Origin of the sequence: Curtobacterium sp. VKM Ac-2884 (assembly GCF_015350945.1) — a bacterium.
In the GTDB taxonomy this organism is placed as follows: Bacteria; Actinomycetota; Actinomycetes; order Actinomycetales; family Microbacteriaceae; genus Curtobacterium.
The window spans coordinates 392,350-504,314 of sequence record NZ_JADKSA010000002.1 but is presented as its reverse complement, the minus strand read 5'-3'; the positions used below and the strand labels follow the sequence as shown (position 1 = coordinate 504,314).

116 protein-coding genes (2 of these 116 only partly in view) are annotated in these 111,965 nt (G+C 69.9%); 26 read left to right on the top strand and 90 right to left on the bottom strand.

Going from position 1 to position 111,965, the window contains the following annotated elements; genetic code table 11:
• The 3 genes in view from ITJ60_RS06915 to ITJ60_RS06905 are tightly spaced (at most 12 nt apart) and all read right to left on the bottom strand, a layout consistent with a single transcriptional unit that may run on beyond the window.
• Positions 1 to 307 carry the 5' portion of an ABC transporter ATP-binding protein gene (locus tag ITJ60_RS06915; protein WP_123293178.1) on the bottom strand. Its footprint begins 596 nt before the window's first position, so the window shows 307 of its 903 coding nt (coding positions 1–307); it begins with the start codon at positions 305 to 307; its stop codon lies beyond the left edge, outside the window.
• Complete coding sequence (locus ITJ60_RS06910; protein WP_123293176.1) at positions 300 to 1,286, bottom strand: branched-chain amino acid ABC transporter permease; 987 nt, start codon at positions 1,284 to 1,286, stop codon at positions 300 to 302. Before ITJ60_RS06910 ends, ITJ60_RS06915 begins: the two co-directional genes overlap by 8 nt.
• 12 nt (positions 1,287 to 1,298) lie before the next feature.
• Complete coding sequence (locus tag ITJ60_RS06905; protein WP_323749120.1) at positions 1,299 to 2,693, bottom strand: branched-chain amino acid ABC transporter permease; 1,395 nt, start codon at positions 2,691 to 2,693, stop codon at positions 1,299 to 1,301.
• Positions 2,694 to 2,935: 242 nt separating this feature from the next.
• Here ITJ60_RS06905 and guaB point away from each other — a divergent pair, with 242 nt between their 5' ends.
• The 3 genes from guaB (at position 2,936) to ITJ60_RS06890 (ending at position 6,419) form a co-directional block, all read left to right on the top strand.
• Complete coding sequence (guaB, locus tag ITJ60_RS06900) at positions 2,936 to 4,438, top strand: IMP dehydrogenase (protein WP_123293173.1); 1,503 nt, start codon at positions 2,936 to 2,938, stop codon at positions 4,436 to 4,438.
• 74 nt (positions 4,439 to 4,512) lie between these two features.
• The gene (locus ITJ60_RS06895; RefSeq protein WP_194647387.1) at positions 4,513 to 4,896 is read left to right on the top strand and encodes a VOC family protein; all 384 of its coding nucleotides are present in this window, start codon (positions 4,513 to 4,515) and stop codon (positions 4,894 to 4,896) included.
• 191 nt (positions 4,897 to 5,087) lie between these two features.
• Positions 5,088 to 6,419, top strand: a complete 1,332-nt coding sequence (locus ITJ60_RS06890; RefSeq protein ID WP_194647386.1) for an ABC transporter substrate-binding protein — start codon at positions 5,088 to 5,090, stop codon at positions 6,417 to 6,419.
• Positions 6,420 to 6,589: 170 nt separating this feature from the next.
• Here the strand turns inward: ITJ60_RS06890 and rarD are convergent, their stop codons facing one another.
• Positions 6,590 to 7,552, bottom strand: coding sequence for an EamA family transporter RarD (gene rarD, locus ITJ60_RS06885; protein ID WP_194647385.1), 963 nt, complete (start codon positions 7,550 to 7,552; stop codon positions 6,590 to 6,592).
• A 153-nt stretch (positions 7,553 to 7,705) separates the two neighbouring features.
• Entirely contained in the window at positions 7,706 to 8,002 is a 297-nt protein-coding gene (gene groES / locus ITJ60_RS06880) for a co-chaperone GroES (RefSeq protein ID WP_110893972.1), read from the bottom strand.
• Between the two features lie 160 nt (positions 8,003 to 8,162).
• On the opposite strand from groES, the gene ITJ60_RS06875 reads away from it, so the two are divergent.
• Positions 8,163 to 9,353 carry a class I SAM-dependent methyltransferase gene (locus ITJ60_RS06875; RefSeq protein ID WP_123339486.1) on the top strand — a complete coding sequence of 397 codons (1,191 nt, stop codon included), beginning with the start codon at positions 8,163 to 8,165 and terminating at the stop codon, positions 9,351 to 9,353.
• Here the strand turns inward: ITJ60_RS06875 and ITJ60_RS19280 are convergent.
• From ITJ60_RS19280 to glmS, 9 genes are all read right to left on the bottom strand, one after another.
• Entirely contained in the window at positions 9,346 to 10,164 is an 819-nt protein-coding gene (locus ITJ60_RS19280; RefSeq protein ID WP_194647384.1) for a DUF4190 domain-containing protein, read from the bottom strand. The genes ITJ60_RS06875 and ITJ60_RS19280 overlap by 8 nt on opposite strands.
• A gap of 89 nt (positions 10,165 to 10,253) precedes the next feature.
• Positions 10,254 to 11,309, bottom strand: coding sequence for a tRNA (adenosine(37)-N6)-threonylcarbamoyltransferase complex transferase subunit TsaD (gene tsaD, locus ITJ60_RS06865; protein WP_194647383.1), 1,056 nt, complete (start codon positions 11,307 to 11,309; stop codon positions 10,254 to 10,256).
• A complete protein-coding gene (gene rimI / locus ITJ60_RS06860) occupies positions 11,296 to 11,859 on the bottom strand; it encodes a ribosomal protein S18-alanine N-acetyltransferase (protein WP_323749119.1) in 564 nt (187 codons plus the stop codon). Before rimI ends, tsaD begins: the two co-directional genes overlap by 14 nt.
• A gap of 2 nt (positions 11,860 to 11,861) precedes the next feature.
• Positions 11,862 to 12,497 (bottom strand): tRNA (adenosine(37)-N6)-threonylcarbamoyltransferase complex dimerization subunit type 1 TsaB, encoded by a 636-nt coding sequence (gene tsaB, locus ITJ60_RS06855; protein WP_194647381.1) that lies wholly within the window; start codon positions 12,495 to 12,497, stop codon positions 11,862 to 11,864.
• 74 nt (positions 12,498 to 12,571) lie between these two features.
• Complete coding sequence (tsaE, locus tag ITJ60_RS06850; protein ID WP_323749118.1) at positions 12,572 to 13,084, bottom strand: tRNA (adenosine(37)-N6)-threonylcarbamoyltransferase complex ATPase subunit type 1 TsaE; 513 nt, start codon at positions 13,082 to 13,084, stop codon at positions 12,572 to 12,574.
• Positions 13,081 to 14,247: an alanine racemase gene (alr, locus tag ITJ60_RS06845; RefSeq protein ID WP_194647380.1), complete on the bottom strand. Its 1,167-nt coding sequence runs from the start codon at positions 14,245 to 14,247 to the stop codon at positions 13,081 to 13,083. Before alr (ITJ60_RS06845) ends, tsaE begins: the two co-directional genes overlap by 4 nt.
• The gene (alr, locus tag ITJ60_RS06840; protein ID WP_123671434.1) at positions 14,244 to 15,347 is read right to left on the bottom strand and encodes an alanine racemase; all 1,104 of its coding nucleotides are present in this window, start codon (positions 15,345 to 15,347) and stop codon (positions 14,244 to 14,246) included. Before alr (ITJ60_RS06840) ends, alr (ITJ60_RS06845) begins: the two co-directional genes overlap by 4 nt.
• Positions 15,344 to 15,718 (bottom strand): holo-ACP synthase, encoded by a 375-nt coding sequence (locus tag ITJ60_RS06835; protein WP_123293157.1) that lies wholly within the window; start codon positions 15,716 to 15,718, stop codon positions 15,344 to 15,346. Before ITJ60_RS06835 ends, alr (ITJ60_RS06840) begins: the two co-directional genes overlap by 4 nt.
• Positions 15,719 to 15,725: 7 nt before the next feature.
• Entirely contained in the window at positions 15,726 to 17,573 is a 1,848-nt protein-coding gene (glmS, locus tag ITJ60_RS06830; RefSeq protein WP_123671433.1) for a glutamine--fructose-6-phosphate transaminase (isomerizing), read from the bottom strand.
• Between the two features lie 70 nt (positions 17,574 to 17,643).
• Here glmS and ITJ60_RS06825 point away from each other — a divergent pair, with 70 nt between their 5' ends.
• Both ITJ60_RS06825 and coaA read left to right on the top strand, forming a co-directional pair.
• Positions 17,644 to 18,129 carry a glutathione peroxidase gene (locus ITJ60_RS06825; protein WP_111083439.1) on the top strand — a complete coding sequence of 162 codons (486 nt, stop codon included), beginning with the start codon at positions 17,644 to 17,646 and terminating at the stop codon, positions 18,127 to 18,129.
• Positions 18,130 to 18,234: 105 nt separating this feature from the next.
• The gene (coaA, locus tag ITJ60_RS06820) at positions 18,235 to 19,179 is read left to right on the top strand and encodes a type I pantothenate kinase (protein ID WP_123339480.1); all 945 of its coding nucleotides are present in this window, start codon (positions 18,235 to 18,237) and stop codon (positions 19,177 to 19,179) included.
• A 252-nt stretch (positions 19,180 to 19,431) separates the two neighbouring features.
• Here the strand turns inward: coaA and glmM are convergent, their stop codons facing one another.
• From glmM to truA, 5 genes are all read right to left on the bottom strand, one after another.
• Positions 19,432 to 20,805, bottom strand: a complete 1,374-nt coding sequence (gene glmM / locus ITJ60_RS06815; protein ID WP_194647379.1) for a phosphoglucosamine mutase — start codon at positions 20,803 to 20,805, stop codon at positions 19,432 to 19,434.
• Between the two features lie 22 nt (positions 20,806 to 20,827).
• On the bottom strand, positions 20,828 to 21,313 hold the full coding sequence (rpsI, locus tag ITJ60_RS06810; RefSeq protein WP_111083442.1) for a 30S ribosomal protein S9: 486 nt from the start codon (positions 21,311 to 21,313) through the stop codon (positions 20,828 to 20,830).
• Between the two features lie 37 nt (positions 21,314 to 21,350).
• Entirely contained in the window at positions 21,351 to 21,797 is a 447-nt protein-coding gene (rplM, locus tag ITJ60_RS06805) for a 50S ribosomal protein L13 (RefSeq protein WP_071259898.1), read from the bottom strand.
• 329 nt (positions 21,798 to 22,126) lie between these two features.
• A complete protein-coding gene (locus tag ITJ60_RS06800; protein WP_228509881.1) occupies positions 22,127 to 25,228 on the bottom strand; it encodes an ExeM/NucH family extracellular endonuclease in 3,102 nt (1,033 codons plus the stop codon).
• 81 nt (positions 25,229 to 25,309) lie between these two features.
• The gene (truA, locus tag ITJ60_RS06795) at positions 25,310 to 26,164 is read right to left on the bottom strand and encodes a tRNA pseudouridine(38-40) synthase TruA (RefSeq protein WP_307860863.1); all 855 of its coding nucleotides are present in this window, start codon (positions 26,162 to 26,164) and stop codon (positions 25,310 to 25,312) included.
• Positions 26,165 to 26,254: 90 nt separating this feature from the next.
• On the opposite strand from truA, the gene ITJ60_RS06790 reads away from it, so the two are divergent.
• Complete coding sequence (locus ITJ60_RS06790) at positions 26,255 to 27,268, top strand: ATP-binding cassette domain-containing protein (RefSeq protein ID WP_194647378.1); 1,014 nt, start codon at positions 26,255 to 26,257, stop codon at positions 27,266 to 27,268.
• Positions 27,265 to 28,098, top strand: a complete 834-nt coding sequence (locus ITJ60_RS06785) for an ABC transporter permease (RefSeq protein ID WP_194647377.1) — start codon at positions 27,265 to 27,267, stop codon at positions 28,096 to 28,098. The genes ITJ60_RS06790 and ITJ60_RS06785 overlap by 4 nt, the downstream gene beginning before the upstream one ends.
• A gap of 10 nt (positions 28,099 to 28,108) precedes the next feature.
• On the opposite strand, the gene ITJ60_RS06780 is transcribed toward ITJ60_RS06785, so the two are convergent.
• The 8 genes from ITJ60_RS06780 to infA all read right to left on the bottom strand — a co-directional run bounded on the left by ITJ60_RS06780 (position 28,109) and on the right by infA (position 35,832).
• The gene (locus ITJ60_RS06780) at positions 28,109 to 31,315 is read right to left on the bottom strand and encodes a BTAD domain-containing putative transcriptional regulator (protein ID WP_194647376.1); all 3,207 of its coding nucleotides are present in this window, start codon (positions 31,313 to 31,315) and stop codon (positions 28,109 to 28,111) included.
• A 41-nt stretch (positions 31,316 to 31,356) separates the two neighbouring features.
• A complete protein-coding gene (locus tag ITJ60_RS06775; RefSeq protein WP_194647375.1) occupies positions 31,357 to 32,475 on the bottom strand; it encodes an FUSC family protein in 1,119 nt (372 codons plus the stop codon).
• 160 nt (positions 32,476 to 32,635) lie between these two features.
• Positions 32,636 to 33,205 carry a 50S ribosomal protein L17 gene (rplQ, locus tag ITJ60_RS06770; RefSeq protein ID WP_131845954.1) on the bottom strand — a complete coding sequence of 190 codons (570 nt, stop codon included), beginning with the start codon at positions 33,203 to 33,205 and terminating at the stop codon, positions 32,636 to 32,638.
• Positions 33,206 to 33,268: 63 nt separating this feature from the next.
• Positions 33,269 to 34,264: a DNA-directed RNA polymerase subunit alpha gene (locus tag ITJ60_RS06765; protein WP_066656999.1), complete on the bottom strand. Its 996-nt coding sequence runs from the start codon at positions 34,262 to 34,264 to the stop codon at positions 33,269 to 33,271.
• A gap of 190 nt (positions 34,265 to 34,454) precedes the next feature.
• Positions 34,455 to 34,853, bottom strand: coding sequence for a 30S ribosomal protein S11 (gene rpsK, locus ITJ60_RS06760; protein ID WP_017885507.1), 399 nt, complete (start codon positions 34,851 to 34,853; stop codon positions 34,455 to 34,457).
• Positions 34,854 to 34,862: 9 nt separating this feature from the next.
• Positions 34,863 to 35,237: a 30S ribosomal protein S13 gene (rpsM, locus tag ITJ60_RS06755; RefSeq protein WP_058728274.1), complete on the bottom strand. Its 375-nt coding sequence runs from the start codon at positions 35,235 to 35,237 to the stop codon at positions 34,863 to 34,865.
• 186 nt (positions 35,238 to 35,423) lie between these two features.
• On the bottom strand, positions 35,424 to 35,540 hold the full coding sequence (rpmJ, locus tag ITJ60_RS06750; protein ID WP_071276701.1) for a 50S ribosomal protein L36: 117 nt from the start codon (positions 35,538 to 35,540) through the stop codon (positions 35,424 to 35,426).
• 70 nt (positions 35,541 to 35,610) lie between these two features.
• Positions 35,611 to 35,832, bottom strand: a complete 222-nt coding sequence (gene infA, locus ITJ60_RS06745) for a translation initiation factor IF-1 (protein ID WP_017885509.1) — start codon at positions 35,830 to 35,832, stop codon at positions 35,611 to 35,613.
• 294 nt (positions 35,833 to 36,126) lie between these two features.
• On the opposite strand from infA, the gene ITJ60_RS06740 reads away from it, so the two are divergent.
• Positions 36,127 to 37,413 (top strand): LCP family protein, encoded by a 1,287-nt coding sequence (locus ITJ60_RS06740; protein ID WP_194647374.1) that lies wholly within the window; start codon positions 36,127 to 36,129, stop codon positions 37,411 to 37,413.
• Between the two features lie 223 nt (positions 37,414 to 37,636).
• Here the strand turns inward: ITJ60_RS06740 and map are convergent, their stop codons facing one another.
• The 44 genes from map to ITJ60_RS06515 all read right to left on the bottom strand — a co-directional run bounded on the left by map (position 37,637) and on the right by ITJ60_RS06515 (position 73,708).
• Entirely contained in the window at positions 37,637 to 38,470 is an 834-nt protein-coding gene (map, locus tag ITJ60_RS06735) for a type I methionyl aminopeptidase (RefSeq protein WP_194647373.1), read from the bottom strand.
• 6 nt (positions 38,471 to 38,476) lie between these two features.
• Positions 38,477 to 39,067, bottom strand: a complete 591-nt coding sequence (locus ITJ60_RS06730; protein ID WP_194647372.1) for an adenylate kinase — start codon at positions 39,065 to 39,067, stop codon at positions 38,477 to 38,479.
• Positions 39,064 to 40,386 carry a preprotein translocase subunit SecY gene (secY, locus tag ITJ60_RS06725; protein ID WP_111083457.1) on the bottom strand — a complete coding sequence of 441 codons (1,323 nt, stop codon included), beginning with the start codon at positions 40,384 to 40,386 and terminating at the stop codon, positions 39,064 to 39,066. Before secY ends, ITJ60_RS06730 begins: the two co-directional genes overlap by 4 nt.
• A 147-nt stretch (positions 40,387 to 40,533) precedes the next feature.
• The gene (gene rplO, locus ITJ60_RS06720; protein ID WP_027466723.1) at positions 40,534 to 40,998 is read right to left on the bottom strand and encodes a 50S ribosomal protein L15; all 465 of its coding nucleotides are present in this window, start codon (positions 40,996 to 40,998) and stop codon (positions 40,534 to 40,536) included.
• On the bottom strand, positions 40,995 to 41,180 hold the full coding sequence (gene rpmD, locus ITJ60_RS06715) for a 50S ribosomal protein L30 (protein WP_173168934.1): 186 nt from the start codon (positions 41,178 to 41,180) through the stop codon (positions 40,995 to 40,997). The genes rplO and rpmD overlap by 4 nt, the downstream gene beginning before the upstream one ends.
• Positions 41,180 to 42,055, bottom strand: coding sequence for a 30S ribosomal protein S5 (rpsE, locus tag ITJ60_RS06710; RefSeq protein WP_194647371.1), 876 nt, complete (start codon positions 42,053 to 42,055; stop codon positions 41,180 to 41,182). Before rpsE ends, rpmD begins: the two co-directional genes overlap by 1 nt.
• Positions 42,052 to 42,426 (bottom strand): 50S ribosomal protein L18, encoded by a 375-nt coding sequence (gene rplR, locus ITJ60_RS06705; RefSeq protein ID WP_031259041.1) that lies wholly within the window; start codon positions 42,424 to 42,426, stop codon positions 42,052 to 42,054. The genes rpsE and rplR overlap by 4 nt, the downstream gene beginning before the upstream one ends.
• A gap of 2 nt (positions 42,427 to 42,428) precedes the next feature.
• Positions 42,429 to 42,965, bottom strand: coding sequence for a 50S ribosomal protein L6 (rplF, locus tag ITJ60_RS06700; RefSeq protein ID WP_111083459.1), 537 nt, complete (start codon positions 42,963 to 42,965; stop codon positions 42,429 to 42,431).
• Positions 42,966 to 42,971: 6 nt separating this feature from the next.
• A complete protein-coding gene (rpsH, locus tag ITJ60_RS06695) occupies positions 42,972 to 43,370 on the bottom strand; it encodes a 30S ribosomal protein S8 (protein ID WP_017885519.1) in 399 nt (132 codons plus the stop codon).
• A 153-nt stretch (positions 43,371 to 43,523) separates the two neighbouring features.
• The gene (gene rplE / locus ITJ60_RS06690) at positions 43,524 to 44,117 is read right to left on the bottom strand and encodes a 50S ribosomal protein L5 (RefSeq protein WP_194647370.1); all 594 of its coding nucleotides are present in this window, start codon (positions 44,115 to 44,117) and stop codon (positions 43,524 to 43,526) included.
• Positions 44,117 to 44,476, bottom strand: a complete 360-nt coding sequence (gene rplX, locus ITJ60_RS06685) for a 50S ribosomal protein L24 (protein WP_111083461.1) — start codon at positions 44,474 to 44,476, stop codon at positions 44,117 to 44,119. The genes rplE and rplX overlap by 1 nt, the downstream gene beginning before the upstream one ends.
• Before the next feature lie 3 nt (positions 44,477 to 44,479).
• On the bottom strand, positions 44,480 to 44,848 hold the full coding sequence (rplN, locus tag ITJ60_RS06680; protein ID WP_111083462.1) for a 50S ribosomal protein L14: 369 nt from the start codon (positions 44,846 to 44,848) through the stop codon (positions 44,480 to 44,482).
• Between the two features lie 31 nt (positions 44,849 to 44,879).
• On the bottom strand, positions 44,880 to 45,164 hold the full coding sequence (gene rpsQ, locus ITJ60_RS06675; RefSeq protein ID WP_111083463.1) for a 30S ribosomal protein S17: 285 nt from the start codon (positions 45,162 to 45,164) through the stop codon (positions 44,880 to 44,882).
• Positions 45,164 to 45,484: a 50S ribosomal protein L29 gene (rpmC, locus tag ITJ60_RS06670; protein WP_111083464.1), complete on the bottom strand. Its 321-nt coding sequence runs from the start codon at positions 45,482 to 45,484 to the stop codon at positions 45,164 to 45,166. Before rpmC ends, rpsQ begins: the two co-directional genes overlap by 1 nt.
• A complete protein-coding gene (rplP, locus tag ITJ60_RS06665; protein ID WP_111083465.1) occupies positions 45,484 to 45,903 on the bottom strand; it encodes a 50S ribosomal protein L16 in 420 nt (139 codons plus the stop codon). The genes rpmC and rplP overlap by 1 nt, the downstream gene beginning before the upstream one ends.
• Positions 45,904 to 45,905: 2 nt before the next feature.
• The gene (gene rpsC / locus ITJ60_RS06660; protein WP_017885527.1) at positions 45,906 to 46,718 is read right to left on the bottom strand and encodes a 30S ribosomal protein S3; all 813 of its coding nucleotides are present in this window, start codon (positions 46,716 to 46,718) and stop codon (positions 45,906 to 45,908) included.
• On the bottom strand, positions 46,718 to 47,110 hold the full coding sequence (gene rplV, locus ITJ60_RS06655; protein ID WP_111083466.1) for a 50S ribosomal protein L22: 393 nt from the start codon (positions 47,108 to 47,110) through the stop codon (positions 46,718 to 46,720). The genes rpsC and rplV overlap by 1 nt, the downstream gene beginning before the upstream one ends.
• Positions 47,111 to 47,135: 25 nt before the next feature.
• The gene (rpsS, locus tag ITJ60_RS06650) at positions 47,136 to 47,417 is read right to left on the bottom strand and encodes a 30S ribosomal protein S19 (RefSeq protein WP_017885529.1); all 282 of its coding nucleotides are present in this window, start codon (positions 47,415 to 47,417) and stop codon (positions 47,136 to 47,138) included.
• Positions 47,418 to 47,428: 11 nt separating this feature from the next.
• Positions 47,429 to 48,268 carry a 50S ribosomal protein L2 gene (gene rplB, locus ITJ60_RS06645; RefSeq protein WP_111083467.1) on the bottom strand — a complete coding sequence of 280 codons (840 nt, stop codon included), beginning with the start codon at positions 48,266 to 48,268 and terminating at the stop codon, positions 47,429 to 47,431.
• 18 nt (positions 48,269 to 48,286) lie between these two features.
• The gene (gene rplW, locus ITJ60_RS06640) at positions 48,287 to 48,586 is read right to left on the bottom strand and encodes a 50S ribosomal protein L23 (RefSeq protein WP_111083468.1); all 300 of its coding nucleotides are present in this window, start codon (positions 48,584 to 48,586) and stop codon (positions 48,287 to 48,289) included.
• On the bottom strand, positions 48,583 to 49,242 hold the full coding sequence (rplD, locus tag ITJ60_RS06635) for a 50S ribosomal protein L4 (RefSeq protein ID WP_111083469.1): 660 nt from the start codon (positions 49,240 to 49,242) through the stop codon (positions 48,583 to 48,585). The genes rplW and rplD overlap by 4 nt, the downstream gene beginning before the upstream one ends.
• Positions 49,243 to 49,244: 2 nt before the next feature.
• The gene (rplC, locus tag ITJ60_RS06630; protein ID WP_027466731.1) at positions 49,245 to 49,901 is read right to left on the bottom strand and encodes a 50S ribosomal protein L3; all 657 of its coding nucleotides are present in this window, start codon (positions 49,899 to 49,901) and stop codon (positions 49,245 to 49,247) included.
• A gap of 12 nt (positions 49,902 to 49,913) precedes the next feature.
• Positions 49,914 to 50,222, bottom strand: coding sequence for a 30S ribosomal protein S10 (gene rpsJ, locus ITJ60_RS06625; protein WP_017885534.1), 309 nt, complete (start codon positions 50,220 to 50,222; stop codon positions 49,914 to 49,916).
• A 510-nt stretch (positions 50,223 to 50,732) separates the two neighbouring features.
• Positions 50,733 to 51,560 (bottom strand): DarT ssDNA thymidine ADP-ribosyltransferase family protein, encoded by an 828-nt coding sequence (locus tag ITJ60_RS06620; protein WP_123293140.1) that lies wholly within the window; start codon positions 51,558 to 51,560, stop codon positions 50,733 to 50,735.
• Positions 51,561 to 51,639: 79 nt separating this feature from the next.
• Positions 51,640 to 52,617 carry a DNA topoisomerase IB gene (locus ITJ60_RS06615; protein ID WP_194647369.1) on the bottom strand — a complete coding sequence of 326 codons (978 nt, stop codon included), beginning with the start codon at positions 52,615 to 52,617 and terminating at the stop codon, positions 51,640 to 51,642.
• A gap of 206 nt (positions 52,618 to 52,823) precedes the next feature.
• Positions 52,824 to 54,011 (bottom strand): elongation factor Tu, encoded by a 1,188-nt coding sequence (gene tuf / locus ITJ60_RS06610; RefSeq protein WP_111083472.1) that lies wholly within the window; start codon positions 54,009 to 54,011, stop codon positions 52,824 to 52,826.
• A gap of 148 nt (positions 54,012 to 54,159) precedes the next feature.
• Positions 54,160 to 56,277, bottom strand: coding sequence for an elongation factor G (gene fusA, locus ITJ60_RS06605; RefSeq protein WP_111083473.1), 2,118 nt, complete (start codon positions 56,275 to 56,277; stop codon positions 54,160 to 54,162).
• Between the two features lie 87 nt (positions 56,278 to 56,364).
• A complete protein-coding gene (rpsG, locus tag ITJ60_RS06600) occupies positions 56,365 to 56,835 on the bottom strand; it encodes a 30S ribosomal protein S7 (protein WP_055950927.1) in 471 nt (156 codons plus the stop codon).
• A gap of 5 nt (positions 56,836 to 56,840) precedes the next feature.
• Positions 56,841 to 57,209, bottom strand: a complete 369-nt coding sequence (gene rpsL, locus ITJ60_RS06595) for a 30S ribosomal protein S12 (protein WP_017885540.1) — start codon at positions 57,207 to 57,209, stop codon at positions 56,841 to 56,843.
• A 229-nt stretch (positions 57,210 to 57,438) separates the two neighbouring features.
• A complete protein-coding gene (locus tag ITJ60_RS06590; protein WP_194647368.1) occupies positions 57,439 to 58,605 on the bottom strand; it encodes a hypothetical protein in 1,167 nt (388 codons plus the stop codon).
• Between the two features lie 36 nt (positions 58,606 to 58,641).
• Positions 58,642 to 59,127 (bottom strand): DUF6121 family protein, encoded by a 486-nt coding sequence (locus tag ITJ60_RS06585; RefSeq protein WP_194647367.1) that lies wholly within the window; start codon positions 59,125 to 59,127, stop codon positions 58,642 to 58,644.
• 27 nt (positions 59,128 to 59,154) lie between these two features.
• A complete protein-coding gene (locus ITJ60_RS06580; RefSeq protein WP_194647366.1) occupies positions 59,155 to 59,757 on the bottom strand; it encodes a CBU_0592 family membrane protein in 603 nt (200 codons plus the stop codon).
• A gap of 176 nt (positions 59,758 to 59,933) precedes the next feature.
• Positions 59,934 to 60,638, bottom strand: a complete 705-nt coding sequence (gene pilO / locus ITJ60_RS06575) for a type 4a pilus biogenesis protein PilO (RefSeq protein ID WP_194647365.1) — start codon at positions 60,636 to 60,638, stop codon at positions 59,934 to 59,936.
• Entirely contained in the window at positions 60,635 to 61,375 is a 741-nt protein-coding gene (locus tag ITJ60_RS06570) for a hypothetical protein (RefSeq protein WP_194647364.1), read from the bottom strand. The genes pilO and ITJ60_RS06570 overlap by 4 nt, the downstream gene beginning before the upstream one ends.
• Positions 61,372 to 62,424, bottom strand: a complete 1,053-nt coding sequence (pilM, locus tag ITJ60_RS06565; protein WP_194647363.1) for a type IV pilus assembly protein PilM — start codon at positions 62,422 to 62,424, stop codon at positions 61,372 to 61,374. Before pilM ends, ITJ60_RS06570 begins: the two co-directional genes overlap by 4 nt.
• Positions 62,425 to 62,466: 42 nt before the next feature.
• On the bottom strand, positions 62,467 to 63,342 hold the full coding sequence (locus tag ITJ60_RS06560) for a prepilin peptidase (protein WP_323749117.1): 876 nt from the start codon (positions 63,340 to 63,342) through the stop codon (positions 62,467 to 62,469).
• On the bottom strand, positions 63,309 to 65,204 hold the full coding sequence (locus ITJ60_RS06555; protein WP_228509879.1) for a hypothetical protein: 1,896 nt from the start codon (positions 65,202 to 65,204) through the stop codon (positions 63,309 to 63,311). Before ITJ60_RS06555 ends, ITJ60_RS06560 begins: the two co-directional genes overlap by 34 nt.
• Complete coding sequence (locus ITJ60_RS06545) at positions 65,201 to 65,902, bottom strand: PilW family protein (RefSeq protein ID WP_194647361.1); 702 nt, start codon at positions 65,900 to 65,902, stop codon at positions 65,201 to 65,203. Before ITJ60_RS06545 ends, ITJ60_RS06555 begins: the two co-directional genes overlap by 4 nt.
• A complete protein-coding gene (locus ITJ60_RS06540; protein ID WP_194647360.1) occupies positions 65,899 to 67,362 on the bottom strand; it encodes a prepilin-type N-terminal cleavage/methylation domain-containing protein in 1,464 nt (487 codons plus the stop codon). Before ITJ60_RS06540 ends, ITJ60_RS06545 begins: the two co-directional genes overlap by 4 nt.
• Before the next feature lie 77 nt (positions 67,363 to 67,439).
• Positions 67,440 to 67,871 carry a type II secretion system protein gene (locus ITJ60_RS19275; RefSeq protein ID WP_194647359.1) on the bottom strand — a complete coding sequence of 144 codons (432 nt, stop codon included), beginning with the start codon at positions 67,869 to 67,871 and terminating at the stop codon, positions 67,440 to 67,442.
• Between the two features lie 193 nt (positions 67,872 to 68,064).
• Positions 68,065 to 69,288 carry a type II secretion system F family protein gene (locus tag ITJ60_RS06530; protein WP_194647358.1) on the bottom strand — a complete coding sequence of 408 codons (1,224 nt, stop codon included), beginning with the start codon at positions 69,286 to 69,288 and terminating at the stop codon, positions 68,065 to 68,067.
• Positions 69,288 to 70,814, bottom strand: a complete 1,527-nt coding sequence (locus tag ITJ60_RS06525; RefSeq protein WP_123339458.1) for a type IV pilus twitching motility protein PilT — start codon at positions 70,812 to 70,814, stop codon at positions 69,288 to 69,290. Before ITJ60_RS06525 ends, ITJ60_RS06530 begins: the two co-directional genes overlap by 1 nt.
• Before the next feature lie 19 nt (positions 70,815 to 70,833).
• Entirely contained in the window at positions 70,834 to 72,501 is a 1,668-nt protein-coding gene (locus ITJ60_RS06520) for a GspE/PulE family protein (RefSeq protein ID WP_194647357.1), read from the bottom strand.
• A 178-nt stretch (positions 72,502 to 72,679) separates the two neighbouring features.
• Positions 72,680 to 73,708 carry a GNAT family N-acetyltransferase gene (locus ITJ60_RS06515; RefSeq protein WP_194647356.1) on the bottom strand — a complete coding sequence of 343 codons (1,029 nt, stop codon included), beginning with the start codon at positions 73,706 to 73,708 and terminating at the stop codon, positions 72,680 to 72,682.
• A gap of 85 nt (positions 73,709 to 73,793) precedes the next feature.
• Here ITJ60_RS06515 and ITJ60_RS06510 point away from each other — a divergent pair, with 85 nt between their 5' ends.
• Complete coding sequence (locus tag ITJ60_RS06510; RefSeq protein ID WP_123671416.1) at positions 73,794 to 74,189, top strand: VOC family protein; 396 nt, start codon at positions 73,794 to 73,796, stop codon at positions 74,187 to 74,189.
• A 129-nt stretch (positions 74,190 to 74,318) separates the two neighbouring features.
• Here the strand turns inward: ITJ60_RS06510 and rpoC are convergent, their stop codons facing one another.
• The 6 genes from rpoC to ITJ60_RS06480 form a co-directional block, all read right to left on the bottom strand.
• Positions 74,319 to 78,200: a DNA-directed RNA polymerase subunit beta' gene (gene rpoC, locus ITJ60_RS06505; protein ID WP_111083489.1), complete on the bottom strand. Its 3,882-nt coding sequence runs from the start codon at positions 78,198 to 78,200 to the stop codon at positions 74,319 to 74,321.
• Positions 78,201 to 78,245: 45 nt separating this feature from the next.
• Complete coding sequence (gene rpoB, locus ITJ60_RS06500; RefSeq protein WP_111083490.1) at positions 78,246 to 81,734, bottom strand: DNA-directed RNA polymerase subunit beta; 3,489 nt, start codon at positions 81,732 to 81,734, stop codon at positions 78,246 to 78,248.
• Between the two features lie 429 nt (positions 81,735 to 82,163).
• Positions 82,164 to 82,772 (bottom strand): hypothetical protein, encoded by a 609-nt coding sequence (locus ITJ60_RS06495; RefSeq protein ID WP_194647355.1) that lies wholly within the window; start codon positions 82,770 to 82,772, stop codon positions 82,164 to 82,166.
• Positions 82,773 to 83,078: 306 nt separating this feature from the next.
• Positions 83,079 to 83,729 carry a response regulator gene (locus ITJ60_RS19270; protein WP_194647354.1) on the bottom strand — a complete coding sequence of 217 codons (651 nt, stop codon included), beginning with the start codon at positions 83,727 to 83,729 and terminating at the stop codon, positions 83,079 to 83,081.
• Positions 83,726 to 85,093 (bottom strand): sensor histidine kinase, encoded by a 1,368-nt coding sequence (locus ITJ60_RS06485; RefSeq protein ID WP_194647353.1) that lies wholly within the window; start codon positions 85,091 to 85,093, stop codon positions 83,726 to 83,728. The genes ITJ60_RS19270 and ITJ60_RS06485 overlap by 4 nt, the downstream gene beginning before the upstream one ends.
• On the bottom strand, positions 85,090 to 85,614 hold the full coding sequence (locus ITJ60_RS06480; protein WP_194647352.1) for a hypothetical protein: 525 nt from the start codon (positions 85,612 to 85,614) through the stop codon (positions 85,090 to 85,092). The genes ITJ60_RS06485 and ITJ60_RS06480 overlap by 4 nt, the downstream gene beginning before the upstream one ends.
• 142 nt (positions 85,615 to 85,756) lie before the next feature.
• Between ITJ60_RS06480 and ITJ60_RS06475 the strand changes: the two genes are divergently transcribed.
• The 6 genes from ITJ60_RS06475 to ITJ60_RS06450 all read left to right on the top strand — a co-directional run bounded on the left by ITJ60_RS06475 (position 85,757) and on the right by ITJ60_RS06450 (position 90,922).
• Positions 85,757 to 86,599 (top strand): spermidine synthase, encoded by an 843-nt coding sequence (locus tag ITJ60_RS06475; protein ID WP_123339452.1) that lies wholly within the window; start codon positions 85,757 to 85,759, stop codon positions 86,597 to 86,599.
• A 115-nt stretch (positions 86,600 to 86,714) separates the two neighbouring features.
• Positions 86,715 to 87,398 carry a hypothetical protein gene (locus tag ITJ60_RS18790; RefSeq protein ID WP_228509878.1) on the top strand — a complete coding sequence of 228 codons (684 nt, stop codon included), beginning with the start codon at positions 86,715 to 86,717 and terminating at the stop codon, positions 87,396 to 87,398.
• A gap of 126 nt (positions 87,399 to 87,524) precedes the next feature.
• Positions 87,525 to 88,355 (top strand): hypothetical protein, encoded by an 831-nt coding sequence (locus ITJ60_RS06465; protein WP_123339450.1) that lies wholly within the window; start codon positions 87,525 to 87,527, stop codon positions 88,353 to 88,355.
• On the top strand, positions 88,352 to 88,843 hold the full coding sequence (locus ITJ60_RS06460; protein WP_194647351.1) for a SprT-like domain-containing protein: 492 nt from the start codon (positions 88,352 to 88,354) through the stop codon (positions 88,841 to 88,843). Before ITJ60_RS06465 ends, ITJ60_RS06460 begins: the two co-directional genes overlap by 4 nt.
• Before the next feature lie 47 nt (positions 88,844 to 88,890).
• Positions 88,891 to 89,586, top strand: a complete 696-nt coding sequence (locus tag ITJ60_RS06455; protein WP_123311680.1) for a CGNR zinc finger domain-containing protein — start codon at positions 88,891 to 88,893, stop codon at positions 89,584 to 89,586.
• A 76-nt stretch (positions 89,587 to 89,662) separates the two neighbouring features.
• Positions 89,663 to 90,922 (top strand): Nramp family divalent metal transporter, encoded by a 1,260-nt coding sequence (locus tag ITJ60_RS06450; protein WP_214546623.1) that lies wholly within the window; start codon positions 89,663 to 89,665, stop codon positions 90,920 to 90,922.
• A gap of 18 nt (positions 90,923 to 90,940) precedes the next feature.
• On the opposite strand, the gene ITJ60_RS06445 is transcribed toward ITJ60_RS06450, so the two are convergent.
• Both ITJ60_RS06445 and ITJ60_RS06440 read right to left on the bottom strand, forming a co-directional pair.
• On the bottom strand, positions 90,941 to 91,243 hold the full coding sequence (locus ITJ60_RS06445) for a DUF427 domain-containing protein (protein WP_111083501.1): 303 nt from the start codon (positions 91,241 to 91,243) through the stop codon (positions 90,941 to 90,943).
• A gap of 67 nt (positions 91,244 to 91,310) precedes the next feature.
• Positions 91,311 to 91,916 (bottom strand): hypothetical protein, encoded by a 606-nt coding sequence (locus ITJ60_RS06440; protein ID WP_228509877.1) that lies wholly within the window; start codon positions 91,914 to 91,916, stop codon positions 91,311 to 91,313.
• 97 nt (positions 91,917 to 92,013) lie between these two features.
• On the opposite strand from ITJ60_RS06440, the gene ITJ60_RS06435 reads away from it, so the two are divergent.
• Entirely contained in the window at positions 92,014 to 92,646 is a 633-nt protein-coding gene (locus ITJ60_RS06435; RefSeq protein WP_123339447.1) for a GNAT family N-acetyltransferase, read from the top strand.
• Between the two features lie 3 nt (positions 92,647 to 92,649).
• Here the strand turns inward: ITJ60_RS06435 and ITJ60_RS06430 are convergent, their stop codons facing one another.
• Positions 92,650 to 93,417 carry a carbonic anhydrase gene (locus tag ITJ60_RS06430; RefSeq protein ID WP_194647349.1) on the bottom strand — a complete coding sequence of 256 codons (768 nt, stop codon included), beginning with the start codon at positions 93,415 to 93,417 and terminating at the stop codon, positions 92,650 to 92,652.
• A gap of 74 nt (positions 93,418 to 93,491) precedes the next feature.
• Here ITJ60_RS06430 and ITJ60_RS06425 point away from each other — a divergent pair, with 74 nt between their 5' ends.
• The 3 genes from ITJ60_RS06425 (at position 93,492) to ITJ60_RS06415 (ending at position 95,048) form a co-directional block, all read left to right on the top strand.
• Positions 93,492 to 93,974 carry a hypothetical protein gene (locus ITJ60_RS06425; RefSeq protein ID WP_194647348.1) on the top strand — a complete coding sequence of 161 codons (483 nt, stop codon included), beginning with the start codon at positions 93,492 to 93,494 and terminating at the stop codon, positions 93,972 to 93,974.
• A 131-nt stretch (positions 93,975 to 94,105) separates the two neighbouring features.
• Positions 94,106 to 94,678: a DUF1684 domain-containing protein gene (locus ITJ60_RS06420; protein ID WP_194647611.1), complete on the top strand. Its 573-nt coding sequence runs from the start codon at positions 94,106 to 94,108 to the stop codon at positions 94,676 to 94,678.
• Positions 94,679 to 94,688: 10 nt separating this feature from the next.
• The gene (locus tag ITJ60_RS06415) at positions 94,689 to 95,048 is read left to right on the top strand and encodes a GntR family transcriptional regulator (protein WP_165901018.1); all 360 of its coding nucleotides are present in this window, start codon (positions 94,689 to 94,691) and stop codon (positions 95,046 to 95,048) included.
• Between the two features lie 111 nt (positions 95,049 to 95,159).
• On the opposite strand, the gene ITJ60_RS06410 is transcribed toward ITJ60_RS06415, so the two are convergent.
• Positions 95,160 to 95,993 (bottom strand): endo alpha-1,4 polygalactosaminidase, encoded by an 834-nt coding sequence (locus tag ITJ60_RS06410; RefSeq protein WP_194647347.1) that lies wholly within the window; start codon positions 95,991 to 95,993, stop codon positions 95,160 to 95,162.
• Positions 95,994 to 96,281: 288 nt separating this feature from the next.
• On the opposite strand from ITJ60_RS06410, the gene ITJ60_RS06405 reads away from it, so the two are divergent.
• Both ITJ60_RS06405 and ITJ60_RS06400 read left to right on the top strand, forming a co-directional pair.
• On the top strand, positions 96,282 to 97,889 hold the full coding sequence (locus ITJ60_RS06405; RefSeq protein ID WP_123293088.1) for a DEAD/DEAH box helicase: 1,608 nt from the start codon (positions 96,282 to 96,284) through the stop codon (positions 97,887 to 97,889).
• A gap of 144 nt (positions 97,890 to 98,033) precedes the next feature.
• Positions 98,034 to 98,243 carry a CsbD family protein gene (locus ITJ60_RS06400; RefSeq protein ID WP_111083508.1) on the top strand — a complete coding sequence of 70 codons (210 nt, stop codon included), beginning with the start codon at positions 98,034 to 98,036 and terminating at the stop codon, positions 98,241 to 98,243.
• Between the two features lie 102 nt (positions 98,244 to 98,345).
• Here ITJ60_RS06400 and ITJ60_RS06395 read toward each other — a convergent pair whose 3' ends face one another.
• Entirely contained in the window at positions 98,346 to 98,888 is a 543-nt protein-coding gene (locus tag ITJ60_RS06395; protein ID WP_111083509.1) for an NUDIX hydrolase family protein, read from the bottom strand.
• Between the two features lie 73 nt (positions 98,889 to 98,961).
• Here ITJ60_RS06395 and ITJ60_RS06390 point away from each other — a divergent pair, with 73 nt between their 5' ends.
• On the top strand, positions 98,962 to 99,579 hold the full coding sequence (locus tag ITJ60_RS06390; RefSeq protein WP_194647346.1) for an alpha/beta hydrolase: 618 nt from the start codon (positions 98,962 to 98,964) through the stop codon (positions 99,577 to 99,579).
• 168 nt (positions 99,580 to 99,747) lie between these two features.
• On the opposite strand, the gene ITJ60_RS06385 is transcribed toward ITJ60_RS06390, so the two are convergent.
• A complete protein-coding gene (locus ITJ60_RS06385; RefSeq protein WP_228509876.1) occupies positions 99,748 to 100,401 on the bottom strand; it encodes a PadR family transcriptional regulator in 654 nt (217 codons plus the stop codon).
• Between the two features lie 171 nt (positions 100,402 to 100,572).
• Here ITJ60_RS06385 and ITJ60_RS06380 point away from each other — a divergent pair, with 171 nt between their 5' ends.
• Both ITJ60_RS06380 and ITJ60_RS06375 read left to right on the top strand, forming a co-directional pair.
• Positions 100,573 to 105,378, top strand: a complete 4,806-nt coding sequence (locus tag ITJ60_RS06380; RefSeq protein ID WP_194647344.1) for a DEAD/DEAH box helicase — start codon at positions 100,573 to 100,575, stop codon at positions 105,376 to 105,378.
• Positions 105,371 to 106,150: an Fpg/Nei family DNA glycosylase gene (locus ITJ60_RS06375; protein WP_194647343.1), complete on the top strand. Its 780-nt coding sequence runs from the start codon at positions 105,371 to 105,373 to the stop codon at positions 106,148 to 106,150. The genes ITJ60_RS06380 and ITJ60_RS06375 overlap by 8 nt, the downstream gene beginning before the upstream one ends.
• Before the next feature lie 37 nt (positions 106,151 to 106,187).
• Here the strand turns inward: ITJ60_RS06375 and ITJ60_RS06370 are convergent, their stop codons facing one another.
• A complete protein-coding gene (locus ITJ60_RS06370; RefSeq protein ID WP_194647342.1) occupies positions 106,188 to 107,114 on the bottom strand; it encodes a LysR family transcriptional regulator ArgP in 927 nt (308 codons plus the stop codon).
• A 70-nt stretch (positions 107,115 to 107,184) separates the two neighbouring features.
• Between ITJ60_RS06370 and ITJ60_RS06365 the strand changes: the two genes are divergently transcribed.
• Positions 107,185 to 107,904: a LysE/ArgO family amino acid transporter gene (locus ITJ60_RS06365; protein WP_323749116.1), complete on the top strand. Its 720-nt coding sequence runs from the start codon at positions 107,185 to 107,187 to the stop codon at positions 107,902 to 107,904.
• Between the two features lie 14 nt (positions 107,905 to 107,918).
• Here the strand turns inward: ITJ60_RS06365 and ITJ60_RS06360 are convergent, their stop codons facing one another.
• The 6 genes from ITJ60_RS06360 to ITJ60_RS06335 form a co-directional block, all read right to left on the bottom strand.
• Complete coding sequence (locus tag ITJ60_RS06360; protein WP_194647340.1) at positions 107,919 to 109,394, bottom strand: APC family permease; 1,476 nt, start codon at positions 109,392 to 109,394, stop codon at positions 107,919 to 107,921.
• Positions 109,395 to 109,536: 142 nt separating this feature from the next.
• Positions 109,537 to 110,409: a hypothetical protein gene (locus ITJ60_RS06355; protein WP_194647339.1), complete on the bottom strand. Its 873-nt coding sequence runs from the start codon at positions 110,407 to 110,409 to the stop codon at positions 109,537 to 109,539.
• An 18-nt stretch (positions 110,410 to 110,427) separates the two neighbouring features.
• Positions 110,428 to 111,249 (bottom strand): alpha/beta fold hydrolase, encoded by an 822-nt coding sequence (locus tag ITJ60_RS06350; protein WP_194647338.1) that lies wholly within the window; start codon positions 111,247 to 111,249, stop codon positions 110,428 to 110,430.
• A gap of 146 nt (positions 111,250 to 111,395) precedes the next feature.
• Positions 111,396 to 111,656: a type II toxin-antitoxin system RelE family toxin gene (locus tag ITJ60_RS06345; protein ID WP_123293075.1), complete on the bottom strand. Its 261-nt coding sequence runs from the start codon at positions 111,654 to 111,656 to the stop codon at positions 111,396 to 111,398.
• Positions 111,653 to 111,913 (bottom strand): type II toxin-antitoxin system Phd/YefM family antitoxin, encoded by a 261-nt coding sequence (locus ITJ60_RS06340; RefSeq protein ID WP_133937381.1) that lies wholly within the window; start codon positions 111,911 to 111,913, stop codon positions 111,653 to 111,655. Before ITJ60_RS06340 ends, ITJ60_RS06345 begins: the two co-directional genes overlap by 4 nt.
• Before the next feature lie 28 nt (positions 111,914 to 111,941).
• A protein-coding gene (locus ITJ60_RS06335) for a methylated-DNA--[protein]-cysteine S-methyltransferase (RefSeq protein WP_111083519.1) crosses the window boundary here: on the bottom strand, positions 111,942 to 111,965 show its 3' end. Its footprint extends 489 nt past the window's final position; 24 of the gene's 513 nt are visible here — the last part of the coding sequence; its start codon lies off the right edge, out of view; its stop codon occupies positions 111,942 to 111,944.

Below are 111,965 nucleotides of genomic sequence, written 5' to 3'. Positions count from 1 at the left end.
GCGACAACGCCTTCGTCAGCTGGAAGGTGCGGACCATGCCGCGGTTGGCGATGTGGGTCGCGCTGGTCTTCTGCAGCGTGGCGCCGTTGAACTGCGTCCTGGCACCGGGGCTCGGCTTGTCGAAGCCGGTCAGCAGGTTGAAGAAGGTCGTCTTGCCGGCGCCGTTCGGGCCGATCAGGGCCGTGATGGAGCCGCGCTGGACCTCGAGGTGGTCGACGTCCACGGCGGTCATGCCACCGAAGTGCCGGGTGACGCCGTCGACCGTCAGGATCGGGTCGGCCTTCGTGTAGCCGTAGGTCTCAGACACTGAACGTCAGCTCCTTCTTGTTGCCGAGCAGGCCCTGTGGTCGGAACACGATCAGGAGCATGAGCGCGACGCCGACGAGCACGTACGAGAACTGCTCGGCCTGCTGGGCGTTCATGATCGAGTCGGGGATGAAATCGCCGGCCAGGGTGCGGATGAAGAGCCGGACGACGAAGAACAGCACCGCGCCGAGCACCGGACCGAACACCGTCGCGGCACCACCGAGGATGAGCGCCGTCCAGATGAAGAACGTCATCGAGCGGCCCATGGCGTCCGGTTGCACCGAACTCGGCAGGACGTAGATGATCCCCGCCAACGCTCCGAGCGCACCACCGAAGACGAGCGCCTGCATCTTGTACGAGTACACGTTCTTGCCGAGGGAGCGGACGGCGTCCTCGTCCTCGCGGATCGCCTTCAGGACACGGCCCCAGGGGCTGCGCATGAGCAGGAAGAGCACGAAGGTGAACAGCGCGACGAGGGCCCAGGCGGCGATGCGGATCCACCAGCCGTTGACGCCGTTGTTCGCGTAGGTGAACCAGAGGATGGTCGTGGTGCCGTCCGGCAGCGGGCTCAGGGCGGTGAACGGGTCGCGGTAGCTCGACCCGGTGATGCCGTTGGAGCCACCCGTCGTCGTGGTCAGCAGGCTGGAGCGGCCGACCATGCGGATGATCTCGGCGCCGGAGATCGTCACGATCGCCAGGTAGTCGCCGCGCAGTCGCAGGGTCGGGACGCCGAGGATGATCGCGAACACGATGGCGACGAGCAGGGCGATGAGCACGGCCATCACGAACGGCAGCCCGTTCGTGATCGAGATCGCGAAGCCGTAGGCGCCGAGCAGCAGGAACGCCGCCTGGCCCATGTTCACGAGCCCGGTCAGGCCGAAGTGCACGTTCAGTCCGATGGCCGCCAGGGCGAACGCCGCCGTGGTCGGGGCGAGGGCCTCCTGGGTGAGCGAGGACAGCAGGTTGAGGATGTAGTCCATGCGCGTGCTCCCTTAGCCGACCCGCTCGGCGCGGCCGAAGATGCCCTGCGGCCGGAACAGCAGGATGAGGATGAGGATGACGAGGGCGGTGGCGTACTTGAAGTCACCGGGGAGCACGAGGTTCGTGAGCTCGACGACGACGCCGATGATCATCGATCCGACCAGCGCGCCGTAGGCCGTCCCGAGACCACCCAGGGTCACCGAGGCGAACATGAGCAGGAGCAGCTGCAGGCCGGTCTGCCAGTTCACGCCGTTGAGCACCAGGCCGAGCATCACGCCGGACAGGCCGGCGAGACCGGCGGCGAGCGTCCACACGAACCGGATGACCCGGTCGACGTCGATGCCGGACGCCGCGGCGAGCGCCGGGTTGTCCGACACGGCGCGGGTGGCCCGGCCGAAGCGGGTCTTCGCCAGGAACAGGCCGGTGGCGATCAGGACGACCAGCGCGATGCCCATCGCCACGTAGGACTGCACCGTGAGCGTGACCCCCGCGAACCGGACGGTCTCGGGGTTGCCCTGCTGGATCCGGACGGTCGCGGCCCCGAAGAAGTACTGGAACGCGTACTGGGCGGCGATCGACAGACCGATCGTCACGATCATGAGCTGCGTGAGGCTGATCCGCTTGCGCCGCAGTGGCCGCCAGATCCCCGCGTCCTGCAGGTACCCGGTCGCCGCGCACAGCAGCGTGACGACGATGCCGGTCACCCAGATGTTCCAGCCGAGCTGGTTCGCGAACACGTAGGCCAGCAAGCCGCCGAGGGTGACCTGCTCGCCGTGCGAGAAGCTCGACAGCCCCGTCGTGCCGTAGATGAGCGAGAGGCCGATCGACGCCAGCGCGATGAGCAGACCGAGGCGGATCCCCGAGGCGAACTGCTGCCAGGCCCGCTGCGGGCTGACGCTCGACGAGTCGGTCGTGGTCGTGGCGCCCTTCTGGTCGGACAGCTGGAAGATCTGCCCGACGTTGGCGTTCAGGGTCGCCTGGACCTTGCGCTCCGCGTCCGCCGCGTTCGTCAGGTACTGCCCCTTCGGCAGGGTGTCCTGGTCGACGCTCACCCTGTACTCGCCGGCCGTGTCGACCGTGACGGACCAGCGGCCGTCGGTGTTCGTGGTGGCGGTCTCGGCGAAGCCGCTCGGGCCGGTCACGTCGACGTCGACGCCCTCGGCCGGTTCACGTTCGGAGTCGGTGATCGTGCCCTGGATGCACCCGTTGTCGGGGCTGACGGTGCACGCCTGGCTGGTGGCAGGCGCCGAGGTGGCGCTGAACGCCGGCAGGGTGACCGCCCAGTCGATCAGGAAGGTCGCCAGGAACGCGGCGACGAGCACGGCCGCGAGGACCGGTCGTCGCCGGGCCTGGCGGAGGCGGAACAGGCGCGGCTGCGCCCGTCCCGGAGGAGTGATGGATCCCACGGAAGAGCCTCTCGTTCGGATGTCGAGTGACGCTATGGGGATTGTGTGACACCCGTGTTTCCAACTCGTTCCCGCTGTGAGTCGTCGCGCAACCGTGACCTGTGTGGAGGAGAGCCGCGATCCGTTCTCCCAGGCGGAACGCGGAATAGCGGGACGGCCCACGCGCGTTACCATGTCCTATCCGGAACCCGCCGTTGCGTTCTCGGTGTCTCGACCACTTCACTCGCCCACGAAGGGGACCCATGGACCAGCCGGATCCGTTCGGATTCATCGGACTCACGTACGACGACGTCATGCTCCTGCCGGGGCACACCGACGTCATCCCGAGCGAGGCGTCCACCGCGTCCCGGCTCACCAGGCGGATCTCCGTCAACGTCCCGCTGCTCTCCGCAGCGATGGACACCGTCACCGAAGCCCGCATGGCCATCGCCATGGCACGGCAGGGTGGCATCGGGATCCTCCACCGCAACCTCTCCATCGAGGACCAGGCCGCCTACGTCGACAAGGTCAAGCGCTCCGAATCGGGCATGATCACCAACCCGGTGACCACCACCCCGGACGCCACCGTGGCCGAGGTCGACGCGATCTGCGGACAGTTCCGCGTCTCCGGCCTGCCCGTGGTCGAAGCGGACGGCACCCTCGTCGGCATCATCACCAACCGCGACATGCGGTTCGTGGCGACGTTCGAGCAGTCGACCACCTTCGTGCGCGACGTCATGACCAAGGCGCCGCTGATCACCGCGATGGAGGGCATCGACCCCGAAGAAGCCATCGCGATCTTCGCGCAGCACAAGATCGAGAAGCTCCCCCTGGTGGACGCCGAGGGCAAGCTCCGCGGCCTCATCACCGTCAAGGACTTCGACAAGAGCGAGCAGTACCCGGACGCCACCAAGGACGACGAGGGCCGACTGCGCGTCGGTGCCGCGATCGGCTTCTTCGGCGACGCCTGGCAGCGCGCCGAGGCCCTGCGTGACGCGGGCGTCGACGTGCTCGTGGTCGACACCGCCAACGGCGAGAGCGAAGGCGTGCTCGACATGGTGCGCCGCCTCAAGGCCGACCCGTCCTTCGCGGACATCGACGTCATCGGCGGCAACGTCGCGACCCGTGCCGGTGCGCAGGCGCTCATCGACGCCGGTGTCGACGCCGTCAAGGTGGGCGTCGGCCCCGGCTCGATCTGCACCACCCGCGTCGTCGCCGGCGTCGGCGTGCCGCAGGTCACCGCCGTGTACGAGGCGTCCCTCGCGGCGCGCGAGGCCGGCGTGCCGATCATCGCCGACGGTGGCCTGCAGTACTCGGGCGACATCGCCAAGGCCCTGGTGGCCGGCGCCGACACCGTCATGCTCGGTTCGCTGCTGGCCGGCACGGACGAGTCCCCCGGCGACCTGGTCTTCGTGGGCGGCAAGCAGTTCAAGGCGTACCGCGGGATGGGCTCCCTGGGCGCACTGCAGACCCGCGGCAAGAAGACCTCGTACTCGAAGGACCGCTACTTCCAGGCGGACGTCCCCAACGACGACAAGCTGATCCCCGAGGGCATCGAGGGCCAGGTGCCCTACCGCGGCTCGGTCGGCAACGTCGTGTACCAGCTCACCGGTGGACTCCGGCAGTCGATGTTCTACGTCGGCGGCCGCACGATCCCGGAGCTCAAGGCCCGCGGCAAGTTCGTCCGCATCACGGCTGCCGGGCTCAAGGAGTCGCACCCGCACGACGTCCAGATGGTCGTCGAGGCGCCGAACTACCGCAGCTGAGCCGACTGCACCCCGAACGCCCCGCTCCCCACCGGCGCGGGGCGTTCGTCGTCTGCCGGCAGTAGTGTCACGGCATGGTCAGCGCCGTCTCCCACACCACGATCGACTGCCGTGACGCCTTCGCCCTGTCGGAGTGGTGGAAGCAGGTGCTCGGCTACGTCGACATCGCCGACGACCCGAACGCCCCCGGGCACGAGGAGTGCATGATCACCGCACCCGACGGCTCGCACCAGGTGCTGTTCATCCAGGTCCCCGAGGCGAAGTCCGTGAAGAACCGGATCCACTTCGACCTGCGTCCCACCGACCGCACGCGCGATGCCGAGGTCGAGCGACTGCGGGGCCTCGGTGCGACCGAACTCGCGGACCTCCGCCACGACGACGGCGGGTGGGTCGTGTTCGCCGATCCGGAGGGCAACGAGTTCTGCGTGCTGCGTTCCGTGGCTGAACTCGACGGCTGACACACGGACTGCCCCGATCACCGATCCCTGATCCTCCGCACAGAAACGATCACGGCTCGGTAACGAAACACTTTCCGTACCGCCCCGTCACACGGGCGAAACACCGGGACCCTACGTTTCTCGACATCCAGTGGAGGCGCCGCGTTCGACCCGAAGCGGCAACGCCTCCGCGCAGAGAAAGGGCTCCACGGATGATCAGAACCACCCGTGCCACCACGGCACTGGCGTTGGCAGGCGCAGTAGCCGTCCTGCTCGCCGCGTGTTCCACCACCAGCAGCGGCGACTCCCCGTCCAGCTCGGCGTCGAGCGGTGCGAAGAAGGACCCCGCCGCCAGTTGCAAGGCCCCCGACACCCCCAGCACCGATGCGCTGAAGATCGGCACGATCCTGCCGCTCACCGGTTCGCTGGCGTACCTGAACCCGCCGGCCGAGTCCGGCGTCGGCCTCGCGGTGAAGGACATCAACGCCGCGGGCGGCGTCCTCGACAAGGACGTCACCATCGATCCGGCGACGGACTCGGGCGACAGCAACGACATGACCGTGTCGAGCTCGGCCGCGACGAAGCTCGTGAACGCGAAGGTCCCGGTCGCGATCGGTGCCGAGTCCTCGTCGGTCACGCTCAACGTCATCGACCAGCTCACCAGCAACTGCATCGTCGAGATCTCGCCCGCGAACACCGCGAGCGACCTCTCCGGCTACTCGTCGTACTACTACCGGACCGCTCCGCCGGACTCGGTGCAGGGTTCGGCACTCGGTCAGCTCGTGACCGGTGACGGCAACGCCAAGGTCGCGTTCCTCGTCTTCAACGACACCTACGGCACGGGCCTCCGCAACTCGGTGCAGTCCGCGGTCGAGGCCTCCGGTGGCCAGGTCGTCTACGGCGGCAAGGGCGAAGGCCAGGAGTTCCCGCCCGGTCAGACCACGTTCTCGTCCGAGGTGACGGCCGCACTCGCAGCCAAGCCGGACGCGATCGTCGTCCTGGCCTTCGACGAGACGAAGTCGATCATCCCAGAGCTCGTCTCGCAGGGGAACACGGCGAAGATCTACATGTCGGACGGCAACACGGCGGACTACTCGAAGGACTTCGACAAGGGCACCCTGAACGGCGCCCAGGGCACCATCCCCGGTGCCTCGCCGAAGGACGACTTCAAGAAGCAGCTGTCCGACTTCTACAAGGAGTCGTCGAACAAGACGCTCGCCGACTACTCGTACGCGGCGGAGTCCTACGACGCCACCGTCCTCGCCGCCCTCGCTGCCGTGAAGGGCAAGGGCACCGACTCGGGCACGATCCAGGCCAACATGGCCGCGGTCTCAGGAGCGGACGGCGGCACCGAGTGCGCCACGTTCAAGGAGTGCGTCGCGCTCCTCGACGACGGCAAGGACATCCACTACACCGGCCCGTCCGGCATCGGTCCGTTCGACGACAACAACGACCCGTCGAGCGCCTACATCGGCATCTACAAGTTCGACGGCGACAACAAGCCCGTCTACCAGAGCGCCATCCAGGGCGCGGTCAAGAAGTAACCAGCACTACCGGTCCCACTCTGGGCCCGAGTCTCGGCTTCACGGAGCCGAGACTCGGGCCCAGCGACGTTTCTCGGCGTCGCGCACGCGAGAACTGTCGCGCACGCCGAGACTCGGGCCAGGCCACGGCGCGGCACCGACGGGCGGACGGGAGGCCCGGGGTACGTCCGTCAGGCAGGCTCGGCCGGAGCAGGTGCGAGCGCTCGGCGACGGGACGCCCGCGCGGCGGCGAACGAGTCCGCCGTCAGCACCACGAGCGCCAACCACACGATCCCGAAGCCGAACCAGCGCGCGGGCGGCATCGCCTCGTGCTGCACCACCACACCGACGAGCAGCTGCATCACGGGCGCGAGGTACTGCGTCAACCCGAGGGTCGACAGGCTCACCCGCCGCGCCGACGAAGCGAAGAGCAGGAGCGGGACGGCCGTCGCCGGGCCGGTGAGCACCGTCACCAGGACGTGCACCCAACCCTCGCTCGTGAACGTCACGCCGCCGCCGAGGCCCGTCGCACCGAGCACGATCAGCGCCACGACCGCGATCGGCAGCAGCCACACGGTCTCGATCGTCAGGCCACTCAGCGCGTCGACGGTGCCGCCGACCCGCTTCTTCACCAGGCCGTACAGGCCGAAGGAACACGCGAGCACCAGCGAGATCCACGGCACCTGGCCGTAGCCGACGGCGATCACGACGACCGCCACGACGCTGATGCCGACCGCTGCCCACTGCGCCGGCCGCAGGCGTTCGCGGAGCACGACGACGCCGAGCGCGATCGTGACCAGGGGGTTGATGAAGTACCCGAGGGCGGCCTCGACGGTGTGGCCGGTCGTGGTCGCCAGGACGTACACGGTCCAGTTCACCAGGATGAGGACCGCGGCGAGCCCCATCACCGCCATCACCCGGCGCTGCGCCATCAGGGAACGGGTGCGGAGCCACGAGCGGGTGACGGCGATCGCGACCGCGCAGAACACCAGCCCGAAGACGATGCGCCAGGCGACGATCTCGAACGCGCCGGCCGGGGCCATCGCCGCGAAGAGCAGGGGCATGAGGCCCCAGAGCCCGTACGCGACGATCGCCTGCACCACGCCGACGGATGCCTCGCTGCGGACGGGTCGCGCGGGACTCGGTTCACTCACGGAACCATCCTAGGAACGGCCACCGACGGCCGGGCGTGCCACGGGCCTCCCGGTCGGAGCACGTGCACGCGACGGACCCGCCGGAAGCCCGCAGACGCACGAACGCCCCGCCGGCCGACAGGCCGAACGGGGCGTTCGCGTGGAGTACTGGACTCAGTTGACGACGACCGCGAGGACGTCGCGAGCCGACAGGACCAGCAGGTCCTCGCCCGAGTACTTGACCTCGGTTCCGCCGTACTTGGAGTAGATGACCTTGTCACCCACGGCGACGTCGAGCGGGACGCGGTTGCCGTTGTCGTCGATGCGACCCGGACCCACGGCGACGACCTCGCCCTCCTGGGGCTTCTCCTTCGCGGTGTCGGGGATGACCAGACCGGATGCGGTGGTCTGCTCCGCCTCGACCTGGCGGATGACGATGCGATCCTCGAGCGGCTTGATGCTGACGGCCACGGTGACCTCTTCTTTCTCGGTACGGACTCGGTACAGATGAAAACCGGGTTGGCACTACGCACAGGAGAGTGCCAACGCCAACTCTAGGGGGACACTGGCACTCGGTCAATCCGAGTGCCAGCACATCAGGGGAACATCCAGCACCTGGGAGGATCGGGACATGGAAGCCGCCGAACTCGCCGCACTGCTGACCCCTGACGGGATGGCCCTGCTCGACCGTACCCCCGGCGTCTCGGACGGCGGCGAGATCGTCCGGGTGGTGTCGCGGCTTCGCGCCGAGGGGCACGACCCGCAGCTCGTCGCGGCGGTCCTCACCCAGGCCAAGCTCCGGCTGAAGGCCCGTGGCAAGTTCGGCGACTTCGCCGCGCGCATGCTCTTCACCGAGGCCGGACTCGAGCAGGCCACCCGGCTGCAGGTCGCCGCGCAGCACGCCGGACGCTTCGCCGCCGCCGGCCTGACCCGGGTCGCCGACCTCGGGTGCGGGATCGGCGGCGACGCGATGGCCATGGCGGCGCTCGACCTCGACGTCACCGCGGTCGACCGCGACGAGGTCACCGCAGCGGTCGCGACGCACAACCTGGCGGTGTGGCCGAACGCGCGGGTCGAACTCGGTGACGCAGCGGCCTTCGACCTCGGTTCGGTGGACGGCGTCTGGATGGACCCGGCCCGCCGGACGAGCGGCCACTCCGACACCCGCCGACTGGCCGACCCGGACGACTGGTCGCCGTCGCTCGACACCGTGTTCGCGGCCGCGACGCACACCCCGACGGGCGTGAAGCTCGGTCCCGGGATCGACCGCGACCTGATCCCGGACACGGCCGAAGCACAGTGGACGTCCGTCGACCGCGAGGTCGTCGAGCTCGCACTGTGGTTCGGGCCCCTCGCCCGGCCGGGCATCCGCCGCGCCGCCACGGTGATCGGTGCGCACGGCATCGCCGAGATGACCGGCCCGGCGGACGCCGAGGACGCCGGGGTGGGGCCGCTCGGTGCCCACCTGTACGAGCCGGACGGCGCCGTCATCCGCGCGCGACTCATCGGGGACCTGGCACGCGACCTGGACGGCCACATGCTGTCCGACGGGATCGCGTACGTGACCTCGGACCGTGCCGTGTCGACGCCCTTCGCCCAGGGCTTCCGGGTGCTCGACACCATGCCGCTCGACGTGAAGCGGCTGTCAGCGCGACTCGCCGCCGACGACATCGGCACCGTCGAGATCAAGAAGCGCGGCGTCGACGTCGACCCGGCGCAGTTCCGCAAGCGGCTGCGGCTGCGCGGGACCGGCCGGGTCACGCTCGTCCTCACCCGGCTGGAGGGTCGGCACACCGCGATCCTGTGCGAACGGCTCAGCTGAGGAACGCGCCGGTGCCCGAGTCGTAGCCGTAGTCGGAGTAGCCGCTCTGGCCGACCCCCGCGAGGAAGATGATGAAGGCGATCCAGATCAGCCAGACGCCGGTCATCACCCAGCCGGCGATGATGCCGGTCAGGGCGAGCCCTCGGCCGGCCTCACCGTTCTGCTTGATCTTGCCGAGTGCGACGTGGCCGAGGATCGCGCCGGCCGGGCCGAGCAGGATCGCGATGAACCACATCGGGACGGCGGCGAGGCCGAACACGATCGACAGGATCGCCAGCGTGTTCGTCTTCGGGCGCTGCGCGTAGGGCTGGTACCCCGTCGCACCGTAGGCACCCGCCGGCGCGTACGGCTGCTGCTGCGGCTGCGCGTAGGGGTTCTGACCGCCCTGCTGCGCGTACGGGTTCTGCTGACCGTACGGGTTCTGGGCGGCGCCGTACGGGTCCTGCGGCGCCTGCGGTGCCGAGTACGGGTTCTGCGGCTGCTGCGGAGCCGCGTACGGGTTCGACGGCTGGGGCTGGCCGTACGGGTTGGACTGCTGCGGCTGGCCGTAGGGGTTCGGCTGCTGCGGAGCTGCGTACGGGTTCGACGGCTGCTGCTGCCCGGACGGGTTCTGCGGCTGCTCGGGAGCCGACGGGGCCTGGGGTGCGTCGGGGGCCTGCGGTGCGTCCGGAGCGGGCGATCCCTCGGGCTGTCCGCCCGGGACGCCACCGGTTGCGCCGCCCGGCGTCGTCTCGCCCGGCGTCGTCCCGCCCGGCGTCGTCCCGCCCGGCGTCGTCTCGCCCGGCTTCGGCCACTCGTTCTGATCGGACACCGTCCACCCCTCTCGGCGCCCGGTCTCTCCGACGCCACGTGAATCCTCCCACAGGCGCCCGAGGGCCGACCGGTCGGGGCCCGGACGGTTCAGACCTGGACGGTCGTCACCGGCAACGTCGAGTCGGCCGCGATCCCGAGGTCGCTCGGGGCGTGCCCCTCGGCGACCAGGCGTGCGCCGACGGCCGCGATCATCGCGCCGTTGTCCGTGCACAGGTCGAACGGCGGAATCCGCAGCTGCACGCCCGCGGCGGCGCACCGTTCCTCGGCGACCTGCCGCAGTCGGGCGTTCGCGACCACACCGCCGCCGAGCAGGAGCCGATCCACGCCGGTGTCGCGGCACGCGTTCAGGGCCTTGGTCAGCAGGACGTCCACGACCGCTTCGCGGAAGCTCGCCGCCACGTCGGCCACGGGGACCTCGCGTCCCTCGTCGCGGCAGCGCTCGACCCAGCGAGCGACGGCGGTCTTCAGCCCGGAGAACGAGAAGTCGTACCGGTGCGCGGCCAGGTCCTTCGGCAGCGTCAGGCCGCGGGGGAACCGGATGGCCTTCGGGTCGCCGTCCGCCGCGGCCCGGTCGATCTGCGGCCCGCCGGGGTACGGCAGCCCGAGCAGCCGCGCGACCTTGTCGAACGCTTCACCCGCGGCGTCGTCGATGGTCTCGCCGAGCAGTTCGACGTCGCCGACCAGGTCCTTCACGAGCAGCAGCGAGGTGTGCCCGCCGGACACCAGCAGTGCGATCGTCGGCAGCTCGATGTCGCTGCCGTCCGCGCGCAGGACGTCGGCGCCGACGTGCCCGACCAGGTGGTTCACGCCGTACAGGGGCTTTCCGGTGGCGACGGCGAGCGCCTTCGCGGCACCGACCCCGACCATGAGCGCACCCGCCAGACCCGGCCCGGCGGTGACCGCGACGGCGTCGAGTTCGTCGAGGGTGACCCCGGCCCGCTCGAGGGCCTCGTGCAGCGTCGGGGTCATCGCCTCGAGGTGCGCCCGCGCGGCGACCTCGGGTACGACGCCGCCGTACCGGGCGTGCTCGTCCATGCTCGACGCGATGACGTTCGCGAGCAGGGTGCGCCCCCGCACGATGCCCACGCCCGTCTCGTCACAGCTCGTCTCGATGCCGAGCACCAGTGGTTCAGCAACGCTCATCGAGCGCCTCCTGTCCGATCGGGCCGACGGCCGACGTCGTCGGCGTCGGCGCCGGCGCCGGCGCCGCGTCTGCCGCGTCCGGCAGCTCCGCCCGCATCACCCACGCGTCGACGCCGTCCGGCTGGTAGTAGCGGGGCCGGGTCGCGATGTGCTCGAACCCGAACGTCGTGTACATCGACTGCGCGACCGGGTTGTCGGCGCGCACCTCGAGGAACACCTCGCGCACACCGCGGCGACGGGCCTCGTCGAGGAGGTCCGTGAACAGCACCCGCCCGAGCCCCTTGCCGCGCTGCTCGGCTGCGACCGCGATGGTCTGCACGTCGGCGACCGGGTTGCCCGCCAGCGAGGACAGCCCGGCGTACCCGACGACCGACGGCGCGGCCGAGTCGTCGACGGTCTCGATCACGACGTAGTACCCGTGCGGCGAGTACAGCTCGCCCGACATCTGCGACGCCGACCAGGCGTCCGTCGGGAACGAGACGTGCTCGAGCCACATGATGTCGTCGAGGTCCTGCGGGTGCGCCCGCCGCAGGCGGAGCCCGTCGGGCACCGTCACTGCTTCACCCGCTTCGGCGCACCCGGCACCGTGACGTCGGGTTCCCGCAGGTAGAGGGGGGTGTCCTGGTCGAACCCCGCGCCGGACCGCAGGCGGTCCGCGGCGAGTGATCCGAGCCTCCAGGCAGGGATGGACAGGGCCGTCACGCGGTCCCAGCCCACCGCTTCGGGCCGGGAGGCACGGATCGCCTCGTCGAGATCGGCGGGCCTGGCGAGACCCGGACCCGCAACGCGCGTGCCGGTCTGGTCGTACGCGCTCCAGTAGACCTCGCGCCGTCGGGCGTCCGTCAGGACGACGAAGGGTCCGTCCCGTCGGCCGTCGCGCTCGTCGGCCGCGACCGCGTCGTGGCTGACGAGCGGCAGGACGGGGACGCTGACCGCGGCGGCGAAGGTGCGGGCGGCGGCGATGCCGACGCGCAGGCCGGTGAACGGGCCGGGGCCCATGCCGGCGACGACGCCCGTGACGTCCGCGCCGGTGATGCCGGCTTCGGCGAGCGCCTCGGCCAGGAACGGGCCGATCACCTCGGCGTGCCGGCGGCTGTCCTCGGTGTCGCGAGTGGCTCGGGGCTTGCCGGTGGCCGGGTCGACGACGGCCACGGACGTTCCGGCAGAGGTGTCGATGGCGAGGAGCACCCGTCCATCGTAGGCGGGGTGCGGCGACGTCGACGGCGGCGCTGCTGTCGGGCCGCACGCACGCGCCACCGGGGTCAGAGCGAGACGCCGTCCCAGCGTGGGCCGGTGGCGGTGACGACGACGCGGCGGGGTTCGTCGGGGACGTCGTCGGGGTCGTCGGCCCCGGTGGTGCCGGAGGCGTCGGCACCGGTGGCCCGGGTGATCTCGACGTCGAGCACGCTGTCGCTGATGCCGTCGACCATGCCACGGCCCCACTCGACCACGACGATCGATGCGTCCCAGTCGAGGTCGAGGTCGTCCAGCTCGACGGGGTCGGACAGCCGGTAGGCGTCGACGTGCACCAGGTCCGGTCCGGCGGTGGTGGGGTGCGTCCGGGCGAGGACGAAGGTCGGGCTCGACACCTGGCCACGCGCGCCGAGGGCAGCGCCGAGGCCACGGGTCAGCGTCGTCTTGCCGGCGCCGAGCGGCCCGGTCAGCACGACCAGGTCGCCGGCACGCAGGACCGCGGCCAGCCGCGCCCCGAGCTCGCCCATCGCATCGGTGCCGTCGACGGCTGCGTCCAGCAGGACCCGAGGGGCGCCGGTCACGACTGGTCGCCCCGCAGGTACTCCCCGACGCGTCCCTCGATGTCGTGGCCCTCGTAGAACCGTGGCACGCGGGGCCCGATGCGGCAGACGATCTCCTCGCCGATGGTGCCGAGCGAACGGCCCCAGTCGAGGACGGTCATCTCGTCGTGCTCGCCGGTGCCGAACAGGGTCACGGTGTCGCCGGTGCGGACGTCGTCGTCGCCGACGTCGACCAGGAACTGGTCCATGGCCACACGGCCGGCGATCGGGTAGCGCTTGCCGCCGATCGCGACCTCGATGCGGCCCTGCGCCAGACGGGGGACGCCGTCCGCGTACCCGACGGGCACGAGTGCGAGCGTGGTCTCCGAGGCGGTGCGGTACGTGTAGTCGTACGAGACGCCGGTGTCGACGGGCACCCGCTTGGTCTTCGCGACCGACGCCGTCAGGGTCATCACGGGTTCGAGCCCGAGGTCGGCTGCCGAGACACCGTCCGCGCCCGGGATGCCGAACAGGTTGGCGCCCATCCGGACCATGTCCTTGCGGAACTCCTTGCGCTCCAACCCGGCGAGCGAAGCGGCGACGTGTTCCATCGGGAGGTCGAGCCCGAGATCGTCTGCCTGCTCCACGGCGGCGTCGAAGAGCGCCACGGCGTCGGCGTCGTCCTGGTCCGAGGACTCCGCCAGGTGTGTGTACGCCGCCACGACCTCGATGCGGCCGGCGCGCTCGGCGTCCAGCGCGAGCGACACGAGCGCTGGCCAGGCCGCCGGGGTCGCTCCGTCGCGGTGCAGCCCGGAGTCGAAGCCGAGGTGCACGCGCGCGGGTCGCTGGTCGACGGCGTCGATGACGCGCTGCAGCTCCGGCACGTTCGAGACACCGAGGTCGACGGCGGAGTCGATGGCGTCTCGGAAGTCCAGGGCGGGGTCGTGCTGCCAGGTGAAGAGGTGGACGTCCTCACCGACGCCGATCGACCGCAGACGCAAGGCCGCGGGGACCGTGAGCACCCCGATCCACCGGATGCCGGCGTCCACCGCGGCGAGCGCGATCGGCTCCAGACCGTGGCCGTAGGCGTCGGCCTTCATGATCGCCATGACCGCGACGGGGTTCATCCACTCGCGGACCAGGTCGAGGTTCGCGCGGTAGGCGTCCAGGTCGATCCGTGCCTGGCGCAGGGGTGCGGAGCTCACGTCGTCCTCCGGTGCACGCTGTGGCCGACCCGGGCGACCACCTCGTAGTTGATGGTGCCGATCGCGGCGGCCCAGTCCTCGACCGCGGGGTCGCCGTTCGCCGGGTCGCCCCAGAGCACGGCTTCGTCGCCGATGCTGACGTCGGCGTCGCCGATGTCCACGTGCATGGCGTTCATCGCGACCCGGCCGACCACCGGGAACGTGCGGTCGCCGATGCGGACCGAGACCCGGTTGCCGAAGTCGCGGTCGAAGCCGTCGGCGTACCCGAGGCCGATGACGGCGAGGCGGGTGTCGGTCGACGCCCGCCAGGTGTAGCCGTAGGACACGCCCTCGCCGGCGCGGACGTCGACGGTGCGGAGCACGGCAGCGGTCACACGCATCGCGGGGCGGAGGCCGAGGTCGGCCGACGTGCGGTCGGTGAACGGGCTCAGGCCGTACAGGGCGAGTCCGACGCGGGACAGGTCGCGGCGCGTCTCCGGCACGGCGATGCTCGCGGCGCTCGCGGCGAGGTGCACCAGGTCGGGCACGATGCCGTTGGCGGCGAGGCCGTCGAGTGCGCGCTGCAGTGCGGCGTCCTGGTCGAGGTCGTCCGTGCGCGACGCGTTCGACAGGTGCGACATCAGCCCCTCGACACGGGTGCGGTTGCCACCACGGGCGAGGGCCCCGGCGGTCGCGAAGAGTTCGGCCCACTCGGACTCGACCGCACCGTTGCGGCTCAGGCCGGTGTCGACGCAGATGTGCACGGCGCCGACCTCGGAGTCGGCAGCGGCGGACAACTGCTCGACGCTCGACACCGCCGGGGTGATGCCGTACTGCGCTGCCCGGCGGAAGTCCTCGTCCGGGGCGTGCAACCACGCGAGGATCCGGACGTCCTCGTCGATGCCGCCCTGCCGGAGCGCGACGGCCTCGTCGATGTCCGCGACGCCGAGCCACTCGGCACCGGCGTCGACGAAGGCCCGTGCGGCGTCGAGCGCGCCGTGGCCGTAGGCGTTGGCCTTGACGACCGCGATGACACCGGCCGGTGCGACCTGCTCGGCGATCGTCGCGTAGTTCTCGATCAGCGCTTCACGATCGACCGTGATGCCGGTGAACGCACTCACTTCGTTGTTCCCTCCAGGACCACGAACGCGGTCGCGATCCCTCCATCATGCGAGAGCGACAGGTGCACGCTCGTCACGCCACGCGCATCCGCCACCTGTCGCGCCTGTTGGTGCAGCGTCAGCGACGGGTTGCGCTGGTCGTCCGACACGACCTCGAGGTCCTGCCAGCTGAGCCCGGCACTCGAGCCGAACGCCTTGATCAGGGCCTCCTTGGCCGCGAACCGCGCAGCGAGCGACGCGATCGGCCGTTGCTCGCCGTCGCGGACCTGCTCGGCCGGGGTGAACAACCGCGCACGCATCGCCGGCGTGCGCGACAGCACCCGTTCGAACCGCTCCAGGTCCACCACGTCGACCCCGATGCCGATGATCATCGTGCGACTACTCGACGGTGACCGACTTCGCGAGGTTGCGCGGCTGGTCGACGTCGAGGCCCTTGGCCGCGGCGAGCTCCATGCCGAACATGTGCAGCGGAGCCACAGCGAGCAGCGGCTCGAACAGCGGGGTCGCGAGCGGGATGCGCAGGACCTCGTCGGCGAAGGGCAGCACGGCGGCGTCGCCCTCTTCCGCGATGGCGATCACGCGAGCACCACGGGCGCGGATCTCCTGGATGTTCGACACGACCTTCGGGTGCAGCGACCGCGGGTCACGCGGCGACGGCACGATGACGAAGACGATCTGCCCGGGCTCGATGAGCGCGATCGGGCCGTGCTTGAGCTCACCGGCGGCGAAGCCCTCGGCGTGGATGTACGCGAGCTCCTTGAGCTTGAGCGCACCCTCGAGCGCAATCGGGTAGCCGACGTGGCGACCGAGGAACAGCACGCTGCGGGTGTCCGCCATCCAGCGCGCCAGGTCCTTGATGCCGGCGGCGTCGTCGATGGTCTGCTGCAGCTTCGGGGCGAGGCCCTCGAGCTCGGCGACCTGCTCGGCGATCTGCTCCGCCGTCATGGTGCCGCGCAGGGTGGCCAGGTGCAGGCCCAGCAGGTACAGCGCGACGCCCTGGGCGATGAAGGCCTTCGTCGACGCGACGGCGACCTCGGGCCCGGCGTGCGTGTAGATCACGGCGTCGGACTCGCGCGGGATCGTCGCACCCTGGGTGTTGCAGATCGACAGCACCTGCGCGCCCTGCTCGCGGGCGTACTTGACCGCCATCAGCGTGTCCATGGTCTCGCCGGACTGGCTGATCGAGACGACGAGGGTGCGCTCGTTCAGCACCGGGTCGCGGTAGCGGAACTCGTGGGCGAGCTCGACCTCGACCGGGATCCGGGCCCACTGCTCGATGGCGTACTTGCCGAGGATGCCGGCGTACGCAGCGGTGCCGCAGGCGATCACGATGACGCGGTCGACCGTTGCCAGGCGCTCGGCGATCGGGTCGAGGTCGGTCAGGGTGACGGCACCGTCGTGCACGCGGCCGAGGATCGTCTTGGCGACGGCCTCGGGCTCCTCGCTGATCTCCTTCGCCATGAACGAGGACCAGCCGCCCTTGTCGGCCGCGGAGGCGTCCCAGTTCACCTCGAACTCGCTCGGGGTGGCCGGGGTGCCGTCGAAGTGGATGACGTCGACGCGGTCGGGTCGGATCGTGGCGATCTCGTCCTGCCCGATCGCGAGGGCACGCTGCGTGTAGGCGACGAACGCGGCGACGTCCGAGCCCATGAAGTTCTCGCCGTCGCCCAGGCCCACCACGAGCGGGGAGTTGCGACGGGCACCGACGACGACGCCGGGCTGGTCGGCGTGCACGACGAGGAGCGTGAACGCTCCGTCCAGTCGCTGCACGGCCTGCTGCATGGCGGCGGTCAGGTCACCGGTCTCGCGGAACGCCCGACCGACGAGGTGCGCGGCGACCTCGGAGTCGGTCTCGCTGCGGAACTCGATGCCCTCGGCCTGCAGCTCGGCGCGCAGCTCGGAGAAGTTCTCGATGATGCCGTTGTGGATGAGGGCGAGCTTGTCGCCGTCGGCCAGGTGCGGGTGGGCGTTGCCGTCGGTCGGGCCGCCGTGGGTCGCCCAGCGGGTGTGCCCGATGCCCGTGGTGCCGTCCGGGATCGGCGACGACTCGAGCTCGTCGACGAGGGCCTGGAGCTTGCCCGCCTTCTTGGCGGAGACGAGGTCTCCGGCGGGGTCGACCACGGCGATGCCCGCCGAGTCGTAGCCGCGGTACTCGAGGCGACGGAGGCCACCGAGGAGGACGTCCTGGCTGCTGTTGCTGCCGACGTAGCCGACGATTCCACACATGGAAGCGATCCTACGGTCTGCCTGAGCGCGGACCCTGCGAAGCAGCAGGGCTGGGGATAACGTTTCGGCCATGGGACGCTTCGACGACATCGCCATCACCACGCTGCACGGCGAGGACACCACGTTCGGTTCGTTCGCGGACAAGGCGGTGCTGGTCGTGAACGTCGCGTCGCGGTGCGGTCTCGCTCCGCAGTACGAGCAGCTCGAGGCCCTCCAGAAGCAGTACGGCCCGCGCGGCTTCACGGTCCTCGGGTTCCCGAGCAACCAGTTCCTGCAGGAGCTCGGCTCGTCCGAGGCCATCGACGAGTACTGCTCCACCACGTGGGGCGTCACCTTCCCGATGTCCGAGAAGGTCAAGGTGAACGGCAAGAGCGCGCACCCGCTCTACCAGGCGCTCAAGGAGACCCCGGACGCAGATGGCAAGGCCGGTCGGGTCAGCTGGAACTTCGAGAAGTTCCTCGTTGCCCCAGACGGCACCGTCTCGCGCTTCCGTCCGACCACGAAGCCGGACGCCCCCGAGGTGATCGCGGCCATCGAGGCCGCCCTGCCCGCCTGACGCACCGCGTCCTGCGGACGCACACCGGGCACTGGACGGGAGGCCCGGTGCAGGTGAGCCGGTCAGCGCACCTGCACCGGGCCTCCCGTCTGTACGCTCGTCCCCATGCCGATCCCGGAGACCGCCGTCGCGCACCCGACCCCGTTCGTGGAGATCCCGCGGCACGAGTGGTCGCAGCTCGCACCCAAGGAGCACCTGTCGCTCACCGAGACCGAGATCGTGCAGCTGCGCGGGCTCGGTGACCGGTTGGACATGCAGGAGGTGCAGGAGGTCTACCTCCCGCTGTCGCGGCTGCTGACGCTCTACGCCGCCGGTGCACGGAACCTGCACGCGTCGACATCGGCGTTCCTGGGTGACCGAGCCGGACGCACGCCGTTCGTGATCGGCGTCGCCGGGTCCGTCGCCGTCGGCAAGTCGACCGTCGCGCGACTGCTCCGCGAGCTGACGAAGCGCTGGCCGGACACCCCGCGCGTCGAGCTGGTGACCACCGACGGCTTCCTGTACCCGAACGCCGAGCTCGAGCGTCGCGGGATCATGGACCGCAAGGGCTTCCCGGAGTCCTACGACCGTCGCTCCCTGCTGCGGTTCGTCAGCCAGGTGAAGAGCGGCGCGACCGAGGTCCGGGCGCCGTACTACTCGCACCTGGTCTACGACATCGTGCCGGACGCCGAGATCGTCGTCCGCCAGCCGGACATCCTCATCGTCGAGGGGCTGAACGTGCTCGCCCCGCCGGTGCACGGGCGGCTCGCGCTGTCCGACCTGTTCGACTTCACGATCTACGTCGACGCCAAGACCAAGGACATCGAGGCCTGGTACGTCGACCGGTTCCTGGCGCTGCAGGAGGAGGCGTTCTCGAGCCCGGACTCGTTCTTCCACCGGTTCGCCTCACTGTCGCGCGACGACGCGGTGCGGACGGCGACCGAGGTCTGGCGGGCGATCAACGAGCCGAACCTGCTCGAGAACGTCCTGCCGACCCGGTCCCGCGCGACCCTGGTGCTGAAGAAGGCCGCTGACCACAAGGTGAACTCGGTCCTGCTCCGCAAGATCTAGCGCGGGTGCGCGCGGGTGCGCGCGGGTGCGCGCGGGTGCGCGCGGATGCGCGCCCCGTTACGGTCATCGCGCCCCGAAGAGTCGGGGCGCGACGACTGCAGCGGGGCGCGCAGCGCCGGCGGCGCGCAACGCGGTCGCGAGCGCGAGTGCGCCCCCGTACGGTCATCGCGCCCCGAAGAGTCGGGGCGCAACGACCGCACCGGGGCGCGAACGCGGCGCGCGCGCAGCGCGAAGTCGCGCCCGGCACCCGGCCTACGCGGCGTCGAGCGCCAGGCGCTCCTGCACGACGGCGGCGAGTTCCTCGGCGATGCGCTGGGCATCGTCCTGCGAGGCGGCCTCGACCATCACGCGCACGACGGGCTCGGTGCCCGACGGGCGGAGCAGGACGCGACCGGTGTCACCGAGTGCTGCTGATGCCGCGGCGACCGCGTCCTGCACGCCCTGGTCGGCGAGACCGTGCCGGTCGACGCCGCGGACGTTGAGCAGCACCTGCGGGAACACCGTCATGCACGATGCGAGCTCCTGCAGCGACTTGCCCGTGCGCGCCATCTCGGCGACCAGGTGCAGCCCGGTCAGGATGCCGTCACCCGTGGTCGCGTACTCGTTGAAGATGATGTGGCCGGACTGCTCGCCACCGATGGAGTAGTCACCCTCGTTCATCTTCTCGAGCACGTAGCGGTCGCCGACGCCGGCCTCGATCACGGTGATGCCCGCATCCGCCATGGCCCGCTTCAGCCCGAGGTTGGACATGACCGTCGCGACGAGGGTGTCGTCCTTCAGTCGGCCGCGCTCCTGCAACGACAGCGCCAGGATCGCCATGATCTGGTCACCGTCGATGGCGTTGCCCGCGGCGTCGACCGCCAGGCAGCGGTCGGCGTCGCCGTCGTGCGCGATGCCGACGTCCGCGCCGGCAGCCAGGACGGCGCGGGACAGGTTGTCGATGTGGGTCGAGCCGACGCCGTCGTTGATGTTCCATCCGTCGGGCTCGGCGCCGATGAGCGTCACGCGGGCCCCCGCGTTCACGAACACCTCGGGCGAGACGCCGGCGGCGGCACCGTTGGCACAGTCGAGCACGACGTGGATGCCGTCGAGCCGGTGCGGCAGCGTGCCGAGCAGGTGGACGACGTAGCGGTCCTCGGCGTCGGCGAACCGGGTGATCCGGCCGACGTCGATGCCGGTGGGGGTCGGCGCGGAGTGGTCGTGCATGGCCGCTTCGATGCGGTCCTCGACCTCGTCCGGCAGCTTCCGACCACCCGTGGCGAAGAACTTGATCCCGTTGTCCGGGGCAGGGTTGTGCGACGCGGAGATCATCACGCCGAAGTCGGCGTCGATGTCCGCGACGAGGAACGCCGCAGCGGGAGTGGGGATGACCCCGGCGTCGAGCACGTCGACGCCGGCGGAGGCGAGCCCGGCCGCGACAGCGGACCCGAGGAACTCACCGGAGACGCGCGGGTCGCGCGCCAGGACCGCGCGCGGGCGCGGTCGACCGGACGCCCGGCGGGCGTCGGCATGGTGTCCGTGTGTGAGGACGGCCGCGCTCGCCTGGGCAAGACCCAGTGCGAGCGCGGCCGTCAGCTCGCCGTTGGCGAGACCACGAACCCCGTCGGTACCGAACAGACGCGGCATTGCGATCTTCAGCCGGTGACGACTAGCGCTTCGAGAACTGCGAAGCCTTGCGGGCCTTCTTGAGACCGGCCTTCTTGCGCTCGATGACGCGGGCGTCACGGGTGAGGAAGCCGGCCTTCTTGAGGGTCGCGCGGTTGTTCTCGCGGTCGATCTCGTTCAGGGTGCGGGCGATGGCGAGGCGGAGTGCGCCGGCCTGACCCGAGGGGCCGCCACCGGTGATGCGGGCGACGACGTCGTACGAGCCGAGGAGCTCGAGGACCTTGAACGGGTCGTTGATGAGCTGCTGGTGCAGCTTGTTCGGGAAGTAGTCCTCGAGCGAGCGACCGTTCACGACGAACGTGCCGGAGCCCGGAACGAGGCGAACGCGCGCGATGGCCTCCTTGCGGCGCCCGACGGCACCGCCGGAGACGTTGAGGATCTGACGGGGAGCAGCCTCGGCAGCGGCGGGTGCGCTCTCCGTGGTGAAGCTCTCCGGGGTCTGGTCGAGGGAATCAGCGATCTGAGCCATGAGTTTTTTCGTGTCCTTGAAGTCGTCGTGGCCGGAACTACTGTGCGACCTGGTCGAAGATGTACGCCTTGGGCTGCTGCGCGGAGTGCGGGTGCTCCGCGCCGGCGTAGACCTTCAGCTTCTTGAGCTGCTCGCGACCGAGGGTGTTCTTCGGCAGCATGCCGCGGATCGCCTTCTCGACGGCGCGGGTGGGGTGCTTCTCGAGCATCTCCGGGTAGGAGGTCGCCGTCAGGCCGCCCGGGTACCCGGAGTGGCGGTAGTAGACCTTCTTCGCGAGCTTCGAACCGGTCAGGGCGACCTTGTCGGCGTTCACGATGATGACGTAGTCACCCATGTCCATGTGCTGGGCGAAGGTGGCCTTGTGCTTGCCGCGCAGGAGCGCCGCGGCGTGGGTGGCGAGACGGCCGAGGACGACGTCGGTCGCGTCGATGACGATCCAGTCGTGCTGGACGTCTGCCGGCTTCGGTGAGAACGTGCGAGTCACAGGAGTGCTGCTTTCGTGTCGAGGTGAGGAGTCCGTGAATCCCACTCCGGTCGGGGTTCCCCGCGGCAGAAGCCGGCGGAACGCCCGGATGGAGGGCTCATCTGACTGTCCGGCGCGCGTGGCGCACAGACCAAGGTGAGAGCCTAGCCGACGCGGGTCGCGTCGGTCAAACGCAGCCACTGCCGGACGGGAGGCCCGTGGCGGCCTGGCCACGGGCCTCCCGTCCGTCCGTGGGCCGCGCCCACCCCGCATGGTGAGCAGTAATGGTCGGGTCGCGCACGGCGAACCCGACCATTCCTGCTCACGAAGTGCCCCGTGGGGCGTGGGGACTACCCCGCGGCGGCCGCCTTGCGACGGCGGACGATCAGGACGCCGGCACCCGCGGCGAGCAGCAGGAACGCGACCAGCGCACCGGCACCGAGGCCCTCGGCACCCGTGAACGCGAGCTGCCCGTCAGCGGTGATCGTGATCGGGGTCCAGCCGATCAGGCTCCCGTCCGCGGCCGTCACCGCGAGGCGGTGTGCACCAGCGGGGGTGTCCGACGGGATCGTGACGCGCACCGTGCCGTCAGCGGCAACCGTCACGGTGCCGAGCAGCGTCGGCGTCGAGTACAGCCACACGTTCACGACGTCACCCGCGTACTGCGTGCCCACCGTGACCGTGATGGTCTCCCCCGCACGAGCCGACGACGGCGCCGAGACGCTCCCGCGGTTCGCGTCGGTCAGGCCGGTCTCCGACGGGGCCACCGGGCCGGTCGGAGCGGACGGCGACGGGGTCGGCGTCGGCGTGGGCGTCGGGGTCGGGGTCGTGCCGCCGTCACCCGGCGTCGGCGTCGGGGTCGGCACCGGGGTCGGGTCGGTGCCCGGGTCCGTGCCCGGGTCCGTCCCCGCAGCGTCGAGGTCGAAGCCGACCAGGATCGGGTCGTGGTCGCTCGCGCGGAACACGTCGTCGGTGTACAGGTCCGACGCGTTGTAGTTGTAGCGGCTGTACTCCAGGCCCACCGACTCGACCGAGTTGATGTTCCAGATGTCCACGCCCGTGACCGTCTCGGTGGCGGCCGGGGACGCGAACACGTGGTCGAGCGACCCGCTCAGGCCGGAGAACACGTACGAGTACTCGGTGGCGTCGAGCGCCGGGCCGAGGTCGGTGTAGCCGGCGTCGTCGAGGACGACCACCGGGTCCTCCTTGCTGTAGGCGTTGAAGTCGCCGAGCATGAACACCTTGTCGGTGCCGTACTGCGCCTGCATGTCGGTGGAGAAGGTCACGAGGGCCTCGGCCTGCCGGACCCGGTCGGCGTTCGAGGCGCCCTGGCCGTCGCCCTGGTCGGCGTTCTCGCCGGTGCCGGAGCCCTTCGACTTGAAGTGGTTCGCGATCACCAGGAAGTCGTCGTCGGCGGTGCCGCCGACGGGGCGGAACGCGTCCGCGACGGGCTGCCGGGCGTTGGTGAACGCGGCGTCGAGCAGGATCGTCGAGTCGCCAACGGGTTCGACGCGGTCCTGCTTGTAGATGAGCGCGAGGCGGATGACGTCCTCGCTCGCCGGCACGGTCGCGGGGGACTTCGCGAAGGCCCAGGTGTCCTCGCCGGTGGCGGCGTTGAGGGCGTCGACGAGCGTGGCGACCGCGGCGTCGCGGTCCTGGCCGAAGCGCGCCGAGTTCTCGATCTCCTCGAGCGAGACGACGTCCGCGCCGAGGCCGTTGATCGCCTTGACGATCTTGACCTGCTGGCGCAGGAAGTCCTCCTGCTCAGCAGCACCGCGGGCGTCGCAGCCGGAGTTCACCGTGACGGGATCGCCCGCGCGGTCGGTGTAGTACGAGCACCCGGTGAGCTGGTCACCCGTGGTCGGGAAGTAGTTCAGCACGTTGAACCCGGCGAGCTTCAGGTCGCCGCCGACGTCCTGCGGCTTCGCCTGACGCACGTTCGAGAACGACGCGGGCAGGTCCGCCGCCGGGGTCGCACCGGTGATCGGCGCGGTCGGCTGGAACTTCCACCCGCTGTTGCGGTAGTCGAGGACGACCGGACCCTCGAACGTGGCGGTCGCACCGACGGTGACCGGGCCCTGGGTCAGCCACGACACCGGGATGCCCTGGTTCGCCTTCGTCAGGAAGTTGGTGCTGGCACCGTCGTCGAGCGTGACCTTGCGCGCGGCGTTGGACGCCTCGACGGCCTTCGCTTCGGCGCTGCCGGGGCGACCGACCTCGGTCGGCTGGACGAGTCGGCCGGCGCCGCTGGCGAGCACGACCTCGCCGTACTGGTTCGTCGTGTAGTTGTCGGCGACCGTGAAGGAGCCCTGCGGGGCGATGAGCATGCTCTCGAGCGACTCGCGCTGCGCGTCCGACGACGGGAACGCGACCGCGGCGGGCTGCGGGGCGACGACGGTGTCGGTGAGCTTCTGGAACGACGCTGTGTTCGACACGGTGAGCTCGGTCAGGCCGAAGTACTCGGAGACCGCACCGGTGACCCGCACGTGGTCGCCCTCGGCCACCAGCCCGGCGGTCGCGGACGAGAAGACGAACACGGCGTCGGACGCCGTGTGGGTGCCGAAGTCGACCGCGCCGCCGGTCCCCGGGGTCTGGATCGTGTAGCCGTTGAAGCCGCCGGACGCGTAGACCGCGGTGACGACGCCGTCGGTGGTGACGGTCTTGCCGGCGTAGGGCGAGGTGTCCGTGGTGCCCTGCAGCTGCGCGATGGTGACGGCCTCGGCGGGGGCGCCGGGGTCTGTCGGCTCCGTCGGGTCGGTCGGGTCGGTGGGCTCGGTCGGGTCGGTCGGCGCAGCCGTCTCGCCCGCGGCGTTCCGCGGGGTCAGGGTCGTCGTCACCGAGAAGTCCGCGCCGTTGTCGTCGGTGTCCGTCGTGCCCTGGCGGACCAGGCCGTTCGGCACGGCGTTCGCGCCCTCGACGGTGCGCACGGTGCCCTCGAAGGTGTTCGAGGCGCCGTAGCCGAGCAGGTCGACGACACCAGCGGTGCCGGTCGTCACCGGTCCCGCGGCGAGCGCCACCGGTGTGGCGGCGTCGGACAGCACGAGCGTGCCCGTGGTGCCGGACGGGTTCAGCGAGGCGATGTCGTCCGCCGTCGGCAGGTCCGCTCCGACCGGGGTGGCGCCGCCGTTGCCGGCCATCGACACCAGGAACGTGCCCTCGGCCGGCACCGTCCCCTCGAGCGCGCTCGTCGAGAAGGCGCCGGTGCTCGTCGCCGAGCGGTACTGCAGCGACCAGCCGTCGAGCGACACCGGGGCGTCGGTCGGGTTGCCGATCTCGATGAACTTCTGGTTGTAGAAGGCGCCGTTGCTGCCGGCCTTCAGGTAGGCCTCCTCGATGACGAGGCCACTCCCCTCGGGGTTCGCGGTCGCTGCGGTGACGGTGACGAGCGGGGCCGCGAGGAGTGTCGCAGCAGCCGTGGCGCACAGCAGAGTGCGCCCGAGGAGGTTGGGCATGCCCGCACGCTACCGACCTGCGGAGTCGCTCAGGTTGCGTCGAGGTAAATGATTGCGTTCGGCAACATCAGGACCGGGCGTTCACTCCCGCCGTGCCCGCGTCTGCTCCGCCCGACCCGCGAGCTCCTCGTCGGCCGGGTACCCCACCTCGGTCAGGGTCAGCCCCTTCGCCGGCGCCGTCTTGAACGCGCTCGTCCGCGTCTCGGCGACGCGGAGCTCCTCGAGCCGTTCCGGCCCGAACCGCCCCTCGCCGACGGCGATGGTCGCCCCGACCATCGCGCGCACCATGGAGTGGCAGAACGCATCGGCCTGGAGGCGCGCCACCAGCACGCCGTCCGGCTCGCGGTCCCAGCGGAACTCCTGCAACGTCCGGATGGTCGTCGCGCCCTCGCGCGGCTTGCAGAACGTCGCGAAGTCGTGCAGCCCCAACAGCGTCAGCGCACCGCGCTCCATCGCTGCCGGGTCGAGGCTCGCCCCGTGCCAGACCGTGTACCCGCGCCGACGTGGATCGCGCGGGGCGTCGGCGTCCGCGATCCGGTACTCGTACCGTCGCCAGAGCGGCGAGAACCGGGCGTCGAACCCGTCCGGCGCGACCGACGCCCGGGTGACGACGACGTCGCCCTCCGGTGCCGCGATCCCGTTGACGCGTTTGACGAGCCCGTCCAGCGGCGAGCGCCCCGTGCCGCGCTTGGCGCTGAGCGCGTCCCACTGCTCGGCGGAGAGGTCGAGGTGTGCGACCTGCCCGGTGGCGTGCACGCCGGCGTCGGTGCGGCCGGCGACGGTGAGCAGTGGCGGCTCGCCCCACCGGGTGAAGACGGTGGCGAGGGCGGCCTCGAGCGCGCCCTGCACGGTCCGCAGTCCGGGCTGCCGGGCCCACCCGGAGAACGCGGCCCCGTCGTACGCGATGTCCAGCCGCAGTCGCACCGTTTCGCTCACGTGCCCACGGTAGCGATGTCAGCGCCACGTCAGTGCCGCGTGAGCGCCCCGCGGCACCATCGTCCTCGACATCGACGAAAGGATATTTCGATGACCACGACACCGCTCGCGGTGGAGGCCTCCGGCCTCGTGAAGACCTTCGGGACGAACCGCGCAGTGGACGGTGTCGACCTCCGTGTGGAGGCCGGCACGGTCTACGGCGTGCTCGGCCCCAACGGCGCCGGCAAGACCACCACCATCTCCATGCTCGCGACCCTGCTCAGGGCGGACGGCGGCGAGGCCCGGATCTTCGGGCACGACGTCCGACGTGAGGCGCAGACGGTCCGCACCCTGATCGGGGTGACGGGTCAGTACGCCAGTGTCGACGAGACGCTCAGCGCGACCGAGAACCTGGTGATCTTCGCGCGCTTGCTCGGGCTGTCCCGCGCGGACGCGAAGCGGAAGGCCGTGGAACTGCTCGAGCGCTTCGGGCTGACCGAGGCCGCGTCGCGCCCGCTCAAGGCCTTCTCCGGCGGCATGCGTCGCCGGCTCGACCTGGCTGCGAGCCTGATCGCGCAGCCGCCGCTGATCTTCCTCGACGAGCCGACCACGGGGCTCGACCCCCGGACCCGTGCGCAGATGTGGGACACCATCCGCGAGCTCGTGGCGACGGGCTCGACGGTGCTGCTGACGACGCAGTACCTGGACGAGGCGGACCAGCTCGCCGACCGCATCGCGGTCATCGACCACGGCAAGGTCGTCGCCGAGGGCACGAGCGACGAACTGAAGGCCTCGATCGGCAGTTCGTCGCTGCAGCTCCGCCTGACCGATGCGCTCCGGCTCGACGCCGCGCGCACGATCGTCCGGAACGCCCTCGGTGTCGACGCGGTGGCCAGCCCCGAGGGCTCGCGTCTCACCGCGCCGATGTCGGACCCCGACCGCGTGACGGACCTGCTGGTGTCGTTCCGCGAGGCCGGCATCACCCTCGCCGAGATGAGCGTGCAGAAGCCCACCCTCGACGAGGTCTTCCTGACGATCACCGGCGCACCGGCGACCACCGACGACGACGGCACCGACGACGACAACGACAGCACCGACCGCGAACTCGCAGGGAGCATCGCATGACCACCATCACCACCACCCCGGGCACCGCTGCGCCCCGGATCACCCCGCGTCCCGGCGTCGGTGCGACCGGGCTCGGCGCCACCGTCCGGCAGTCGCTCACGATGGCGTACCGCGGCCTGATCAAGGTCCGGCGCACCCCGGAGCAGCTGTTCGACGTCACCCTGATGCCGATCATCTTCACCGTGATGTTCACGTACATCTTCGGTGGTGCGATCGCGGGTGACGTCGCGAGCTACCTGCCGATCATCATCCCCGGCATCCTGGTGCAGACGAACATCACGTCGTCGATCGTCACGGGCGTGCAGCTGCGCGAGGACATGGACAAGGGCGTCTTCGACCGCTTCAAGTCCCTGCCCATCGCCCGGATCGCCCCGCTCGCGGGTGCGCTGCTCGCCGACACCGTCCGGTACGCGATCGCCACGACGATCACCTTCACGGTCGGCATCATCATGGGGCTGCGTCCGGCCGGCGGCTTCGGCGCGGTCGTCCTGGCCGGGTTGCTGGTCATCGTCGTCGCGTGGGCGATCAGCTGGATCTTCGCCTACTTCGGCGTCGTCGCGCGGACGGCGTCGAGCGTCTCCGGCATCTCCAACATGGTGCTGTTCCCGCTGACGTTCCTGTCGAACGCGTTCGTGCCGGCGGACACCCTGCCGGACTGGCTGCGCTGGTTCTCCGAGGTCAACCCGATCTCGCACCTGATCACGGCGGTCCGCGAGCTCGTGAACCACGGCACGGTGGGCGTCGACCTCTGGATCAGCCTGCTCGGCGCAGCGGTCGTGGTCGCGGTGTTCGCGCCGCTGACGGTCCGCGCGTACATGCGCAAGGCCTGACGGGCGCCGATCAGCGCACGCGGAACCGCAGCTCCTCGAGCAGGAGCCGCGCCTGCGAGACGGCCTCGGTCCGGTTCGATCCGGCCGAGGCCGTCTCCGCGTCCGCCAGTACCGTGGCACCGAGGGCCCCGGCCAGCACCGACCGCATCCGCGGGTGTGCGAGCACGCCGAAGTCCTGCCGCGAACCGAGTCGGGTCGCCAGCCCCCAACAGCGAGCGGCGTGCTCCGGCTGTCCGTCGCGGGCGGCGGCGAGCGCCAGCCCGAGCAGGGCGGTCCCGATCACGGGCAGGTCCAGCCACCACGGGTGGACGCGCAGCATCACGAGTGCACCGACGCGCAGGCGTCTCGCGACCGCCACGTCGTCGACCGGGAGGCCCGGCACGCCTCCGTCGGACCGGCGCACCACCGCCTCGTCCCGCGCCGCGATCCGCGCCGAGCCCGCCATGAGCGTCCAGTGCGGCGTCTGCTTCCGCAGGGGCAGCACGGAGTCCCAGGCGCGGGCGTACTCCGCCGCCGCGTCGTCGAGGGCTCCTTCCCAGCGCGCGCACTCCGCACCGATGGCCATCGCGAGCACGCCGATCTGCACCCGGTCCTCGTCGAACCCGCCGCGGGCCTCGACCGGCCGGTGCTGCAGGTCGTCGGCGACCTGCCGGGCACGCACGACGTCGCCGGTGCTCGCGGCGCAGAGCCCGACGGTCCAGCCGATCTCGTACAGGTCGTCGTCGGCCCCGAACCGTTCGAGTTGCTCGCGGGCGACCTCGGCGGACCGCAGGGCGTCGGCGTGCCGACCGGTCTGCGCCAGGAGCTGGGTCATGGTGACGGCGATCGACCCGGTCGTCCAGGCGTCGTCGCTCGACCGCGAGAGCGTCTCGGCACGGGTCGCGTACCGCAGGGCGACGGCGGACTCCCCGTCGTTCTCGGCGAGCGGCGCGCTGAGCATGTTCGCCAGGCAGGCGACTCCGGGCTCCGGGTCGTCGCGGTAGCGGGCGAGCAGGGCGTACCCGTCGGCCGGTCGCCCCAGGGTGAGGAGCAGCGCTGCCTGGGCGTCGAGCACCGCGAACCCGGTGGTGCCGTCGCGCATCACGCGGCGCAGGGTCGACACGGCCAGGGCTGCGGTGCGCTTGTCGCTGAACGCGGACGACCCGCCGGTGACGACGAGTCCGAGCACGGTCGCGGCACGGTCCTCGGCCGCCGGTCCGGTACGGCGCAGGACCGGGACGACCTCGGGGCCGAGTGCGACGACCTCACCGTGGGCACCGCGCAGCGACCAGTAGCCGCCGAGGGCCGCGAACAGGTGCGCGACCGCCGCGGTGTCGTCGGCAGCCAGGCTCCAGCGGAGCAGCGTGACGAGGTTGTCGGATTCGCGGGCGACCTCGCGGAACCGCTCGAGCTGTGCGGAACCCGTGATCGTGAGCAGGTTGCGCTCGGCCGCGAAGCCCCGGCCCCAGCCGATCATGGCCGCGCGGACGGCCTCGGTGGCGCCGCGGTCCCCCAGCCGGGCCGCACCGAACTCCCGCACGGTCTCGAGCAGCCGGTACCGCACGGGCTCACCCTCGTGCTCGACGAGCTGCACGAGCGACTGCTCCACGAGCTCGGCGAGGTCGTCGAGCGCGTCCACCCGGCGGTCCGGGGCCGCGACCGCCTCGACGGCGTCGACCGCGAGTCCGTCCGGGAAGAGGGCGAGACGCGTCAGCAGGTCCTGGGCCCCGTCGTCGAGCAGGCGCCAGCTCCACTCGATCACGGCGAGCAGGGTGCGGTGCCGCTCCGGGGCGCTCCGGTCACCGCCGCGCAGCAGCGCGAACCGGTCGTCCAACCGGCGCTCGATCTCGTCGGCGCTCATCCCCCGGATGCGTGCGGCCGCGAGCTCGATGGCCAGCGGTGACCCGTCGAGCCGCGTGCAGATCCGGCGCACGGTGTCCACCGGCAGCACGGCTCCGGGTCGCGCGGCCCGCGCCCGCTCGGTGAAGAGCCGGACGGCCGCCCCGTCGGCCTCGACGGGCAGGGGTGCGAGGGGGGCCACGACCTCGCCGGCGATGGCGAGCGGCGCGCGCGACGTCGTCAGGATCCGCAGGGCGGGCACGGTCGCGAGCAGGTCCGCGGCGAAGGCGGCGACCTCGGCCACCAGGTGCTCGCAGTTGTCCAGGACGAGCACGGTCGGCCCGTCGGCGAGCGCCCGCACGACCCGGGTGCGCAGGTCGGCCGCGACGGCGTCCCGGAGCGATCGGGTGGAGCGGAACTCGGCGATGCCGAGCAGCGCGCCGAGGGCCGGCACGATGTCGTCGGCCGTGGCGAGCGGCGCGAGTTCGACCACGACGACGCCCTGTGTCGGCGGCAGGCCGGCGGCGACCGCCTGCGCCAGGCGGGTCTTCCCCAGCCCACCCGCGCCGAGGATCGTGACCAGCCGTCCGGCGGATAGCAGGTCCGAGACGGCGGCGAGGTCGGCCTCCCTCCCGACCAACGTGTTCGGCGCAGCACGCAGGCCGACGCGGCGGACGCTGCCCGTTGCGGGGCCGGATCGGCGCAACAACTCGGCGTTGAGGCGGACCAGGTCGGCCGAGGGGTCGGCGCCGAGTTCGTCGGCGAGGCGGTCACGGTGCGCCGCGAAGGCGGCGATGGCCTCGCTCGTGCGGCCGGCTGCGGCGAGGGCGCGCATCGAACCGGCGACCGCGACCTCGTCGTAGGGGTTGGCGACGGCCTCTGCCGCCCAGAGTGCGGCGGCCTCGTCGGCGTCACCCTCGTCGAGCAGGGCGCCGCCGAGCGCGCGCCGGAGCGTCCGCCGGAGGGCTGCCGCACGGTCCGCGAGCGCCGCGCCCAGGTCGCCGTCGACGTCGGCGCCCGGGTCACCGCGCCAGAGGTCGAGGGCGGCACGGACCGCTGCCGGCGCCGTCTCGCCCACCGCACGCGCAGCACGGGCGAGGTCGACGTCCTCGGGGTCGCCGCCCAACGCGTACCCGGTGCTCGTCGACACCACGAGGCCGTCCGCCACGCTCCGGCGCAGTCGGGACACGAGCGTCTGCAGCGCCGCACGCGCACCCCGCGGCCGCGCGTCCGGCCAGAGGTCGTCGATCAGGGACTCGGTGGTCAGGGCGTGGCCGCGCGCGAGCACCAGCGCCGTCAGGAACGCCCGAGCGAGCGCTCCGGGCACGGGCGACTGCCGGCCGTCCGCACCGGTCACCGTGACCGGTCCGAGGACGTTGATTCGGGGCGGGACGGTCACGGTGCGAGTCTACGGAGCGCCGGTGTCACGGGGTCCTCGCGTCAGCCGCGCGGACGGTGGAACGCCGACGGCCCCGTGCGGGTGTCGAGGTTGTCCGTCGCACGACGCTCGGACTCCACGATGCCGCGGAGCGCCACGAGCGCGGACGCCGTCACCGCGACGTGTGAGGGGTTCTCGCGCGAGGCGTCGAGCGCCTGCTCGAGTCGCTCGATCGCTTTGTCGCCTTCGTCCTCGGGGCACTCCCCGCGGATCACACAGGCGAGTTGCCGGATCGCCTCGGTGAGCGGTTCGGTGAACGCCGGGTCCGGACGACCGAGGTTCGAGGACACCGGACCCGACCGGGCGACGAGCTCGGTGAGGTCCGTCGTGTACCAGGCGACCCGTTCGAGCGCCCGGAAGCGTGCCCCGTCCTGCTGGAGCCGGGCCCGTGACCCTCGGAGCGCCCCGCGGGGGTTGATCTTCCGGCTCTCGTGGGCGACGGACACCCGCGCGCGCACATCGGCGATCGCACGGTCGAGCTTGTCCTGCTGCCGGTTCCAGGCGTCCTCGTCGCGCTCCCCGCTCTCGAGTACCCGGGCGAGGCCTTCGAGGTGCTCGGCCAAGACGGCGTTCACCTCGTCGATCCGACGTTCGGCGTCCCAGAAGTGCAGCGGAGGGAACACCAGGAAGTTCACGAGCAGACCGACGACGACGCCGACGGCCATCTGCACCAGGTACCCGAACGAGTAGCCCTCGGCGTTCGCCCCGCCGACGAGCAGCACGAACAACGCCGCCGTCGAGACCCAGGTGCTGCCCTCGCCGAGCACCCGGAACCCGCCGACGAGCACCCCGATGCCGACCGCCAGGGCCACGGCGAGGATCCCCGGGTCGCCCACGATCATCGTGAAGCCCGCGACGGCGATGCCGAGCAGGATGCCGACGAGCGTCTGGATGCCGTTGCGCAGCCCCGCGTAGACCGTCGTCTGCATCGCGACGATCGCCCCGAGCGGTGCGTAGTACGGGTAGTCGGACGCGACCCCGGGCACGTGCCTGGCGATGAGCCAGGCCAGTGCCGCGGCGCCGGCGGCCTTGGCTGCGTGCAGCAGTCGCGGCTGTGTGCCGGACGTGCGGCTCCACCGCCACGCGCGGCGACCGACGCCCGCGATGTGTTGGAACTCCATGTGGTGACTCTCCCTGTCGGGCGGACACGCTACGGGGCACGCACTGGGAAGGCGACGGTCCTGCGTTCTCCGGACGTCAGGGTGCAGGGGGAGCGCTCCCGAACGCGACGAAGCCCCCGCGACCTGGGTCGCGGGGGCTTCGTCGTGGTGACGCGGGGTCCTACTTGGTGTCGTCGCTCTTCTCGGCGGCGTCGGCCTCGACCTCGGCGGCAGCCTCGGTCTCGGTCTCCGACTCGACCGGCGCGGACTCCTCGGTGGTCTCGGTCTCCTCGACCGGGGCCTCCTCGGTGGTCTCGTCGGCGGCCGGCTCCTCGACCGGAGCGGCGGCGGCCGGAGCCGCGGTGCGCTTCACCGGGGCGGGCGTGCCCGACACCGGCTCGAGGACGAGCTCGATCGACGCCAGCGGGGCGTTGTCGCCCTTGCGGAAGCCGAGCTTCGTGATGCGGGTGTAGCCGCCCTGACGGTCCTCGACCTGCGGGGCGATCTCCGTGAACAGCGTGTGCACGACGGACTTGTCGCGCAGGGTCGCGATGACCCGACGACGAGCGTGCAGGTCGCCGCGCTTCGCGAACGTGATGAGCCGCTCGGCGACCGGACGGAGGCGCTTGGCCTTCGTCTCGGTGGTCGTGATGCGACCGTGCGTGAAGAGGGCGTTGGCGAGGTTGCTCAGGAGCAGGCGCTCGTGAGCGGGACCGCCACCGAGGCGGGGGCCCTTGGTGGGCTTCGGCATGTCAGTTCTCCAGTGGTGAAAGTGGTGCGCGCGGTGTCAGCGCGCTTGCGCGTGAGCGCGAGATCAGTTGTTGGACTCGTCCTCGTCGTACCCGCTGTAGAAGTGGGCGCCGTCGAATCCGGGGACGGTGTCCTTGAGGGACAGGCCGAGCTCGGTGAGCTTGTCCTTGACCTCGTCCACCGACTTCTGACCGAAGTTGCGGATGTTCATGAGCTGCGTCTCCGACAGGGCGACGAGCTCGGACACCGTGTTGATGCCCTCGCGCTTCAGGCAGTTGTAGCTGCGGACCGACAGGTCGAGGTCCTCGATCGGGGTCTGCAGCTCGTTCGACAGGACAGCGTCGACCGGCGCAGGGCCGATCTCGATGCCCTCTGCGGCCGTGTTGAGCTCGCGAGCGAGCCCGAACAGCTCGACCAGCGTGCGACCGGCCGACGCGATGGCGTCGCGCGGCGTGATCGCCGGCTTCGACTCGACGTCGACGACCAGGCGGTCGAAGTCCGTGCGCTCACCGGCACGCGTCGCCTCGACGCGGTAGGTGACCTTGAGGACCGGCGAGTAGATCGAGTCGATCGGGATCTGACCGGCCTCGGAGAACTCGGAACGGTTCTGCGTGGCCGAGACGTAGCCGCGGCCGCGCTCGATCGTGAGCTCGAGCTCGAACCGCGCGGTGTCGTTCAGGGTCGCGATGACGAGGTCCGGGTTGTGGATCTCGACGCCGGCCGGAGCGGAGATGTCCGCTGCGGTGACCTGACCGGCACCCTGCTTGCGCAGGTACGCGGTGATCGGCTCGTCGTGCTCGCTGGAGACGACGAGGCTCTTGATGTTGAGGATGATCTCGGTGACGTCTTCCTTCACACCGGGAACGGTGCTGAATTCGTGGAGGACACCGTCGATGCGGATGCTGGTGACAGCCGCGCCGGGGATCGAGGAGAGGAGCGTGCGGCGCAGCGAGTTGCCGAGGGTGTAACCGAAGCCCGGCTCGAGCGGCTCGATGACGAAGCGCGAGCGGTGCTCGGAGATCGACTCCTCGGTCAGGGTGGGGCGCTGTGCAATGAGCACTGTGGGATTCCTTTCGGCGAAGTGTCCGCTATATGACACTTGGCGGTACGACGGGGCCGCGTGGGCCCCGACGGGTCTGTTGAGTTGTGATCACGCGCACCGATGTGCGCGATCGAACGACCAGGAATGGCCGCGGGCCCTGCCCGACCCCGTCAGGGGACGAGCAGGGCGCGGCCGGTTGCTCCTCGCGTCAGACGCGACGACGCTTCGGCGGGCGGCAACCGTTGTGCGCCTGCGGAGTGACGTCGTTGATCGAACCGACCTCGAGGCCAGCGGCCTGGAGCGAACGGATCGCGGTCTCGCGGCCCGAACCCGGACCCTTCACGAAGACGTCGACCTTCTTGACGCCGTGCTCCTGCGCCTGACGCGCAGCGGACTCGGCGGCGAGCTGCGCCGCGAACGGCGTCGACTTGCGCGAACCCTTGAAGCCCACGGCACCCGAGGACGCCCAGCTGAGGACGGCACCCGACGGGTCGGTGATGCTGACGATCGTGTTGTTGAACGTGCTCTTGATGTGGGCCTGGCCCACTGCGACGTTCTTCTTCTCCTTGCGGCGCGGCTTGCGCGCGGCAGTCTTGGGGGTAGCCATCGGGGTCTCCTATCGAGCCTTCTTCTTGCCTGCCACGGTGCGCTTCGGTCCCTTGCGGGTACGCGCGTTGGTCTTGGTGCGCTGACCGCGCACCGGGAGACCACGACGGTGGCGAAGACCCTCGTAGCTACCGATCTCGACCTTGCGACGGATGTCGGCTGCCACCTCGCGGCGGAGGTCACCCTCCACCTTGAAGTTGCCCTCGATGAAGTCACGGAGGGCGACGAGCTGGTCGTCGGTCAGGTCCTTGACGCGGATGTCACCGGAGATACCGGTCTCGGCGAGTGCCTGGACCGCGCGGGTACGGCCGACGCCGTAGATGTACGTGAGTGCGATCTCCACGCGCTTCTCGCGCGGGATGTCGACGCCTGCTAGACGTGCCATGTGATGGCTGCTCCTGTTGTCGATGGAGGTGTGGAGCAGTACCGGTGCCCGGGCCTCCGACCCGAGGTGTCCCCCGGTCGTCGTGCGACCGGGTTCTGGTACTGCGTTGTCGATCTTCAGTTGTGGGTCGTGCTCGAGCAGCCTGCTGTCCGAGGGACAGCGTCGGCGCCGGTCACGCGCCCGGGACTAGCCCTGGCGCTGCTTGTGACGCGGGTTGCTCTTGCAGATCACCATGACGCGGCCCTTGCGGCGGATCACTCGGCAGTGCTCGCACATGGGCTTGACGCTGGGGTTGACCTTCATTGTTCTTTCCTCGTGCTCGCTGGCTTCGTGCGCGGCAGGATTGCCGAGCCGTTCCTTTCCAGCTCGCGGATCACTTGTAGCGGTAGACGATCCGGCCGCGGGTCAGGTCGTACGGGCTCAGCTCCACGATCACGCGGTCCTCGGGGAGGATGCGGATGTAGTGCTGGCGCATCTTCCCGGAGATGTGCGCGAGGACCTTGTGTCCGTTCGTCAGCTCAACGCGGAACATCGCGTTGGGCAGAGCTTCGAGCACCGAGCCTTCGATCTCGATGACGCCGTCTTTCTTGGCCATAGCCTCACTGTCGCTTGGTTGTGGAACAGGTGTGATCCCCGAACCGGTCTGCGGGTCGGTCGCCACACCCGAGAGGGCATGACACACCAAAGATCGATCTTATGTGGTAAACCCGCAATTGCCAAGTGCAGGCACGGCACGCCCCCTCACCTGGGGCTTCCGGTGGCATGCCTGAGTGTTCCACAGTGGTTTGACGGCGCGCTCCGGGCCGAGGCCCCCGCCCGGACCGTAGCGTTGCTCCGCAGCCACGTCCGCCGCCGACGTACCTCGCGCGGACCACCGAACGGAGACCACGTGCCCGACGCCACACGACGCCCCTTCGCCACACACGGCAAGCAGGCCCGCCGTCGCGGTTGGACCACGCTCGTGGCCGTCGTGGCCTCGGCGCTGGCCGTCGTGCTCGTGAGCGGGACGAGCGTCGCCGCCATCGCCGGCGCCCAGCTGGCGACCGCGCCGCAGACCGTGCAGCTCAGCACCGACGACCAGAGCACCGCGAAGACCGCCGACATCACGGCGATCAAGGGCGGCGCGAACATCCTGCTCATCGGCAGCGACACCCGCGTCGGCCAGTTCGACTCGGACGAGGACGTCGAGGGCGCCCGCAACGACGTCACGATGCTCATCCACGTCTCGCAGGACCACCAGCAGCTCACCGCGGTCAGCTTCCCCCGCGACCTGATGGTCCCCATCCCGGCCTGCACCAACCCGGCGAGCGGCACGACGTACCCCGCGTCGACCTCGGCGATGTTCAACACGGCACTCGGCAACGGCGGCGTCTCGTGCGTGGTGGACACCGTCGAGAACCTCACCGGTCTGAGCATCCCGTACGCCGGCCTGATCACCTTCGACGGCGTGATCGAGATGTCGAACGCCCTGGGCGGCGTCGACGTCTGCGTCGCGGAGCCGATCGACGACACCTTCACCGGCCTGCACCTCACCGCCGGCTCGCACAACCTCGAGGGCTCCGACGCCCTCGCGTTCCTGCGCACCCGCCACGGCGTCGGCGACGGCAGCGACCTCGCTCGGATCAGCTCGCAGCAGGTGTTCCTGTCGGCGCTGCTCCGCAAGGTCACCTCCGACGGCACGCTGTCGAACCCCATCACCCTCTACAAGCTCGCCGGCGCCGCCCTGTCGAACATGACGCTGTCGGACGGGCTGGCCCAGACCCGCACCCTCGTCGGCCTCGCCTCGGCGCTGCGCGGCATGAGCACCGCCAACATGCTCTTCGTGCAGTACCCCGTCGCCGACGACCCCGACGACAGCGCGCGGGTGATCGTCGACCAGGAGACCGCCCACACGCTCAACGTGGCCCTGCAGAACGACGTGAAGTCCTCGCTGAGCGACTCGAGCACCGGGCGCGCGTCCGAGGAGTCGCCGACGGCCGGGGGCACCGCGACGACCGCACCGTCGACCGGTTCCACGCCGTCCGACACCTCGTCATCGCCCGCGTCGGGCGGCGCATCGTCGGGGACGTCGTCCGCACCGAGCTCGTCCGCCACGAGCACGGCGACGTCGACCCCGCTGCCCTCGTCCATCACCGGGCAGAGCGCCTCCGAGCAGACCTGCTCCGTCGGCAACTGACCGCGTCGCGAGACGCCGTCGTCCTGGCACGACGCCCCCGAACGCACGAGACGCCGCCGAATCCGACAGCGTCTCGGCGTCTTGCAGGCGTCTCCGCACGACGACGGCGTCTCGCCCGGCCTCGGACGTGGGACCGCCAGGCGCGCGCTGCGCGACGGAGCCGCGCCGAGCCTCCCGGTCGGGGTGCACGGCCGGCAGTGGCGTGTCGGACTGGAGGCCCGTCCTACGGGATCGGGACGGGCGTCACGCCCAGCGGGGCCAGGCCCGCAGCGCCGCCGTCGGGGGCTGTCAGGACCCACACGCCGTCGGCGTGCACCGCGACGCTGTGCTCCCAGTGCGCGGCGTCCTTGCCGTCCATCGTGCGGACGGTCCAGTCGTCGTCGTCCGTCGAGCTGTCGATCGTGCCCGCGGTGACCATCGGCTCGATGGCCACCACCAGGCCGGGCTTCACCGCCGGACCGGCACCGCGGACGCGGTAGTTGAAGACCGGCGGGTCCTCGTGCATGGAGCGACCGATGCCGTGCCCCGTGTAGTCCTCGACGATGCCCCAGGCGCCGGTCTCGTCGATGGCGTCCTCGACTGCGGCACCGACCTCGTGCAGGTTCTTCGCGTGCGCGAGCGCCGCGATGCCGTGCCAGAGCGATCGCTCCGTGGTGTCGCAGAGGGTCTGGCGCGCTGCGGACACCTCGGCGTCACCACCGGGGACGACCGTGGTGAACGCGCTGTCGCCGTTCCAGCCGTCGACCTCGGCACCGGCGTCCACCGACACGATGTCACCGGGAGCGAGTACGCGGTCACCGGGGATGCCGTGCACGATCTCGTCGTTCACGGACACGCACAGCGTGTGCCGGTAGCCCGGCACGAGCTGGAAGTTCGGGATCCCGCCGCCGTCGCGGATCTTCCGCTCGGCGATCGCGTCGAGCTCACCCGTCGTGATGCCGGGACGGATCGCCGCACGCACTGCGTCGAGCGCCTCAGCGGTCAGCAGCCCGGGGCGCACCATGGCGCGGAGCTCGTCCGGCGTCTTGTAGATCGAGGGCTTGCGGAAACGGACCACGCCGGGTCAGACTCCCGCGGTCAGCCCGCGAGCCGACAGCGCGGCCTGGATGCGGTCGCCGACCTCGTCGATCGCGCCGAGGCCGTCGACGTCGAGCACGAGGCCGCGTTCGCCGTAGGCACCGACGATCGGAGCGGTCTGCTCGGTGTAGACCTGCTGGCGACGACGGATCGTCTCCTCGTTGTCGTCGCTGCGGCCCTGCTGCTCGGCGCGCTTGAGCAGCCGGCCGACGAGCTCGTCCTGGTCGGCGACGAGCTGCACGACCGCGTCGATGCCGGTGCCCTGCTCAGCGAGCAGCGCGTCGAGGTACTCGACCTGTCCGACCGTGCGCGGGTACCCGTCGAGCAGGAACCCCTCGGCAGCGTCCGCCTCGTTCAGGCGGGACTTCACGAGCTCGTTCGTCAGGGAGTCCGGCACGTAGTCGCCGGCGTCTATGATCGCCTTGGCCTGCACACCGAGCGGCGTGCCCTCTGCGACGTTCTTGCGGAAGATGTCGCCCGTCGAGACCGCCGGGATCCCGAAGGACTCGGCGATCCGTCCGGCCTGGGTGCCCTTCCCCGCTCCGGGGGGTCCGACGATGATGAGACGTGCGCTCAACGGAGAAGCCCTTCGTAGTGACGCTGCTGCAGCTGCGAGTCGATCTGCTTCACGGTCTCGAGACCGACACCCACGATGATCAGGATGCTCGCGCCACCGAACGGGAAGTTCTGGTTCGCGCCGAACAGCGCCAGTGCTGCCAGCGGGATGAGCGCGATGAAACCGAGGTAGAGCGAGCCGGGCAGCGTCACCCGGGTGAGGACGTAGTCGAGGTACTCGGCGGTCGGGCGACCGGCACGGATGCCGGGGATGAACCCGCCGTACTTCTTCATGTTGTCGGCGACCTCTTCGGGGTTGAAGGTGATCGCCACGTAGAAGTACGTGAACCCGACGATGAGCAGGAAGTACAGCACCATGTAGAACAGGTTGTCGCCGGAGACGAGGTTGTTCTCGATCCAGGTGACCCACGCTGCGGGCTCGGAGCCGTCCGAGGGCTTGTTGAACTGCGCGACCAGGGCCGGCAGGTACAGCAGCGACGACGCGAAGATGACGGGCACGACGCCGGCCATGTTCACCTTGATCGGGATGTAGGTGTTGTTGCCGCCGTACGTGCGCCGGCCGACCATGCGCTTGGCGTACTGGACCGGGATCCGCCGCTGTGACTGCTCGACGAACACGACGGCCATCATGATGACCAGTCCGACCAGGATGACGAACAGGAAGAGCTCGAACGACTGCGACTGCTCGATGGCCCAGAGCGCCGACGGGAACTGCGCCGCGATCGACGTGAAGATGAGGAGGGACATGCCGTTGCCGATGCCGCGCTCGGTGACGAGCTCGCCCATCCACATGATGAGGCCGGTACCGGCGGTCAGGGTGACGACCATGAGCATGATCGCGTACCAGCTGTCGTTCGAGATGATCGACGAGCAGGAGGACGACGCGTTCGTGCCGAAGAGGGCACCCGAGCGGGCGACCGTGATCAAGGTGGTGGACTGCAGCACGCCCAGCGCGATCGTGAGGTAGCGCGTGTACTGCGTCAGCTTCGCCTGACCGGACTGGCCCTCCTTGTAGAGGGAGTCGAAGTGCGGGATGACCACGCGCAGGAGCTGCACGATGATCGACGACGTGATGTACGGCATGATCCCGAGCGCGAAGACCGAGAGCTTCAGCAGCGCGCCGCCGGAGAACAGGTTGATCAGGTCGTAGAGACCGCCGGACGACGATGCGCTGGCGAGACAGCTCTGCACGGCCGCGTAGTCGACGAACGGTGCCGGGATGTACGACCCGAGGCGGAACAGCGCGATGATCGCGAGGGTGAAGCCGATCTTCTTGCGAAGATCAGGGGTGCGCATGATGCGCGCGACCGCTCTGAACACGAGGACTCCGAACTTCTGGGACCGGGGCCGTCGATCGCGGCCGTTCCGGTGTCGGTCGGCAGGGCCGACCAGGCTGGCGGATGCCGGCCACTGTCAAGGAAACCGTAACGGCGGCCCGTGCGCAAACGCACGGGCCGCCGACGGGGGTTACTGGGAGACGGTGCCGCCAGCAGCCACGATCTTCTCGGCGGCGGACGCCGAGACCTTGTCGACCGTGACCGTGATCTTCACGGTGATGTCACCCTGACCGAGAACCTTGACCTTCTCGTTCTTGCGGACGGCGCCCTTGGCGACCAGGCCCGCAACGGTGACGTCGCCACCATCGGGGTAGAGCTCCGAGATCTTGTCCAGGTTCACGACCTGGTACTCGACCCGGAACGGGTTCTTGAACCCGCGGAGCTTCGGGGTGCGCATGTGCAGCGGCATCTGCCCACCCTCGAAGCCGACCCGGACCTGGTAACGGGCCTTCGTGCCCTTGGTACCACGCCCAGCGGTCTTGCCCTTCGAGCCCTCACCGCGACCCACACGGGTGCGGTCCTTCTTGGCGCCCTCTGCGGGGCGGAGGTGGTGCAGCTTCAGCACCTGCACGCGCTCGTTCTTCTCGTCGCTCATGCGTCGACCTCCTCGACCTTCACGAGGTGCGCCACCGTTGCGATGTACCCGCGGTTCTGGGCGTTGTCCTCACGCTCGACCGTACGGCCGATGCGCTTGAGACCCAGGCTGCGGAGCGTGTCGCGCTGGTACTGCTTCTCGCTGATAACGGACTTGATCTGCGTGATCTTCAGCGTCGCCATCACGCACCTGCCTTCTCGGTCGCGGCACGCAGTGCTGCAGCCTCGGCCTGGAGCAGACGAGCCGGGACGACCCGCTCGACGTCGAGGCCACGACGGCTCGCGACGGCGCGGGGCTCCTCGAGCTGCTTCAGAGCCTCGACGGTCGCGTGCACGATGTTGATGGTGTTCGACGAACCGAGCGACTTGCTCAGGACGTCGTGGATGCCGGCGCACTCGAGCACGGCGCGGACGGGACCACCGGCGATGACACCGGTACCCGGGCCGGCCGGACGCAGGAGGACGACGCCAGCAGCGGCTTCACCCTGCACGGGGTGCGGGATGGTGTTGCCGACGCGGGGGACGCGGAAGAAGTTCTTCTTCGCCTCTTCGACACCCTTGGAGATCGCCGTGGGGACCTCCTTGGCCTTGCCGTAGCCGACGCCCACGAGGCCGTTGCCGTCACCCACGACGACGAGCGCCGTGAAGCTGAAGCGACGACCACCCTTGACGACCTTCGACACGCGGTTGATGGTCACCACGCGCTCGAGGAACTGGCTGTCGCCACCGCGGTTGTTGCGGTCGCGGCCCTGCTGACGGTCACGACCGCCACCACGACGGCCACGGTTGTCGGCCGAGTCGCGGTTGTTCGATGCGGAACCGGCAGCGGTCTCGACGGGACGCTCGGCGACGGCAGGTGCCTCCGCCTCCTTGCCCTTCGCGGCGGTGTCGGTGCCCTCAGCGGCTGCCTCGGTACCCTCAGCAGTTGCCTCGGTGCCCTCAGCGGGCGCCTCGGTGACCTCGGGGGCCTCCGTGCTCGCCTCGGTGGTCTCGACGGCGTCCGTGGCCTCGACGGCCTCGGTCTTGGCGTCTTCGTTGGTGTTCGCGTTGTCGCTCACAGGTTCAGCCCTCCTTCACGGGCACCATCGGCGATCGCGGCGACGCGACCGGCGTACTTGCTGCCACCGCGGTCGAAGACCACGGCCTCGACGCCAGCCGACTTCGCGCGCTCGGCGAGGAGCTCACCGACGCGACGGGCCTTGGCGGTCTTGTCGCCGTCGAACGAGCGGAGGTCTGCCTCCATCGTCGAGGCGCTTGCGAGGGTGTGACCCTTCGCGTCGTCGATGACCTGCACGAACACGTGACGCGACGAGCGGGTGACGGCGAGACGGGGACGAGCCTCGGTGCCGGTGATCTTCTTGCGGAGACGGTTGTGACGACGCGCCTTGGCGGCCGCCTTGCTCTTGCCTCGTGTCTTGAGGAGTCCCATGATCACTTACCTGACTTTCCGGCCTTGCGGCGCACGTTCTCGCCGGCGTAACGGACACCCTTGCCCTTGTACGGCTCGGGCTTCCGGAGCTTCCGGATGTTCGCCGCCACTTCGCCGACTGCCTGCTTGTCGATGCCGGCGACCGTGACCTTGTTGTTGCCCTCGACCGCGAAGCTGATGCCCGCGGGCGGCTCGACCGTGATCGAGTGGGAGTACCCGAGCGCGAACTCGAGGTTCGAGCCCTTCGCCTGCACTCGGTAACCGGTGCCGACGACCTCGAGGCCCTTGGTGTAGCCCTGGGTCACGCCGATGATGTTGTTGGCGATGAGGGTACGGGTCAGGCCGTGGAGCGAACGCGACTCGCGCTCGTCGTCCGGACGGGTGACGAGAACCTGGTTCTCCTCGACCTTGGCCTGGATGGGCTCCGCGATGACGAGCGCGAGCTCGCCCTTCGGGCCCTTGACCGCCACGCTCTGACCGTCAACGGAGACGGTCACGCCGGCGGGGATGTCGATGGGAAGACGTCCGATTCGTGACATTGTCGATCACCACACGTAGGCGAGGACTTCCCCACCCACGCCCTTCTGCTCGGCTTCGCGGTCGGTCAGCAGCCCGGACGAGGTCGAGAGGATCGCCACGCCGAGGCCACCGAGGACCTGGGGGATCTCCGTCGACTTCGCGTAGACCCGGAGGCCCGGCTTCGACACGCGCTTGATGCCGGCGATCGAACGCTCGCGCTCGGGGCCGTACTTCAGGTCGATGGTGAGGGTCTGCCCGACTCGGGCGTCCTCCACCTTCCACTCGCTGATGTAGCCCTCACGCTTGAGGATGTCGGCGATGTTCTTCTTGAGCTTGGAGCTCGGGAGCGCGACGGCGTCGTGGTGCGCGGAGTTCGCGTTCCGCAATCTGGTCAGCATGTCTGCGACCGGATCGGTCATCGTCATGATGTTCGTCCATTTCTCGCCTGGTTTCGACACCCGTTCCACGAATGCCGACCTGAGCGATCGAGTGATCCCGGGGCGGTTCCCCAGGATCGGTGTGTTCGTGCGTGCGGGCCGGAGGACGTGAATCCTCCGGCCCGCACCGCCCGAAGTAGTTTAGACCGTCTGCTCGTTGGAGCGGAACGGGAAGCCGAGCTGACGGAGCAGCGCGCGTCCCTCGTCGTCCGTCTTCGCGGTGGTGACGACAGTGATGTCGAAGCCGCGGACACGGTCGATGCGGTCCTGGTCGATCTCGTGGAACACGGACTGCTCCGAGAGACCGAACGTGTAGTTGCCGTTCCCGTCGAACTGCTTGTCGCTGAGACCGCGGAAGTCGCGGATGCGGGGCAGTGCGAGGGAGATCAGGCGGTCGAGGAACTCCCAGGCGCGGTCACCACGGAGGGTGACGTGCGCACCGATCGCCTGACCCTCGCGCAGCTTGAACTGCGCGATGGACTTGCGAGCGATGTTGACCTGGGGCTTCTGACCCGTGATCGCCGTGAGGTCCTTGATGGCCCCCTCGATGATCTTCGAGTCGCGAGCGGCCTCGCCGACACCGGTGTTCACGACGACCTTGACCAGGCCGGGGACCTGGTTGACGTTCGCGTAGCCGAACTGCTCGGTGAGCGTGGCCTTGATCTCGTCCTTGTACTTCTGCTTGAGGCGCGGCTGGACCTTGGGGGCCTCAGTCGTTGCAGTCGTGTCAGTCATCAGAGCGTCTCACCTGACTTCTTGGCGTAGCGGACGCGGACGGTCTTCTTGACCCCGCCCTTCTCCACCTCTTCGGTACGGAAGCCGACGCGGGTCGGCTTCTTCGTCTTCGGGTCGACGAGAGCGACGTTCGACACGTGGATCGAGGCTTCGTGCTTCTCGATGCCACCCGTCTTCGAGCCGCGCTGCGTCTGGCCGACGCGGACGTGCTTCGTGACGAAGTTCACGCCCTCGACGACGACCCGCTGCTTGTCCTTGAGGACCTCGATGACCTTGCCCTGCTTGCCACGGTCGCCGCCACGCTCCTGCGTCGCGCCCGTGATGACCTGGACGAGGTCACCCTTCTTGATGTTCGCCATGGCTTACAGCACCTCCGGCGCGAGCGAGATGATCTTCATGAACTTCTTGTCACGGAGCTCGCGACCGACCGGACCGAAGATGCGCGTGCCGCGCGGGTCGCCGTCGGCCTTGAGGATCACTGCCGCGTTCTCGTCGAACTTGATGTAGGAGCCGTCCTGACGACGGGTCTCCTTCTTGGTGCGAACGATGACCGCCTTGACGACGTCACCCTTCTTCACGTTGCCGCCGGGGATGGCGTCCTTCACCGTGGCGACGATGACGTCACCGAGACCGGCGTAGCGACGACCCGAACCACCGAGCACGCGGATGGTCAAGATCTCCTTGGCACCCGTGTTGTCGGCGATCTTCAGGCGGGATTCCTGCTGAATCACTGCTGTCTCCTATTCCGAAGCAGGCCGAGGCCTACTTGGCCTTCTCGAGGATCTCGACCAGGCGCCAGCGCTTGGAAGCGCTGAGGGGACGGGTCTCGCTGATCACGACGAGGTCGCCGACACCAGCGGTGCCGAGCTCGTCGTGGGCCTTCACCTTGGACGTGCGACGGATGATCTTGCCGTAGAGCGCGTGCTTCACGCGGTCCTCGACCTCGACCACGATGGTCTTGTCCATCTTGTCGCTGGTCACGTAGCCGCGACGCGTCTTGCGGTAGCCGCGAGTGAGGGCGGCGGAGGTCTTCTCTTCGTTCGCCATTACTTCTCCTCGGCGGTCTCGGCCTCGGTCGACTCAGCCGGCTTGTCAGCCTTCTTCGTCGTCTTCTTGGCCTTGGTGGCGGTCTCGACGGGCGCGGGAGTGGCACGGATGCCGAGCTCGCGCTCGCGGAGGACGGTGTAGATGCGAGCGATGTCGCGCTTGACGGCACGGAGACGACCGTGGCTCTCCAGCTGGCCGGTGGCCGACTGGAAGCGGAGGTTGAAGAGTTCCTCCTTGGCCTTCTTCAGCTCGTCAGCGAGACGCTCGTTCTCGAACGTGTCGAGCTCCGTCGGACGGAGCTCCTTGGAACCGATCGCCATTATGCGTCGCCCTCCTCGCGCTTGATGATGCGTGCCTTGAGGGGCAGCTTGTGGATTGCACGGGTCAGCGCCTCACGGGCGATGTCCTCGGTGACGCCGGAGAGCTCGAAGAGCACACGACCCGGCTTGACGTTGGCGACCCACCACTCGGGCGAGCCCTTACCGGAACCCATGCGGGTCTCAGCCGGCTTCTTCGTGAGCGGACGGTCCGGGTAGATGTTGATCCAGACCTTGCCGCCACGCTTGATGTGACGCGTCATGGCGATACGAGCGGACTCGATCTGACGGTTGGTCACGTACGCCGGGGTGAGGGCCTGGATGCCGTAGTCGCCGAAGCTGACCTTGGTACCACCGGTTGCCTGACCCGAACGCTTCGGGTGGTGCTGCTTACGGTGCTTGACTCGACGGGGAATAAGCATGGTTACGCCTCAACTCCTGCGCCGGCCGGCGCGTCCTGCGGGGCCTGCTGCGGGCGGCGGTCACCGCGGTCGCCGCCACGACGGTCGCCGCCACGGTCGCCACGCTCACCGCGCGGGCCGCCACGACGCTCGGGGCGCGACGAACGCTGGTTCGCCTGCTCGCGAGCGAGCTCCTTGTTCGTGATGTCGCCCTTGTAGATCCAGACCTTCACGCCGATGCGGCCGAACGTGGTCCGGGCCTCGTAGAAGCCGTAGTCGATGTTCGCGCGGAGGGTGTGCAGCGGCACACGGCCTTCGCGGTAGAACTCCGAACGGGACATCTCGGCGCCGCCGAGACGGCCCGACACCTGGATGCGGACACCCTTGGCGCCGGCGCGCTGTGCACCCTGCAGGCCCTTGCGCATGGCGCGACGGAACGCGACACGAGCGGAGAGCTGCTCGGCGATGCCCTGCGCGACGAGCTGAGCCTCGGTCTCGGGGTTCTTGACCTCGAGGATGTTCAGCTGGATCTGCTTCTTGGTGAGCTTCTCGAGCTCACCGCGAACGCGCTCCGCCTCGGCGCCGCGGCGGCCGATGACGATGCCCGGACGCGCCGTGTGGATGTCCACGCGGACACGGTCACGGGTGCGCTCGAGCTCGATACGGGCGACACCGGCGCGGTCGAGGGTCTTCTTCAGGTACTCGCGCACCTTGATGTCCTCGGCCACGTAGTCGGCGTAGCGCTGACCGGCCTTCTTGCTGTCGGTGAACCAGTGCGAGACGTGGTCCGTCGTGATCCCGAGACGGAAGCCGTACGGGTTGACCTTCTGGCCCATTAGTTGCTCGCCTTCTTGCTCGTCGCGGCAGCCTCGGCCTCTTCCGGCGTCGCGAGGACGACCGTGATGTGGCTGGTGCGCTTGTTGATGCGGAAGGCCCGGCCCTGGGCGCGCGGCTGGAACCGCTTCAGGGTCGTTCCCTCGTCGACGAAGACGCGGCTCACGTAGAGGTCGCGCTCGTCGAGGAAGCTGTTCGTCGAGTCAGCCTTCACCCGGGCGTTCGCGATCGCCGAGGCGACCAGCTTGTACACGGGCTCCGAAGCGCCCTGGGGGGCGAACTTCAGGATGGCGAGCGCCTCGTGGGCCTGCTTGCCGCGGATCAGCTCGATGACGCGACGGGCCTTCTGAGGCGTGACGCGGATGTGTCGCACGCGTGCGATCGACTCCACCATTTCGTTCCTCCTCTGCGTCCCCGCGTTAGCGGCGACGGCCCTTCTTGTCGTCCTTCACGTGACCACGGAAGGTGCGGGTCGGCGCGAACTCGCCGAGCTTGTGACCGACCATCGACTCGGTGACGAACACCGGGATGTGCTTGCGGCCGTCGTGCACGGCGATGGTGTGCCCGAGCATGTTCGGGACGATCATCGACCGCCGCGACCACGTACGGATCACGTTCTTGGTGTTGGCCTCGTTCTGCGTGACGACCTTGCGGAGCAGGTGCTCGTCGACGAAGGGGCCCTTCTTCAGACTGCGTGGCATCTTCTGAACTCCTACTTGCGCTTCTTGCCGGCGTTACGGCGACGGACGATGAGCTTGTCGCTCGGCTTGTTCGGCTTGCGCGTGCGACCCTCGGCCTGGCCCCAGGGGCTGACCGGGTGACGACCACCGGAGGTCTTGCCCTCGCCACCACCGTGGGGGTGGTCGACCGGGTTCATCGCGACACCACGCACGGTCGGGCGGACGCCCTTCCAGCGCATGCGGCCGGCCTTGCCCCAGTTGATGTTCGACTGCTCGGCGTTGCCGACCTCGCCGATCGTGGCGCGGCAGCGTGCGTCGACGTTGCGGACCTCGCCCGACGGCAGACGGAGCTGCGCGTAGGGGCCGTCCTTGGCGACGAGACGCACCGAGGCGCCGGCCGAGCGGGCCATCTTCGCGCCGCCACCGGGGCGGAGCTCGATGGCGTGCACGACGGTACCCACGGGGATGTTGCGCAGCGGCAGGTTGTTGCCGGGCTTGATGTCGGCGCCGGGGCCCTGCTCGATGACGTCGCCCTGCTTGAGCTTGTTCGGCGCGATGATGTACCGCTTCGTGCCGTCCACGTAGTGCAGGAGCGCGATGCGCGCAGTGCGGTTGGGGTCGTACTCGATGTGAGCGACCTTGGCGTCCACGCCGTCCTTGTCGGAGCGACGGAAGTCGATCACGCGGTACTGGCGCTTGTGGCCACCACCGATGTGACGCGTGGTGATGCGGCCGGAGCTGTTGCGACCACCGGTCTTCGGCAGCGGACGAAGCAGGGACTTCTCCGGAGTCGAACGGGTGATCTCAGCGAAGTCGGCGACCGACGAGCCGCGACGACCGGGGGTCGTCGGCTTGTAGTTACGAATAGCCATGATTTATCCCTCTGGTCCTCAGCCGACAGCCGTGAAGATGTCGATCGAACCGGACTTGAGCGTCACGATGGCGCGCTTGGTGTCCTTGCGCTTGCCGAGACCGAACTTGGTGCGACGGGTCTTGCCCGGGCGGTTCAGCGTGTTGATGCTCGCGACCTTGACCTCGAAGATCTTCTCGATGGCGAGCTTGATCTCGGTCTTGTTCGAGCGGGGGTCCACGATGAACGTGTACTTGCCCTGGTCGATGAGCGCGTAGCTCTTCTCCGAGACGACCGGCGAGATGATGACGTCGCGCGGGTCCTTGTTGAAGCCGCTCATGCGGTGATCTCCTTCGCGGTCTTCGACGCGATGAAGGCGTCGAGGGCGCTCTTGCTGAAGACGACGGCGTCCGACTTGAGGACGTCGTAGGCGTTCAGCTGGCCGTACGAGAGCGCGTGGACGTTCGGCAGGTTGCGGATCGACTTGAGCGTCAGCTCGTCGTTCGACTCGAGAACGATCAGCACGTGCTTGACGGGCGCGACCTTCTCGAGGAGCGTGCGAGCGACCTTGGTCGACGGCACGTCGGCCTCGACGAAGCCGTCGACAGCCGAGATGCGGCCACCGCGGGCGCGGTCCGAGAGCGAGCCGAGCAGCGCTGCGGCGATCATCTTCTTGGGGGTGCGCTGCGAGTAGTCGCGGGGGGTCGGTCCGTGGACGACGCCACCACCGGTGTGCTCGGGAGCACGGACGGAACCCTGACGGGCGCGGCCGGTGCCCTTCTGCTTGAACGGCTTGCGACCGGCACCGCGGACTTCGCCGCGGTTCTTGGTCTTGTGGGTGCCCTGACGCGCGGCTGCGAGCTGCGCGGTGACGACCTGGTGGATCAGCGGGACGTTGGTCTCGACGTCGAAGAGAGCTGCGGGCAGCTCGACGGTGCCGGACTTGACACCCGATGCGTCGAGGACGTCGATCGTGGTTGCGGTCGTGGTGGCCATGATCACTTACCCTTCACGGCGGTGCGGACGAAGACGGAGCGGCCACGAGCACCGGGGACGGCGCCCTTGACGAGCAGCAGACCCTTCTCGGCGTCGACGGCGTGCACCGTGAGGTTGAGGACGGTCACGCGGTCGCCACCCATACGACCGGCCATGCGCATGCCCTTGAAGACACGCGACGGGGTCGAGGAAGCACCGATCGAGCCGGGCTTGCGGTGGTTGCGGTGTGCACCGTGCGAGGCGCCGACGCCGTGGAAGCCGTGGCGCTTCATGACACCGGCGAAGCCCTTGCCCTTGGAGGTACCGACGACGTCGACCTTCTGGCCCGCCGTGAACGTGCCGTCCACGGTGAGCTCCTGGCCGAGCGTGTACTCAGCGGAGTCGTTGGTCCGGATCTCGGTGAGGGTGCGACGCGGGGTCACGCCAGCGGCCTCGAAGTGGCCGGCGGCCGGCTTGTTGACCTTGCGCGGGTCGATGGCACCGGCGGCGATCTGGATCGCCTCGTAGCCGTCGCGCTCAGCGTTGCGGATCTGGGTGACCACGTTCGGGCCGACCTCGATCACGGTGACGGGGATGAACTTGTTGTTCTCGTCCCACACCTGGGTCATCCCGAGCTTCTTGCCGAGGAGGCCCTTGACGGTCTTGGTTGAGTTCGCCATTGGTCAGCCCCCTTACAGCTTGATCTCGATGTTGACGTCTGCCGGCAGGTCGAGTCGCATGAGCGAGTCGACGGCCTTCGGCGTCGGGTCGACGATGTCGATGACCCGCTTGTGCGTGCGCTTCTCGAAGTGCTCGCGCGAGTCCTTGTACTTGTGAGGGGAACGGATCACTGCGATCACGTTCTTCTCGGTGGGGAGTGGCACCGGGCCGACCACGGTTGCACCGGCACGGGTCACCGTGTCGACGATCTTCCGGGCCGACGTGTCGATGACCTCGTGGTCATACGACTTGAGCCGGATGCGGATCTTCTGTCCCGCCATGTGTCTCTTGTCCTCTCTCTGCGCCGCGCACCCGCAGGCCGCCTGACGCCGCTCGGCTCCGCATTGCTGCAGACCGTGCTGTTTTCCTGAACCAACCGGCCGCATCCGCTGGGGATGACCGCTGTTCACCTGTCAACCGCGCGGGCGACCTTGGCCGTCCAGCGTGGGCAATCGACTTCCTCGCACTCCGGGCGCAACAGTGTCGCGTCCGTCATGACCTCGGGGAGTCGTGTTCTGCTGCCTGCGGCCCAACCCAGCCCTGCTGAACAGGGGGGTTGTGCACTGCCAGAGCAGTGATCCTGCGGACTCGCACCCGCGGGGAATTCGGAACCGGACAAGTCTCGCATGTCCCGAGCCCACGTGCAACCCGGGCGTGTCGCGATGTGCCGGGCGTGTCGACACCGGCTCGCTTCCCCGGATCCACGCGGATCGGACGGCCTGGAGGCACGGGTCGCCGCCGCAACGCGGAGCGCCCTCCGGACATGGTCCGGAGGGCGCTCGTGGAGACGTCTACTCGGCCGTCACCGGAGGAACGAACCACGGGGGGAAGACCGCCACGCGCGGCGCGTGGCCGCCGTGGTCGGCGAGCACCGCACGGACCGTCTGACGGGCCTTGTCGTTCGGGACGCCGATCACCGCGACGGACGAGAACGGCACGCTCGGCCCGGCGAGGAGCTCGAGTCCGAGCATCTCGGGGTCGGAGAAGTCCGTCCGGCGGATCAGGTTCGTCCCGGCGTCGGGGCCGACGGCGAACCGGACGTCGTCGGCGTCGGCGTCCTGGTCGGCGACGACCACCGAGTCACCGAAGGCCGAGACCGGGACGACGAGCACGACGTAGTCCACCGCACGCGTGCGCCGGGCGGCGTCGGACCACCGCTCCCCGACGGCGCCGGTGCGGAGTTCGTCCCACCGGACGGCATCCGGCGACAGGGTGAACGGCACGTGGCTCGCGATGGTGCTGCCGTCGGGCGCTTCGGCCTCGGCGCGAGCGGCCCGGGTCTCGGGGCTGCTGACGTCGACGGCGGGCTCCGCCTGGTCGGCCGCCAGGATGGCGCCGGACCCGACGATGCCGTCGAGGTTGTCGATGTGGGTCACGTGGTGCGCACGCAGCGACGCGAACACCCGAGCCTCGGGCAGGTCGGCCGACGACGACCGGAGGGACGTCGGCGAACGCAGCGACGTCCCGGGGCCGGAGGCCGGCGGGTCGACGCGCAGGTTGGTGGTGATGCGGGTCCGCCGTGGCGCCGGAGCGGCTGGGATCGCCGACTCCTCACGCTGCCGGGGCGCGCAGATGTCGCAGAGCTCGGTGGGGAAACCGTGGATGCACTCGTCAGTCACGACTGTTGTGGGTCCTTCCGTGCCGTGTGGGGTGGTCCGGCACGTCGACCAACGCTACGTCATCCAGACGCTCCCGGGGTCATTGTCGGTAGAGCAGCGCCCGGACCTCGGACTCGGCGGCGTGGACCCGGGCCGGATCGATGGTCTCGCCGTGCTCGTACGCGTCGAGCAGCCGCGGGTCGATGTAGCTCTGCCGGCACACCGTCGGGGTGTTGCCGAGCTCGTCGCTCGCGGCCTTCACGGCATGGGACACCGCACGCTTCCGCTTCGCCTGCGAGGACAACGGACCGGTCTGCGCCAGGTCGACGGCCGCGGCCACCGTGCCGTGCAGGGTGCGGAAGTCCTTCGCCGTGAAGTCGTCACCCGCGCGCTCCTTGACGTAGGCGTTGATGTCCTCGGCGGACAACGGCTCCCACTCGTCACCGCGGCGTTCACGGAACGACAGCAGTCGGGCGTTCGGCCCGCGGCGCTTCATGCCGGCGATCACGGTCGCGAGGTCGGCGTCGTGGATCGACGACGACCACTCCTGCCCGCTCTTGCCGGGGAAGTCGAGCTCGATGTCGTCACCGGAGACGTGGGCGTGTGCGCACAGCAGGGTCGACAGCCCGCGGCTCCCGTGTTCGCTGGCGTACCGCTCCGAACCGACCCGCAGCGATCCCTGGTCGAGCATCCGGAACGCGGCGGCCAGCGCTCGGCGACGATCGGGTTCCGGTCGTCGGAGGTCCTGGGTCACCCCGCGCCGTGCGACCGGCAGCGACTCCGCGAGTGCGAGCGCGCGGTCGTACTTGATCCGGTCCATCCGCTCACGCCACGACGGGTGGTACATGTACTGGCGGCGTCCGGCTCCGTCGATGCCGGTCGCGAGCACGTGCCCGTTCTCGTACGGCGAGATCCAGACGTCGTCCCACGCCGGCGGGATGACGAGGTCCTCGAGCCGCTGACGCACCGCGACATCGGTCACGGTCGCGCCGTCGGGGTCGCGGTACGAGAAGCCGCGTCCGCTCCGGACACGGTGGTAGCCACGACCGGAGGTCGTGGAACGGCGGAGACGAGTCACCCGGCCGAGCCAACTCCCCGGTGCCTGGGACGCCGCACGGGGCGGACGGGCGCCGTCGTGGCGGGCGTACCCCGGGCCTCCCGTCCGCCGCCCGCCAGGGCCGTGCGCGGCCGTCAGTGACTCGTGGGCGGTACCAGGACCTGTCGGGGAACGACAAAGCGGGGCCGAGCCCGAAGGCTCGGCCCCGCTGAGGCAGGTAACCGGAGTTACTTGACGATCTTCTCGACCGTACCGGCACCGACCGTACGACCACCCTCACGGATGGCGAAACGGAGGCCCTCTTCCATGGCGATCGGCTGGATCAGCTCGACCGTCATGGCGACGGTGTCACCGGGCATGACCATCTCGGTGCCCTCTGGCAGCGTGATGACGCCGGTGACGTCCGTGGTGCGGAAGTAGAACTGCGGGCGGTAGTTCGCGTAGAACGGGTTGTGACGCCCGCCCTCTTCCTTGGTCAGGATGTACGCGTTCGCCTGGAACTCGGTGTGCGGCGTGACCGAACCCGGCTTCACGACGACCTGGCCGCGCTCCACGTCCTCGCGCTTGAGGCCACGGATGAGCAGACCGGTGTTGTCACCGGCGACCGCCTGGTCGAGCAGCTTGCGGAACATCTCGATGCCCGTGACGGTGGTCTTCTGCGTCGCGCGGATGCCGACGATCTCGACCTCCTCGTTCAGGTTGAGCGTGCCACGCTCGACGCGACCGGTGACGACCGTGCCACGACCGGTGATCGTGAAGACGTCCTCGATCGGCATCAGGAACGGCTGGTCGGTGGCGCGCACCGGGTCCGGCACGTGCTCGTCGACCTGGGCCATGAGGTCCTGGACCGACTTGACCCACTTCTCGTCGCCCTCGAGCGCCTTGAGTGCCGAGACCTGCACGACGGGGGCGTCCTCGTCGAACTGCTGCGAGCCGAGGAGCTCGCGGACCTCGAGCTCGACGAGCTCCAGGATCTCCTCGTCGTCCACCATGTCGGACTTGTTCAGCGCGACGACGATGTAGGGGACGCCGACCTGACGAGCGAGCAGCACGTGCTCACGCGTCTGGGGCATCGGGCCGTCGGTGGCGGCGACCACGAGGATCGCGCCGTCCATCTGCGCCGCACCCGTGATCATGTTCTTCACGTAGTCGGCGTGACCGGGGGCGTCGACGTGCGCGTAGTGACGCTTCTCGGTCTGGTACTCGACGTGCGAGATGTTGATCGTGATGCCGCGCTGGCGCTCCTCGGGAGCGTTGTCGATCTGCGCGAAGTCACGGGCCTCGTTGAGGTCCGGGTACTGGTCGTGCAGAACCTTGGTGATCGCCGCCGTGAGCGTGGTCTTGCCGTGGTCGACGTGACCGATGGTTCCGATGTTGACGTGCGGCTTGGTGCGCTCGAACTTGGCCTTGGCCACTGTGGGTCCTCCTCAGGACTCGGAAGCGTCATCCCCGGCCGGCCCTGGATGGGCTCGCGACCGTTGATGCGCGGTGTGTGTCTGTACTTTACTTGGTGGCGAGGGGCCCGTCGCCGGGCACCCCCGCCTGTGGAGAGACGCTTGAGCGTCACTCCCCCGCGTTCTTCGCGATGATCTCCTCGGCGACCTTGGCCGGGACCTGGCTGTAGGTCTCGAAGGTCATCGAGTAGACCGCACGACCAGAGGTCTTCGACCGCAGGTCGCCGACGTAGCCGAACATCTCGGACAGCGGCACGCTCGCGCGGACCACCTTGACGCCCGAGGCGTCCTCCATCGAGGCGATCTGGCCACGACGGGAGTTCAGGTCACCGATGACGTCGCCCATGTACTCCTCAGGAGTACGGACCTCGACGGCCATGATCGGCTCGAGGATCGCGGGACCGGCCTTGCGGGCCGCTTCCTTGTAGGCGATGGAACCGGCGATCTTGAACGCCATCTCGGACGAGTCGACGTCGTGCGCCGCGCCGTCCTTGAGGATGGCCTTCACGCCGACGGTCGGGTAGCCCGCGAGGATGCCGACCTGCATGGCGTCCTGGATACCGGCGTCGACCGAGGGGATGTACTCGCGCGGGACACGGCCACCGGAGGTCGCGTTGACGAACTCGTAGACCTTCTCGCTCGTGACCTCCATCGGCTCGAGGGCGATCTGCACCTTCGCGAACTGGCCGGAACCACCGGTCTGCTTCTTGTGGGTGTAGTCGTACCGCTCGACGATCTTCGTGAGGGTCTCGCGGTAGGCCACCTGGGGCTTGCCGACGCTCGCCTCGACGTGGAACTCGCGCTTCATGCGGTCGACGAGGATGTCGAGGTGGAGCTCGCCCATGCCCTTGATCGTCGTCTGACCGGTCTCGGCGTTGAGCTCGACGCGGAACGTCGGGTCCTCTTCGGCGAGCTTCTGGATGGCCGTGGAGAGCTTCTCCTGGTCAGCCTTCGTGTTCGGCTCGATCGCGACCTCGATGACCGGCTCCGGGAACGTCATCGACTCGAGGACGACCTGGTTGGTCGGGTCGCACAGGGTGTCACCGGTGGTGGTGTCCTTGAGGCCGATGACCGCATAGATGTGGCCAGCGGTCACGTTGGCGACCGGGTTCTCCTTGTTGGAGTGCATCTGGAAGATCTTCCCGATGCGCTCCTTCTTGCCCTTGGTCGAGTTGATGACCTGTGCGCCGGACTCGATCGAGCCGGAGTACACGCGGACGTAGGTGAGGCGACCGAAGAAGGGGTGCACCGCGACCTTGAACGCCAGGGCCGAGAACGGCTCCGACGCGTCGGGCTTGCGGATGATCTCCTTCTCCTCGTCCTTGACGTCGTGGCCGATCATCGGCGGCACGTCGAGCGGGGACGGGAGGTAGTCGATGACGGCGTCGAGCATCGGCTGGACACCGCGGTTCTTGAACGCAGAACCGCACAGCACCGGGTAGAGCGTGCTGCTCACGGTGAGGGCGCGGATCGCGGCCTTGATCTCGTCGACCGAGAAGTCGGTGTCGCCCTCGAGGTAACGCTCCATGAGAACGTCGTCCGCCTCGGCCACGCGCTCGATGAGCTTCTCGCGGTACTCGGCGGCGCGGTCCTGCAGGTCGGCCGGGATCTCTTCGATCTCGTACTTCGCACCCATCGCGACGTCACCCTTGGCGTCGCCGCGCCAGGTGAGTGCACGCATCTGGACGAGGTCGACGACGCCTTCGAACGAGCTCTCCGAACCGATCGGCAGCTGGAGCACGAGGGGCTCAGCACCGAGGCGGTTGATGATCGTGTCGACGGTGTAGTAGAAGTCCGCGCCGAGCTTGTCCATCTTGTTGACGAAGCAGATGCGCGGGACGTTGTACTTGTCGGCCTGACGCCACACGGTCTCGGACTGGGGCTCGACGCCCTCCTTGCCGTCGAAGACGGCGACCGCACCGTCGAGGACGCGGAGCGAACGCTCCACCTCGACCGTGAAGTCCACGTGACCGGGGGTGTCGATGATGTTGATCTGGTTGTTGTCCCAGAAGCAGGTCGTCGCGGCCGACGTGATCGTGATGCCGCGCTCCTGCTCCTGCGCCATCCAGTCCATCGTGGCAGCGCCGTCGTGGACCTCACCGATCTTGTGCGTGATGCCCGTGTAGAACAGGATGCGCTCGGTCGTCGTGGTCTTGCCGGCATCGATGTGCGCCATGATGCCGATGTTGCGGACCTTGTTCAGGTCGGTGAGCACGTCCTGTGCCACAGGGTTCCTCCGGAAGAGTTGTAGGAGAGGTTGGCGGCCGTCCGGGCGCCGGGGTTCTTGACCACCGGTGCCCGGACGGTGCCGGGACTACCAGCGGTAGTGGGCGAAGGCCTTGTTCGACTCGGCCATCTTGTGCGTGTCCTCGCGGCGCTTGACCGCGGCACCGAGACCGTTCGACGCGTCGAGGATCTCGTTCATGAGACGCTCGGTCATCGTCTTCTCGCGACGGGCCTTGGCGTACGAGGTCAGCCAGCGGAGCGCGAGGGTGTTCGCGCGGTGCGGCTTGACCTCGACCGGGACCTGGTAGGTCGAGCCACCGACGCGGCGGCTGCGGACCTCGAGGGTCGGACGGACGTTGTCGAGCGCCTTCTTGAGCGTGACGACAGCATCCTGCTGGTTCTTGGCAGTGACGCCCTCGAGTGCACCGTAGACGATGCGCTCGGCGAGGCCCTTCTTGCCGTCGAGCAGGATCTTGTTGACGAGCTGGCTGACGATCGGCGCACCGTAGACCGGGTCGGCGACGACGGGACGCTTGGGGGCGGGACCCTTACGAGGCATCTAACTCAACCCTTCTTCGCGCCGTAGCGGCTACGAGCCTGCTTACGGTTCTTCACGGCCTGGGTGTCCAGGGCGCCACGGATGATCTTGTACCGCACGCCGGGGAGGTCCTTCACACGACCGCCACGGACGAGCACCATCGAGTGCTCCTGGAGGTTGTGGCCCTCACCGGGGATGTACGCCGTGACCTCGGTGCCGTTCGAGAGCTTCACACGAGCGACCTTGCGCAGTGCGGAGTTCGGCTTCTTCGGGGTGGTGGTGTAGACGCGGGTGCACACACCACGCTGCTGGGGGTTCGCCTTCAGGGCGGGCGCCTTGGTCTTGGTGACCTTCGGCGTACGACCCTTGCGAACCAGCTGCTGAATAGTAGGCAACTGTTCTCCTGGTTCTTCGCTCGTGCTCTCTGGCCGGCGCGATCCGCCGGCTTCCTCGTCCCACGCTGATGACCGCCTGACGGCGGAGGAACCTGCGGGGGGACGGAGTGGTCCGACTGGGCGATCTCGCTCGCCGGACTTTTCGGGCGCGCCCGAGGGCGCACACCCAGAAGAGACTACCCGCGTAACGGGACGAAATCAATCCGGGCCGGCACCACGCCGGACACCGTCATGAGCCGGTGTCCGAGGACCCGTTGCCGACCGCCGACCGGAAGGTCGCACCCGAGCTCGAGAACCCCGTGATGTACCCGCTCGCGTTCACGTTGAGCGGTCCGGCCGTGGCCGTCCCGGTGCCGCCGGCGCCGGCGATGTCCGCCGTGAAGGTGGCCCGGCCGAAGGTGGTGGTGGAGACGAGCCAGCCGTTCGTGGTCCAGCTGCCGACGGCGACGGTCGGCCGCGACTCGAGCGTCCACTTCTCGTTCGTGTAGGTGTACGCGGGGTTCTCGCCGTACGCGTAGAAGCTGCACCCGGCCGGCGCGGCGTCGTTCGAGGCGATGCAGCCGTCCACCCAGGCGTCCACGGCTCGCTTCGCCGCCTGCTCCCCCGCGTCCGTGAGCGTCGCGGTCATCTGCACGGGCGTCGAGGCGCTGCCACCGAACCCGCTCACGACGGCGCTGCCACCCGTGGCCTTCGTCCACTTGCCGCCGTCGTACGTGACCGCGTAGGTGCCGGGGAGGGCACGGAGGCCGACCGTGCCGTCCTTCGGGGTCTTCGTCGACGTGCCCGCGACCTGCACCGAGGCGCCGGACGGACCCCGGACGCTGACGTCGACGCTGCCGAGCTCCGGCGCCTGCAGCTCCCAGACCGGGAACACGCCCCAGTCGGTGCCGGTCTTGTCGAGCGTGAAGGTCGCCGCGACGTCACGGCCGGCCTGGCGCAGGTACGCGCGGACGGTGGCGGTGTCGCCGTCCGTGCGCGTCGCGGCCACCCGGTAGCCAGTGACCTTCGCGGTCGCCTTCGCGTACGCGGCGTCGGTGAGGAGCACGTCCGACTTCGTCCGGTCGATGCCCGCTGCGTCGAGGGCGTCGGCGACCTTGCCCGCGGTCAGGTCGTCGAGGAACGCCCGCACCGGTCGGTCGGCCGAGTGGGTGGCCGAGCCGACGGAGTACCCGACGACACCGGCGACGAGCAGCAGCACGACGGCGGTGCCGCCGGCGATGATCCCGATGAGCTGGCCTCGGCGGAGCTTCCGGCGCGGAGCGCGCGACGCGGTCGGGGCGTACTGCGCGTTCTGCGCGGTCGCTGGCGTTCCTTGCGTCCCACGGATCGACGCCACCGACGGCACGGCTCCCCAGCCGTCCTGCTGGTCCGGATCCGGCGTGTGCTGGTCGCTCATCGTTCCCCCGTTGCGTGTGCGTCGTGCCCGGGAAGACTACCGCCCGACGGTGTCGTCCCCCGCGACGGTGGTCTCCTGCCGCTGCCCGGCAGTGGGCGTCCGGTCCGTCGTCCGGGCCTGGTGCCGGGCCACGGAGATCCCGCCGATCACCGACAGGAGCGCCACCACGACGGACCCGACCACGAACGGCCCGAGTGCGTAGCCGGCCGGGAAGACGAGGAGCTCGGTCAGGTCGCGGCGGATCGCCGCGTACCCGACGGCGCCGACGCCGAGCATCACCAGGTAGGCGGTCGCGGCGGCGACCAGGCCGGTGACACCGGGGTTGCCCTCTCGCGCGCCGACCGCGGTCGCGAGGAACACCACCACGGCGGCGCCGATCACCATGGCCGGGCCGAGGTACGGGGTCGCGTCCGGCTGCGCGATCGCCTCGACGTCGGCGAGGAGCGCTTCGAACCCCGCGACGGCGACGACGAGCGCGATGAAGAGGACGGACGTCATCGTCGCGATCAACCACCGGGACATGAGGTGATCGTATCGCCGACGGGACGGTCAGCGGGTGGCTTCGGTCCGCTCCGCGTGGTCGGCGCCTTCAGCAGAGCCTGCGCTGTCCGCGCTGTCCGCGCTGTCCGCGCGCTCCACGTGCCCCTGCGCTGCGGCGACCAGGGCGAGTGCGATCGTCGCGGTGATGATCGGGACGGTCTCGGTCATCGGAGCGACCTGCGTCGTGCTGGTGGTCGGTGCGGCCTGCGTCGTGCTGGTGGTGGGCTCTGCCTGGAGGCCCGGGGCTGCGTCCGCCTCGGAGGGCTCCTCCGGCTCGTGGTCCCGCAGGGCCGGGCCGATGATCGGCAGGACGCCGGTGGTGGACGCCGGTTCGGCGTGCAGGACGGTCGCCTCGGAGGCCGCCGGCTCGCCGCGCTTCGCCGCGCGTCGAGCGCGCCCCATCTTCACCAGCACGACCACGGCGACGATCGCCCAGATGCCGTTGACGATCGTGGACGGCACCGCGTGGTGCGCGGCCACGTTGACGGCGACCGCCAGGCCACCGACGAGGTTGAAGAGCTGGTAGACCGGCCCGTTCGGGAGCTTCCCCGTGGAGAAGAGAATGTAACCAGCCAGCACGGTTACGGCGCCGAACCAACCCAGGAATTCCACGATTCCGACCAACACGCGCGACTCCGGGCACGACGGGAACGGCCGGTTCGAGCCGACCGTTCGAGAGGGAGATGAGCAGCCGCGATCACGGCGTCGTGAGCATCGTACGCACACCGACGGATGTCGTGGAAGAGGGCTCGGCGTGGCGCGTCACACCCCAGTGGGAGGGGGTCGGATCAGCCCTTCGCGGAGGCCGCGGGTGCGGCGTCCGAGAGCACGTAGACGGAACCGGAGAGCGACCATGCTTGGCTCGCCATCGGCGAGTCCCCCTCATCGGCACTCGTCGCAGCGATGCCGTTCACCAGGAACAGCCGCTCGCCGCCCTGGACGGCCTTCGTGAAGCTCAGCGCTTGGTCGTAGGAGCCCGTGACGGCAACGGTGACGGGGATGAGCACGAAGTTCGATGCGGTGATCTGGTCATCGCTGTACGGGGTGGGCGCCGCCGGCGTCGCTGCCGCCGTCGGCGTGGCACTCGAGCTCGCAGCGCTCGGGGATGCTGACGGACTCGGCGCCGCCGCTGATCCGGAGCCCTCCGGCAGGTAGGCCTTCGGCTCGCCGAAGGTGACCGAGGTCACGGTGACGCCGCTGGAAGAGGCCGCGAGATTCAGCTGGGACAACAAGGAGTCAGTCTCGGGCGCTGCAGGAACTGACGCGCGCAGCGCTGCAAGCTCTCGCTCCGTCGAGTCGAGCGACTCGGACGCTTTCTCGAGGCGGCGCAGTTCAGCGCGGTTGCCCGAGTTCGTCGCTGCGATGTCCGCTCGCTGCGACGCGTTGGTGGACGCCTGTGCGATCTGCGGCTGCGCACCGAGGAACCACCCGCCAGCGAGGACGGCGAGCGCGGCGGCGAGAGCGACGATCAGCGAGAGGCGGCTCTTGTTCACTTGGCATCGTCCTTCGTGTACTTGTCGTCGTAGGCCTTGTCGCCAAGGTGCGCTTCGATCGTCGCCGAGTACGTACCGGTGTCGGCCTCGAGCGAGACCGAGGTGATGGTCGAATCCGCGTACCCCTTGATCGTCGACAAGCGGGCAGTCCAGTCGGGGACGGACGGGATGCTCGGGCTCTCGATGGTCAGTTGCATCGTGGCGATCCGCGTTCCCTCCAACGGCACTGTCGATTGTGTGAACGCCTTCGTCACGTCTGCCGAGTCGATGGACATCGCTGTGATCGACACCCCCGCAGGGAGGACGGCCTTGAGTTGTGCGAGGGTCGCGTTCCAGTCGACCTCCGTCGACCCGCCGACTGCCTGCGCCGCCTCGAGGAGCGCTGCGTCCCGCTCCGCCTGTCGCACGTCCGAGTACCGCAGCTGCTGCTGGAGCAGCGACGTCGTCTCCGCTTGTGCACTGCGGAGGGCTTCGGCGGTCTCGAGCTGGTGCACGTACGCCACCCCCGATCCGACGACCACCACGGCGGCCGCCACCACGACGCCGAGCCAGGCCCGGCGGGCAAGCGCACGCTCTCGGCGCCCCGTGTGCACCTCGGCCGGGAGCAGGTCGACGCGCGGCTCACGGCCGACGATGGACGTCGTCGAGGCAGCCTTCTTCGGTCGACGGCCTCGGCCACGCTGTTCGCCGGTCGCGTCCGGACTGGCGACGATCGGTCTGATCTCGGTTGCAGTCATGCTGCTCGGCTCCCCACTGCCAGCCCGTAGGCGACGGCGATCGCGTCCTCGTGTACTGCGATGTCGTCGGCCGGGATCGACCGAGCGACGTCGGCTCCTGCGAATGCGGACCGGAACTCGACCGGGAGCCGCGTGTGCTCACCGAGCGCGTTCCGGAACCCGACGAGTCGGGCTCCGCCGCCGACGAGGACGATCCGTTCGACCCGCTCGCCGGGTCGGGTGTTCACGTAGTAGTTGATGGTGTTCCGCAGGCTCGCGATCAGCTCGAGTACTGAATCGCTGATGATCGCCACTGCCCGGCCGTCATCAGGCGTTCTCGCACCCTGCCCGATCCCGAGGTGACGTTTGACGGCCTCCGCCTGCGCGAACTCGATGTCGAGGTTGCCGGCGAGCGCGCGGGTCACGTCGTTGCCCCCGATGGGGATGATCCGGACGAACTGCGGAATGCCGTCGGTCGACAGGACGACGGTGGTCGTGTCCGCGCCGAGCTGCACCAGCACTGTGGTGCCCGGCAGGCCAGGGCGGCCGACGAGCACCCGGGTCAACGCGAACGGGATGAGGTCGACCCCGACGGGGTTCAGCCCGGCGAGCTGCGCCGCGTGGACGTTGGCGAGGACTGCGTCCTTGATCGCCGCGATGAGGAGCCCGTGCACGACCGGGCCGTCCTCACTCATGCCCTCTGAGGTCGGGTAGAAGTCGAGGATCGCATCACCGACCGGCACAGGGAGCATGTCCTGCACCTGGAACGGCAGGCTCTCTCGAATCTGCTCCAGGGGTGCTGCCGGCACGATGAGGTCGCGGGACAGGACACGCTGGTTCCCCATGCCCAGCACGACGTCCCGAGAGCGGAAGCGGCCGGTGGACCACAGCGAGCGCAGCGCCGCAGCCACGGTGTTCGGTTCGAGCACCTCACCGCGACTGACGGCGTCGGGCGGCGTCGGGACCTCGGCGAAACGCAACACGGTCGGCCGAGCGCGGTCTGCGTTCGCGACCTCGACCGCGCGGATCGCGGTACCCGCGATGTCGATGCCGACGATGCTCTTGCCCATGATGCTGCTTTCGCTTTGGTTGGAGTCTGGTTGCCGGAGAAGTCAGGCGAGCCCGAGCAGCCGGAGGTAGGCGGTCCAGAGGTCCTGGCCGAAGAAGATCCCGATCCAGGCGCCCGCGAGCATCGACGGCCCGAAGGGCAGACCGCCGCGCCACCGTGTTCGCCCGCTCACGAGCAGTGCGATCGCGACGGTACCGCCCACGACGAAGGCTCCGAAAGCACCCACTGCGAGGGGTCCCCATCCGAGGTACGCGAGCACGAAGCCGAGGACCACGGCGAGTTTCACGTCCCCGAGCCCCATTCCCCCGGGGACCGCGAGGGCGAGCACGAGGTAGGCGCCGCCGAGCACGGCAGCACCAGCCACAGCTCGCACGAGCGCACCGACATCACCGCTGAGGACCGTAGCCGTGACGAGCAGGATCCCGAGGACGCCCGCGGACGGGTAGACGATGGCGTTCGGGAGTCGGCGCGTGTCGAGATCGATCAGTGCCAGTGCCACGGAGACGGCCATCAGGAAGAGGAGTGCTGCGAAGTCGATGGCTTCAGCGAGCACGGCCGTCCCGGGCGGTATCACGGCTACCGACGAGGACCACGACCACGCCACGCCCACGAACAGGGCGGCAGTCGCCAGCTCGACCGACGGGTAGCGCGCCGAGATGGGCGCACCGCAGTCCCGGCACCGACCGCGCAGGGCCAACCACGAGAGCACCGGAACGTTGTCGCGGCGCCGGATCTCGTGACCGCAACGCGGGCAGGCACTCGGCGGTGCGACCACCGAGAATCCTGCGGGTACCCGGTACACGACGACGTTGAGGAACGACCCGACGACGAGACCGAAGACACCTGCCAGCGTCAGGGTCACCGGGAGGAGCTCACGGACCGCGGTCACCGGCATGCCCCGCTGCTGGTCGTCGCGCACGATCCGTCGACCTTGTACGCCGTCTGGACCTCGACCTGCGTGGTGACGCCGTACGACGTCGAGACGGGCTGCAGGAACTTCGGTGGTGCCGTCGTGAGGAGCCGCTGGTCGTACACGTAGTTCTTCGAGAACCCCGTGCTGCCGGTCGTCGCGACCGCACCACGCCAGTTCTGCGCGATGGATCCGACGACCTTGAGCACGCCGAGCTTGGGCCCGATGTCGTAGTTCTGGTTCCAGAACGTGCCGGCGTTGCTCGCCATGGCAGCGCTGATCGTGATGCCCGCGCCGCTGCTGCGGTTCAGGAGGCCGACGCCGCTCTGGTTGCAACGGGTGGTGTCAGTCACGTAGCCGACCCGCGGCTGGTACGTCGTCGGGTACGAGCTGCACCGCGCGGGGTTGTAGATCTCGACCGCGTTCTGGCCCACGAGTCCGAGGACGTCGTTGGTGGCGCTGGCGTAGGTGATGTCGTCGGTGACCCAGACCGTGCCCGATGCAGCGATCGTCATGGCGCCGCTGAAGCCCCCGCTGACGAAGACATCGCCAGCTGAGCAGCTGTACGTGTCCGATGCCGATCCGGTTTGGTAGTAGGACCCAGACTGCCCACCGTTGACCCACTCCCCCGGCGCCGGGAAACCCTGACCGTTGTTGAAGGCCTGGTTGTTGGTGGTCGTCGCGCTCCCGTTCGACCGGACGGTCACCGTCGTCGTGCAGTAGGTGTTCGTGTACCGGGAAGGGAAGGTGTTGGCGGCCCAGGCGTTCACGTCGTTCGCGGCAGAAGGGATGTCCTGGACGTACATCAGGTTCGTCGGGAGCGTCGGGATCGTGGCGCCTGCCGAACTCTGCAGGTCAGCGACGGCTCCGCACAGCGCAGCGGCCTTCGCGGTGTCGGCACCCGCCTTGACCTCACCGGTCGAACCGCTCACCTGCACCTGCGTTGCCTTCGTCCACGGCGACCAGACGGTCATCTTGCCGTTGCCCAGGAACGACACCCGGGTCGGGCCGGTGTACAGGCAGCCCGGCCGGGGTACCGAGGTCGGGAGGTCGACGCGGGTCTCCTGCGAGAGGTTCGAGTTCAGCGCAGGCAGCCCGAGGTAGGGCACCGCACTCGCGGCACCCCCGTTGAAAGTGCCAGCGCAGGTCCCACTCGCGGGGCGGACCGAGGTGTCGTGCTGCTCGACCGGCCCGTTGAACACGGTCGCGCAGGCCGCGGTGAAGACGTCGTTGGTCCGGATCGGACCGTTGAGGACATCGGTACCGGCGAACTGGACCGCCGCACACTTGTTGCTTGCCGACTGCCACTGGTAGACGGTCGTGCAGGTACTTCCGGTGATCGCAGGGTTCGACGACTCGTAGTTGGTGAAGTACAGGTAGTTGATGAACCCGTCGCCCTTGAGGTTCGCGACCAACGACCGGACGCTACCCCCCGACTTCCCCGTGACACGGACCTTCAAGACGCCCTTTGCGGAGTAGTTCGAGTTGTCCACCTCGTACCGGTACCACTGGTCCGTTGAGCCAACCACCTTGGCCCAGGTGGAACCGGCATTCGTGAAGGCGATGTTGTCCGCCTGCCCGCTGAAGCTCGAACCGCTCGCCTTGCTGAACTGCGCGCTCGAGTTTCCGTGGAGCGCGTAGCCGTTGTCATTGGACAGCTTGGACTGGTAGTCGGCCAGTCCTGCGTACGCGGCCGCCATCGCGTTCTGGAAGTTGCGGTCCGTCGCTGACTTCACCGCCCCGGAGGTCGACACGGCGATCATCGTTGCGACGAGCAGCATCATCACGGTCCCGAAGATCAGGACGTTGCCGAGGATCATCCCTCGGTCTTCGTCGCGCGCCCGCTCGAGCACGCTCCGGAGCCGGGTCATGGCGTTCCTCCGTTGCTGGTCCCGTAGACGACGTTGAAGAGGTAGAGCGTGTTCTGGATGGTCGTGTTCCCTGCTGCCCCGCTCACGGTCGACCCGAGTTCCAGGTTGACCCGGACGGCGCGGACGTTGCCGAGTTGCGCGGTCGAGACGGTGCCGTCGCTCTGTGCCGGCAGCGGGCTGCCGTCCGCCCCGAGGTACTCGAACATCTGTGCGCCACCGGTGGGAGAAGCCACCGGGCCTCCGATCACCATCGAACGAGTCGGCGCCTGCGCCGTCGACGGGAAGGTCCAGAAGCCGTTCGACGCCGTGCCGTCCCACTGGTCGAGGACGACCTTCTTCGCCGCGTTGAGGGAGTAGCGGATCTGGACCGGGTTGTCGGTACCGCTCCCGTCGAGGTTGATGTAGGCGTAGAACGTCAGTCGCGTCGGGGCCGCCTCGGTGACGGCTGCGGCGTAGCTACCGTCGGACTTGGGCAGCAGGCTGGCGGCATGGACGTACCGAGTGACGGAGTTCATCACGACCGATGCGTACCGCGCGTTCTGGTCGGACGAGGTGTTGGTCGCACCCGCCCGCAACGTGGCGGTGAAGAAACCCCCCACCGCGACGAGGATGACCATCGAGACGCTCACGGCGACGAGCAGCTCGGAGAGGCTGATGCCGGCCTGATCACGGTGCAGACGGCGGAGAAGGCGGATCACGACGTCTGGCCTCTCGGGTCGAGGGTCAACGTGTTGTCGAAGCTGATGACCACCAGCGCGGTCTTCTGGTTGACGGAGCCACTGGTCACCGGCTTCACGTTCGATGCGTTCGACGCGATCTCGTTCTTCGTCGTGGATCCGAAGCTCGTGCCCGAGTAGATGGTCCAGGTCCCGAACGGCAGTGCCACCGTGGCGACGTCCGCCGAGGAGACCGGGAACTTCATCGTCATCCCGGCTGAGCATCCGGGGTCGCCCGCCGCCGGGCTCGCCGAGGAGACAGCGGTGATGTACCGGCCCTTCACTCCGCTCACCGTGGCGACGCCGGTCATGACAGACGCCGACGCAGGAGCGCCCGGCGACGTCTCGATCGTGGGCGGGATGGCCCCGATGGCCCCGGCGGCGTTCGGTGTCGACCACGCTGAGGGGTTCGGGCTCAGACAACTCACCGTGGAGCTGGGACTGTTGGAGTAGGGCCCGGCGTACGCCGCGTAGCCCGAGGTGAAGGGAAACACCGGCACTGACGGCTTCGACGTCGACGTCACCACGAGGGACGTGCTCGCGACGTCCCACGGTTTGATGGTGTCGAGGCCCCCCACCGAGCTCGAGAGCACCGTCACCATGTTCGTCGGCAGGGTGGCGTTGTAGGTCTTCGCGTACTGGAGGGTCAGCTGACTCGCGCGGTCGTAGACGAACGGCACCGGGGAGCTCGCGCCTGCAGAAACCGTGATCGGAGTCTGCGAGGACGGCTGCGCCTGGTTGGTGTCGATGCCTCCGGTCGTGGTCGCCGTCACCGTGTAGTCGCCCGGCGCCACGTTGACCGCGTACGAGCAGCCCTGCGCGTCCGTCGACTGCACCGCGGTGGTGAGCGTCGAACCGCCGCCCCCGGCGAGCGGCGCGACGGTGATCGAAACGCCCTGGTAGGGGCTTCCCGACGCCGTCACTGCCGAGATGATGATCGTCCCGTACCCAGGGTCGGTGACGGCGTCGCTCGGGGCGATCGCGGAGGTGACAGTCGTCGAGCTTGCTCCGCCGCCACGAGGATTCGGCCAGCTCACGGTCTCGACGACGCTCTTGTAGGCGAGCTTGCCGTTCGACGTGCCGCAGGCACCGCTGGCTCCGTCGCTCTGAACCCAGGTGACGGCGCGCTCGATCTTGTAGGTCACCCCGCCGATGGTCTTCGTGTTGGCAGCGCCGGCCTTGCTCACGACCTTGAAGATGCCGCCGGTCGAAGCAGCTGCGGTCTGGCGGAGCGTGTCGATGTCCTGTGACGCGAGTGCGACGGCGGTTTCACGTCCGCGGCTGGTCTGGGTGAGCTGCAGGGTGTTCGCGATGCCGTAGGCGATCCCCACGGACATGATGGCGAACACCATCATCGCGACCATGACCTCGATGATGGAGAAGCCGGCCTCGGCATCCCCGGACTCTGCGCGCTGCAGGACGCGGTTCATTCGACGGAACACGGTCACCTCCTCCGGTCACTCTCGTTGTGCGAAGGGCGACCCGTCACACGACGAGCCGCCCTTCCGATGCCCTGAGATCAGGCGCAGGTGCCCTTGGCTGCTGCGGTGGTGTCGGTGATCTTCCAGTCGGTCGTGGTCGCACCCTTCGCCGAGATGCAGAACGAGCTACCCGTCGCCGCAGGCTTGTAGGTGAACGTCGTGCCATCGCTCTTCGTGTAGCCGTACGGCGTCATCGTGTCCGTGGCGCCGAACTCGGTCCCAGTCGGGAGAACGCCGTTCTTGTCCGTCTGGAACGCGATGACGGCCGTCTTCGCGTTCGCGAGGTCCGACTTGACGGTCGCGTCCTTCGCGTTGTTCTGGACGTTGAGGTACACCGGGATCGCGATGGCCGCGAGGATGCCGATGATGATGACGACGACGAGGAGTTCGATGAGCGTGAAGCCCTTTTCGTTGTCCTCGAGGAGACCCTTGCGGCGAGCGTCGAGCTTGCCCATGAGAGCGAAGTACATGGTGGTTTCCATTCTTCTGGGAATGCGATGGGGATTGTGCCGGGGAGTGCTCCGCCGCCGGTCACAAGAGTATTCAGGGGAGTTTCTGTGCGTAATCCCGAGAACGGGGGGTCCGGGGGTACCAAAATGCCCCCAGTAACGGGGGCATTCCGTGCTTCCATGCCCCCGCACGAGGGGCATGGACTCCGAGTGGTTACTTGACGAGCGAGGTGATCTGGAAGATCGGCAGGTAGAGCGCGACGATCATCCCGCCGACGACGACTCCGAGGAACGCGATGAGCAGCGGCTCGATGAGTGCCGTCAACGATTCGGTGGTGGATTCGACCTCGGCGTCGTAGAAGACAGCGATCTTCTCGAGCATCGTCTCGAGCGAGCCGGCGTCCTCACCAACGGCGATCATCTGCGAGACCATGCTCGGGAACACTTTTTCCACCGCCATCGGCGCTGCGATGGATTCACCTTTCCGAACCGCTTCGGCAACGCGGACGAGCGCGCTTTGCACGACGAAATTGTTCGATACATCTCCGACGATCTGCAAGGCCTGCAGAATTGGAACTCCGGAACCGATCATGTTCGAGAAATTGCGCGCGAACCGCGCGATCACGATCTTCTTAGCCAATGCGCCGAACACGGGGAGACGCAGCAGGATCGGGTCGCGGAACGCCCGGAACCGATCCGTGTTCTTGTTGGCCCGGTACCAGAACCAGCCAACCACCGCGATCACGGCCAGTACCGGCGCCAGCCAACGCATGGCGTGCGACATCGAGACGAGGATCTGGGTCGGGATCGGGAGCTGTCCACCGAGCGACGAGAACATGTTCTGGAAGATCGGCACGATGAAGATGAGCATGATGACGACCGCGGCCAGCGACATGCACAGCACGACCACGGGGTAGGTCATCGCCGACTTGATGGTCGAGCGGAGCTTGTGCTCCTTCTCGAAGTTGGTGGCGATGGAGTCCATGGCCTGGTCGAGGAACCCGCCGGTCTCGCCCGCACGGATCATGTTGATCATGATCGGCGGGAAGTCGACCGGGAACTTCGCCACCGCGTCGGAGAACGAGACACCGCGTTCGACGTCGTCGCGGACCTTGCCGAGGATGTCCTTGAGCTTCTTGTTCTCGGTCTGGTCGGCGAGGATCGACAGCGCGCGCAGCAGCGAGAGTCCCGAGGTGAGCATCGTCGAGGCCTGGCGCGACATGATCGCGAGGTCCTTGAGACCGACGCCCTTCTCGAAGCCCGGGATCTTGATCTCGGTCTGCAGGCCGGTGCCGGCCTTGGACTCCGTGATCGCGATCGGCGAGACGCCCATGCCCCGGAGCCGCTGGACGACCGCTCCTTCGGACGAGGCGTCGAGGCGCCCCTTGACGAGCTTGCCGGCGCCGTCGCGCCCGCGGTAGTCGAATGCGAGGGACATCAGTAGCCTCCGGAGAACTTGTCGCCGAAGTCGATCCCGCTGGCGGCGATCGCGGCTGCCGAGGAGTCGGACGGTGACTCGACGCGCTGCACCAGCCGGTCGAAGCCCTCTTCGTCGTGCACCTTGTCCATCGCGGCCTTGCGCGAGATCGTGCCGACGTTGACCAGTTCGGCGAGGTCCTGGTCCATGGTGTGCATGCCCAGGTCACGGCCGGCCTGCATGGCGGATGTGATCTGGTAGGTCTTGCCCTCGCGGATCAGGTTGCCGATGGCGGGGGTGATCGTCATGATCTCAGTGGCGACGACCCGGCCGACACCGTTGGCCTTCGGGACCAGGGTCTGGCAGACGACGCCCTGCAGGGTCGCCGCGAGCTGCGTGCGGATCTGGCCCTGCTGGTGTGGCGGGAAGACGTCGATGACACGGTCGATCGTGCCGGGGGCACTCTGCGTGTGCAGGGTGGCGAACACCAGGTGACCGGTCTCGGCCGCGGTGAGCGCGACCGAGATGGTCTCGAGGTCGCGGAGCTCGCCGATCAGGATGACGTCGGGGTCCTGGCGCAGCACGTGCTTCAGCGCGGCGGCGAAGGAGTGCGTGTCGGCACCGACCTCGCGCTGGTTGATGATCGCCTTCTTGTGCTCGTGCATGAACTCGATCGGGTCCTCGACCGTCACGATGTGGTCGGCCCGGCTCTCGTTCACCAGGTCGATCAGGGCGGCGAGGGTCGTGGACTTGCCGGAACCGGTCGGGCCGGTGACCAGGACGAGTCCGCGGGGCAGGCCGGCGAAGTCGCCGACGTGCTCGGGGATGCCGAGCTGCTTGAGCGTCTTGATCTTGGTCGGGATGATGCGGAAGGCCGCGCCCCAGTTGCCGCGCTGCTGGTAGAAGTTCACGCGGAAGCGGTACTCCGGCGACAGCGAGTAGGCGAAGTCGAGTTCCTGCTCCTGGTCGAACTGGCCGGCCTGTTCGACCGACAGCATCGTCTTGAGTGCCGCGATGACCTTGCCGCGCGACCACGCGCCTCCGGGGACTGCGGGACGGAGCGAGCCGTCGACGCGGACGGTGGGCGGGGCGTCGGCGGTGACGTGCAGATCGGATGCGCCCTGGTACACGACCTGGGCGAGGGCGGTGATCAGGTCCGGGTCGGCGACCTCGCGTGCGTGGCGCGAGAACTCGATGTCGCCGCCGATCGTGGCAGTCGGTGCCGGGGCCGCAGGCGCCGTGGGGAGCTGCTGCGTCGGCGCCTCGGCGTAGCCGTAGGTCGCGATCGACGACGGCACGCCGGCGGGCGGCGTCGCCGGAGCGGCGAGCGGCTGCGCGACCGGCACGGCGACGGGCGATCCGGACGGTGCCGGCCAGCCGGCGGCGTCGTCACCGAGGTCGTAGACCTGCTCCGGAGGGGCCGACGCTGCGGCGGCAGCCAGGCGTGCTGCACGGCGGGAGCCCACCTCGGTACCGGGGTTGCCCGGGTGCCAGCCGGCGACGGGTTCGTCGCCGGGAATCGTGATGTCGTACACGGAGTCGGTCATCTGCTGCGCTCTCTCGTGACTACGCGACCACGCGCAGGATCTCGTCGACGCTCGTGAGACCGAGCTTGACCTTCTCGAAGCCGTCCTGGCGGAGCGTCAGCATCCCCTGTGCCTGGGCGACGCGGCCGATCTCGGCGCTCGAGGCGCGCGAGACGGCGAGGCGTTCGATCTCCTCGGTGACGGTCATGACCTCGTGCAGGGCGATGCGGCCGCGGTACCCGGTGTTGGAGCAGACCGCGCAGCCGATGGGGGCGAAGAACGCCGGGACCTCGTCGCCGGGGCGCAGGAACCCGAGGGTGCGGAGCTGTTCGGCCTCGTACACGGCGGGGGCTTTGCACCGGTCGCACAGCCGTCGCGCCAGACGCTGGGCCACGACGGAGTCCAGCGCGGAGCCGACCAGGAAGGGCTCGATGTCCATCTCGGTGAGTCGGGTCACGGCGGAGGGGGCGTCGTTCGTGTGCAGGGTGGACAGCACGAGGTGGCCGGTGAGGGATGCCTCGATGGCGATCTGGGCGGTCTCGTGGTCGCGGATCTCACCGAGCAGGACGACGTCGGGGTCGGATCGCAGGATCGAGCGCAGCGCCGAGGCGAAGGTCAGCCCGGCCTTCGGGTTGACCTGCACCTGGTTGATGCCGGCCATCCGGTACTCGACCGGGTCCTCGACCGTGATGACGTTGATCTCGGGCTTCGCGACCGCGTTCAGGGTCGTGTACAGCGTCGTGGACTTGCCGGAGCCGGTGGGTCCGGTGACCAGGATCATGCCGTACGGCTTCGAGTACGACCGCTGGTACGCCTGGAAGTTCTGCTCGAGGAGGTTGAGGTCCTTGAGGGTCAGCGACGTGTTCGTGTTGTCGAGGATCCGCATGACGACCTTCTCGCCCCACACGGTGGGCAGCGTCGCCACGCGGAGGTCGATCTGGCGGCCACCGTGGCGGACCGACATGCGGCCGTCCTGCGGCTTGCGACGCTCGGCGATGTCGATGTCGCTCATGATCTTCAGGCGGCTGATGACGCCGTTCTGGATGTTCTTCGGCGCCGGGGCCATCTCGTGCAGCACACCGTCGATGCGGTAGCGGATCCTCACCTCGTGTTCACCGGGCTCGATGTGGATGTCCGAGGCGTGGTCCTGGATGGCCTGTGACACGAGCAGGTTCACGAAGCGGACGATCGGGACGTCGTCGAGGGCACCGTCGGCCAGGTCCATCTGGGCCGACGAGCTGACGGAGGCTTCTTCTTCCAGCGACGAGGTCAGGTCGTTGAGCTCGTCGTCGGCACGCAGGTAGCGGTCGAGCGCGGTGAGCAGGTCGCGCTCGTCGACCTGGAGCGGCTTGATCGGCCGGCCGGACGCAGCGCGGGCGTCGTCGATCGCGAGCACGTTGGTCGGGTTGACCATCGCGAGGATGAGCAGCTCGCCCTCGAACCCGACGCCGAGGACGCCGTGGCGCCGGCAGAGCGCAGCGGGGAGGATCGAGACCGCGGTGCCGTCGACCGGGTAGTCGGTCAACGGGACGGTGCGGGAGTTGTTCGACGCTGCGCGGGCGGTGATGAACTGTGCTTCGCTCACGACGCCCTGGTCGACCAGGCCGCGGATGGCGCGCTCGTCCAGGTCCTCGTCGCCCGTCATCGAGTCGAGGTGCTCGATCGGCAGGGCGCCGTTCAGGATGAGGATCTCGGACAGGGTCGCCATGAGTCCTGTGCCTCCTTGGACTCGCGCGCGGCGAGACGTGGTCGGGTTGCGCACCACCAGGGATGTGGCGCTCGACCACGCTACTTCTGCGACAGTCGTCGGCCGCAGTCCCAGAAGGAGGGGGCGGAGGGGGTCCGGATGCACCCAGAACTGGGGTCCAGGACCCCCGACGCCATGGTCAGAGCGACGCCGACGCGGTGACGTGGACCTCGCCGGCGACGAACCCGAGTCGCTCGTAGATGCGCCCGGCTCCGCTCGGGTTCTCGGCGTCGACGTGCAGCACCGCCGCGGACAGCCCGTCGGCACGGATCGCCTGCAGGGTGGCGTCGAGGACGATCGGGGCGAGCCCCGTCCCCCGTGCTGCACGCACGACCCCGACCCAGTGCACGTACCCGTACGAACGGCCCCGCGCAGCGAACCCGTCGGGCTCCACCTCGACGATCGTGAACGCCACGACCGAACCGTCGGCACCGACGACGACCCGCGACAGGTCCAGCCGGCTCTTGTCCGAGGTGAGGAAACCCCGCCAGTCCGACGCGACCATCGGCTGGGAACCCCAGTGGTCGCGGAAGGCGTCGTTCTTGGCCGTCCGGAGCGGCTCGATGTCGTCCGCCGTGACGGGCCGCAGGACGAGCCCGTCCGCCAGGACGGGCACCGCGTCGGCGTCCGGCCCGCGGTCGTCGAACACGACCTGCATGTCGAGCCAGGTGCGCACCGGCGCGAAGTCGAAGTGCGCCGCCAGCCGGAGCGCCGAGGACCCCTGCCGTCCGCCGACGTCGAGCGTCGCGGGCAGGTCGACGTCGAGCGTCGCCAGGCGCTGCCGGGCCCGGCCGACCTGCCAGGCGAGCACCCGCCGTCCGATCCCCTGCCCGCGCAGGTCGGGGTGGACCGCCCCGTCGAGCACGGCGCGCGCAGCAGTGACGCGGGAGGGGACGTCGATGACGATGCCGTAGGCCTGCACATGCCCTCCAGCATCGACGCCCACCACGGTGTCCCTGCTGACGTCCAGCCCCTCGGTGGACAACGACCGTTCGAGGTCAACTGTGGAGGGACGAGCGTGCGGGTCGTCGACCGCGGCCGACGCGACGGCGACGGCGTGCATCGCCCCGACGTCGTCGTGCGCGCCCGCGCGGAACGTCAGCCCGCCGATCGGCGTGGGGAACGAGAGGTGTGCCGGGGCCGTGATCCGTTCGCGCAGGGTCGCCATCCCTCCACCCTGCCAGTTCCGCCGCGCGGCGAGACACCGCGGAAAGGCCCTCGACGAGCAGGCCCGACCGGGACCATGATGAGTCATGGACATCACGAGCGTGACCGTGGGGCTGCCCGTCACCGACATCGAGGCGTCCTGCCTCTGGTACGGCGCCGTCTTCGAGCGCACCGAACCGGACCTCGAACCCGAGGACGGTGTCGCCGAGTACGAGGTCGGCGGGATCTGGATCCAGCTCTACGAGGACGACTCCGCCGAGGAGAACCCGGTGAGCGTCCGGTTCGGCGTCGACGACGTCGGCGCGCAGCACGCCCGCATCGGCTCGCTCGGCATCGACATCGGACCGGTCGAGTGCGTCGACGGCGCCGTGAACTGGTTCGACGTCCGCGACCCTGACGGCAACGTCCTCAGCCTGTTCTCGCTCGTGGACGAGACCGGTCGCGGTTCGGGACGCGACAACGGCGCGGACCGCGCGCTCTAGAAGCCGCCGCTCGCAGGCCGGGAGGCCCGTGGCGGCCTGGCACCGGGCCTCCTGTCCGTCACGTGGTGACGACACGACGAAGGCCCCGCCTCCTTGCGGAGACGGGGCCTTCGTGGGATCACATCAGACTCAGTTGTAGGTGCCCGGCGTGAAGTCGTCCGACGAGAAGCTGTCGAAGTCGACGAAGCTCAGGTCGGCGTCCGAGAACGACGAGTCGTCCGCGAAGATGCGGTTGGGGTACCGCTCTGCCTTCGCTTCTTCCGTCGCGTTCACGTCCACGTCGCGGTACCGGCTGAGGCCCGTCCCCGCGGGGATGAGCTTACCGATGATGACGTTCTCCTTGAGGCCGACGAGGTGGTCCTGCTTGCCCTCCATGGCCGCCTGCGTGAGCACGCGGGTGGTCTCCTGGAAGGAAGCGGCGGACAGCCACGACTCGGTCGCGAGGGACGCCTTCGTGATGCCCATGACCTCCTGGCGAGCCGAGGCGGTCTTGCGACCCTCCTGCAGCGCCGCACGGTTCAGCATGTTGTACCGCGACCGGTCGACGAGCTCACCCGGCAGCAGGTCGGTGTCGCCGTGGTCGACGACGGTGACCTTGCGGAGCATCTGACGGACGATGACCTCGATGTGCTTGTCGTGGATCGGCACACCCTGCGAGCCGTAGACGTCCTGCACACCGTTGACCAGGTGCTTCTGGACCTCTCGGACACCCTTGACCCGGAGGACTTCCTTCGGGTCGACGGTGCCGGCGATGAACTGCTCGCCGAGCTCGACGTGCTGGTTGTCCTCGATGAGGAGCGTCGCACGCTTGAGCACCGGGTAGATGAACGGCTCGTCACCGTTGTCCGGCGTGAGGATGATCCGACGACCCTTGTCCGTGTCCTCGACGACGACGCGGCCGGGGGCCTCGGCGATCGGGGACGCGCCCTTGGGCGTACGGGCTTCGAAGAGCTCCGTGACACGCGGCAGACCCTGGGTGATGTCGTCGGCCGAGGCCGAACCACCCGTGTGGAAGGTACGCATCGTCAGCTGGGTACCGGGCTCACCGATGGACTGCGCGGCGATGATGCCGACTGCCTCACCGATGTCGACCAGGTTGCCGGTGGCGAGCGAACGGCCGTAGCACTTCGCGCAGACACCGACGGCCGACTCGCAGGTCAGGACCGAGCGCACCTTGATGCTCTCGACACCGGCTGCCAGCAGCTTCTCGAGGAGCACGTCACCGACGTCCTCACGAGCCTCGGCGACGACCGTGCCCTTGGCGTCCACGGCCTCGGTGGCCAGGGTGCGCGAGTACACGGTGTTCTCGACGCGCGGGTCGCGGACCAGCTTGCCGTCGGCGTCCACGGTCGCGATCGGCAGCTCGAGGCCACGCGTCGTACCGCAGTCGTCCTCGCGGATGATGACGTCCTGCGAGACGTCCACGAGACGACGGGTGAGGTACCCGGAGTCCGCGGTACGGAGCGCGGTGTCGGCAAGACCCTTGCGAGCACCGTGGGTGGCGATGAAGTACTCCGCCACGGTCAGGCCCTCGCGGTACGAGTTGATGATCGGGCGGGCGATGATCTCGCCCTTCGGGTTGTTCACCAGACCACGCATACCCGCGATGTTGCGGACCTGCAGCCAGTTACCACGAGCACCCGACGACACCATGCGGTTGATCGTGTTGTCGACGGGGAAGTTGTCCCGCATCTCCTGCGCGATCTCGTTGGTGGCCTCGGTCCAGATCTTGATCAGGTCGGCGCGACGCTCGGAGTCGGTGATCAGACCCTTGTCGAACTCGCCCTGCACCTTGGCGGCCTGGATCTCGTAGCCCGCGATGATCTCCTTCTTGCGAGGAGGCGTCACGACGTCCGACAGGGCGACGGTCACACCGGAGCGGGTGCCCCAGTAGAAGCCGGCGTCCTTGATCCGGTCCAGCGCAGCGGCCGTCTCGGTCTTGGAGTACCGCTCGGCGAGGTCGTTGACGATCGCGGACAGCACGCCCTTGTCGGTGACCTTCTGGACGAACGGGTAGTTCGCCGGGAGGGTCTCGTTGAAGAGCGCACGGCCCAGGGTCGTCTCGAGGAGGACGGTGTCGCCCTGCTCGTAGCCCTCGGGAGCTTCACCCTCGGCGAAGTGGACACCCGTCATGCGGATCTTCGCCATGGCGTTGAGGTGCAGCGTGTGCTGGTCGTTGGCCAGGATCGCCTCGGCGACCGAGGAGAACGCACGGCCCTCACCGACGGCGCCCTCGCGGACGGTCGTCAGGTGGTGCAGACCGATGATCATGTCCTGTGCGGGCAGGGTCACCGGACGGCCGTCGGACGGCTTCAGGATGTTGTTCGAGGCGAGCATCAGGATGCGGGCCTCGGCCTGGGCCTCCACCGACAGCGGCAGGTGCACGGCCATCTGGTCACCGTCGAAGTCCGCGTTGAACGCAGCACACACGAGCGGGTGGAGCTGGATGGCCTTGCCCTCGACGAGCTGCGGCTCGAACGCCTGGATGCCCAGACGGTGCAGCGTCGGCGCACGGTTCAGCAGCACGGGGCGCTCGCGGATGATCTCCTCGAGCACGTCCCACACCTGCGGACGCGAACGCTCGACCATGCGCTTGGCCGACTTGATGTTCTGCGCGTGCGACAGGTCGATCAGGCGCTTGATCACGAACGGCTTGAAGAGCTCGAGCGCCATCTGCTTGGGCAGACCACACTGGTGCAGCTTCAGCTGCGGGCCGACGATGATGACCGAACGGCCCGAGTAGTCGACGCGCTTGCCGAGCAGGTTCTGGCGGAAACGACCCTGCTTGCCCTTGAGCATGTCGCTCAGGGACTTCAGGGCGCGGTTGCCGGTACCCGTGACCGGACGTCCACGACGACCGTTGTCGAACAGCGCGTCAACGGCTTCCTGCAGCATGCGCTTCTCGTTGTTCACGATGATCTCGGGGGCACCGAGGTCGAGCAGGCGGCGGAGACGGTTGTTGCGGTTGATCACACGACGGTAGAGGTCGTTGAGGTCCGACGTGGCGAAACGGCCACCGTCGAGCTGCACCATCGGGCGCAGTTCCGGCGGGATGACCGGCACGACGCCGAGCACCATCGCTGCCGGCGAGTTGCCGGTGGCGAGGAAGGAGCTGACGACGCGCAGACGCTTGATCGCGCGGATCTTCTTCTGGCCCTTGCCCTCGGCGATCTGCAGACGCAGCGCCTCGGCCTCGGCAGCCAGGTCGAACGCCTCGAGCCGGAGCTTGATCGCCTCGGCGCCCATGTAGGCGTCGAAGTAGATCCCGAACCGGTCCTGGAGCTCGTGGAAGACGGCGTCCTCGGGCTTGAGGTCGCCCACCTTGAGGTTGCGGAAGTCCTCCCACACACGCTCGAGACGGGTGATGTCCTCGTCGAACGACTTGCGGACCTGGGACATCTCCTTCTCGGCGGTGTCCTTGGTGCGCCGCTTGACGTCGGCCTTCGCACCCTCTTCCTCAAGGGCTGCGAGGTCGTCCTCGAGCTTCTTGAGGCGGTCGGCGATGATCGAGTCGCGCTGGCCCTCGAGGGTCTTGATCTCGAGACGCATCTCGTTCTCGAGACCGGGCATGTCCGCGTGACGGCCCTCTTCATCGATGTCGATGATCATGTACGCCGCGAAGTAGATGACCTTCTCGAGGTCCTTCGGGGCCATGTCGAGGAGGTACCCGAGGCGCGACGGGACGCCCTTGAAGTACCAGATGTGCGTGACGGGGGCAGCGAGCTCGATGTGGCCCATGCGCTCACGACGGACCGAGGACTTGGTGACCTCGACGCCGCAGCGCTCGCAGACGATGCCCTTGAACCGGACACGCTTGTACTTGCCGCAGGCGCACTCCCAGTCGCGGGAAGGGCCGAAGATCTGCTCGCCGAACAGACCGTCCTTCTCGGGCTTCAGGGTGCGGTAGTTGATGGTCTCCGGCTTCTTGACCTCGCCGTACGACCACTGACGGATGTCCTCGGCGGTCGCGAGGCCGATCCGAATGGCGTCAAAGGAAGTTGCTTCGAGCAATGTTCTTCTCTCTTGCTTGATTCAGGCTTCGATGTACGGGCGGGATCAGATGTCGTCGACGGACGACGACTCGAACCGCGAGGAGATGTTGATGCCCAGCTCCTCCGCAGCGCGGAAGACCTCGTCATCGTTGTCGCGCAGGCTGACCGCCTGGCCGTCGGCCGAGAGGACCTCGACGTTCAGGCAGAGCGACTGCATCTCCTTCATGAGGACCTTGAAGGACTCGGGGATGCCGGGTTCCTGGATGTTCTCGCCCTTGACGATCGCCTCGTAGACCTTCACGCGGCCGAGGATGTCGTCGGACTTGATCGTCAGGAGCTCCTGGAGGGCGTAGGCGGCGCCGTACGCCTCGAGCGCCCACACCTCCATCTCACCGAATCGCTGGCCACCGAACTGCGCCTTACCACCCAGCGGCTGCTGCGTGATCATCGAGTACGGACCCGTCGAACGAGCGTGGATCTTGTCGTCGACCAGGTGGTGCAGCTTGAGGATGTACATGTAGCCGACCGAGACGGGCTCGGGGAACGGCTCGCCGGAGCGACCGTCGAACAGCTGCGCCTTGCCGGACGAGCCGATCAGGCGCTCGCCGTCGCGGTTCGGGAGGGTCGAGTCGAGGAGGCCCTCGATCTCGCGCTCGTACGCACCGTCGAACACCGGGGTGGCGACCTTCGTGCCCGGAGCGGCGCTGTGCGCTGCCTCGGGGAGGGCCGATGCCCACTCCTGGATGCCCTCGACGTTCCAGCCCTGCTTGGCGAGCCAACCGAGGTGGATCTCGAGGACCTGGCCGAAGTTCATGCGGCCGGGGACGCCGAGCGGGTTCAGGACGATGTCGACCGGGGTGCCGTCGGCGAGGAAGGGCATGTCCTCGACCGGGAGGATGGTCGAGATGACGCCCTTGTTGCCGTGACGACCGGCGAGCTTGTCACCCGCGGTGATCTTGCGCTTCTGGGCGATGTAGACGACCACGCGCTGGTTGACACCAGAGCCGAGTTCGTCGTCGCCGTCCTGCGAGTCGAACACCTTGACGCCGATGATCGTGCCCTCTTCACCGTGGGGCACCTTCAGCGAGGTGTCGCGCACCTCACGCGACTTCTCGTTGAAGATGGCGCGGAGGAGGCGCTCTTCAGCGGAGAGCTCGGTCTCGCCCTTCGGCGTGACCTTGCCGACGAGGATGTCGCCGGGGCGGACCTCGGCACCGATGCGGATGATGCCGCGCTCGTCGAGGTCGGCCAGCAGGTCCGGGCTGACGTTGGGGAGGTCACGGGTGATCTCCTCCTTGCCGAGCTTCGTGTCGCGGGCGTCGACCTCGTACTCCTCGATGTGGATCGAGGAGAGCGTGTCGTCCTTGATGAGGTTCTGCGACAGGATCATCGCGTCCTCGTAGTTGTAGCCCTCCCACGGCATGAACGCGACGAGGAGGTTCTTGCCGAGCGCGAGCTCGCCGTTCTCCGTCGCGGGACCGTCGGCGATGACCTCGCCCTGCTCCACACGCTCGCCGGCCGAGACGACCACGCGGTGGTTGTAGCTCGTGCCCTGGTTGGAGCGGTCGAACTTGCGCAGGTAGAAGGTCTGCGTGCCACCCTCGTCGAGCTGCAGGGTCACGGCGTCGGCCGAGACCTCGGAGACGACACCGGCCTTGTCGGCGGTGACGACGTCACCGGCGTCGATCGCGGTGTAGCCCTCCATGCCGGTGCCGACGAGCGGCGACTCGGAACGGAGCAGCGGGACAGCCTGACGCTGCATGTTCGCACCCATGAGGGCGCGGTTCGCATCGTCGTGCTCGAGGAACGGGATGAGCGAGGTCGCGACCGACACCATCTGGCGCGGCGAGACGTCCATGTAGTCGACCTCGCCCTTCGCGACGAGTTCGACCTCGCCACCCTTCTTGCGGACGAGGACCTTGTCGTCGGCGAAGTGGAACGAGTCGGTCAGCGGGGCGTTGGCCTGCGCGACGACGAACTCGTCCTCTTCCGAGGCGGTCAGGTAGTCGATGGTCTTCGTGACCTCGCCGTTGACGACGCGACGGTACGGGGTCTCGATGAAGCCGAACGAGTTGATCCGACCGAACGACGCGAGCGAGCCGATCAGGCCGATGTTCGGGCCTTCCGGGGTCTCGATCGGGCACATGCGGCCGTAGTGCGACGGGTGGACGTCACGGACCTCGACGCCGGCACGCTCACGGGACAGACCACCCGGGCCGAGGGCCGAGAGACGACGCTTGTGCGTCAGGCCCGCGAGCGGGTTGTTCTGGTCCATGAACTGCGACAGCTGGGACGTTCCGAAGAACTCCTTGATCGCGGCGACGACCGGACGCACGTTGATGAGCGTCTGGGGCGTGATCGCCTCGATGTCCTGCGTGGTCATGCGCTCGCGGACGACGCGCTCCATGCGGGACAGACCCGTGCGGACCTGGTTCTGGATGAGCTCGCCGACGGCGCGGATGCGACGGTTGCCGAAGTGGTCGATGTCGTCCACGTCGAGGCGCAGCTGCACCGGCTCACCGTCACGCACGCCGTTCAGCGTGGTCTTCTCCGCGTGCAGGGACACGAGGTACTTGATCGTCGCGACGATGTCCTTGACGGTCAGCACCGAGTCGGACAGCGGGGCGTCGATCCCGAGCTTGCGGTTGACCTTGTAGCGGCCCACCTTCGCCAGGTCGTAGCGCTTCGAGTTGAAGTAGAAGTTGTCGAGCAGCGCACGCGCGGCCTCGGCAGCGACCTGCTCGCCCGGGCGCAGCTTGCGGTAGATGTCCTTGAGCGCCTCTTCCTTCGTGAGGATGGCGTCCTTCTCGAGGGTCGACTCGATCGAGGCGAAGCCCTGGAACTCCTCCATGATCTCCTCGCTGGTCAGACCCAGCGCCTTGAGGAAGACCGTGACCGACTGCTTGCGCTTGCGGTCGATGCGCACGCCCACCTGGTCGCGCTTGTCGATCTCGAACTCGAGCCACGCACCACGCGAGGGGATGACGCGAGCGGAGTAGATGTCCTTGTCGGACGTCTTCTCCTGCTGGCGCTCGAAGTACACGCCGGGCGAACGGACGAGCTGCGACACGACGACGCGCTCGGTGCCGTTGATGATGAACGTGCCGCGTTCGGTCATGAGCGGGAAGTCGCCCATGAAGACCGTCTGCGTCTTGATCTCACCCGTCATGTGGTTCATGAACTCGGCGTTGACGTACAGCGGAGCGGCGTAGGTCTTGCCGCGCTCCTTGCAGTCGTCGATCGAGTACTTGGGGTCCTCGAGCTCGGGCGCCGTGAACGAGAGCTGCATGGTCTCGCCGAGGTCCTCGATCGGGGAGATCTCCTCGAAGATCTCCTCCAACCCGGAGTGCAGGGCGAGGTCGGTGCGACCCTGCTCCTGTCCCTCTGCGAGACGGGCCTTCCAGACGTCGTTGCCGACGAGCCAGTCGAAGCTCTCCGTCTGGAGTGCGAGCAGATCAGGAACCGTGAGGGTGTCCGTGATCTTGGCGAACGAGAGTCGCGAGTGGTTGCGACCGTTCTTGGGGTTGGTGGATGCGTTGGGCGCAGCAGCCAAGGGTGTGACCTCCGTAGGCCCCGTCGGGCCGATACTGACGAGCAGCATGTAGGTGAGTAGATGATCGCTCGGCGATCCCCGCGAGTTCATGCCCTGCGACCACGCCGACGCGTGCCTGACGCGGAACGTCGGTGCACGTGTGGGATGATCTCCGTGAGCGGGACCCGCCGCCATATACGGGTCCGGCTGCACCAGGGCGAGTTGAGCTTGTACAACTCAGAACTCTGCGTCGACCGCAATATGACGACACGGATGCCAGGGAGCGCGAACTGCCATCATAGTTCGCGCCGAGTCGTGCTGTCCAGTCCTGGCTTGACCAGATTCGGCAGTGGCGTGTATAAGCCGCTGCGCGCCCGCGGAATTCCCGGCCCGCGCCCGGCCCGCAACGGGCCTGCGCACCCGGCCCGCGCGGTGGACCCGGCCGTGCGCTCAGCCGAGGCGCTCCCGCTCGACGTGCGCCGCGCCTCCCGGCTGGCCCTGCCGTCCCGCCAGCGCACGGAAGGCGTCCTCGGGTCGGCGGGTGCGCACGAAGGTGACGCGGCCACGGTCGTCGGTCAGCTCGATCCCGAGTCCGGGGGTGAGGATCAGGGCGCGCACGCCGCGGCCGATCCGCAGGCCGACGCCGCCGTAGGTGCGGGCGTCCGCCTCGACGAGTCGGACGTCGGCGATGTGCTGGCGTGCGATGCGCCGTGGCGGCAGCGGCCGGAAGTGCAGCGTGACGTGCGCGTCGGTGACGGCGAACCCGGCTCGCGCGAGCAGCAGGAGCACGCCCGCCACGACGGCGACCAGGGCCGGCACGATGAGCGCGGTCTCCGGTGCGTCGCCGGGCCACGCGGTCACCGCCGCGGTCAGGCCGAGCCCGCCGAGGAGCAGGACCGTGCCGACGACACGCATCCAGGTGGGCGCCGTCTCGTGGTCGGCGTGGGCCGGACGGGCGCGGGGCACCCGCGTCATCCGGCTCGCGGTGGTGCGCGTGGCGGCGCGGGTCGTCGGTGCGGCCGGGCGTGCAGTGGGCACGCTCATCGTGTCGGCGGTCATGTCGGGTCTCCTGCGGCTCGGCGGAGTGTTGCATCCCGTATTTTACATGACGGGTGCAATGTGATCACGGCCAGCGCACGCGGGTGACCGGAAGGGGCACGCGGACACGTGCCGACGGCGCGCACGCTCGAGCGGTGGGGGCGCTCGACGGCACGTCGTGGTCACGTCGGGAGGGCGGACGCGCGAGGTGTGGGGCACTGCACGCATCGACGCGGTCCCGCGTGACGACCGGATGAACAGTACGGAACGAGTCTTGGCGTCCGCTGGCCGTCCATGTGTACGCATTCACGTACCGGCCAGGACCGGTCAGCGCAGGACGCGCGCGACCGCCTCGGCGCGGGTGGCGACCCCGAGCTTCGCGAACACCTGGTTCACGTACGACTTCACCGTCGGCACCGTCAGGAACAGCTCCGCCGCGATCTGCGGGTTCGTCCGGCCGGCCGCGATGTGCTCGAGCACGTCGGCCTCGCGCGGGGTGAGGTCCGGGAACCGGTCTCGCAGCGGCGGCACAGCGGGCGCGGCTGCCGTCGCCCCGCCGCCGGCGAGCTGCGCCACCAGCCGCGCTCCGACCGTCGCGTCGAACGTCGACTGCCCCGACGCGACCGCCCGGATCGCCGTCGCGATCTCGGTCCGTCCGGCGTCCTTCGTCAGGTACCCGCGCGCACCCGCCCGGAGCGCGGTCACGATCGACTCGTCGTCCGCGTAGGTCGTCAGCACGAGCACCGCCACCTGCGGGTGGTCGGCCACGATGCGTGCGGTCGCCGTCGGCCCGTCGGTGCCGGGCATGCGCAGGTCCATCAACACGACGTCGGGAGCGTCACGGTCCACCGCCGCGATCGCCTCGGCGCCGTCGGCGGCCTCACCCGTCACCTGCAGGTCCGGCATGAGCGACAGCACCGTCACCAGGCCGTCGCGGACGATCGCCTGGTCGTCGACGACGAGGACTCGGATGGTCACGAGGCGTCCCCCTCGGTGGTGACCACGGCGTCCACCGGCAGGTGCACCGCGACGACGAACTCGTCGTCGGACCGCTCCGCCTCGACCGTCGCGCCGCTGCCGAGCTCCTCGACGCGCTCGCGCATCCCGAGCAGACCCTGGCCGCCGCCGGTGAGCGGGTTGGCCACGACGACGTCCACGGCGTCGCCGTCGCGGACGACGGACAGTGACACGGGTCGGCCGGGGGCGTGTCGGCGAGCGTTGCTGAGGGCCTCGCGGACGACCTGGACGACGGCGGCGCGGTGCGCCTCGTCGAGTGCGGCCAGGGTCGCGTCGCCCCGCACCACGATGGTGCCGCCGAACGAGCGGTGGGCAGCGACCAGGGCGGTCAGGTCGGTGCGGTCGGGCTGGCCAGCGCGGTCCGGCACGTGGTCGGTGGACGGCCGGGAGGCCCGGCTCGCGTCCGGCACGTCGGCTCCGGTGGTCCGCGTGGCCTGGTCCGGGGCTGTGGTCCGGTCCGGGGTGGTGGTCCGGTCCGGGGTGGTGGTCCGGTCCGCGGTGGTGGCGCGGTCCGCGGTCGTGGTCGGATCGGGGACGGCGGTCCCGTCCGGGGTGGCATCGGGCTCGGCGTCCGCGTCGTCGCGGAGGGCGTGCACGGCCCGGCGGGCCTCGGCAAGGCCGTCCGCTGCCAGGGTCCTGGCCTCGCCGGCGCGCTTCGTCGCGTCGTCGACCCGGCCGGCCTCGAGCAGGGCCTCGACCGCGTCGAGCTGCAGCACGAGACCCCCGAGCGAGTGCGCGAGCACGTCGTGGATGTCCCGCGAGGCCCGGGACCGGTCGGCGAGGAGCTGTGCCCGCTGCTGGTCCCGCTCGGCCTGCCGCGCACGCTGCGCCGCGACCCGGAACTGCCGGCGGCTGAACCCGATGAGCACGCCGAGCAGCAGCCCACCGCTCGTGCCGAGGACGAACTGGACCGAGGCGTGCTCGATCGTCGCGCAGACGGCGATGACCACCACCGCCCCCACCGCGGTGACCGCTGCGACCCAGACCGGTACCCGGAGGTTCGCGCCGAGCAGGACGATCCCGACGATCACGGGGACGATCATGAGCGAGTCGGTCGCCACCACCGTCAGGGAACCGGCGACGATCATCACCACGCCCGCGACGACGAGCAGCTGCGGCGTCCGGCCGAACTCACGAAGCGCCCACGCGGCGAGCGCCACCGCGCCGAGCACCCACACCCACGCGGGGAGCTGCAGCTCGAGTCCGTTCTTCACGAACCAGAACCCGACGATCACGATGCCGAGGGCGTTGAGTCCCCAGGCGGTTGCCGAACGGGACCGACCTCCGGGGAGGTCGGTCGGGTCCTGTCCGCTCAGCAGGGTCACCGGACCATCATGCCGCGGGTGGTGCGGCGGCTGGCGGTCCGGTCGCCGCGCGGGATGCGCTGGTCGATGACGACGGCGCGTGCGGCGCGGTTCAGGGCGAGCACGAGCAGGATCGCGCCGGTCGAGGTGAGCAGGTGCGCACCGAGGTGGCCGCCGAGGACGTCGAGGCCGACGCGCACCGCGATGAGCACGATCCAGAGCGACGCCCCGAGCCAGCCCGTGCGGGACTGGATCGTCCGACCCTTGCTGTCCGGGGTGGCGACGGTGCGGAACCGGGTGATGGTGCCCATCGTCAGGCCCACGCCGATCGTGATCAGGGCCTCGATGCCGAGGAACACGACGTCGATCGTGGTGATCGTCGCCCCCGACTGCGCCAGGACCACCACGCCGATGATCGCCATGATCATCGGCGTGCGCCAGATGCGCGCCGGGTCGAGGTACTGCCAGGTGGCCTGGCGGTACCCGAGGAAGCCGACGAGAGCGACGCCGATCAGGACGTTGACGAGGAGCTGGACCGACATGGTGTGCCTTTCGAGGTGACCCGGCGGGACGTCCCCGACCGATGGATCCAGCCTCGTTCCGGCGCGTCCGCGGGCACACCAACCAGGGGTGGGGGCCCGGGTGGTGATCGCGGTGCCGGTCGGGTGGTGTTCGATTGACCGCATGGCTGATGCGTTCGACGGGTTCCGGATCGGTGCGGGGTACTCGGTGGTCGAGCCGGACCGGCACCGCCCCGGGTCCTTCACGCTCGTGGTGGACGGCACGCCGCAGTCGCACGTCGACCTCGAGGACCCGACCCACCTGGCGTTCGAGTACATCCGGCGGATCGGGCATGCCATCGACCTGCTGCCGTCCGGCCCGGTCACGGCGCTGCACCTCGGCGCCGGCGCGCTGACGCTCCCCCGGTACGTCGCGGTGACCCGGCCGGGCTCCCGCCAGCAGGTCATCGAGCTCGAGCGCGACCTGGTGGACCACGTCCGCGAGGTCCTGCCGTTCCCCCGCGGTGCGTCGATCCGGGTGCGGTACGGCGACGCGCGCGAGGTGCTCGGCAAGCTCCCCTCCGGGCTGCGCGGCACGGTGGACCTGGCCGTGGTGGACGTCTTCGGCGGCTCCCAGATCCCGGCGCACGTGACGAGCATCGAGTTCTACCGCGAGGTCGCCGCGTTCCTGTCGCCGACCGGCATCGTCGCCGTGAACGTGGCCGACGGCGCGGGTCTCGCGTTCGCACGGGGGCAGGCGTCGACGCTGCAGGCCGTGCTGCCGTCGGTCGCAGCGGTGGCGGACACCGGCATGCTCAAGGGGCGGCGGTTCGGGAACATCGTGCTGCTCGGTTCGCCGACCGACCTGCCGATCGCCGAGATGCCGCGGCGGTACTCCTCGGATCCGATGCCGGCGAAGGTCGTCCACGGGGCCGAGCTGCGGGCGTTCATCGCCGGGGCGCCGATCGTCACCGACGCGACGGCCGTTGCGTCACCGGAGCCGAACCGGAGCGTGTTCGGCGCCTGACCCCGCGGTGACGACGGGGCGGCGCGCCAGGCCGTTCCCGGGCACTCGGCGGGTGCGGCTGTCAGGATGGTCTGAACGACCGCGCAGGTGCGCGACCGAGCGATGGGATCCCCTGATGACGAACGACGACCGGAGCAACCAGGACCGGACGGGCGACGGCCAGGCGCCGAGCTGGGGCGAAGCCCCGCAGCAGCAGCCCGCCGCCGACGCACCGCGGTACGGCGAGCGGAGCGACCCGACGCCGCACTACGGGCAGTCCGCCCCGCAGTACGGCGAGCAGCAGAACCAGTACGGGCAGCAGCAGGACCAGTACGGCCAGCAGCAGTACGGCCAGCAGCAGCAGTACAACCAGCAGCCGTACGCCGCGGCGCCCGCGAGCTCCGGCTCACCCGCGTGGCAGAGCTACGAGGAGCCCAAGGCCAAGAAGAAGACCGTCGGCGTGATCGCGTTCGTGGTCGGCCTCGCCGCCCTGGTCGTCGGAGCCATCGGCGGGTACCTGTTCGGGCAGTCGTTCGGGGCTTCCGACGCCTTCCGCGACTCGATGCAGAACAGCGGGGCGACGCCGAGCGACGCCCAGATCACCGAGCTGATGACCTCGTCGAACGTCATCACCGGGTCCCTCATGTTCTACCTGGGCACGGCCCTCGGCCTGTGGGCGATCGTGCAGGGCATCATCGCTGCCGTCACCAAGCGTGGCCGCGGTTGGGGCGTCTTCGCGATCGTCCTCGCCGTCGTCGCGCTCATCGTCTTCGTCGTGGCGGTCGGCGTCGCTGCGGTCGCGGCGAGCGGGATGTCCTGATCCGCTGAGCCCGTCCTGAACGGCCCGTCGTGCTCCGGCACGGCGGGCCGTTTCTGCGTCCACCGGCGCGAAGCCTGAGCGCGTCGCACCGGCCGCTCCCGGCAGAGCGCGGCTACCCTCGAACCGATGTCCCTCCCGCCCGACGACCGTCAGCAGCCCGACCCGTCCGACCCGTCCCGTGAACCGCGCCACGCGGCTCCCGTGACGGCCGGGGTCAGCCCGGGCAGCACCTTCGCGCCCATAAGCCTGCGGCCGGCGGTCGACGTCGACGCCGTGCACCAGCGTCTGCGCGACCTCGGTCAGAGCCGCAGCACCGAAGCGCTCGCGGAACGCGCCGAACTCCTCCGCCTGCTCGGCCGACTCGACGAGTCACTCGTCGTGGCGGAAGAGGTCTTCCGCCTCGCGATGTTCACGGGCGAGCGCCAGGACAAGGTCGCCGCCCGGATCCGGCGCGCACACATCCTGCACGACCTCGGTCGCCACGAGCGTGCCGCGACCGAGGCCGCTCTGGCCCGCGACACCGCCGCGACCGAGGAGTGGCCGGAGCTCGAGGGTGCCGCCGCCGAGATCGAGGGGTGGTCGCTGTTCGAGAACGACCGCTTCGAAGAGTCCCGTGCCGCGCTGTCCCGTGCCTACCAGGCGTTCCGCCAGGCCGGTGCCCCGTCCGAGCGCACCGACGCCCTGCGCACCGCGGTCGAGGCGGCGATGCGTGCCTCGATCACGCACCCCGCCGAACCCGCCGACAAGCCGCGGACGGCCCGTGAGGTCGCCGCCCGCCGCGCCGAGGACGACGAACCGACCATGCGCGTCGCCGAGCCGGTCAAGCAGGTCCCGCCGATCCGCCGCCGGGTGCTCGGGGCGCCGGACGCCGCGCGCACCGAGGCCGACGACATCTGGGGACGGATCGCCGCACGGGCAGCCAAGAAGGGCCAGGCCGACCCCCGCGCCGACCAGTGACCGCACTCGAGACGGTCCGTTCCCGAGCCGAGGCACTCATCACCGAGCACCTCGGCGCGGGCGCATGGGCCTTCGGGTTCGACCACGCGAAGACCCGTGCGGGACAGTGCGACTTCGCCCGGAAGCGCATCACCGTCAGCCGACACCTGGCCGCACGGTTCTCGGACGACGACGTCGAGCAGGTCCTGCTGCACGAGGTCGCGCACGCCCTCGCCGGGGCACGTGCGGGCCACGGCCCGAAGTGGAAGCGGACCGCGTCCGCCATCGGGTACACGGGGTCGCGGCTGCACGACGGCCCGATCGCCAGCGAGCTCGCACCGTGGATCGGGACCTGCCCCGCCGGACACGAGCACTTCCGCTACCGGACGCCCACCCGCCAGCTCGCGTGTGCCCGGTGCTCCCGCCGGTTCGACGCGCGCAACGCCATCGTCTGGCGGCGCCGGAGCGAGGCTGACACCCCGTCGACGGTGGCCTCGACTACCGCATGAGTCCGTCCGCGCTCGGAGGCGCGCCGGTAACCCGTTAGCCTGGACGGATGCACACGGGGCAGCACATCCGCACGGACGCCGGATCCACCTGGTTCTTCGACGCCGGTCGGATCGCCCTGGACTTCGCGCACACCGGTGGGTTCGCCGACGACCCGGACGGCCGGCGTCCCCGATCGCAGCTCGGTGAGCTGCTCGCGAGCCCGGCCGACCTGGACGAGTGGCTCAGCGACCACACCGAACCGATCGACGTCGGGGCCAGCGCGCGCGAGCTGCAGGACGCCCGCGCGCTCCGCGCCGCGATCGCCCGACTGGCCGTCGCCGCGGCCCCCGGCCCGGCGACCACCGCGGCCGAGCGCACCGCGGTCGCGGCGGGCCTGCGTGCCGGGACCGGCCGCACGCGCCCCGCGCCCGACGACATCGACACCGTCAACCTGTTCGCCGCCCTGCCGGACGTGCCCCCGAGCCTCCCGGGCGGCCGCCGACGTGCCGGAGCCAACCGTGTCCGCCTGGCCCAGGCACTGTCCAGCGTCGCGCGTGACGCCGTCGCGTTGTTCACCGAGGTCGGCTTCGACGACGTCGAGGCCGACGGCCGGCCGACGCGCCTGAGCCGCTGCTCGGCGGACGACTGCGCGCTGGTCTTCTACGACTCTTCGCGGGGCGGGACGCGTCGCTGGTGCTCGATGCAGCGGTGCGGGAACCGCGCCAAGGTCCGTGCGCACCGCGCTCGGCGCGCGGCGGCCTGACCACCCTCCAGCCAGCCGTCAAGGCACCGCGAAGAAAAAGATTCGGTGCGCCGAATTCTCTGGCATGCTGGGTCCCGTGACCGACACCGCCGCCGCCAGGACCACCGAGCAGCCCTCCGGCACGCCGCGCCGCCGCGCCGCGGGCCTGACCCTGCTCGGCCCGGCGTTCGTGGCGGCCATCGCCTACGTCGACCCCGGCAACGTGGCGGCCAACCTCACCGCCGGGGCGAAGTACGGCTACCTGCTCCTCTGGGTCCTGGTCGCCGCGAACGCGAGCGCGGTCGTCGTGCAGTACCTGTCCGCCAAGCTCGGCGTCGTCACGGGCAAGTCCCTGCCGGAGCACCTGGGCCTGCGGATGCGTCGCACCCCGAGGCTGCTCTTCTGGGGGCAGGCCGAGGTCGTCGCGGCCGCGACCGACATCGCCGAGGTGATCGGTGGGGCGCTCGCCCTGCACCTGCTCTTCGGCCTGCCGCTCGTCGCCGGCGGGCTGATCACGGGCGTGGTCTCGATGCTCCTGCTGACCCTGCACAGCCGCCGCGGGACCCGCACCTTCGAAGCCGTCGTCACGGCGATGCTCGCGATCCTCACCGTCGGCTTCTGCGCCGGACTGCTCTTCGCGCAGGTCTCCCCTGCCGAGCTCGTCAGCGGCTTGGTGCCGCGGTTCGAGGGCTCGGAGTCGGTGATGCTCGCGGCGTCGATGCTCGGCGCGACGGTCATGCCGCACGCGGTCTACCTGCACTCGGCGCTCGCCCGCGACCGGCACGGCGACGTGCCCGCCGGCCCCGAGCGCCGCCGCGTGCTCGTCGCGACCCGGTGGGACGTCGGTCTCGCGCTGGTGGTCGCCGGCGGCGTGAACATCTGCATGCTCGTCCTGGCCGCGGCGACCCTGCCCGGCGTCGCCGGCACCGACTCGATCCCCGGCGCCCAGCGGGCGATCGCCGACCACGTCGGGCCCGTCGTCGGGGTGCTCTTCGCGGTGGGGCTGCTGGCGTCCGGACTGGCCTCGACCTCGGTCGGCTGCATGGCCGGCGCCGAGATCATGAAGGGGCTGTTGCACGTCCGGATCCCGCTCGTGGCGCGGCGTGTGATCACCCTGGTGCCGGCGATCGTGCTGCTCGCGATCGGTGCCGACGCGACGATGCTGCTGGTGGTGAGCCAGGTGGTGCTGAGCTTCGGGATCGCCTTCGCGATCGTCCCGCTGGTCGTCTACACGTCGCGCCGCAGCATCATGGGCACGGACGTGAACGCCGCGACCACCCGCGTGGTGGCGTGGGTGATCGCGGCGGTCATCGTGGCGCTCAACGTCGCACTGATCGTGCTCACGGTGACGCAGTGAGCGCCGAGACGTCGGTCGTCACTCGACGACCGTGACGTCCTTCCAGAACGCGACGTAGCCCGAGTAGTCCTTGCCGACGCGGTCGAACGACGACGGGATCGGCGTCGGGTAGGACCACGCGCGGTCCTGCAGCGCCTGTCCGTCGACGTTCACCGTGAAGTACTGGGTGTCGCCCTTCCACGGGCAGTGGTACTGGGTGGGGCTCTCGGTGAACAGCTCGGACTTCACGCTCGACGGCGGGAAGTACCAGTTGCCCTCGATCTTGATGAGGTCCTCTTCCGGGGCCTCCGCGATCACCGTGTCGCCGACGACTGCCTTCATGCGTTGCTCCTTCGCTCGCTGGTGCCGGACGGCCTGGACGGCGCTCCGGTCCCTGTCCGCCCGAACGCTACGCCCGGCCCCGCGATTCCCGCAGGACGACCAGGTCCGGTCCGACGGCGAGCGCCGCGTGCACCGGCTCGCGACCGAGGACGGCGGCGCTCTCGGACGCCGTGACCAGGTGCTTCACCGCGCGCCGGAGCCCGGTGTACGCCGCGCAGGCCGCGGCGGCCTCCGGTGAGGTGTGGTCGATCCCGACCGCGGCGAGCGCATCGACGGCGGCGCCGGCGGCGAGCAGGTCCTCGACGGCGAAGTCGGGTGCGTCGGGCACGTCGACGGTCTCGCCCGCGGCCTCGGCCGCGTCGTCCAGTGCTCCGGCATGGTGCAGCCCGGCGGCCACGACCGCGACGACGCACCGGTCGCCACGATCGGCCTGGAGGCCCGTCACCCGTTCCGCGATCGCACTCGCGTTGCCGAGGTGGCCGAGCACGACCTCCGGACCGTCCGGCAGCTGGGCGGTCGCGTTCCGCAGCGCGCGGCGCTGCGCCGCCGCGTCCGGCGAACTCGGCAGGACGTCCACCCAGACGACGAGGTGTGCGCCGTGGGCGATGCGTGCCGCCCCACCGGTGCCCCACGCGAACCGGACCTGGTACTGCTCCTGGGTGCGTTCTGCCACGTCCGTCACGATAGCCGCCCGGACGATGCTGTCCCTCTCCACAGGGTGGCCGTCCCGACAGGCTCCACCATGGTCGACGACCGTAGGATGCACTTCCATGGAGATCGCCCCCGCGCCCACCCTGACCGGCGACCGTGTGACGCTCGAGCCCCTCGCGCAGGAGCACGCGGAAGACCTGCGGGCAGCGGTGACGGACGGCGATCTGTGGCGCACCTGGTACACCTCGGTCCCTGCGCCGGCCCAGGTCGAGGACGAGATCGACCGGCGCCTCGCCGAGCACGAGGCCGGCCGCATGGTGCCCTTCGCGGTGCGGGACCGTCCGACCGGCCGCGTGGTGGGTTCGACGACCTTCATGAACATCGACGCGGGCAACCGACACGTCGAGATCGGCAGCACCTTCCTGGCCAAGTCGGCGCAGCGATCGGGCATCAACACCGAGGCGAAGCTGCTGATGCTCTCCCACGCGTTCGAGGCCTGGCAGTGCATCGCGGTGGAGTTCCGCACGCACTGGCACAACCACCAGTCCCGCGCCGCGATCGCCGGCCTGGGCGCGAAGCAGGACGGCGTGCTGCGGAACCACTCGATCGGTCGCGACGGCACGCTCCGCGACACCGTGGTGTTCTCGATCATCGCCTCGGAGTGGCCGGCGGTCCGGCTGTCCCTGGCCGAGCGGCTCCGGCGGCACGACCGCGCCGAGGGGTCGCGCCGCCGGTCCGCCCGGCACGCCTGACCGTCAGAGCGTGTGACGGACCGTCCGGTCACCGAGCGGCTGGACCGGACGCGCGTTCTCGACGTGCGCTGCCTCCAGGTCGGCGAGCTGGTCGGCGCCGAGCTCGATCGGGTCCTCGAGCACGATCCACCGCACCCCCTCGGTGCAGGGCGGCGTGGTGAGCGACCCCTCGTAGGTCGCGAAGGAGCGCGACGCGGGCAGCATCGCCTCGACGTCCACCGTGCTCTCGCGACCCGCCCCTGCCGTCGCACCGGCGAGGTAGCTCTCGTAGGCGGGGTTGTGCGCGCCCCGCTCGGCGAGGACCCCGACGACGGTCAGGGCGCCGCGGTCGTCGGCGTGCACGAAGTGGAACTCCGCGTCGGCCGGGTCGCCGTCGACGGTGTGCTCCGACCCCGCGTGGAAGTGCATCTGCACCAGGTCGAGGTCCGCGCCGGCGATGGTCGTCGAGGCACCGTCGCCGGCGGTGAACTGCACGGTGTGCCCGTTGTCCGCCGTCAGACCCCGGACAGCGCCCGAGCCCACGAGGTCGAGGTCGGCGCCACCGCGGGCGGCCGGCAGATCGATCGGGGACTGCTGGGCGCCGGTTCCGCACGTGCCGTACTCGTCGGCGAGACCACCCCAGTGCTGCGGGGCGCCTGCTCCCTCGTACGACCACGACGTACCGGCGTCGTGCGCGTCGGCCTCGGGAGGCGTTCCGGCCGCGCAGCCGGCGAGGACGAGGAGGACGGCTGGGGCGGCGAGCAGGGGCAGGCGGGGGTGAGTGGATCGCATGCTGTACACACTCACATACTCGTATTTCACATTTGCCGTGAGTGGTCGTCGGCCGCGAGCGTAGGGTCTTGGGCATGCACGTCGGTATCCGGATCGTCCTCGATGCGCCGGTCGACGCCGTGCGCGATGCCCTGCTGTCCCCGTCCGTGATGGTCGCGGTGACGAAGCCGTTCCTGGTGTACCGCTCGCGCAGCGCCGAGGGGTTCCCGGAGCGGTGGGAACCGGGGCACCCGCACCCGATCACCGCGAGTGCGTTCGGACTGGTGCCGAGCGGCGACACGCACGTCGACCTCGACCTGTACGAGATCGACGGCGTCCCCGTCCAGCGTGACAACGGCGGCGGCACGAGCGGGCTGTTCGGCCGCATGACGATGCGCCACCGGATGGCGGTCGTGCCGGCTCCCGGCGACCGGACGCTGCTCATCGACCGCCTGACCTACCGGATGCGGCCGTGGCCCCTCGGCGCACTGCTGTGGCCGGGGATGTGGGTCATCTGGCAGTGGCGGGCGTACCGGATGCGTGCGCTCGCGCCCACCTGGCGGACGGATGCTGCCTGACCGAGGCGAGTCGGGCCTCCCGTCCACCGCGGAGCGGGCGTAGCCTCGACCACGTGAGCCAGACGCGCCCCCAGGAGCCGACGACCGACGACCGTGTCCGCAGCACGCTGGCGACCGTTGACTGGCGGCGCATGACGTTCGACCTGTACCGCCGTGTCCGCGCGACGCCCGATCCCCAGACGGCGCACGCGCTGTGGCGGGAGACCCGCGACGCGATGTTCGCGGAGCACCCCGCGTCGCCGCTCCTGGACGACGACGCCCGCGACTTCGAGTCGCTGCCCGTGCCGGACTACGACCCCGCCTGGCGGTTCCAGGTGCGCATCGAACCCGCCGAGCCCGCCGAGTTCGACTACGAGACCGGCACCGACGGCACCGTGCACTTCGACCGCCTCGGCGTCGTGACGGTCCCGGGCGTCGGCACGCTCGACGTCTGGTCGCACGGGGGCTACGCGGGCGGGCTGTTCGTCCCGGTGAAGGACTCCAGCGCCGGCAAGGCCCGCGGCACGTACGGCGGCGGACGCTACCTGCTCGACACGATCAAGGGCTCGGACCTGGGCGGCGACGACGCCGACTCGCTCGTGCTGGACTTCAACTTCGCGTACAACCCGTCGTGCGCGTACGACCCGGCGTGGGCGTGCCCGCTCGCGCCTCCCGGCAACACCGTGCCGGTGCCGATCCCGGTCGGCGAGCAGTACGACTTCTAGGGTGGAACGCATGGCAGGACTGGTCGCACTCGACGCCGGCGGACGCGTGCCGCCCTTCGAGCAGGTCCGCTCGCAGATCGCGGCGCAGATCGGCGCGGGGTACCTCGTCGACGGCGAACGGCTGCCGAGCGTGCGGGGGTTGGCCGACGAGCTCGGGCTGGCGGCCGGCACGGTCGCGAAGGCCTACCAGCTGCTCGAGGAGGCCGGGCTCGTGCACACCGCGCGTGGTGCCGGCACCCGGGTGGTGCGGCCGGCCGAGGTGCCGGACGCCGTGGCCGATGCGGCCCGTGCGCTGGCAGCCGCTGCCCGCGCCGCCGGACTGTCGGCGGACCAGGCGGCCACCGCGCTCAAGGACGCCTGGCCCGCGTAGCGCGGGGCTTCGGGGCGTACCTGGTGCTTCCGGGCGTACCTGGTCGGAAGTTTCGGCCCGGTACGCCCGATCCGACTTTCCATCGCGGCCGTTCTGGGAAGGAACCCGCGCTCAGCAGTGCTCGAAGACGTAGGCGTCGTCCGTCGGTGTCACCAGGTCGCGGTCGCGGAGGATCGTCATCGCGGGCCGGTCCTCCAGCCCGCACACCGATGCCCACGAGCGCTCGAGGGTGTCCGCGTACTCGATGTCGATGACCCGCTTGCCGTAGGCCTTCGTGTACGCCGAGCACTCCTGGTACTGCACGCACTCCTCGGCGACGACGAAGTCGAACCCGGTCTGCTTCCGGCCGGAGGCCCCGAGCTGTGGCGTGTTCTTCTGCCCGACGGCCAGGCCGTGGCGGTGCCCGGTGTCGACGAGCGACTTCGCGAGCGCCAGGTTGCCGGCGCGCGTCAGCCGCTTCCCGCTCCGGGTCCACGAGTCGAGGTTGTCGAACTCGACCGCGTCGAACCCGCGATCGCCGCATCGGGCGATGGACTTCGTGAGCACCTTCGTGATGAGCGCGCGCTTCGCCGCCGTCCGGGTGTCGAGGAGCATCTCGTCCGGCCAGCCCGGGTCGGACACCGGCTTGCCGGCCCGGTCGCGCAGGATCGCCGACGGGTAGGACTTCGTCCACGTGCCGGCGGACTCGGGCTGGGTCTGGAACCCGTTGACGTAGCAGATGTCGTACTTGCCCTTCGCGGGCTTCGCGGTGCTGTCCCGCTCGACGATCGTCACGCCGGACGGCGGCGTGTAGGAGCCGCCGAGCTGGTAGTCCGGGCGCCCCGAGGTCGGCAGGTTGCGGTAGCTCGCCGCCGCGCTGGTCGGAGCAGCCTCGGCGCAGCCGGCCGTGCCGAGGACGGCCACCAGGGCCATCGCGGTGGTGATCAGGACGGTTCGCGTACGCACCCGGGAATCCTCGCATGCGCACGGCGAACGGACCGGTCCTGGGTTCTGCGGGGTGCACACGCTATGCTGGTGGTACTCGAGACGCCGATCGTCTCGTGCGTCGTACGGACGCCCCGAACTCCCGACCACGTTCCACTGATCCTCTGGTCGATGATCGAGCACCTCCCGAAGGTGCCCAGGCTTCTCTGCTGCGGCGACTGCGCCAGCCACTTCTGTTGGCGCGCATCCCGCCCGCGCGCTGCCTCAGAGCGCGCCCACAGCCGGTCTCATCCGGCTCGAAAGGTCACCATGACCACCAATGACCTCCGTTTCTCCGACCTGGGCGTCCCCGCGCCGATGGTCGCCGTCCTCGCCGACCAGGGCAAGGAGACCGCGTTCCCGATCCAGGAGGACACGCTCCCCGACTCCCTGCAGGGCAAGGACGTCCTCGGCCGTGGCCGCACCGGCTCCGGCAAGACGATCGCGTTCGCGATCCCGCTCGTCGCCCGCCTCGCCGCCAGTGGCCGCAAGCGCCGTGCCGGCCGCCCCCGTGCCCTGGTGCTCGCCCCCACCCGTGAGCTCGCGACCCAGATCGACGTCGCCCTCGCCCCGCTCGCCAAGGCCATGGGCCTGAACACCACGACCATCTTCGGTGGCGTCGGACAGGGCCGTCAGGTCGACGCCCTGCGCGGCGGCGTGGACGTCGTCGTGGCCTGCCCGGGTCGCCTCGCCGACCTCATGCAGCAGGGCCACGTCAACCTCGGTGACATCGAGGTGACCGTCCTCGACGAGGCCGACCACATGGCCGACATGGGCTTCCTGCCCGGCGTGACCAAGATCATGCAGGCGACGCCCGAGCAGGGGCAGCGTCTGCTGTTCTCCGCCACGCTCGACAACGGCGTGGACAAGCTCGTCAAGAAGTTCCTGCACAACCCGGTGATGCACTCCGTCGACGAGGCGAACAGCCCCGTCGAGGCGATGACCCACCACCTGTTCGAGGTCGCCGACGCCGACGCGAAGAAGCACCTCGTGAGCACCCTCGCCTCGGGCAACGGTCGCCGCATCCTCTTCATGCGCACCAAGCACCACGCCAAGCGCCTCGCCAAGCAGCTCAGCAGCCAGGGGATCCCGGCCGTCGACCTGCAGGGGAACCTGTCGCAGGGCGCCCGTGAGCGGAACCTGGCGAAGTTCTCGTCCGGCGAGGCCCTCGTCCTCGTCGCCACCGACGTCGCCGCTCGTGGTGTGCACGTCGACAATGTCGAGCTCGTCGTGCACGTCGACCCGCCCACCGAGCACAAGGCGTACCTGCACCGCTCGGGCCGTACCGCCCGTGCCGGTTCGTCCGGTGACGTCGTCACGGTGACGATGCCCGCCGAGCGTCGCGACGTCGCGCAGATGATGCGCGCCGCAGCCATCAAGGTCACCCCGCAGCAGGTCACCGCGACCTCCCCGGCGGTCACCACGCTCGTCGGCGAGATCGCCCCGATCCGCCACGTCGCCGAGGACCAGCCCGCACAGCAGCAGCGTCAGCCGAAGCAGCGTTCCGCCGATTCCGCCGGTGACCGTGGTCGCCGTGGTCGCGGTGGCCGTCCGGGAGGCTCGGGTCAGCCCGCGCGCTCCGGCTCGGCTTCCGAGTCCGCCGGTTCGGCCGGGGGCCGTCAGGGCCGTCCGGCTCGCGGCGCACGTTCCGAGGGCACCGGGCGCTCCGCCGCCGCGGGCGCGGGCTCGACGGGTGGTCGCCGTACCGGCGGCAGCCGTCGTGCCGGCAGCGACACGGTGCGCGGTGGGTCCTCTGCGGTCTGGTCCTCGGACGGTGGCTACGCTGCGGGCCGTGGAGCCGGCCAGGAGTCGGGCGGGGGCCGTCGTGGCTCGTCGCGCCGCGCCTCCCGTCCGGCCGGCGCTGCCGACCGCCACTGATCGGTCGACCCGGCCCGCGCTGACCAGCGGGGGACAACCTTGGGGGCGCCTGCGAGGCGGACGCCCCCAAGGGCGTAGTTTCTCCTTCACCGGATGCCGCGCAAGCGGCTGACGGGGAAACGTCCGCTGTTGGAAGGAGTGCCTATGGCTGGGATCGAAGACATCAAGAACGCCGCTGAGAAGGCGGCAGGCAAGGTCAAGGAGGCCGTCGGGAACGCGACGGACAACGACCACCTCAAGGCTGAGGGCAAGACCGATCAGGTCAAGGCCGACACCAAGCAGGCGGGTACGAACGTCAAGGACGCCGCTTCCGGCGTCGCCGACAGCCTCAAGAGCGACCGCGACACGAAGTAACAAGCCGGTCCAGTACCGTGCTGCGAAGCCCCCGGATCCGATCGGATCCGGGGGCTTCGTCGTGTTCGGGTGCTCCGTTGTGCTCGGGGACCGAGCCGGTCGCTACATGAGCGCGCCGACCGACGCGAGGCCCGCGCGCAGCAGGGCACCGCGGCCACCCTCCATGTCGTCGGCGACGCCGTCGGACGCGGCTTCCATCGGGGTCATCCAGGTGAGCTCGAGGGCGTCCTGCCGGGGCTCGCACGTGCCGGTGACCGGGACGACGTAGGCCAGCGAGATCGCGTGCTGCCGCTCGTCGGTGTACACCGAGGCGCCGGGCAGCGGGAAGTACTCGGCCACGGTGAACGGCGTCGGGCTCGACGGCAGCTGCGGGAACGCCATCGGGCCGAGGTCCTTCTCGAGGTGGCGGAAGAGCGCCGTGCGGATGGACTCGCCGAACATCACGCGACCGGACACCAGGGTGCGGACGATCGAGCCGCTCGGGGCCACACGCAGGAGCACCCCGACCTCGGTCACGACGCCGAGCCCGTCGGTGCGGACGGGGATCGCCTCGACGTAGCAGATGGGGAGTCGACGACGCGCGTTGGCGAGTTCCTCGTCGGACAGCCAGCCGGAGTCGGGGTCGGGGGTTTGCAACGAGGCCATGCACCGTGTCTACCAGGGACGGCGTCGAGTTCGGCGGAAGGCGCGGGACTTGGGGATGGTTAGCGTTGTCCACATGATCGATGCAGACCTGGTGCAGTGGACCCGTCCCGCGGAAGAACGCGCAGGGACACCGCTGCTCGTGACCATGCACGGGGTGGGGTCGAACGAACGCGACCTGCTCGGACTCGCCCCCGCGCTGCCGGCGGCCTGGACGACGGCGTCACTGCGGGCGCCGATGCCGTGGGGCCAGGGGTTCAGCTGGTACCCGCTCGGGACGCCGGGCTCCCCCGCGCTCGAACCCGTCGACGCCGCGGTCGCCGAGGTGCTCGCGTGGATCGACTCCGTCGCCGCAGACCACCCGCGGATCGGACTCCTCGGGTTCTCGCAGGGCGGGTCGATGGCGCTGCAGCTGCTGCGGGCCCGACCGGCTGCGTTCGCCTTCGCGGTGTCGCTGTCCGGGTTCGTCGTACCGGGGGCGACGGACTCGCGTGACGAGGCCGTCGCCGCCGTCCGGCCGCGGGTGTTCCTCGGGCACGGCGACCTCGACCCGGTGATCCCGGCGGAGGCCACCGCGCGGACGCAGGCGTGGGCGGCGGCGAACACCACCGTGACGGACCGGACGTACGAGGGTCTGCCGCACGCGGTGTCGGCAGCGGAGCTGTCGGACGTCGCGGCGTTCATCGGGGCGTAGGCGCGGGCGCGCAGCGCGCTCGGTGAGCGGCGCGGGACGCGCTTGGTGAGCAGAAATGGTCGGGTCCGACGTGCGGACTCGACCATTTCTGCTCACGATGCGCGGGGGTCAGCCCCGGCGACGACGGACGGGAGGCACGGTGCGGGCTGGCACCGTGCCTCCTGTCCGTCAGTCGGCGAGGATCTGCAGGAGGTCCTTGCGGAGCTGGTCGACCTTGGCGGTGGCGGCCTTCGCCTGGTCCTCCGTCGCGGTCGTCCGGTACATCTGCAGGACGCCCATGGTCTTCCGGAGCGCCTCGAAGAACTCGCGCTGCGCGTCCGGGATCCCTGGAGCCGCGTCGAGTGCCGCTGCGATCTCGTCGGCCTTCGCCTTCGCCTCGGCCTTGCCGGCGTCGGTGAGCTCGAAGAGCGTCTTGCGGCCGTCACCCGACGAGACCACGAGGTCTTCGTCGACGAGCTGCTGGAGCGTCGGGTAGACCGAGCCGGGGCTCGGCTTCCAGGCACCGCCGGTGCGCTCGGCGATGGTCTTGATCACGGCGTAGCCGTTCTGCGGCCCCTCGGCCAGCAGGCCGAGGATCGCGAGGCGGACGTCACCGCGGCGGCGGCGTTCGCGACCGAAGCCGGGTCCGCCGAAGCCACCGAAGCCGGGGCCGAAGCCCATGCCCGGCCCGAAGCCCGGGCCGAAGCCACGGCCACCTCGGCCGCCGTGCTCGTGGTCGTGGTCACCGCGGTCGCGGCCGGGGAAGCCGGCGCCGTGGTGCTGCCGCGCGCCGCCGAAACGGGGGCCGCGCGGGTGGTGGTTGCTGTCGTTGTCGTTGTGCATGGGGCGCATGATGCGTCCTTCCTTGTTGCTGAGTCGGCTCGCGACCGGTCTGACTGGTTTCGTCTTCGTCGTATCGCGATGTGTTTACGATAGATCGCTAACTATCGTCTTGTCAAGGGGTACTCCCCGCTCGGGCTGCTGTCGGTGGTGACGGGCAGGATGGGACGGACCATGACGGACGTCTTCGAGCGCTTCTCCCCCGCGACCGCGGAGTGGTTCCGTGGTGCGTTCAACGCCCCCACCCCCGCACAGGCGGGCGCGTGGGACGCCATCTCGACGGGGCAGCACGCACTCGTCATCGCGCCGACCGGTTCCGGCAAGACCCTCGCCTCGTTCCTGTGGTCCATCGACCGGCTCATCAGCGCGACCGACCGGCCCCCGGCCAAGCAGCGCACGCGGGTCCTGTACGTCTCGCCGCTCAAGGCCCTCGGCGTCGACGTCGAGCGGAACCTGCGCAGCCCACTCGTCGGCATCACGCAGACGGCCCGGCGGCTCGGCACCGAACCACCCGAGGTCACCGTCGGGGTGCGCAGTGGCGACACCCCGTCGTCGGACCGGCAGAAGCTGCTCCGCCAGCCGCCGGACATCCTCATCACCACGCCCGAGTCCCTGTACCTCATGCTCACCTCGCAGGCGCGCGAGACCCTGGTGAACGTCGACACCGTCATCGTCGACGAGGTCCACGCCGTCGCGTCGACCAAGCGCGGAGCGCACCTGGCCGTCTCGCTCGAACGACTCGACGACCTGCTCGACAAGCCGGTGCAGCGCATCGGGCTGTCCGCCACGGTCCGGCCGCCGGAAGAGGTCGCCCGGTTCCTCGGGGGTCGGGCGCCGGTGACGATCATCGCGCCGCCGGCGCAGAAGACCTTCGACCTGCGCGTCGTCGTGCCGGTCGACGACATGGCCGAGCTCGGTGCTCCGCCGGTCGGTGCGGACGCGTCCGACGCGCCCGCGAACGGCTCGATCTGGCCGCACGTCGAAGAGCGTGTGGTCGACCTCATCGAAGAGCACCGGTCGACGATCGTGTTCGCGAACTCGCGGCGACTGGCCGAGCGACTCACCGCGCGGCTGAACGAGATCCACGAAGAGCGCGTCCTCGCTGCGGCGGCTCGGGCTCCGGCTCCGGCTTCGGCCGCGGTGGGCGATGCGCTGGTGCCGGCGGGTGTCTCGCCGGCCGACGACGGCCTGCCGGTGGCGCGGGGTCGCCCGCAGTCACCCGCGCGGACCTCGGCGCACGCGGTCGCACCCCAGGGCACGAAGCGGCCGCCGGCGCAGATGATCGGCGCGTCCGGGCAGACCGGTGGCGGCGGCTCCGACACCGCAGTGCCCGTGCTCGCTCGCGCCCACCACGGCTCGGTGTCGAAGGACCAGCGCGCGATCATCGAGGACGACCTGAAGTCCGGTCGGCTGCGGTGCGTGGTCGCGACGAGTTCGCTCGAGCTCGGGATCGACATGGGCGAGGTCGACCTCGTCGTCCAGGTCGAGGCGCCGCCCTCGGTCGCGAGCGGCCTGCAGCGCGTCGGGCGTGCCGGGCACCAGGTGGGCGAGATCTCCCGCGGGGTGCTGTTCCCGAAGCACCGAGCCGACCTCGTCAACAGTGCGGTCACGGTCGAACGGATGGTCTCGGGGCAGATCGAGTCGATCTCGGTGCCGGCGAACCCCCTCGACGTCCTGGCGCAGCACACCGTCGCTGCCGGGGCGATCGACACCGTCGACGTCGAGCACTGGTTCGACCTCGTTCGACGCAGCGCCCCGTTCAGCGGACTGCCCCGGTCGGCGTTCGACGCCACGCTCGACCTGGTGACCGGGCGGTACCCGAGCGACGAGTTCGCCGAGCTCCGCCCGCGCCTGGTGTGGGACCGCGTGCACGGCACCCTGACCGGACGCCCCGGCGCCCAGCGGCTCGCGGTGACGAGCGGCGGCACGATCCCGGACCGCGGCATGTTCGGCGTGTTCATGGTCGGCGAGAAGGCCTCCCGCGTCGGTGAGCTCGACGAGGAGATGGTCTACGAGTCCCGCGTCGGGGACGTCTTCGCCCTCGGAGCCACGAGCTGGCGGATCGAGGAGATCACCCACGACCGGGTCATCGTGAGCCCGGCCTTCGGACAGCCCGGTCGGGTGCCGTTCTGGAAGGGCGACGGCATCGGACGCCCCGCCGAACTCGGTCGCGCCACGGGGGCGTTCGTGCGCGAGGTCGAAGGCGCCTCGGACGACGACGCCCGCGCTCGGGTCGCCGCCGGCGGCCTCGACGAGCGTGCCGTCACGAACCTGCTGACCTTCCTGCGCGACCAGCGCGCGGCCACCGGGCACGTGCCCAACGACACCACGCTCGTGGTCGAGCGCTTCCGCGACGAACTCGGCGACTGGCGGCTCATCCTGCACTCGCCGTACGGCATGCAGGTGCACGCGCCGTGGGCCCTGGCGGTCGCGGCACGGCTGCGTGAACGCCACGGCATCGACGGCGACGCGATGGCCGCCGACGACGGCATCGTGGTGCGCATCCCCGAGACCGACGCCGAACCGCCGGGCGCCGACCTGTTCGTGTTCGAGCGCGACGACCTCGAGGCACTCGTCACGGACGAGGTCGGTGGCTCGGCGCTGTTCGCCGCGCGGTTCCGCGAGTGTGCGGCGCGCGCCCTGCTGCTGCCCCGTCGGAACCCCGGGCAGCGTTCGCCCCTGTGGCAGCAGCGGCAACGCGCCTCGCAGCTGCTCGAGGTGGCCCGGAAGTACCCGTCGTTCCCGATCGTGCTCGAGACCGTGCGCGAAGTGCTGCAGGACGTCTACGACGTGCCCGCCCTGCTCGGCATCGCCGACGAGATCGCCGGCCGCCGCATCCGCCTGGTCGAGACCGAGACCGAGACGCCGTCCCCCTTCGCCCGCTCGATCCTGTTCGGGTACGTGGCCGCGTTCATGTACGAGGGCGACTCCCCGCTCGCCGAGCGTCGGGCGGCGGCGCTGTCGCTCGACTCGACACTGCTCGGCGAGCTGCTCGGTCGTGCCGAACTGCGGGAGCTGCTCGACCCGGCGGTCATCGCCTCGGTCGAACAGGACCTGCAGCGACTGTCGCCGGACCGCCGCGCCCGCGACGCCGAGGGGCTCGTCGACGTCCTGCGGTTGGTGGGGGCGCTCGACCTGTCCGAGGCCGTCGACCGGAGCTGGCTCGTAGGGACCGCGGACCGCGAGGCGGCCGACGCCGAGGTCCAGGCGATCCTCACCGCGCTCGAACGGGACCGCCGCGTCCTGTCGTTCTCGCACGCCGGTTCCACCCGCTGGGCCGTCATCGAGGACGCCTCGCGCCTGCGTGACGCCCTCGGGGTCCCGCTGCCGATCGGCGTACCGACCGCGTTCGTCGAACCCGTCGCCGACCCGCTCGGTGACCTGATCGGCCGCTACGCCCGGTCGCACGGGCCGTTCTCGGCGCAGGAGGCCGCGGGTCGCCTCGGCCTCGGGATCGCCGTCGTGCAGGACACCCTGCGCCGCCTGGTCGCTGACCGGCGTGTGGTCGAGGGCGAGTTCCGCCCGGATCGGCAGGGCGCCGAGTGGTGCGACGCCGAGGTCCTGCGCCGGATCCGCACGAAGTCCCTCGCCGCGCTCCGCCACGAGGTCGAGCCGGTGTCTCCGGACACACTCGCGCGCTTCCTGCCCGCCTGGCAGCACGTGCAGAACCCCGGCACCCGCGGCGGTCTGCGCGGGGTCGACGGAGTCCTGCAGGTGATCGACCAGCTCGCCGGCGTCGCCCTGCCCGCCAGCGCCTGGGAGACCCTGGTGCTGCCCGCGCGGGTGACCGACTACTCCACGAACATGCTCGACGAGCTGACCGCCACGGGCGAGGTCCTGTGGTCCGGCGGTGGGACACTGCCCGGCAACGACGGGTGGGTGCGCCTGCACCTGGCTGAGACGGCGTCGACGACGCTCGCCGAGCCCTCCGGCGACGAGACCACCGAGCTGCAGCGCGACGTGCTCGGTGCCCTCGCCGGCGGCGGCGCGTACTTCTTCCGCCAGCTCGGGCAGGCCGTCGGCAGCACCGACGACCCGGCCCTGACGACGGCGCTGTGGGACCTCGTCTGGGCCGGGCAGATCACGAACGACACGTTCGCTCCGCTCCGCTCGATGCTCGGTGGCAAGGCGAAGAGCAGCAGCGCCCCGCGGGCCCGCGCCTACCGCGGGCGGCGACGACCGACGATGCCGACGCAGTCCGGCCCGCCGTCCGTCGGTGGCCGCTGGTCCCTGCTCCCCCTGGCCGAGTCCGACTCGACCGTGCGGGCCGCCGCGACCGCCGAACAGCTGCTCGAGCGCTACGGAGTCGTCACCCGCGGGGCCGTCCAGGTCGAGGGGGTCCGGGGTGGGTTCGCGGGCGTGTACCGGGTGCTCGCGCGGTTCGAGGAGTCCGGGCGGGCGCGACGCGGCTACTTCATCGAGGGCCTCGGCGCCGCACAGTTCGCCACGGGCCCGACCATCGACCGGCTGCGGACCTACGCCCGTGACCTCGACGACGACGAACGCGTCGACCCGGACCGGAAGCGCGAGGCACTGACCCTGGCTGCGACCGACCCCGCGAACCCGTACGGCGCATCGCTGCCCTGGCCCTCCGACGACCGCGCGGCGGCCGATGCGGGCGACACGAGCGCCGACGTCGCTGCGGTCGCTGCGGCTGCGCAGAAGGCCCCGGCACCGGCCACCACCACCGGCGCGCGCGGCCACCGGCCCGGGCGCAAGGCCGGAGCGCTCGTCACCACCGTCGACGGCCGGCTCGCGGTGTACGTCGAGCGGGGCGGGAAGTCGGTGCTGACCTTCACCGACGATCCCGCCGACCTGGCCGTCGCAGCCGCGTCCATCGCGGGCATCGTGCGCACCGGCCTGCGGAAGCTCGCGGTCGAGCGCGTCGACGGCGAGTTCGTGCTCGGTACCCCGCTCGGCACCGCGCTGGGCGACGCCGGGTTCACCGCCACCCCGCAGGGACTCCGGCTCCGTGCCTGAGGGCGACACCGTCTACCGGGCAGCGCACCGGCTGCACACGGCGCTCGCGGGCAAGGTCCTGACCCGGAGCGACTTCCGGGTGCCCGCGTTCGCGACCGTCGACCTGGTCGGCCGCACCGTGGACGAGGTCGTGCCCCGTGGCAAGCACCTGCTGCACCGGATCGGGGACCTGACCGTGCACTCGCACCTGAAGATGGAAGGGCGGTGGGACGTCTACGCCCCCGGTGAGCGCTGGCGGCGTCCGGCGCACCAGGCACGCGCGATCCTCGATGCCGAGGACGTCTCGACCGTCGGGTTCACGCTCGGGGTGCTCGAGGTGGTCCCCCGCGACCAGGAGTCCGAGGTCGTCGGGCACCTCGGCCCGGACCTGCTCGGGCCCGACTGGGACGCCGACCTGGCACTCGAGAACCTGATGCGGGATCCTGCACGTCCGGTCGGACTGGCGCTGCTCGACCAGCGGGTGCTCGCCGGCCTCGGCAACGTCTACCGCAACGAGCTCTGCTTCCTGCGCGGGGTCCTGCCGACCCGCCCGGTGGCCGAGGTGCACGACGCCGGCCGGACGATCTCCCTGGCGAGCCGGCTCATCCTGGCGAACCGCGACCGCAGCCACCGGGTGACGACGGGGATCGACCGCCCGGGGCGTCGGTTCTGGGTCTACGGACGAGCGGGCAAGCCGTGCCTGCGGTGCGGCACCCGGATCCGGCGAGGAGACCTCGGCGACTCGGAGCTCACCCTGCGGGACACCTACTGGTGCCCGCGCTGCCAGACCTGAGCCGCGGTCGCAGCGACGAGCACCGGCACGTGCCTGCTCACCGGCTGACGGGGTGCAGGCGCTCGGCGGCGGTCGTCCGCACGGCGTCCGTGACCCGCTCGAGCAGCGGGGACGCCAGGTTCCACCGTTGCCACCACAGGGCGACGTCGGCCCGGCGGGTCGGGGTGAGCTCGAGCAGCTCACCCCGCGCCAGGGCATCGAGGCACTGCGCCTCGGGCAGCATCCCCCACCCGAAGCCGAGCGAGACCGCCCGTGCGAAGTCGGCCGAGGTCGGGACGAAGTGGCGTGGACCGGAGGGCGCGTGGCCGAGCACCCGGCGGAGGTAGCCCTGCTGCAGGTCGTCGTCGCGGTCGTAGTCGACGAGCGGCACCCGGTCGAGGCGGCTCAGCATCCGCCGCTCGGTGTCGGCGTCGGACAGGTAGCGGTCGACGAACGCCGGCGACGCCACCGCCCGGTACCGGTCGATGCCGAGCGGTACCGACGAGCAGCCCTGCACGGGATCCGCCTCGGCCGTCACGGCACCCATCACCGTGCCGGCGCGCAGCAGCTCGGCGGTGCGGTCCTGGTCCTCGCGGTGCAGGTCGAAGACCACCTCGGTGTCGGCACGGACGAGTGCGAGCGCGTCGAGGAACCACGTGCCGAGCGAGTCGGCGTTGACGGCGAGCGGGATCGACGGCACCGCGGACCCCGCACCGTCGGCATCGGTCTCGCCGAGTGCGCGAGCGGTCTCGTCGTCGAGCAACCGCACCTGACGTGCGTGCCGGAGCACGACCGCTCCGTCGGCAGTCGGGGTGACCGGGGTCGTCCGTTGCAGCAGGACCCGGCCGACCTGCTGCTCCATCGACTTGATGCGCTGCGAGACCGCCGACGGGGTGATCGCCAGGGCCCGGGCGGCCGCGTCGAGGGTGCCGTGGTCGACGGCGGCCAACAGGGTCTCGAGGTGCTCGCGCTGGAACCGGACCATGCAGTGCAGCTTACGGCGCTGTAGGAACGTGAGCTGGTCTACAGACGAGGGTGCACCTAGCGTCGTGGACGTGACCGCACTCCTCCCCCTGCTCGCCGGCCTCGGCACCGGACTCGCCCTGATCGTCGCGATCGGTGTGCAGAACACCTACCTGCTCCGGCTGGCGGTCAGCTCGGGTCCGCGCGTGGTGACGGCGGCGGTCGTCGTGTGCGCGGTGTCGGACGCCGTGCTCATCGTCGCCGGGGTGCTCGGCGTCGGGGCCGTGGTCGAGCGGTTCCCGGTGGCGCTCGTCGTCGTGCGGTTCGTCGGGGCCGCCTTCCTCGTGACCTACGGCGTGCTCGCCGCGCGACGGGCACTGCGGCCGTCGAGCGACGCCATGCGCGTGGCCGACGAGGCGGCGGACGACGGCGTGCCGGAGCCGGCCGCGGGCACTGTACCCGAGCGCCCGGGGACGGTGGTGGCGGGGCGGACGCGCACCGCGCCTCCCGGCCAGGCGGTCACCATGCGCACGGCAGTGGTGACCATGCTCGTCTTCACGTGGGCGAACCCGCACGTGTACCTGGACACGCTGGTGTTCCTCGGGTCCGTCGCGAACCAGCAGAGCCCGGACGACCGCTGGCTGTGGACCGTCGGCGCCGTCGCGGCGAGCTGCCTGTGGTTCGGCGCGCTCGGGTTCGGCGGGCGACTGCTCCGGCCGCTGTTCGCGAAGCCCCTGACGTGGCGGGTGTTCGACGGCCTGGTCGCCGTCGTGATGCTGGGCTTCGGCGTCCTGCTGGTCGTCGGCGCGTAGGAGGTCGGAGCCCGCTACTGCTGCCCCTTGCCCACCCGGCTGTTGCGGCGGCTGTACCCGAAGTAGATGGCGAAGCCGATGACGAGCCAGACGACGAACCGCAGCCAGGTCTCGACCTCGAGGTTCAGCATCAGCCAGAAGCACAGCACGGCCGACAGGATCGGGATCACCGGCGACCACGGCACCCGGAACGAGCGCGGGGCGTCCGGACGCGACTTGCGGAGCACGATGATGCCGATCGACACCAGCACGAAGGCCGACAGCGTGCCGATGTTGATCATGCCCTCGAGCTTGTCGACCGCGGTGAACCCGGCGAGCAGCGCGACGACGACGCCCGCGACGACCTGCACGCGCACCGGCGTCTGCGTCTTCGGGTTCGTCTTCGAGAACCAGCGCGGCAGCAGACCGTCACGGCTCATCGCGAAGACGATGCGGGACAGGCCGAGCAGCAGCACCATGACGACGGTCGTCAGACCGATCAGGGAGCCGATGGCGATGATGCCGGCCGCCCACGGCAACCCGACGATGTCGAAGGCCGAGGCCAGCGACGGTGCGTCCTCCTGCGCCAGGCGCTGGTACGAGACCATGCCGGTGATGACGATGCTGACGCCGACGTAGAGCAGCGTCACGATGCCCAAGCCGATGAAGATGCCGCGGGGCAGCGTCTTCTGCGGGTTCTCGGTCTCCTCCGCGCTGGTCGCGACGACGTCGAAGCCGATGAACGCGAAGAACACGAGCGACGCCGCGGCGAGCAGCCCGAAGACGCCGTACTGCGCGGGCTCGGAACCGGTGAACCAGGACACGAGCGACTGGGTCCAGACGCTGCCCTCGGCACCCTTGGCGGGCTCCGACGGCGGGATGAACGGGGTGAAGTTCGCGGCCTTGACGAAGAACGCGCCGGCGACGATGACGAACACCACGATGGCGACCTTGATGATCGTGATGACCGCCGAGACCCGCGACGACAGGCGGGTGCCGAAGGCAAGCAGCACCGTGAAGATGCCGACGATCAGGACCGGGCCCCAGGTGAACGGGATCGGGCCGAGCTGGATCGTGCTCGGCAGGGTCACTCCGAACACGTCGAACGCGGTGCTGAGGTAGATGCCCCAGTACTTCGCGATCACGGCGCTGGCGGTGAGGGTCTCGAGGATGAGGTCCCAGCCGACGATCCAGGCGAGCAGCTCGCCCATCGTGGCGTAGGTGAACGTGTACGCGGAACCGGCGACGGGGATCGTCGAGGCGAACTCGGCGTAGCACATGATCGCCAGGCCACACGTGACGGCGGCGAGCAGGAACGAGATGATGACGCCCGGCCCGGCGAAGTTCGCGGCGGCGTTCGCGCCGACCGAGAAGATCCCGGCGCCGACGGCGACCGCGGTGCCCATGGCGGCGATGTCGAACGTCTTCAGGGAGCGTTTCAGGGACCGGCCCTGCTCCTCGGAGTCGGCCAGTGAGGCCTCGATCGACTTGATGCGGAGCTTCGTTGCCATGGGGTGGATCCCGTCATCGGCTGGGCGGCGGACCCCGTGACAGTACTGGTGTACCACCCCGACACGCAAACAGCGGAGCCGCTGGGCGCACGGGAACCGGGTTCCGTGGGCAGGGCGGGTCGACCGGGAGGCCCGGCTCGGCTCAGGCGGATCGGCGCCAGTCCGCCAGGAACCGCGCTCCGGCCTCGTCGTGGATCACCCCGTCGGGTGCGGTGAGCACCGGGTACGGCGTCGCCGGCACGCCGTCCGAGGGACGGACGTCGACGTGCGCGACCTCGTGGCCGTTCGCGTGCAGCCAGTCCGCCATCGCGTAGTCGCTGCGCGAGTCGCCCATCGTGCGCCAGGCCGTCGGCAGCTCGCCGTCCTGCGCCAGGAGTTCGAGCGACCGCTCGGCGCCCATGTCCTTGCCGCTGCGGTCGGACTCGACGTCGGTCGAGATGATCGTCGGGTCGATCCGCCACTGCACGGCGCCGTCGGCGTCGGGTCGGACGTCGTCGAGACGGCGCACGCCCAGGCCGCGACGCTCGAGGGCCGCCATCGCCTTCGCGTCGAACTCGGGCTGCCGAGCCAGGTACGTGGCGTTCGGCACCTCCACCCGCTGCTCGATCGACACCATGGCGCGCTTCGTCTCGTCGAAGAACACCAGGTCGGCGTACTCGGTGCGGACGAGCTCGCGCATCTCGTCGGCGTAGTCGCGCGGGAGCGCCAGGTCGTCGGCGACGGTGAGCTCGCTCATCCCGCCCTCGTACTGCGGGCCGATCGAGCACCAGACGGCGCCCTTCTCGCAGACGGCGTGCACGCGGCCGCCCTCGGCGAGACCACCCGCCAGCAGCGGACCGACCACCTCGCTCCGGATGAAGGCGTCGCTCCGGCCGGTGTTGAAGACGACGGGGATGCCCTCGGCGGCCAGGGCGACCAGGTCCTCGATGATGCTCGGGATCGCGATGGTGCGGGAGACCGGGCTGGCGATGGGCCCGTCGACGTCGAGCAGGAGACCGAGACGAGGTGGGTTCACCACGCCATCCTCTCGCAGTCAGCTGCTCGGTGAGACGACCCGGACCAGGAACCCGTCGAGCACGGCGCCGATCGCAGCCGGGTCGGGCACGTGACCCTGCCCGGGGACCTCGACGTAGTCCGAACCCGGCACGGCCTCGACGACTGCTCGAGCCGCCTGCCGCATCCACTGGTGGCCGTCGCTGCCCGCGGCGACGAGCACCGGGACGCCGACCGCTGCTGCCACCCGCTCCGGGATCGCCAGGCCGTTGAGCACCCGCACGTCGCGGCTGAGCACGTGGGCGTCGACGACGAGGGACCGCCAGAGCGCGCCCCGCAACCGCAGCGCCGAGATCTGCCCCATCGGCACCCCCAGGACGTGCGCGAGGAACGCCCGGACGGCCTGGGCACGACGGCCGGCAGCGACGTGCTCGTCGAGCAGGTCGGCGAAGACGACGTCGTCGGCGTGCGGGTCGACCGTCGCCCGGTACGGCGGCTCCCACAGCACGGCGGCCCCGAGCGGGACACCGGCGGCGAGGCCGCGGAGGACCACACCCGCGCCGACGCAGAGGCCGAGCGCGGCGACGGGTCCGTCCACACTCGCGACGACGGCCGCGAGGTCCTCGACCTCGCGCTCGATCGTCCACGGGGTGGTGTCGCCGCTCGCGCCGCGCCCCCGCCGGTCGTACGTGATGACCCGGTAGCGGTCCTGCAGTGCTTCGGTCAGGTGCTCGACGGTGGGGGTGCCGTGGTGGTCGAAGGCGCCACCGACCACGACGAGCGCCGGACCGGTCCCCGCGTCGGACACGGCGATCACCGTGCCGTCGGCGGAGACGACCGTGCGGTCGACGTGCTGGTCCATTGGGGGCCTTCCGAGGGTGGTTCGACGGCGCTGCGTCGGGTCCTCGGGAGGGACCGGGCGGGTCGGTCCTCGAAGCATGGCATCGGAGCGCTCCCACGTCGACACCCGCAACCAGGGGGAGACGACCGATCCGGGTCCGGCTGCGCTCAGCGGTCGCGGTAGATCGCTCGGCGGTGGCCGGCATCGACGACGATCACGATGAGTCGGCCGTCGTCGATCTCGTAGATCAGACGGTAGTCACCTGATCGCACCCGCCAACCGGGTCGGTTCACGAGCTTCCGAGCTGCCGGGGGCCGCGGGTGGTCGGCGAGGATCGCGAGGAGTCCCTCGATCCGCCGACGACCGTCGGGCGGGAGCTTGCGGATGACACGCTGCGCGGACGGGATGACCTCGACCGACCAGGTCATCCGAGTCCGAGTTCGCGCTTGAGATCGTCCCACTGCACGTTATCGCCGCCGATGCGCTTGTTCTCCGCGATGGCAGCGTCGTACGCGACCAGGTCGTCGAGGTCCTCGGCCGCCTCGAGCAGGCGGTCCAGGACATCCGCGTCCACCACCGCCGCGACGCGCTTGTTGCGCCGGGTCAGGTAGACGGGTTCGTGCCGGGCGTCGTCGATGATCGACGCCAGGCGGCCACGTGCTTCGGAGATCGACACTTCGCTCACCTGTACATTCTAGAGCGTTTTGTACAACTCAGACGAGCGCCGTGGTGCCGAC

Excerpts from the sequence above, each read along its gene's own strand:
- ITJ60_RS06910 (WP_123293176.1), bottom strand. The coding sequence starts at position 1,286 with ATGGACTACATCCTCAACCTGCTGTCCTCGCTCACCCAGGAGGCCCTC.
- guaB (WP_123293173.1), top strand. The coding sequence starts at position 2,936 with ATGGACCAGCCGGATCCGTTCGGATTCATCGGACTCACGTACGACGAC.
- ITJ60_RS06895 (WP_194647387.1), top strand. The coding sequence starts at position 4,513 with ATGGTCAGCGCCGTCTCCCACACCACGATCGACTGCCGTGACGCCTTC.
- ITJ60_RS06890 (WP_194647386.1), top strand. The coding sequence starts at position 5,088 with ATGATCAGAACCACCCGTGCCACCACGGCACTGGCGTTGGCAGGCGCA.
- ITJ60_RS06875 (WP_123339486.1), top strand. The coding sequence starts at position 8,163 with ATGGAAGCCGCCGAACTCGCCGCACTGCTGACCCCTGACGGGATGGCC.
- tsaD (WP_194647383.1), bottom strand. The coding sequence starts at position 11,309 with ATGAGCGTTGCTGAACCACTGGTGCTCGGCATCGAGACGAGCTGTGAC.
- ITJ60_RS06835 (WP_123293157.1), bottom strand. The coding sequence starts at position 15,718 with ATGATCATCGGCATCGGGGTCGACGTGGTGGACCTGGAGCGGTTCGAA.
- glmS (WP_123671433.1), bottom strand. The coding sequence starts at position 17,573 with ATGTGTGGAATCGTCGGCTACGTCGGCAGCAACAGCAGCCAGGACGTC.
- ITJ60_RS06825 (WP_111083439.1), top strand. The coding sequence starts at position 17,644 with ATGGGACGCTTCGACGACATCGCCATCACCACGCTGCACGGCGAGGAC.
- coaA (WP_123339480.1), top strand. The coding sequence starts at position 18,235 with ATGCCGATCCCGGAGACCGCCGTCGCGCACCCGACCCCGTTCGTGGAG.
- glmM (WP_194647379.1), bottom strand. The coding sequence starts at position 20,805 with ATGCCGCGTCTGTTCGGTACCGACGGGGTTCGTGGTCTCGCCAACGGC.
- rpsI (WP_111083442.1), bottom strand. The coding sequence starts at position 21,313 with ATGGCTCAGATCGCTGATTCCCTCGACCAGACCCCGGAGAGCTTCACC.
- ITJ60_RS06800 (WP_228509881.1), bottom strand. The coding sequence starts at position 25,228 with ATGCCCAACCTCCTCGGGCGCACTCTGCTGTGCGCCACGGCTGCTGCG.
- ITJ60_RS06790 (WP_194647378.1), top strand. The coding sequence starts at position 26,255 with ATGACCACGACACCGCTCGCGGTGGAGGCCTCCGGCCTCGTGAAGACC.
- ITJ60_RS06785 (WP_194647377.1), top strand. The coding sequence starts at position 27,265 with ATGACCACCATCACCACCACCCCGGGCACCGCTGCGCCCCGGATCACC.
- ITJ60_RS06775 (WP_194647375.1), bottom strand. The coding sequence starts at position 32,475 with ATGGAGTTCCAACACATCGCGGGCGTCGGTCGCCGCGCGTGGCGGTGG.
- rplQ (WP_131845954.1), bottom strand. The coding sequence starts at position 33,205 with ATGCCGAAGCCCACCAAGGGCCCCCGCCTCGGTGGCGGTCCCGCTCAC.
- rpsK (WP_017885507.1), bottom strand. The coding sequence starts at position 34,853 with ATGGCTACCCCCAAGACTGCCGCGCGCAAGCCGCGCCGCAAGGAGAAG.
- rpsM (WP_058728274.1), bottom strand. The coding sequence starts at position 35,237 with ATGGCACGTCTAGCAGGCGTCGACATCCCGCGCGAGAAGCGCGTGGAG.
- rpmJ (WP_071276701.1), bottom strand. The coding sequence starts at position 35,540 with ATGAAGGTCAACCCCAGCGTCAAGCCCATGTGCGAGCACTGCCGAGTG.
- infA (WP_017885509.1), bottom strand. The coding sequence starts at position 35,832 with ATGGCCAAGAAAGACGGCGTCATCGAGATCGAAGGCTCGGTGCTCGAA.
- rplO (WP_027466723.1), bottom strand. The coding sequence starts at position 40,998 with ATGAGCGACGAGAAGAACGAGCGCGTGCAGGTGCTGAAGCTGCACCAC.
- rpmD (WP_173168934.1), bottom strand. The coding sequence starts at position 41,180 with ATGGCGACGCTGAAGATCACGCAGATCAAGTCCGTTATCAGCGAGAAG.
- rplR (WP_031259041.1), bottom strand. The coding sequence starts at position 42,426 with ATGGGACTCCTCAAGACACGAGGCAAGAGCAAGGCGGCCGCCAAGGCG.
- rplF (WP_111083459.1), bottom strand. The coding sequence starts at position 42,965 with ATGTCACGAATCGGACGTCTTCCCATCGACATCCCCGCCGGCGTGACC.
- rpsH (WP_017885519.1), bottom strand. The coding sequence starts at position 43,370 with ATGACGATGACCGATCCGGTCGCAGACATGCTGACCAGATTGCGGAAC.
- rplE (WP_194647370.1), bottom strand. The coding sequence starts at position 44,117 with ATGACTGACACGACTGCAACGACTGAGGCCCCCAAGGTCCAGCCGCGC.
- rplX (WP_111083461.1), bottom strand. The coding sequence starts at position 44,476 with ATGGCGAACATCAAGAAGGGTGACCTCGTCCAGGTCATCACGGGCGCG.
- rpsQ (WP_111083463.1), bottom strand. The coding sequence starts at position 45,164 with ATGGCGAACGAAGAGAAGACCTCCGCCGCCCTCACTCGCGGCTACCGC.
- rpmC (WP_111083464.1), bottom strand. The coding sequence starts at position 45,484 with ATGGCGATCGGTTCCAAGGAGCTCCGTCCGACGGAGCTCGACACGTTC.
- rplP (WP_111083465.1), bottom strand. The coding sequence starts at position 45,903 with ATGCTTATTCCCCGTCGAGTCAAGCACCGTAAGCAGCACCACCCGAAG.
- rpsC (WP_017885527.1), bottom strand. The coding sequence starts at position 46,718 with ATGGGCCAGAAGGTCAACCCGTACGGCTTCCGTCTCGGGATCACGACG.
- rplV (WP_111083466.1), bottom strand. The coding sequence starts at position 47,110 with ATGGTGGAGTCGATCGCACGCGTGCGACACATCCGCGTCACGCCTCAG.
- rpsS (WP_017885529.1), bottom strand. The coding sequence starts at position 47,417 with ATGCCACGCAGTCTGAAGAAGGGCCCCTTCGTCGACGAGCACCTGCTC.
- rplB (WP_111083467.1), bottom strand. The coding sequence starts at position 48,268 with ATGGCTATTCGTAACTACAAGCCGACGACCCCCGGTCGTCGCGGCTCG.
- rplW (WP_111083468.1), bottom strand. The coding sequence starts at position 48,586 with ATGAGCGGCTTCAACAAGGACCCGCGCGACGTCATCATCTCGCCGGTC.
- rplD (WP_111083469.1), bottom strand. The coding sequence starts at position 49,242 with ATGGCCACCACGACCGCAACCACGATCGACGTCCTCGACGCATCGGGT.
- rplC (WP_027466731.1), bottom strand. The coding sequence starts at position 49,901 with ATGGCGAACTCAACCAAGACCGTCAAGGGCCTCCTCGGCAAGAAGCTC.
- rpsJ (WP_017885534.1), bottom strand. The coding sequence starts at position 50,222 with ATGGCGGGACAGAAGATCCGCATCCGGCTCAAGTCGTATGACCACGAG.
- rpsG (WP_055950927.1), bottom strand. The coding sequence starts at position 56,835 with ATGCCTCGTAAGGGTCCCGCCCCCAAGCGTCCCGTCGTCGCCGACCCG.
- ITJ60_RS06590 (WP_194647368.1), bottom strand. The coding sequence starts at position 58,605 with ATGAGCGACCAGCACACGCCGGATCCGGACCAGCAGGACGGCTGGGGA.
- ITJ60_RS06585 (WP_194647367.1), bottom strand. The coding sequence starts at position 59,127 with ATGTCCCGGTGGTTGATCGCGACGATGACGTCCGTCCTCTTCATCGCG.
- ITJ60_RS06570 (WP_194647364.1), bottom strand. The coding sequence starts at position 61,375 with ATGACTGCAACCGAGATCAGACCGATCGTCGCCAGTCCGGACGCGACC.
- pilM (WP_194647363.1), bottom strand. The coding sequence starts at position 62,424 with ATGGGCAAGAGCATCGTCGGCATCGACATCGCGGGTACCGCGATCCGC.
- ITJ60_RS06555 (WP_228509879.1), bottom strand. The coding sequence starts at position 65,204 with ATGACCCGGCTCCGGAGCGTGCTCGAGCGGGCGCGCGACGAAGACCGA.
- ITJ60_RS19275 (WP_194647359.1), bottom strand. The coding sequence starts at position 67,871 with ATGTACTTCGCTCTCATGGGCAAGCTCGACGCTCGCCGCAAGGGTCTC.
- ITJ60_RS06530 (WP_194647358.1), bottom strand. The coding sequence starts at position 69,288 with ATGTCCCTCGCATTCGACTACCGCGGGCGCGACGGCGCCGGCAAGCTC.
- ITJ60_RS06525 (WP_123339458.1), bottom strand. The coding sequence starts at position 70,814 with ATGACCGACTCCGTGTACGACATCACGATTCCCGGCGACGAACCCGTC.
- ITJ60_RS06520 (WP_194647357.1), bottom strand. The coding sequence starts at position 72,501 with ATGGCGACCCTGTCCGAGATCCTCATCCTGAACGGCGCCCTGCCGATC.
- ITJ60_RS06515 (WP_194647356.1), bottom strand. The coding sequence starts at position 73,708 with ATGGCGACCCTGCGCGAACGGATCACGGCCCCGGCACACCTCTCGTTC.
- ITJ60_RS06510 (WP_123671416.1), top strand. The coding sequence starts at position 73,794 with ATGGACATCACGAGCGTGACCGTGGGGCTGCCCGTCACCGACATCGAG.
- ITJ60_RS06495 (WP_194647355.1), bottom strand. The coding sequence starts at position 82,772 with ATGACCGCCGACACGATGAGCGTGCCCACTGCACGCCCGGCCGCACCG.
- ITJ60_RS06480 (WP_194647352.1), bottom strand. The coding sequence starts at position 85,614 with ATGTCGGTCCAGCTCCTCGTCAACGTCCTGATCGGCGTCGCTCTCGTC.
- ITJ60_RS06475 (WP_123339452.1), top strand. The coding sequence starts at position 85,757 with ATGGCTGATGCGTTCGACGGGTTCCGGATCGGTGCGGGGTACTCGGTG.
- ITJ60_RS18790 (WP_228509878.1), top strand. The coding sequence starts at position 86,715 with ATGACGAACGACGACCGGAGCAACCAGGACCGGACGGGCGACGGCCAG.
- ITJ60_RS06465 (WP_123339450.1), top strand. The coding sequence starts at position 87,525 with ATGTCCCTCCCGCCCGACGACCGTCAGCAGCCCGACCCGTCCGACCCG.
- ITJ60_RS06455 (WP_123311680.1), top strand. The coding sequence starts at position 88,891 with ATGCACACGGGGCAGCACATCCGCACGGACGCCGGATCCACCTGGTTC.
- ITJ60_RS06445 (WP_111083501.1), bottom strand. The coding sequence starts at position 91,243 with ATGAAGGCAGTCGTCGGCGACACGGTGATCGCGGAGGCCCCGGAAGAG.
- ITJ60_RS06435 (WP_123339447.1), top strand. The coding sequence starts at position 92,014 with ATGGAGATCGCCCCCGCGCCCACCCTGACCGGCGACCGTGTGACGCTC.
- ITJ60_RS06430 (WP_194647349.1), bottom strand. The coding sequence starts at position 93,417 with ATGCGATCCACTCACCCCCGCCTGCCCCTGCTCGCCGCCCCAGCCGTC.
- ITJ60_RS06425 (WP_194647348.1), top strand. The coding sequence starts at position 93,492 with ATGCACGTCGGTATCCGGATCGTCCTCGATGCGCCGGTCGACGCCGTG.
- ITJ60_RS06420 (WP_194647611.1), top strand. The coding sequence starts at position 94,106 with ATGACGTTCGACCTGTACCGCCGTGTCCGCGCGACGCCCGATCCCCAG.
- ITJ60_RS06415 (WP_165901018.1), top strand. The coding sequence starts at position 94,689 with ATGGCAGGACTGGTCGCACTCGACGCCGGCGGACGCGTGCCGCCCTTC.
- ITJ60_RS06405 (WP_123293088.1), top strand. The coding sequence starts at position 96,282 with ATGACCACCAATGACCTCCGTTTCTCCGACCTGGGCGTCCCCGCGCCG.
- ITJ60_RS06400 (WP_111083508.1), top strand. The coding sequence starts at position 98,034 with ATGGCTGGGATCGAAGACATCAAGAACGCCGCTGAGAAGGCGGCAGGC.
- ITJ60_RS06395 (WP_111083509.1), bottom strand. The coding sequence starts at position 98,888 with ATGGCCTCGTTGCAAACCCCCGACCCCGACTCCGGCTGGCTGTCCGAC.
- ITJ60_RS06390 (WP_194647346.1), top strand. The coding sequence starts at position 98,962 with ATGATCGATGCAGACCTGGTGCAGTGGACCCGTCCCGCGGAAGAACGC.
- ITJ60_RS06385 (WP_228509876.1), bottom strand. The coding sequence starts at position 100,401 with ATGCACAACGACAACGACAGCAACCACCACCCGCGCGGCCCCCGTTTC.
- ITJ60_RS06380 (WP_194647344.1), top strand. The coding sequence starts at position 100,573 with ATGACGGACGTCTTCGAGCGCTTCTCCCCCGCGACCGCGGAGTGGTTC.
- ITJ60_RS06370 (WP_194647342.1), bottom strand. The coding sequence starts at position 107,114 with ATGGTCCGGTTCCAGCGCGAGCACCTCGAGACCCTGTTGGCCGCCGTC.
- ITJ60_RS06360 (WP_194647340.1), bottom strand. The coding sequence starts at position 109,394 with ATGGCAACGAAGCTCCGCATCAAGTCGATCGAGGCCTCACTGGCCGAC.
- ITJ60_RS06350 (WP_194647338.1), bottom strand. The coding sequence starts at position 111,249 with ATGGACCAGCACGTCGACCGCACGGTCGTCTCCGCCGACGGCACGGTG.
- ITJ60_RS06345 (WP_123293075.1), bottom strand. The coding sequence starts at position 111,656 with ATGACCTGGTCGGTCGAGGTCATCCCGTCCGCGCAGCGTGTCATCCGC.